General features: G+C 38.4%; 93 protein-coding genes, 14 tRNA genes and 6 rRNA genes (2 of these 113 cut by a window edge). 83 read left to right on the top strand and 30 right to left on the bottom strand.

The window, feature by feature from the left end:
* The 9 genes from mfd to ACB089_RS24375 form a co-directional block, all read left to right on the top strand.
* Window positions 1–2,358: the 3' portion of a transcription-repair coupling factor gene (gene mfd / locus ACB089_RS24415; RefSeq protein ID WP_374964309.1), read on the top strand. Its footprint begins 1,155 nt before the window's first position; only the last 2,358 of its 3,513 coding nucleotides appear in the window; its start codon lies off the left edge, out of view; it ends in the stop codon at window positions 2,356–2,358.
* A gap of 353 nt (window positions 2,359–2,711) precedes the next feature.
* The gene (spoVT, locus tag ACB089_RS24410) at window positions 2,712–3,248 is read left to right on the top strand and encodes a stage V sporulation protein T (protein ID WP_068986592.1); all 537 of its coding nucleotides are present in this window, start codon (window positions 2,712–2,714) and stop codon (window positions 3,246–3,248) included.
* Between the two features lie 158 nt (window positions 3,249–3,406).
* Window positions 3,407–5,029, top strand: coding sequence for an oligosaccharide flippase family protein (locus tag ACB089_RS24405; protein ID WP_374964307.1), 1,623 nt, complete (start codon window positions 3,407–3,409; stop codon window positions 5,027–5,029).
* 9 nt (window positions 5,030–5,038) lie between these two features.
* Complete coding sequence (gene mazG, locus ACB089_RS24400; RefSeq protein WP_374964305.1) at window positions 5,039–6,499, top strand: nucleoside triphosphate pyrophosphohydrolase; 1,461 nt, start codon at window positions 5,039–5,041, stop codon at window positions 6,497–6,499.
* A 4-nt stretch (window positions 6,500–6,503) separates the two neighbouring features.
* The gene (locus ACB089_RS24395) at window positions 6,504–6,794 is read left to right on the top strand and encodes an RNA-binding S4 domain-containing protein (RefSeq protein WP_049667371.1); all 291 of its coding nucleotides are present in this window, start codon (window positions 6,504–6,506) and stop codon (window positions 6,792–6,794) included.
* A gap of 154 nt (window positions 6,795–6,948) precedes the next feature.
* Entirely contained in the window at window positions 6,949–7,248 is a 300-nt protein-coding gene (gene yabP, locus ACB089_RS24390; protein ID WP_004229167.1) for a sporulation protein YabP, read from the top strand.
* Window positions 7,245–7,736, top strand: coding sequence for a spore cortex biosynthesis protein YabQ (gene yabQ, locus ACB089_RS24385; RefSeq protein WP_374964302.1), 492 nt, complete (start codon window positions 7,245–7,247; stop codon window positions 7,734–7,736). Before yabP ends, yabQ begins: the two co-directional genes overlap by 4 nt.
* A gap of 17 nt (window positions 7,737–7,753) precedes the next feature.
* Window positions 7,754–8,218, top strand: a complete 465-nt coding sequence (locus ACB089_RS24380) for a septum formation initiator family protein (protein WP_374964300.1) — start codon at window positions 7,754–7,756, stop codon at window positions 8,216–8,218.
* A 134-nt stretch (window positions 8,219–8,352) separates the two neighbouring features.
* Window positions 8,353–8,790, top strand: a complete 438-nt coding sequence (locus ACB089_RS24375) for a S1 domain-containing RNA-binding protein (protein ID WP_368638487.1) — start codon at window positions 8,353–8,355, stop codon at window positions 8,788–8,790.
* A 183-nt stretch (window positions 8,791–8,973) separates the two neighbouring features.
* On the opposite strand, the gene ACB089_RS24370 is transcribed toward ACB089_RS24375, so the two are convergent.
* The 5 genes from ACB089_RS24370 to ACB089_RS24350 all read right to left on the bottom strand — a co-directional run bounded on the left by ACB089_RS24370 (window position 8,974) and on the right by ACB089_RS24350 (window position 10,013).
* Window positions 8,974–9,225: a hypothetical protein gene (locus ACB089_RS24370; RefSeq protein WP_368638488.1), complete on the bottom strand. Its 252-nt coding sequence runs from the start codon at window positions 9,223–9,225 to the stop codon at window positions 8,974–8,976.
* Window positions 9,226–9,498: 273 nt separating this feature from the next.
* Window positions 9,499–9,570 (bottom strand) — tRNA-Glu (locus ACB089_RS24365).
* 5 nt (window positions 9,571–9,575) lie between these two features.
* Window positions 9,576–9,652: transfer RNA gene (locus ACB089_RS24360), tRNA-Met, on the bottom strand.
* A gap of 10 nt (window positions 9,653–9,662) precedes the next feature.
* Window positions 9,663–9,737: transfer RNA gene (locus ACB089_RS24355), tRNA-Gly, on the bottom strand.
* Between the two features lie 60 nt (window positions 9,738–9,797).
* Window positions 9,798–10,013, bottom strand: coding sequence for a hypothetical protein (locus tag ACB089_RS24350; protein ID WP_374964299.1), 216 nt, complete (start codon window positions 10,011–10,013; stop codon window positions 9,798–9,800).
* Between the two features lie 235 nt (window positions 10,014–10,248).
* Between ACB089_RS24350 and ACB089_RS24345 the strand changes: the two genes are divergently transcribed.
* The 35 genes from ACB089_RS24345 to rrf (ACB089_RS24175) all read left to right on the top strand — a co-directional run bounded on the left by ACB089_RS24345 (window position 10,249) and on the right by rrf (ACB089_RS24175) (window position 43,126).
* On the top strand, window positions 10,249–12,648 hold the full coding sequence (locus ACB089_RS24345; RefSeq protein WP_374964297.1) for a SpoIIE family protein phosphatase: 2,400 nt from the start codon (window positions 10,249–10,251) through the stop codon (window positions 12,646–12,648).
* A 25-nt stretch (window positions 12,649–12,673) separates the two neighbouring features.
* Complete coding sequence (tilS, locus tag ACB089_RS24340; RefSeq protein WP_374964296.1) at window positions 12,674–14,080, top strand: tRNA lysidine(34) synthetase TilS; 1,407 nt, start codon at window positions 12,674–12,676, stop codon at window positions 14,078–14,080.
* A gap of 64 nt (window positions 14,081–14,144) precedes the next feature.
* The gene (hpt, locus tag ACB089_RS24335; protein ID WP_374964294.1) at window positions 14,145–14,687 is read left to right on the top strand and encodes a hypoxanthine phosphoribosyltransferase; all 543 of its coding nucleotides are present in this window, start codon (window positions 14,145–14,147) and stop codon (window positions 14,685–14,687) included.
* A gap of 580 nt (window positions 14,688–15,267) precedes the next feature.
* Window positions 15,268–17,292 carry an ATP-dependent zinc metalloprotease FtsH gene (ftsH, locus tag ACB089_RS24330; protein ID WP_374964293.1) on the top strand — a complete coding sequence of 675 codons (2,025 nt, stop codon included), beginning with the start codon at window positions 15,268–15,270 and terminating at the stop codon, window positions 17,290–17,292.
* A gap of 179 nt (window positions 17,293–17,471) precedes the next feature.
* Window positions 17,472–18,305 (top strand): aldo/keto reductase, encoded by an 834-nt coding sequence (locus ACB089_RS24325; protein WP_374964291.1) that lies wholly within the window; start codon window positions 17,472–17,474, stop codon window positions 18,303–18,305.
* 624 nt (window positions 18,306–18,929) lie between these two features.
* A complete protein-coding gene (locus ACB089_RS24320) occupies window positions 18,930–19,697 on the top strand; it encodes a type III pantothenate kinase (RefSeq protein WP_374964289.1) in 768 nt (255 codons plus the stop codon).
* 21 nt (window positions 19,698–19,718) lie between these two features.
* On the top strand, window positions 19,719–20,600 hold the full coding sequence (gene hslO, locus ACB089_RS24315) for an Hsp33 family molecular chaperone HslO (RefSeq protein WP_374964287.1): 882 nt from the start codon (window positions 19,719–19,721) through the stop codon (window positions 20,598–20,600).
* On the top strand, window positions 20,584–21,555 hold the full coding sequence (locus ACB089_RS24310) for a peptidyl-prolyl cis-trans isomerase (protein WP_374964286.1): 972 nt from the start codon (window positions 20,584–20,586) through the stop codon (window positions 21,553–21,555). The genes hslO and ACB089_RS24310 overlap by 17 nt, the downstream gene beginning before the upstream one ends.
* 585 nt (window positions 21,556–22,140) lie before the next feature.
* Entirely contained in the window at window positions 22,141–23,070 is a 930-nt protein-coding gene (cysK, locus tag ACB089_RS24305) for a cysteine synthase A (RefSeq protein WP_374964285.1), read from the top strand.
* A 182-nt stretch (window positions 23,071–23,252) separates the two neighbouring features.
* Window positions 23,253–24,662 carry an anthranilate synthase component I family protein gene (locus ACB089_RS24300; protein WP_374964284.1) on the top strand — a complete coding sequence of 470 codons (1,410 nt, stop codon included), beginning with the start codon at window positions 23,253–23,255 and terminating at the stop codon, window positions 24,660–24,662.
* Window positions 24,659–25,240 carry an aminodeoxychorismate/anthranilate synthase component II gene (pabA, locus tag ACB089_RS24295; RefSeq protein ID WP_068986609.1) on the top strand — a complete coding sequence of 194 codons (582 nt, stop codon included), beginning with the start codon at window positions 24,659–24,661 and terminating at the stop codon, window positions 25,238–25,240. Before ACB089_RS24300 ends, pabA begins: the two co-directional genes overlap by 4 nt.
* On the top strand, window positions 25,241–26,080 hold the full coding sequence (gene pabC / locus ACB089_RS24290) for an aminodeoxychorismate lyase (protein WP_374964283.1): 840 nt from the start codon (window positions 25,241–25,243) through the stop codon (window positions 26,078–26,080).
* A 13-nt stretch (window positions 26,081–26,093) separates the two neighbouring features.
* Entirely contained in the window at window positions 26,094–26,948 is an 855-nt protein-coding gene (gene folP, locus ACB089_RS24285; protein WP_374964282.1) for a dihydropteroate synthase, read from the top strand.
* Window positions 26,948–27,316: a dihydroneopterin aldolase gene (gene folB / locus ACB089_RS24280; protein WP_374964280.1), complete on the top strand. Its 369-nt coding sequence runs from the start codon at window positions 26,948–26,950 to the stop codon at window positions 27,314–27,316. The genes folP and folB overlap by 1 nt, the downstream gene beginning before the upstream one ends.
* Window positions 27,313–27,834 carry a 2-amino-4-hydroxy-6-hydroxymethyldihydropteridine diphosphokinase gene (folK, locus tag ACB089_RS24275; RefSeq protein ID WP_374964278.1) on the top strand — a complete coding sequence of 174 codons (522 nt, stop codon included), beginning with the start codon at window positions 27,313–27,315 and terminating at the stop codon, window positions 27,832–27,834. Before folB ends, folK begins: the two co-directional genes overlap by 4 nt.
* A 111-nt stretch (window positions 27,835–27,945) precedes the next feature.
* The gene (gene dusB / locus ACB089_RS24270) at window positions 27,946–28,986 is read left to right on the top strand and encodes a tRNA dihydrouridine synthase DusB (RefSeq protein ID WP_374964276.1); all 1,041 of its coding nucleotides are present in this window, start codon (window positions 27,946–27,948) and stop codon (window positions 28,984–28,986) included.
* A gap of 179 nt (window positions 28,987–29,165) precedes the next feature.
* On the top strand, window positions 29,166–30,668 hold the full coding sequence (gene lysS, locus ACB089_RS24265; RefSeq protein WP_374964275.1) for a lysine--tRNA ligase: 1,503 nt from the start codon (window positions 29,166–29,168) through the stop codon (window positions 30,666–30,668).
* Window positions 30,669–30,769: 101 nt separating this feature from the next.
* On the top strand, window positions 30,770–31,042 hold the full coding sequence (locus tag ACB089_RS24260; protein ID WP_374964274.1) for a hypothetical protein: 273 nt from the start codon (window positions 30,770–30,772) through the stop codon (window positions 31,040–31,042).
* 1,041 nt (window positions 31,043–32,083) lie between these two features.
* Window positions 32,084–33,635 (top strand): 16S ribosomal RNA (locus ACB089_RS24255).
* 180 nt (window positions 33,636–33,815) lie between these two features.
* Window positions 33,816–36,743 (top strand): 23S ribosomal RNA (locus ACB089_RS24250).
* A gap of 114 nt (window positions 36,744–36,857) precedes the next feature.
* Window positions 36,858–36,973 (top strand): 5S ribosomal RNA (gene rrf / locus ACB089_RS24245).
* A 10-nt stretch (window positions 36,974–36,983) separates the two neighbouring features.
* A tRNA-Val gene (locus tag ACB089_RS24240) sits at window positions 36,984–37,059 on the top strand.
* Between the two features lie 3 nt (window positions 37,060–37,062).
* Window positions 37,063–37,138, top strand: a tRNA-Thr gene (locus ACB089_RS24235).
* Between the two features lie 7 nt (window positions 37,139–37,145).
* Window positions 37,146–37,221, top strand: a tRNA-Lys gene (locus ACB089_RS24230).
* Window positions 37,222–37,242: 21 nt separating this feature from the next.
* A tRNA-Leu gene (locus ACB089_RS24225) sits at window positions 37,243–37,327 on the top strand.
* Between the two features lie 48 nt (window positions 37,328–37,375).
* A tRNA-Gly gene (locus ACB089_RS24220) sits at window positions 37,376–37,450 on the top strand.
* Between the two features lie 5 nt (window positions 37,451–37,455).
* Window positions 37,456–37,544: transfer RNA gene (locus ACB089_RS24215), tRNA-Leu, on the top strand.
* A 17-nt stretch (window positions 37,545–37,561) separates the two neighbouring features.
* Window positions 37,562–37,638 (top strand) — tRNA-Arg (locus tag ACB089_RS24210).
* A gap of 10 nt (window positions 37,639–37,648) precedes the next feature.
* A tRNA-Pro gene (locus ACB089_RS24205) sits at window positions 37,649–37,725 on the top strand.
* Between the two features lie 16 nt (window positions 37,726–37,741).
* Window positions 37,742–37,817 (top strand) — tRNA-Ala (locus tag ACB089_RS24200).
* A 144-nt stretch (window positions 37,818–37,961) separates the two neighbouring features.
* Window positions 37,962–39,513 (top strand): 16S ribosomal RNA (locus ACB089_RS24195).
* A gap of 92 nt (window positions 39,514–39,605) precedes the next feature.
* A tRNA-Ile gene (locus ACB089_RS24190) sits at window positions 39,606–39,682 on the top strand.
* A gap of 12 nt (window positions 39,683–39,694) precedes the next feature.
* Window positions 39,695–39,770 (top strand) — tRNA-Ala (locus ACB089_RS24185).
* A gap of 90 nt (window positions 39,771–39,860) precedes the next feature.
* Window positions 39,861–42,788: ribosomal RNA gene (locus ACB089_RS24180) — 23S ribosomal RNA — on the top strand.
* A 222-nt stretch (window positions 42,789–43,010) separates the two neighbouring features.
* Window positions 43,011–43,126, top strand: a 5S ribosomal RNA gene (gene rrf, locus ACB089_RS24175).
* The 16S, 23S and 5S rRNA genes sit together here with 11 tRNA genes alongside, the layout of an rRNA operon.
* 428 nt (window positions 43,127–43,554) lie before the next feature.
* Here rrf (ACB089_RS24175) and ACB089_RS24170 read toward each other — a convergent pair.
* Window positions 43,555–44,226 carry a LytTR family DNA-binding domain-containing protein gene (locus tag ACB089_RS24170; protein ID WP_368638077.1) on the bottom strand — a complete coding sequence of 224 codons (672 nt, stop codon included), beginning with the start codon at window positions 44,224–44,226 and terminating at the stop codon, window positions 43,555–43,557.
* A gap of 214 nt (window positions 44,227–44,440) precedes the next feature.
* On the opposite strand from ACB089_RS24170, the gene aceA reads away from it, so the two are divergent.
* Window positions 44,441–45,724, top strand: a complete 1,284-nt coding sequence (gene aceA / locus ACB089_RS24165; RefSeq protein ID WP_374964272.1) for an isocitrate lyase — start codon at window positions 44,441–44,443, stop codon at window positions 45,722–45,724.
* 110 nt (window positions 45,725–45,834) lie between these two features.
* The gene (gene aceB, locus ACB089_RS24160; RefSeq protein WP_374964270.1) at window positions 45,835–47,433 is read left to right on the top strand and encodes a malate synthase A; all 1,599 of its coding nucleotides are present in this window, start codon (window positions 45,835–45,837) and stop codon (window positions 47,431–47,433) included.
* Here the strand turns inward: aceB and ACB089_RS24155 are convergent.
* Complete coding sequence (locus ACB089_RS24155; RefSeq protein WP_374964269.1) at window positions 47,425–47,601, bottom strand: hypothetical protein; 177 nt, start codon at window positions 47,599–47,601, stop codon at window positions 47,425–47,427. The two genes, aceB and ACB089_RS24155, sit on opposite strands and share 9 nt — an antisense overlap.
* Window positions 47,602–47,846: 245 nt before the next feature.
* On the opposite strand from ACB089_RS24155, the gene ACB089_RS24150 reads away from it, so the two are divergent.
* The 6 genes from ACB089_RS24150 to ACB089_RS24125 all read left to right on the top strand — a co-directional run bounded on the left by ACB089_RS24150 (window position 47,847) and on the right by ACB089_RS24125 (window position 51,452).
* The gene (locus tag ACB089_RS24150; protein WP_374964267.1) at window positions 47,847–47,975 is read left to right on the top strand and encodes a hypothetical protein; all 129 of its coding nucleotides are present in this window, start codon (window positions 47,847–47,849) and stop codon (window positions 47,973–47,975) included.
* Complete coding sequence (locus tag ACB089_RS24145; RefSeq protein ID WP_374964266.1) at window positions 47,965–48,129, top strand: hypothetical protein; 165 nt, start codon at window positions 47,965–47,967, stop codon at window positions 48,127–48,129. Before ACB089_RS24150 ends, ACB089_RS24145 begins: the two co-directional genes overlap by 11 nt.
* Window positions 48,130–48,338: 209 nt before the next feature.
* A complete protein-coding gene (locus ACB089_RS24140; protein WP_374964264.1) occupies window positions 48,339–48,734 on the top strand; it encodes a GntR family transcriptional regulator in 396 nt (131 codons plus the stop codon).
* Between the two features lie 195 nt (window positions 48,735–48,929).
* The gene (locus ACB089_RS24135) at window positions 48,930–49,601 is read left to right on the top strand and encodes a response regulator transcription factor (protein ID WP_374964263.1); all 672 of its coding nucleotides are present in this window, start codon (window positions 48,930–48,932) and stop codon (window positions 49,599–49,601) included.
* Window positions 49,601–50,971: a sensor histidine kinase gene (locus tag ACB089_RS24130; protein ID WP_374967625.1), complete on the top strand. Its 1,371-nt coding sequence runs from the start codon at window positions 49,601–49,603 to the stop codon at window positions 50,969–50,971. Before ACB089_RS24135 ends, ACB089_RS24130 begins: the two co-directional genes overlap by 1 nt.
* Before the next feature lie 76 nt (window positions 50,972–51,047).
* On the top strand, window positions 51,048–51,452 hold the full coding sequence (locus ACB089_RS24125; protein ID WP_374964261.1) for a hypothetical protein: 405 nt from the start codon (window positions 51,048–51,050) through the stop codon (window positions 51,450–51,452).
* A gap of 57 nt (window positions 51,453–51,509) precedes the next feature.
* On the opposite strand, the gene ACB089_RS24120 is transcribed toward ACB089_RS24125, so the two are convergent.
* Window positions 51,510–53,375 carry an SEL1-like repeat protein gene (locus ACB089_RS24120; protein WP_374964259.1) on the bottom strand — a complete coding sequence of 622 codons (1,866 nt, stop codon included), beginning with the start codon at window positions 53,373–53,375 and terminating at the stop codon, window positions 51,510–51,512.
* A gap of 338 nt (window positions 53,376–53,713) precedes the next feature.
* Between ACB089_RS24120 and ACB089_RS24115 the strand changes: the two genes are divergently transcribed.
* From ACB089_RS24115 to ACB089_RS24100, 4 genes are all read left to right on the top strand, one after another.
* Window positions 53,714–54,421 (top strand): glycosyltransferase family 2 protein, encoded by a 708-nt coding sequence (locus ACB089_RS24115; protein WP_374964258.1) that lies wholly within the window; start codon window positions 53,714–53,716, stop codon window positions 54,419–54,421.
* A gap of 82 nt (window positions 54,422–54,503) precedes the next feature.
* Window positions 54,504–54,764, top strand: a complete 261-nt coding sequence (locus tag ACB089_RS24110) for a metal-sensitive transcriptional regulator (protein WP_053993550.1) — start codon at window positions 54,504–54,506, stop codon at window positions 54,762–54,764.
* A 245-nt stretch (window positions 54,765–55,009) separates the two neighbouring features.
* Entirely contained in the window at window positions 55,010–56,164 is a 1,155-nt protein-coding gene (locus tag ACB089_RS24105) for a transglutaminase domain-containing protein (protein ID WP_374964256.1), read from the top strand.
* 156 nt (window positions 56,165–56,320) lie between these two features.
* A complete protein-coding gene (locus ACB089_RS24100) occupies window positions 56,321–57,616 on the top strand; it encodes a transglutaminase domain-containing protein (protein ID WP_374964254.1) in 1,296 nt (431 codons plus the stop codon).
* A 320-nt stretch (window positions 57,617–57,936) separates the two neighbouring features.
* Here the strand turns inward: ACB089_RS24100 and ACB089_RS24095 are convergent, their stop codons facing one another.
* From ACB089_RS24095 to ACB089_RS24075, 5 genes are all read right to left on the bottom strand, one after another.
* Complete coding sequence (locus ACB089_RS24095; RefSeq protein WP_374964252.1) at window positions 57,937–58,884, bottom strand: N-acetylglucosamine kinase; 948 nt, start codon at window positions 58,882–58,884, stop codon at window positions 57,937–57,939.
* Window positions 58,881–60,395: an argininosuccinate lyase gene (argH, locus tag ACB089_RS24090; protein ID WP_374964251.1), complete on the bottom strand. Its 1,515-nt coding sequence runs from the start codon at window positions 60,393–60,395 to the stop codon at window positions 58,881–58,883. The genes ACB089_RS24095 and argH overlap by 4 nt, the downstream gene beginning before the upstream one ends.
* Before the next feature lie 27 nt (window positions 60,396–60,422).
* Complete coding sequence (locus ACB089_RS24085) at window positions 60,423–62,144, bottom strand: ABC transporter permease (RefSeq protein ID WP_374964250.1); 1,722 nt, start codon at window positions 62,142–62,144, stop codon at window positions 60,423–60,425.
* A 12-nt stretch (window positions 62,145–62,156) separates the two neighbouring features.
* A complete protein-coding gene (locus tag ACB089_RS24080) occupies window positions 62,157–63,227 on the bottom strand; it encodes an ABC transporter ATP-binding protein (protein ID WP_374964249.1) in 1,071 nt (356 codons plus the stop codon).
* Window positions 63,228–63,359: 132 nt separating this feature from the next.
* A complete protein-coding gene (locus ACB089_RS24075; protein ID WP_374964248.1) occupies window positions 63,360–64,466 on the bottom strand; it encodes an extracellular solute-binding protein in 1,107 nt (368 codons plus the stop codon).
* A gap of 362 nt (window positions 64,467–64,828) precedes the next feature.
* Here ACB089_RS24075 and ACB089_RS24070 point away from each other — a divergent pair, with 362 nt between their 5' ends.
* Entirely contained in the window at window positions 64,829–65,026 is a 198-nt protein-coding gene (locus ACB089_RS24070) for a hypothetical protein (protein ID WP_374964247.1), read from the top strand.
* A 57-nt stretch (window positions 65,027–65,083) separates the two neighbouring features.
* Here ACB089_RS24070 and ACB089_RS24065 read toward each other — a convergent pair whose 3' ends face one another.
* Complete coding sequence (locus tag ACB089_RS24065) at window positions 65,084–66,001, bottom strand: DMT family transporter (RefSeq protein ID WP_374964246.1); 918 nt, start codon at window positions 65,999–66,001, stop codon at window positions 65,084–65,086.
* Between the two features lie 18 nt (window positions 66,002–66,019).
* Entirely contained in the window at window positions 66,020–66,583 is a 564-nt protein-coding gene (locus ACB089_RS24060; RefSeq protein WP_374964245.1) for a GNAT family N-acetyltransferase, read from the bottom strand.
* A gap of 174 nt (window positions 66,584–66,757) precedes the next feature.
* On the opposite strand from ACB089_RS24060, the gene ACB089_RS24055 reads away from it, so the two are divergent.
* From ACB089_RS24055 to ACB089_RS24045, 3 genes are all read left to right on the top strand, one after another.
* Complete coding sequence (locus tag ACB089_RS24055; protein ID WP_068986143.1) at window positions 66,758–67,705, top strand: carbohydrate kinase; 948 nt, start codon at window positions 66,758–66,760, stop codon at window positions 67,703–67,705.
* A gap of 21 nt (window positions 67,706–67,726) precedes the next feature.
* Entirely contained in the window at window positions 67,727–68,158 is a 432-nt protein-coding gene (locus ACB089_RS24050; protein ID WP_374964244.1) for a dual specificity protein phosphatase family protein, read from the top strand.
* A 328-nt stretch (window positions 68,159–68,486) separates the two neighbouring features.
* Entirely contained in the window at window positions 68,487–70,166 is a 1,680-nt protein-coding gene (locus tag ACB089_RS24045; protein WP_374964243.1) for a hypothetical protein, read from the top strand.
* A gap of 317 nt (window positions 70,167–70,483) precedes the next feature.
* Here the strand turns inward: ACB089_RS24045 and ACB089_RS24040 are convergent, their stop codons facing one another.
* Together ACB089_RS24040 and ACB089_RS24035 are read right to left on the bottom strand one after the other, a co-directional pair.
* Entirely contained in the window at window positions 70,484–70,777 is a 294-nt protein-coding gene (locus tag ACB089_RS24040) for a 3-isopropylmalate dehydrogenase (RefSeq protein ID WP_374964242.1), read from the bottom strand.
* A 117-nt stretch (window positions 70,778–70,894) separates the two neighbouring features.
* Window positions 70,895–71,200, bottom strand: a complete 306-nt coding sequence (locus tag ACB089_RS24035; RefSeq protein WP_374964241.1) for an inner-membrane translocator — start codon at window positions 71,198–71,200, stop codon at window positions 70,895–70,897.
* 257 nt (window positions 71,201–71,457) lie between these two features.
* Between ACB089_RS24035 and ACB089_RS24030 the strand changes: the two genes are divergently transcribed.
* Window positions 71,458–71,832, top strand: a complete 375-nt coding sequence (locus ACB089_RS24030; RefSeq protein ID WP_374964240.1) for a YmaF family protein — start codon at window positions 71,458–71,460, stop codon at window positions 71,830–71,832.
* Between the two features lie 225 nt (window positions 71,833–72,057).
* On the opposite strand, the gene ACB089_RS24025 is transcribed toward ACB089_RS24030, so the two are convergent.
* Window positions 72,058–72,330 carry a DUF1871 family protein gene (locus tag ACB089_RS24025; RefSeq protein ID WP_374964239.1) on the bottom strand — a complete coding sequence of 91 codons (273 nt, stop codon included), beginning with the start codon at window positions 72,328–72,330 and terminating at the stop codon, window positions 72,058–72,060.
* Window positions 72,331–72,731: 401 nt separating this feature from the next.
* On the opposite strand from ACB089_RS24025, the gene ACB089_RS24020 reads away from it, so the two are divergent.
* From ACB089_RS24020 to ACB089_RS24010, 3 genes are read left to right on the top strand one after another with little or no spacing between them, the layout of a single operon-like run.
* On the top strand, window positions 72,732–72,935 hold the full coding sequence (locus ACB089_RS24020; RefSeq protein ID WP_374964238.1) for a PLDc N-terminal domain-containing protein: 204 nt from the start codon (window positions 72,732–72,734) through the stop codon (window positions 72,933–72,935).
* Window positions 72,932–73,825 carry an ATP-binding cassette domain-containing protein gene (locus ACB089_RS24015; protein WP_374964237.1) on the top strand — a complete coding sequence of 298 codons (894 nt, stop codon included), beginning with the start codon at window positions 72,932–72,934 and terminating at the stop codon, window positions 73,823–73,825. The genes ACB089_RS24020 and ACB089_RS24015 overlap by 4 nt, the downstream gene beginning before the upstream one ends.
* The gene (locus ACB089_RS24010; RefSeq protein WP_374964236.1) at window positions 73,822–74,604 is read left to right on the top strand and encodes an ABC transporter permease; all 783 of its coding nucleotides are present in this window, start codon (window positions 73,822–73,824) and stop codon (window positions 74,602–74,604) included. Before ACB089_RS24015 ends, ACB089_RS24010 begins: the two co-directional genes overlap by 4 nt.
* Before the next feature lie 111 nt (window positions 74,605–74,715).
* On the opposite strand, the gene ACB089_RS24005 is transcribed toward ACB089_RS24010, so the two are convergent.
* Together ACB089_RS24005 and ACB089_RS24000 are read right to left on the bottom strand one after the other, a co-directional pair.
* Complete coding sequence (locus tag ACB089_RS24005; RefSeq protein WP_374964235.1) at window positions 74,716–75,369, bottom strand: GAP family protein; 654 nt, start codon at window positions 75,367–75,369, stop codon at window positions 74,716–74,718.
* Window positions 75,366–76,130 carry a MerR family transcriptional regulator gene (locus ACB089_RS24000; protein ID WP_374964234.1) on the bottom strand — a complete coding sequence of 255 codons (765 nt, stop codon included), beginning with the start codon at window positions 76,128–76,130 and terminating at the stop codon, window positions 75,366–75,368. The genes ACB089_RS24005 and ACB089_RS24000 overlap by 4 nt, the downstream gene beginning before the upstream one ends.
* A 360-nt stretch (window positions 76,131–76,490) precedes the next feature.
* Here ACB089_RS24000 and ACB089_RS23995 point away from each other — a divergent pair, with 360 nt between their 5' ends.
* Window positions 76,491–76,760, top strand: a complete 270-nt coding sequence (locus tag ACB089_RS23995; protein ID WP_374964233.1) for a hypothetical protein — start codon at window positions 76,491–76,493, stop codon at window positions 76,758–76,760.
* A 183-nt stretch (window positions 76,761–76,943) separates the two neighbouring features.
* Window positions 76,944–77,648, top strand: a complete 705-nt coding sequence (locus tag ACB089_RS23990; protein WP_374964232.1) for a CBS domain-containing protein — start codon at window positions 76,944–76,946, stop codon at window positions 77,646–77,648.
* Window positions 77,649–77,666: 18 nt separating this feature from the next.
* Here the strand turns inward: ACB089_RS23990 and ACB089_RS23985 are convergent, their stop codons facing one another.
* Window positions 77,667–78,386 carry a DUF421 domain-containing protein gene (locus ACB089_RS23985; RefSeq protein ID WP_374964231.1) on the bottom strand — a complete coding sequence of 240 codons (720 nt, stop codon included), beginning with the start codon at window positions 78,384–78,386 and terminating at the stop codon, window positions 77,667–77,669.
* A gap of 116 nt (window positions 78,387–78,502) precedes the next feature.
* Here ACB089_RS23985 and ACB089_RS23980 point away from each other — a divergent pair, with 116 nt between their 5' ends.
* Window positions 78,503–79,705, top strand: a complete 1,203-nt coding sequence (locus ACB089_RS23980; RefSeq protein WP_374964230.1) for an MFS transporter — start codon at window positions 78,503–78,505, stop codon at window positions 79,703–79,705.
* Between the two features lie 46 nt (window positions 79,706–79,751).
* On the opposite strand, the gene ACB089_RS23975 is transcribed toward ACB089_RS23980, so the two are convergent.
* Window positions 79,752–80,438 (bottom strand): histidine kinase, encoded by a 687-nt coding sequence (locus tag ACB089_RS23975; RefSeq protein WP_368638049.1) that lies wholly within the window; start codon window positions 80,436–80,438, stop codon window positions 79,752–79,754.
* A 359-nt stretch (window positions 80,439–80,797) separates the two neighbouring features.
* Between ACB089_RS23975 and ACB089_RS23970 the strand changes: the two genes are divergently transcribed.
* From ACB089_RS23970 to ACB089_RS23915, 12 genes are all read left to right on the top strand, one after another.
* Complete coding sequence (locus tag ACB089_RS23970; protein WP_374964229.1) at window positions 80,798–83,209, top strand: Na+/H+ antiporter subunit A; 2,412 nt, start codon at window positions 80,798–80,800, stop codon at window positions 83,207–83,209.
* Window positions 83,199–83,621 carry a Na(+)/H(+) antiporter subunit B gene (locus tag ACB089_RS23965; RefSeq protein WP_374964228.1) on the top strand — a complete coding sequence of 141 codons (423 nt, stop codon included), beginning with the start codon at window positions 83,199–83,201 and terminating at the stop codon, window positions 83,619–83,621. The genes ACB089_RS23970 and ACB089_RS23965 overlap by 11 nt, the downstream gene beginning before the upstream one ends.
* A gap of 3 nt (window positions 83,622–83,624) precedes the next feature.
* Window positions 83,625–83,963 (top strand): Na(+)/H(+) antiporter subunit C, encoded by a 339-nt coding sequence (locus ACB089_RS23960; RefSeq protein WP_053592660.1) that lies wholly within the window; start codon window positions 83,625–83,627, stop codon window positions 83,961–83,963.
* The gene (locus ACB089_RS23955; protein ID WP_374964227.1) at window positions 83,956–85,461 is read left to right on the top strand and encodes a Na+/H+ antiporter subunit D; all 1,506 of its coding nucleotides are present in this window, start codon (window positions 83,956–83,958) and stop codon (window positions 85,459–85,461) included. The genes ACB089_RS23960 and ACB089_RS23955 overlap by 8 nt, the downstream gene beginning before the upstream one ends.
* A complete protein-coding gene (locus ACB089_RS23950) occupies window positions 85,461–85,943 on the top strand; it encodes a Na+/H+ antiporter subunit E (protein ID WP_368638045.1) in 483 nt (160 codons plus the stop codon). The genes ACB089_RS23955 and ACB089_RS23950 overlap by 1 nt, the downstream gene beginning before the upstream one ends.
* Window positions 85,943–86,227: a Na(+)/H(+) antiporter subunit F1 gene (locus ACB089_RS23945; protein ID WP_068986126.1), complete on the top strand. Its 285-nt coding sequence runs from the start codon at window positions 85,943–85,945 to the stop codon at window positions 86,225–86,227. The genes ACB089_RS23950 and ACB089_RS23945 overlap by 1 nt, the downstream gene beginning before the upstream one ends.
* Window positions 86,205–86,564, top strand: coding sequence for a Na+/H+ antiporter subunit G (locus ACB089_RS23940; protein WP_374964226.1), 360 nt, complete (start codon window positions 86,205–86,207; stop codon window positions 86,562–86,564). The genes ACB089_RS23945 and ACB089_RS23940 overlap by 23 nt, the downstream gene beginning before the upstream one ends.
* A 351-nt stretch (window positions 86,565–86,915) precedes the next feature.
* Entirely contained in the window at window positions 86,916–87,716 is an 801-nt protein-coding gene (locus tag ACB089_RS23935; protein ID WP_374964225.1) for a transporter substrate-binding domain-containing protein, read from the top strand.
* 85 nt (window positions 87,717–87,801) lie between these two features.
* Window positions 87,802–88,461 carry an amino acid ABC transporter permease gene (locus tag ACB089_RS23930; RefSeq protein ID WP_374964224.1) on the top strand — a complete coding sequence of 220 codons (660 nt, stop codon included), beginning with the start codon at window positions 87,802–87,804 and terminating at the stop codon, window positions 88,459–88,461.
* A complete protein-coding gene (locus ACB089_RS23925; protein ID WP_374964223.1) occupies window positions 88,454–89,176 on the top strand; it encodes an amino acid ABC transporter ATP-binding protein in 723 nt (240 codons plus the stop codon). Before ACB089_RS23930 ends, ACB089_RS23925 begins: the two co-directional genes overlap by 8 nt.
* 137 nt (window positions 89,177–89,313) lie before the next feature.
* A complete protein-coding gene (locus ACB089_RS23920; protein WP_374964222.1) occupies window positions 89,314–89,523 on the top strand; it encodes a hypothetical protein in 210 nt (69 codons plus the stop codon).
* A 135-nt stretch (window positions 89,524–89,658) separates the two neighbouring features.
* Window positions 89,659–90,474 (top strand): metallophosphoesterase, encoded by an 816-nt coding sequence (locus ACB089_RS23915; RefSeq protein ID WP_374964221.1) that lies wholly within the window; start codon window positions 89,659–89,661, stop codon window positions 90,472–90,474.
* A 14-nt stretch (window positions 90,475–90,488) separates the two neighbouring features.
* Here the strand turns inward: ACB089_RS23915 and tatC are convergent, their stop codons facing one another.
* The 8 genes from tatC to ACB089_RS23875 all read right to left on the bottom strand — a co-directional run bounded on the left by tatC (window position 90,489) and on the right by ACB089_RS23875 (window position 97,529).
* A complete protein-coding gene (gene tatC / locus ACB089_RS23910; RefSeq protein ID WP_374964220.1) occupies window positions 90,489–91,337 on the bottom strand; it encodes a twin-arginine translocase subunit TatC in 849 nt (282 codons plus the stop codon).
* An 11-nt stretch (window positions 91,338–91,348) separates the two neighbouring features.
* Window positions 91,349–91,552, bottom strand: a complete 204-nt coding sequence (gene tatA / locus ACB089_RS23905) for a twin-arginine translocase TatA/TatE family subunit (protein WP_068986118.1) — start codon at window positions 91,550–91,552, stop codon at window positions 91,349–91,351.
* Window positions 91,553–91,597: 45 nt separating this feature from the next.
* Window positions 91,598–93,310 (bottom strand): GMC family oxidoreductase, encoded by a 1,713-nt coding sequence (locus ACB089_RS23900; RefSeq protein ID WP_374964219.1) that lies wholly within the window; start codon window positions 93,308–93,310, stop codon window positions 91,598–91,600.
* A 19-nt stretch (window positions 93,311–93,329) separates the two neighbouring features.
* Window positions 93,330–94,076, bottom strand: a complete 747-nt coding sequence (locus ACB089_RS23895) for a gluconate 2-dehydrogenase subunit 3 family protein (protein WP_374964218.1) — start codon at window positions 94,074–94,076, stop codon at window positions 93,330–93,332.
* A 679-nt stretch (window positions 94,077–94,755) separates the two neighbouring features.
* A complete protein-coding gene (locus ACB089_RS23890; protein ID WP_374964217.1) occupies window positions 94,756–95,487 on the bottom strand; it encodes a LytR/AlgR family response regulator transcription factor in 732 nt (243 codons plus the stop codon).
* Window positions 95,484–96,773, bottom strand: coding sequence for a sensor histidine kinase (locus ACB089_RS23885; RefSeq protein ID WP_374964216.1), 1,290 nt, complete (start codon window positions 96,771–96,773; stop codon window positions 95,484–95,486). Before ACB089_RS23885 ends, ACB089_RS23890 begins: the two co-directional genes overlap by 4 nt.
* A gap of 63 nt (window positions 96,774–96,836) precedes the next feature.
* Window positions 96,837–96,968 (bottom strand): cyclic lactone autoinducer peptide, encoded by a 132-nt coding sequence (locus ACB089_RS23880; RefSeq protein ID WP_374964215.1) that lies wholly within the window; start codon window positions 96,966–96,968, stop codon window positions 96,837–96,839.
* The gene (locus ACB089_RS23875; protein ID WP_374964214.1) at window positions 96,969–97,529 is read right to left on the bottom strand and encodes an accessory gene regulator B family protein; all 561 of its coding nucleotides are present in this window, start codon (window positions 97,527–97,529) and stop codon (window positions 96,969–96,971) included.
* A 703-nt stretch (window positions 97,530–98,232) separates the two neighbouring features.
* On the opposite strand from ACB089_RS23875, the gene ACB089_RS23870 reads away from it, so the two are divergent.
* The 4 genes in view from ACB089_RS23870 to ACB089_RS23855 are tightly spaced (at most 29 nt apart) and all read left to right on the top strand, a layout consistent with a single transcriptional unit that may run on beyond the window.
* Window positions 98,233–102,768: an amino acid adenylation domain-containing protein gene (locus ACB089_RS23870; protein WP_374964213.1), complete on the top strand. Its 4,536-nt coding sequence runs from the start codon at window positions 98,233–98,235 to the stop codon at window positions 102,766–102,768.
* 29 nt (window positions 102,769–102,797) lie between these two features.
* Window positions 102,798–107,861, top strand: a complete 5,064-nt coding sequence (locus ACB089_RS23865) for an amino acid adenylation domain-containing protein (RefSeq protein ID WP_374964212.1) — start codon at window positions 102,798–102,800, stop codon at window positions 107,859–107,861.
* Entirely contained in the window at window positions 107,861–114,226 is a 6,366-nt protein-coding gene (locus ACB089_RS23860; RefSeq protein WP_374964211.1) for an amino acid adenylation domain-containing protein, read from the top strand. The genes ACB089_RS23865 and ACB089_RS23860 overlap by 1 nt, the downstream gene beginning before the upstream one ends.
* 23 nt (window positions 114,227–114,249) lie before the next feature.
* On the top strand, window positions 114,250–115,343 hold the start of the coding sequence (locus tag ACB089_RS23855) for an amino acid adenylation domain-containing protein (protein WP_374964210.1). It continues 2,161 nt past the right edge of the window; only the first 1,094 of its 3,255 coding nucleotides appear in the window; it begins with the start codon at window positions 114,250–114,252; its stop codon lies beyond the right edge, outside the window.

Here is a 115,343-nt window from a genome sequence, read left to right as displayed (position 1 = left end):
CCAATGCAGCAATTTCATGGTCAAATGTCATTATTGCAAAGTGAGGTTGAACGCTGGCTACTTGGTAAATTTACTGTACTTATCGTTACTAGGGATAAAGAACGTGTTAAACGTGTACAGCAAATGCTTGAGGAATATGATATTCATACGACAATCGGTGATCCAACAGAGCCGGGTATTTATATTGTGGATGGTTCACTGTCTAGTGGATTTGAATTGCCATTACAACGTCTAGCGATCGTGACAGAGGATGAATTATTCAAACAACAGGCGAAGAAAAAAGCACGTCCTCAAAAAATGACGAATGCCGAACGTATTAAAAGCTATACAGAAATTAAACCTGGTGATTATGTTGTACATGTACATCATGGTATTGGGAAATATATTGGTGTAGAGACATTAGAGGTAAATGGTACACATAAGGATTACTTACACATTCGATATCGTGCAGATGATAAATTATATGTACCAGTAGAGCAAATCGATTTAATTCAAAAATATGTGGCATCTGAAGAACGTGAACCGAAGCTACATAAATTAGGTGGAGCAGAGTGGAAAAAAGCCAAAGCAAAGGTATCGTCTGCTGTACAAGATATTGCTGATGATTTAATTAAACTTTATGCGAGGCGTGAAGCAGAGAAGGGCCATGCATTTGCGTTTGACAACGATGATCAGCGTAATTTCGAGGCTTCATTCCCGTATGAGGAGACTGAAGATCAGCTACGTTCAATTGTTGAAGTAAAACGTGATATGGAACGTGAACGCCCTATGGATCGCCTCGTATGTGGTGACGTAGGCTATGGTAAAACAGAGGTAGCAATTCGTGCCGCATTTAAAGCAATTCAAGATGGTAAACAGGTCGCTTTCCTAGTTCCAACAACAATTTTAGCGCAGCAGCACTATGAAACTATTCGTGAACGATTCCAAGACTTCGCCATAAACGTAGGACTCTTGTCTCGTTTCCGTACAAAAAAAGAACAAACAGCGACCTTAAAAGGTTTAAAAGAAGGACAAGTTGATATTGTCGTTGGAACACACCGAATATTATCTAAGGATCTAACATTCCAAGACTTAGGACTGCTCATTGTAGATGAAGAGCAACGTTTTGGCGTTACACATAAGGAAAAAATTAAACAACTAAAAACAAATGTCGATGTATTAACGCTAACAGCTACTCCAATTCCAAGAACGTTGCATATGTCGATGGTAGGCGTTCGTGATTTATCGGTTATTGAAACGCCACCAGCCAACCGTTTCCCGGTGCAAACGTATGTAATGGAGCATAGTGGTGCATTAGTGCGTGAAGCCATTGAGAGAGAAATGGCACGTGGAGGCCAAGTATTCTATTTATACAATCGTGTAGAGGATATGGCTCGAAAAGTCGAGGAGATTCAACTGCTTGTTCCAGAAGCACGCATAGGGCATGCACATGGGAAAATGACGGAATCCGAATTAGAATCTGTAATATTAGCCTTTTTAGAAGGTGGCTATGATGTGCTAGTAACGACAACCATTATCGAGACCGGTGTGGATATACCAAATGTGAACACATTGATTGTCCATGATGCTGATCGAATGGGCTTAGCGCAGCTTTATCAATTGCGTGGTCGTGTAGGGCGTTCTAATAGGGTGGCATATGCGTACTTTATGTATCAACGTGATAAAGTTCTTACAGATGTGGCTGAGCAACGATTACAGGCGATTAAAGAATTTACAGAGTTGGGATCAGGTTTTAAAATTGCTATGCGTGACTTATCCATTCGTGGAGCTGGTAACTTGCTTGGGGCTCAACAGCATGGCTTTATTGATTCTGTCGGTTTTGATTTATATTCACAAATGCTAGAAGAAGCCATTGCCGAGCGTCAAACAGGTGTGAAAAAAGAAGAAAAGCCAGACATTGAAATTCTATTGAGTGTGGACGCATATATCCCAGATGTATACATTCCTGACGGCTATCAAAAAATTCAAATGTATAAACGTATTAAAGCAATGGATCATGTGGAAGAATATGGCGAAATCATGGAGGAATTAGCGGATCGCTTCGGTGATCTTCCGATTGAAACAGAACGCTTACTGCGAATTGCACGTATGAAGGTATGGGGATTAGATGCAGGGGTATTATCTGTGAAAGAAAAGCAAAAGATTGTCACACTATTGTTGTCTGCAGAAGGGACAGCGCGAGTTGATGGCGGTAAAATTGTTGAGGAATCCATGAAATTTGAACGTGCTGTCGGTTTTGGTATGGATGGTATGCAATTGAAATTTACAATCGATGAACGAAAGTGTGGAAAATATCAACCCTTTGATATTTTAGAAGAAATGATGCAAATTATTGCTAATGCAAAAAAACAACAATAGATGAAAAGCTGATCTTACCTCACGATGGGTAATGATCAGCTTTTTTTATTCGGCTAAGAATAAAATGACAAGCTTCGAAACGCCAAAGTCGAATTAATTATTATGGTTCACTAAATTTTTTCATAAATCATTATAGAAATTTGTTCTGTGGTTAATCTAAGATAAGTTGATTGAAGTTAAAATTCTACATGTTAGAAGCATTTAGAGCACAATGGCTTAGGCTTTCCAAAACCTTTTGAAAAATTAAGTTGGCTGTGAAATCCTTTTTCTTCAGTTTTTGCATAGATTGCTTCAAAAAAAACCATACTATTGTTGAATAAAAATTTCATTGTAGCGAAAGCGAGGCATTAAGAATGAAGGCAACAGGGATTGTTCGTCGTATTGATGATTTAGGGCGTGTGGTTATTCCAAAAGAAATTCGTAGGACGCTACGTATTCGTGAAGGTGACCCGCTAGAAATTTATACAGACCGTGAAGGTGAAGTCATTTTAAAGAAATATTCTCCAATCAATGATCTAGGAGAATTTGCAAGAGAATATGTAGAAACATTATATGAAACGTTAGGTACTCCAGCATTTGTAACCGACCGAGATGAAGTAATTGCTGTTTCAGGAATCGGTAAGAAAGAGTACATTAATCGTCGTATTACATCCTTTGCGGAAAGTTTTATGGATGAGCGTTCAACAAAAATAGAAAAAATGGAAACAACTATTGAGATTGTTCCTGGACAATATGAGCAAGTGAAGTCATATTGCGCAACGCCTATTATGGTAAATGGTGATCCAATCGGCTGTATTATCGTTTTGTCTAAAGTGCATTTTGTCGGTGAGGTTGAAGTAAAAGTCGCAGAAACAGCTGCTAACTTCTTAGCGAAACAAATGAATAGTTAATGAAAATTTAAAGTTATTGCGCTGACCTTTTAGGCTGAACAATAACTTTTTTTGTACATAGTTGTATACAGAATATTTATGATGGTGCTATCGAGCGCGTCAAACTTTTGAGATATGCTATACTATTGGCATTGTTATAGAAGGAAAGAGGGCAATTTATGTCGGAACGTTTTGGCATGAAAAGCTACATGAAGGGCGCGGCATTACTTACAATTGCTGCTCTTATTGTGAAGGTTCTTAGTGCAATTTATCGTGTGCCTTTTCAAAACCTTGTTGGTGATGAAGGGTTTTATATTTACCAACAGGTTTATCCAATAATATCCATTTTTGTTGTGTGGACATCTAGTGGCTTTGCAGTAGCCATTTCTAAAATGCTAGCAGATAATGATTGTATTTTAGACCCGTTGGAGCGAAATCGGAAACGTAGCGGTATTATACGTATTGTTTTTCGTTATTTAACACTACTATCGTTGTTGTTTTTTGGTGTTTTATTTGGTGGTGCTGAAATACTTGCACAGCTCATGGGCGATACTGAGCTAGCGCCATTAATACGGACTGGTTCATTTATAGTGCTTGTCATGCCAGCTCTCGCTACTTTGAAGGGTGGCTTTCAATCAAGAGGTATTATGGAGCCGATTGCTTATGCACAAGTCCTTGAACAGGCTGTGAGAGTATTTGTCATTTTAGCAGGTACATTTATTATTATGACGACGACAAAATCACTATATAGCGCAGGGCAAATGGCCATTATAGGTACAGTAATTGGTGAAATTGTAGGCTTTTTATTACTGGCGTTTATCTTTAAAAAACGTTTTGGCCTATTGAAAGATCAAAAACTACAGCAACGTATCGAAAGTTTTTCCGTTATTAAAGAGGTAACATTGCTAAGCTTAAGTGTGAGCATGAGTGGTCTATTGTTACTAGGCTATCAGCTAGTGGATTCCTTTACTATTTATTCACTATTAATCGAAGGTGGTATGGATCAGACGGTAGCTAAGGAAACAAAAGGCGTTTATGACCGCGGGCAGCCATTGGTACAGCTTGGAGTTGTCATCGCTTCTTCTCTTTCGCTTGCTATTGTGCCTCTTATTGCACATATGTCTAAAAAACAGGATGGGCGTAGTGCAATCCCGTTTATACAGCTAACGTATAGAGCGTCTGTATTATTTGGATGGGCAGCATCTCTAGGTTTAATACTCGTTATGCCTTATATTAATGCAATGCTTTTTAAAACAGATGCACTGTCAGAAGTACTTATGGTATATGTGTTACAAATTGTTCCTCTGTCGATTATTTTGACATTTACAGCTATTCTGCAAGGTTATGGAAAATTAAAAAAACCAGCGTTATTTTTAATTATAGGTTTTATATTAAAAATAATATTAAATGTGCTGATAGTTAGTTTCTTCGGAGTATTAGGTGCGGCCATTGCTAATAATGTGGGTCTATTATTTACAGCACTGATGCTTGTTTTTTATTTAAAGAAAATGACGGCAATTCAATTAGCGCCAGCAGATTTTCACAAAAAAGTTGGAATTGCTTCACTCAGCATGGCAATTGTAGTATTAGTTTGGTTACAGTTTGTGCCAGAGTTGTTAAACCAATTTTTATCACCCCGATTTGTCGCAGTGATAGCAGGTTCTACAGCCGTATGTTTAGGTGCATTTGTAATGATGACAGTAATTGCTAAGTTACGAGTACTGGCTGAAAAAGAGTGGTACTTACTGCCGTTTGGGCGCAAAATGGCTGTTTATCAATTATGGTTAAATCGGAAGAAGTAGGTGGATGGATTGAATACATTAACAGTTATTGGCTTAGGTGCGGGTGATTTTGATCAACTGCAAATGGGTGTCTATAAAAAAATAAAAGCAGCTAGAAAATTATATGTTCGTACAGTGGATCATCCAGTATTAGCTGAATTATCAGCAGAAGGCTTACAATTTGAAAGCTTTGATGCAGTCTATGAAGAACATAATTCATTCCAGCCTGTGTATGAGGAAATTGCAGAAAAACTTGTGGCTGCAGCAGTAATGGAAGATGTAATGTACGCTGTACCAGGACATCCACTTGTCGCGGAGCAGACTGTACAGTTGCTTATTGCAGCGGCGGATGAGGGAAAGGTAAATTTAATCATTGAAGGTGGGCAAAGCTTCTTAGATCCAATATTCGGTGCGTTGAAAATCGACCCGATTGAAGGCTTTCAATTGCTAGATGGCACTAGCTTTTCTATGCATGACATTAACATGCGTCAACATATTTTAATAGCCCAAGTATATGATACATTCAGTGCATCAGAAGTAAAGCTAACGTTGATGGAGAAATATGATGATGAATACCCTGTTACTGTTGTTACGGCAGCGGGGTCAGCACAGGAAAAGTTAGTAACAGTACCACTTTATGAACTCGATCAAAGTGTTGAGGTGAATAATTTAACAACTGTATATGTGCCGCCTGTGAAATCACAAGAGGGGGCATTACGAGACTGGACCACTTTCCGTCAAATTATTGCTACTTTAAGAGGGCCAGATGGTTGTCCATGGGATCAAAAGCAAACGCATGAATCATTGAAAAAATATTTATTAGAAGAGGCACATGAATATTTGGCAGCTGTAGATGCAGAGGATGACTTTGCAATGATTGAGGAGCTTGGAGATGTGTTATTACAAGTATTCCTTCATGCACAAGTTGGAGAAGATCAAGGCTATTTTACATTGGAAGATGTTTTAGCTTCAATCAGTGAAAAAATGATTCGTCGACACCCGCATGTATTTGGTGATGTATCGGTAGAAGATGCAGAGGGTGTTGTAGTCAATTGGGAAGCTATAAAGGCAGAAGAAAAGGGTAAAAGTGAGAAGCCGCTATTGGAAGAGGAATACCGAGCGTCCTCAGCTCTACAAACAGCCTATAATTATCAAAAAAGAGCTGCAACGGTTGGATTTGATTGGCCTGATGTGGATGGTGCATGGGACAAGTTTTCGGAGGAATGGCAGGAATTTCGTAATGAGGTCACGAAAGGTACAAATGCGTCACGTCTTGATGAATTTGGAGATGTACTGTTCACACTTGTGAATTTAGCACGTTTCTATAAGCTATCTCCAGAAGAGGCAATGTTACATGCCAATGAGAAGTTTGCGAGACGCTTCGGTTATGTAGAAGAGAAAATAAAAGAAAGTGGAAAGCCGTTTTCTGATTATACATTAGAACAGTTAGACGCTTTCTGGAATGAAGCAAAACAGTTAGAAAAGGAGTAAAAGTATGCGATTAGATAAATTTTTAAAGGTATCACGTTTAATTAAACGTCGTACATTGGCGAAAGAAGTGGCAGACCAAGGCCGTATTACGATCAATGGTAAGATCGCAAAAGCTAGTAGTGCTGTTAAAGCTGGCGACGAGCTAGCCATTCGTTTTGGACAAAAAATTGTGACAGCACGTGTAGAGGAATTACGTGATACTGTGAAAAAAGAAGATGCAGCAAAAATGTTTACTATTTTGAAGGAAGAGCGCCTTGAAAAAATTGAACCTGAATTTATTGATGACGAGGACTAATTAATAATAGTGTAGGAGTCTTCTGAGGTTGTCGCTTGGCTTTTGCCATAAACGTGCTGGAGATAAAAGTATAGCAACTTTAATAAAGTTGTCATGCTTTTAAGGTTGTCCGCATAAAGTGAACAGAAGCTAGGACGACTAAAGGAGGAAAAAAATGACGCTACATCAAGAAAGTAACCGTTACACAATTCCATCTGGAGAACATATTTTAACGATTCGTAATCGTAAAAGAATGGACATGACTTCTGTAAAATCGATTGAACGCTTTGATCAGGAAGAGTTTTTTATCAAGACGTCCCAAGGGCATTTGTTAATCCGTGGAGAAGAACTGCATATCGTTCATTTAGATGTTGACAAAGGGTTATTGACGCTTGAAGGAACTGTAAAAACTTTGCAGTACGACGAGGAGGAAAGTGGCTTCTCGAAAGGTTTCCTTCATAAATTGTTTGGATGATTGTTAGTGAACAATTTGTTCAGCTATTAGTCATGGTTTTGAGCGGTATAGCAGTCGGATTCATTATTGATAGTGTAAGGCTCATTGTTTTTTCAACTCCAAAAAGGTCAAGCCTTCGAAGATGGATGATGGTATTTGAACTACTTACCTGGATTCTGCTCGGAGGCCTGACATACTATTTATTATTTTGGCTAAAAGATGGCGCTTGGCGGGCTTATGACCCGCTAGCGCAAATAGCCGGAATTTTTTTGTATCAAACATTTTTTCAAACATTTTTACGTTTCATCGCAAAGGTTTTGGTGAATATAATATGGAGACCCTTCTGGTTTGTCGTACAATTAATAATTGCTATCATTCGACAAATTTTACAGATACTAATGAATATAGGAGCTTTTATTTTAAGACCTTTTGTCAAAATTTATTCGTATTTGTCCTACACTTTTTTTAAAAAAGTCCGATTTATCAAGTATAATAAAAGACAACAATAATTTTCGGAGGTGCGGGCATGTCTAAACGTCATTCATCAAATGATGACCCAAAAAACTTTACTAAACTTGATAATGACTATGTCCGTAACACGGATAGAGCTATAAATCGTAAAAAACAATTACTGAAAAGAAAAATACGACGTATTGTCTTTTTTACGATTGTGCCAGTCGTTATTATCGCATTTCTCATAAATATACTTTTTCAACAAAGTAAAACACTAGCTGTAAAAGAGAAAAAAAAAGACGAAGCGAATCAGCATCTAACTGAAATGAAGGAAGATCAAGATTCATTAAATCTTAAAATTAAACAATTAGAAGATGATGAATATATCGCGAAGCTATTACGCAAAGATTATTTCCTATCTGAAGAAGGTGAAATTATTTTCATTATACCGGAAGAGAAAGAAAATAAAGGCGATATACCAGAAAAAAAGGATAAAAAAGAAGTCATACCAGAAAAGAAAGATAAAAAAGACGACTGAAAAGCTATGTATTGTTGACACTCTTTTTATGTTATATATAATGAAAAGAGAAACTTATTGCAGTAAAAAGTTTGATTAAATTGATTACATGGCTCAAATGAGTCGCTTAATTTTTAAGGAGGAGCATTTTTTTTATGTCAATTGAAGTAGGCAGCAAGGTACAAGGTAAAGTAACAGGAATTACAAATTTTGGAGCATTCGTTGAGCTGCCAGATGGCAAAACAGGCTTAGTACACATCAGTGAAGTTGCTGACAACTATGTAAAAGATATCAATGAGCATCTAAAAGTTGGAGATGAAGTTGAAGTAAAAGTGATGAATGTTGAAGCGGACGGAAAGATTGGTCTTTCAATCCGTAAAGCAAAGCCTCAAGCTGAGAGACCAGAGCGTCCAGAGCGTCCAGCACGTCCTCGTCGCGATAATCGTTCTAATGATCGCAACGAGCGTCATCAACCAAAAGAGAATTTTGAACAGAAAATGGCACGTTTCTTAAAAGATAGTGATGAGCGTCTAACAACACTTAAACGTGCTACAGAGTCAAAACGCGGTGGTCGCGGCGCAAGAAGAGGGTAGTTTGCTGACTGTTTTAATCGTAGAAAAAGTGTATGAAATAGAGTTGGGATTAGCTTTTATTAAAGCTAATCCCTTTTTTGATAGTTAAATAATATAATCCTCAAAACTTCATAAAAAGGCTACCTCGAAATATCATCTAGCCATACGTCATTATAACTTTTCTAGTAGGGATACATGAATTCCCTACAACGTGGATGTGGGTCTTTTTTTCTTTTTAGGAGCTGGCGCGGGTATTTGTTCAGTAGGTGCTTCTGAAGACTTTTCTACTGGGTTAACAACCATTTTGACAAGTAAAAACACACCATATACACTAACGGCTAGCCCAGCGATGAGTAAAAATATTTGTAAAGCAAAAGGTAAATTAATAAGAATGGACACGAGAATAATCATAGAGCCACTTCCGCAAATTAAAGCAGCTTTTGTTAATGAACCCAAAGGAAATAAACCTCCTAGTTAATTCGTTCTTTTCATTATTAGTATGCCATATTTTTTGTAGACAGTAAAAAACATAAGTAAATATGGCGTTTCCTAGTACATAATTTTATAACTGGAAAGGTTACTGCCATATCTTTTTTAACTTCTTTCAGCAAATGTCTAAACATCCGCAGGCCTAAGCACAAAGCCCATTCCGGACGCAATTATGTTGAGGCAAATTGATCGTGCAAAAAAATAGGCGCCTCAGAACGATTCTGAGACGCCTATTTGAAATGACCCCTACGGGATTCGAACCCGTGTTACCGCCGTGAAAGGGCGGTGTCTTAACCACTTGACCAAGGGGCCTACTATGGTGGCGGCCGAGGGGATCGAACCCCCGACCTTACGGGTATGAACCGTACGCTCTAGCCAGCTGAGCTAGGCCGCCATTAATATTATGGAGCGGAAGACGAGGTTCGAACTCGCGACCCCCACCTTGGCAAGGTGGTGTTCTACCACTGAACTACTTCCGCATTTGTTTTAAGGACAAGTTAAATAATACAAGCCTTTGTTACTAACGTCAAGTAGTTTTCTTAAAAAAATAATAAAAATATATGGTCAATATAAAAATTTATAAATTGGTTAAAGCCTCCGGCGGATGTCGCGGTATCGGAAAGGAGTTCTTTAAAGTCAGTTAGCCTAAAATCATGTTGTTGCTGCCGCTTCGCTTTCGCACAGACAAAACTTGTTGCTGCCGCTTCGCTTTCGCACAGACAAAACCTTGTTACTGCCGCTTCGCTTTCGCACAAAAAACATCTGCAGGTCAAAGTACAAAGCCGATTCCGGACGCGATTATGCCGAGGCATAATTGCTTAGCTGATTTTGATTTTGTACACTCTATAGTTTTCGTGGGAATTGTTGCCATATCTCGTATTTATGTATATGTATTCGTCGAAATGTTTATATTTTTTTCTGTCACCGTCAGACAATCTTTCCGCACATAATTTTTTATAATAGCCAAAAGTGCAGAAAGGGGATAGTGAAATGACGAGTGTTGAATGGTATAACACAGCAAATGTAGATGATGATCAGAAATTAGGAGCGAAAAAAAGGCAATTGATGATTGGCTCCCTACTTTTTTTAACATCCTTTTTTTTAGCTCAGTCTGTTGTATTTGAAGCGGCTGTACCTTTCTCGGTTCCTTTTTGGGCAATTATTCGAACGAAGTATAAGGAATATGCCAAATATGTTTTGTGTGGTGGTTTAATAGGGTGTTTTTTCCTTGGTTTTGGACAAGTCTTTATTTTAGCGTTGCAAATTGTTATGTATGAATGTATTATGCGCTTTCGCTATTGGCAGCTGCCACAAAGTATTGCAGTCTCTTTAGCGGTACTGTTTGTGCAGATCATGTGGCAGGGGATTATGTATCAAGGCTTACCACCGGTGCTTGTACAATTTTATGTAGGCTGTGAAGCAGCTTTAGCCCTTATTATGACGTTGTTTATGCAAGTGTTGTTTGTTAATTCTTATGAATGGTTTACGAGTCATTGGACATATGAGAAGCTAGGTTCTGGATTAGTTGTATTTGCTGCTATGCTTACAGGGATGCAAGCTATTGTCATAAGCTATTTTTCACTCCCCATTTTTCTATTACAACTATTAATTTGTTTTGGTGCGCTAGTAGGAAGTGTACCATTAGCAACGGTTATCGGAGCCGTGCTCGGGACCCTTATTGGTGTTGCAAAACTTTCATTTTCAGGTATGCTTTCTGTAGCAACTTTAACGGGATTGTGCGCAGGGATGGGAGCTCGTGCTGGAAGGTTTGGTGTAGCAATTAGTAGCATTTTGCCAAGTGTGTTTTTTTTATTTTACGATGCAACATTACCGTTAGATAGTGTTTATTTTACATCGATTGTTATCGGGAGTATTGTTTTTCTAACCATCCCCAAAAAATATTCTGATAAAGTACGGGACAAGTTGTTTCCACAACGTGAGGAGGTCTTGCTCGCTCGTCAAAATTGGTTAACGGAGCATGTTACGTATAAACTAGAGCATTTTCAGCATTTTGTACAATTTATGAAGGAGCTTGTGTTTGAACGCTTTATGACGGTCCCGATAGAAGAGGCAAAGGAAATATCACCGATGAATACATGTTTAAGTTGCTTCCGGTATGATCGCTGTTGGGGAGCGCAAAATAACGGAATGGACAAGCTTATGACGGACTGGTTCCATATGAAAGGCGTTGGAAAGGAATCTGCTCTTCACCGTGTCGAAGAACAACTACGCTTAAAATGTGTAAAATCAACGAAGATTTTTGAAGAATTAGAAACAGAGTTATACAGAGAGCGCATTAATGGACAGTATTTTCATGGTAAGAAAATGATTGCGCTTCAGCTGCGGGATATGAGCAATCATCTAAGTCAATTAATAGCGGAGATGAAAGAAGAGGCTATCTCCTTCGTCAGTGTGGAAAAGGACATTACTCAACGATTAAAAGATGCACATATTGAATGCTTTCAACTAGATGTAATAAGCAATAAGCCTGGAGCACGAAAAATTGTATGTGCCTTATCACCGGCACGTGTCAATTGGGAGGAAGACACGACAGTAGCTGAACGGATGATACTGCCAATTTTATACGATATTTTTGAAGAACCCTTTGAAATTGAAAAAGTAGTGGCATGTGATGTACCATTTCGTCACATTCAAGTAAGCTTTAAATCAGCTATAAGCTTTGAAGTAGAGTATGATATATATAGCATGTCTAAAGATGCAACGTTATATTCAGGTGATTCCCATGCATTATTTCAATTGCACCCTGGACTATTTGCAATTTTATTGTCAGATGGCATGGGTCAGAGTAAAGAAGCACAGCATGAAAGTAGAAAATTAATACATTTAATGCGGGAATGCTTAAATTACAATATGAACCCAGAAACCGCGATGCATACGTTGCATTATGTCATGTCTTTAAAGCAACAAAATGATATGTATGCAACGCTAGATTTTGCCCTTGTCGATTTACAACACGGTGATTTATGGTCGTGGAAGGCTGGGGGAATGTCTACGTATATTTTACGTGGGAAAGAGGTGCTGAAGGTTGAAAGTAATGCAGCGCCTGTAGGATTTTTATCTATTTCAGCAGTAGAGGCTGAAAAGAGAAAGCTGAAAGCGGGCGATGTAATTTTAATGCACTCCGATGGATTATTTTCAAGTGTGGATGATTGGGACGAGCAGGAGGAGACATTTTTAGCGTATGCGCAGCAGGTAGCAGGCACTACTAAATCCATACAGGAAAAACTAACAACGATTATGCAATCTTTCCAATCTTTCTATAACATTGACGACGATTGCACTGTATTGATGCTAGAAGTTACCCATGTTGTACCTACATGGGCTGTGTTTAGACCAGTTCAACATTCTATGAGCAAAGTAACAAAATAGGAAACGAAAAGGGGAGGGGAAGCGTTTGTCACTTGAATTAAAGGTCAAATTATTTATTGAAAAAGAACAATTATTACAGCCAGACGATCATCTTCTCGTCGCCGTTTCGGGTGGATTAGATTCAATGGCTTTACTCCATTATTTTGTTACAACAAAAGAGCAATGGGGAATTACGGTAGAAGCCGTACATGTTGATCATATGCTAAGAGGTAAGGCATCTGCTGAGGATAGAGTTTTTGTTCAAAAATATTGTGATGAGTATGGTGTAAACTTATATGCAAAAGCTATTCCAATACCAGAAATCATGGCTTTAGAAAATGGAAATTCACAGCTTATTTGTCGTAGAGAACGGTATCAATACTTTAAAGAGGTCATGCGAAAAACAAACGCTAGCAAGCTTGTAACTGCACATCATGCGGACGACCAACTGGAGTCAGTATTAATGGCCCTGACAAAAAATGCAACGATAAATGGTATGCAAGGTATACGTTCACAACGCTTTTTTGAAGGAAAATCATTAATTCGTCCGTTTTTAACGGTTACAAAGTCCGAAATAAGGGAATATTTACTTATACAAGGTTTAGATTATCGGGAAGACGCTAGCAATTCTAAAGACACCTATGTACGCAATCGTTTTAGACATCATGTGGTGCCATTATTGGAAGCCGAAAATCCTCGAGTAACGGAGCAGGTGACCCATTTTACAAAACAATTGCAAGAAGATGATGCCTATTTAATGGCATTAGCGGAAGATGTATTTTCTAGAACGATACAAATTAGAAGCGGAAATACATATAGCATGGAAATTGAAGCTTTTCAATTGGTACCACTTGCTTTACAAAGGAGGCTCATTTTAATACTATTAAACTATCTTTACAAAGATTCAAATACGATACAAAGTTATGCTTTATTGACTTCAATTTCAAAGCTTTGTGATACGATAGCCGGGTATGCTGAAGTTCACTTGCCAGAAGATTTTATAGCAGTTCGCCGTTACGGAAAATTAACGATTCAGAAGAAAGAACCATTAGAGGAGCAAACTTCTCCTGAGAAAAAAGTTATTTCAACTGCTAATGGGTGGGCAACGCTGACAAATGGTGAACATGTATGTGTAGTCAAGTTGTCTGATTTATCGTCTGAAATGATGACGGATACTGCAAAACTTTTTTATTTTAACGCTAGCAAACTCAAACTTCCACTCTATGTTAGAGCGCGTAAGGAAGGAGACAGAATGCTGTTAAAAGGTATGGATCAGCCAAAACGCTTATCTCGCCTTTTTATAGATGAAAAGATTCCTTTAAATGAGCGAAATAGCTGGCCGTTACTGATTTCTCAATCTGATGAGGTAGTAGCGGTAATTGGTGTGCGTATGGGAATGCTTTTTTCAACCACTCCACAACCTAACGATGATACAGTGCTCATCGTAGACTAAGGTCTTTGTAAAATTTCACCGCAAATGGTTGAAAAATTTTTTATACACACGAGGAGGAATCGATATGTTACAAAATGACATCGAAAAAGTTATGATTACAGAAGAACAATTACAAGAAAGAATCGCTGATTTAGGAGCACAATTGACAGAGGAATACAAAGATTCATTCCCGCTAGCTGTTGGTGTTCTAAAAGGGGCAATGCCTTTTATGACAGACTTAATGAAACGTTTTGATTCTTTCATTGAGCTAGACTTTATGGATGTTTCTAGCTATGGCAATGCCACAGTTTCGTCAGGCGAAGTAAAAATTCTGAAGGATTTAAATACAAGCGTTGAGGGTCGTGACGTATTAATTATTGAGGATATCATTGATAGCGGCTTAACTTTAAGCTATTTAGTAGACTTATTTAAATACCGTAAAGCAAAATCCATCAAAATCGTTACATTGTTAGATAAACCATCAGGTCGTAAAGTAAACTTAGATGCTGATTATGTTGGTTTTGAAGTACCAGACGGCTTTGTTGTAGGGTATGGTTTAGATTATGCGGAAAGATACCGTAATTTACCATATATCGGCATTTTAAAACCAGAAGTCTATTCTTTCTAAGACGTAGGGGTTAACGAAAGTACACCAACTATGAAACGAGAGAGCCTCCAGCGAAGGCATAGATTTTTGTTTTTAGGTTCATCACCAAAAGTTACGGATGACATTTGTTAAAACGTATGTCATGTATATAAGTTGATTTGAGTGGAGGTTGGGCGACTCCTGGAGGATTAGTGATAGAGGAACGAAGGCTAAGAGCATCACATCCTGTGATAACGCCTTCGTGACCAACATCGTGTCGCTTTCGCGCATAAAATACATGCTTCGCTAAGCGAGGAATAGAGCGCCCTCAGGTAAGCGCCCAGTCAGAGCGAAAATTAACCTCTCGTTATGGTGATGAACTTTTTTAAGCGTAATTCAAAAATTTAGGGAAATTGTTCAGCTGTATCAAGATAAAGTAACAGGTACAACTACGCTGGGACGCAATTATGCCGAGGTATAATTGATAAATGCATGAATATGTTTCGATTTCGACAAAAATCGAACGAAACTTTTTTAAAGTAGGGCTTTTCGTTGTATGATGAAATCATGATATGTTAAGATTTTACTTATAATTTTTCTGTTTGTAATGAGGAGGCTGGAGATGAATCGAATATTTCGATATACCATATTCTATTTACTGATTTTCCTAGTGATTATCGGTATTTTTGGTACTTTCAATGGTGGCAATGCACCAACGAAAGATTTAACTTATGCTGAGTTTCAAGAAGCTCTAGATAAGAAAGAAATAACAAGTGCGACAATTCAACCTGATAAATCAGTATACATCGTTGAAGGTACACTGAAGGGTTATGAAAAGGGTCAAAAATTTACAGTAAATATCCCTCGTGATAACCAATCTTTAATGGACCGCATCGATGAGGCTGCTAAGGATAAGAATAGTAATATTAGATATTTAACAGCGCCGGAAACAAGTGGATGGATTCAATTCTTTACAGGGATTATTCCTTTCATCATTATCATTTTCTTATTCTTCTTCCTAATGAGTCAATCTCAAGGTGGCGGTAATAAAGTGATGAGCTTCGGTAAAAGTAAAGCTAAACTTTATGATGATCAAAAGAAAAAAGTTCGTTTTACAGATGTAGCGGGTGCTGATGAAGAGAAAGCGGAGCTTGTAGAGGTTGTTGATTTCTTAAAAGACCACCGCAAATTCACTGAAATTGGTGCACGTATTCCAAAAGGTATCTTACTTGTAGGTCCTCCAGGTACAGGTAAAACATTACTTGCACGAGCAGTGGCGGGTGAGGCAGGCGTACCATTCTTCTCGATTTCAGGTTCTGACTTCGTAGAAATGTTTGTCGGTGTCGGTGCATCACGTGTTCGTGACTTATTTGAAAATGCAAAGAAAAACGCACCATGTATCATCTTTATCGATGAGATTGATGCAGTAGGTCGTCAACGTGGCGCAGGTCTTGGTGGTGGCCATGATGAGCGTGAACAAACACTAAACCAATTATTAGTTGAAATGGATGGTTTTGGAGCAAACGAAGGTATTATTATTATCGCTGCAACAAACCGCCCAGATATTTTAGATAAAGCGTTATTACGACCTGGTCGTTTTGACCGTCAAATTACAGTAGGACACCCTGATGTAAAAGGTCGTGAAGCGATTCTAAAAGTACATGCGCGTAACAAGCCTTTATCGGATTCAGTGGATTTAGCAGCTGTTGCACAACGTACACCTGGATTCTCAGGTGCCGACTTAGAGAACTTGTTAAATGAAGCTGCACTTGTAGCTGCTCGTAAAAGTAAACGTACAATTAATATGGCAGATATCGATGAGGCATCTGACCGAGTAATTGCTGGTCCAGCGAAAGCTAGCCGCGTATACTCAGCAAAAGAGAAAAAACTTGTATCCTTCCATGAAGCTGGCCACGTAGTTGTTGGTTTAGAGCTAGATGAAGCAGATACAGTACACAAAGTAACAATCGTACCTCGTGGCCAAGCTGGAGGTTATGCGATTATGTTACCGAAGGAAGAACGCTTCTTCACAACAAAGCAAGAGCTACTTGACCGTATCGCGGGGCTTCTTGGTGGTCGTGTGGCAGAGGAAATCGTCCTTGGTGAAGTATCTACTGGGGCACATAACGACTTCCAAAAGGTAACAAGTATTGCGCGTGCCATGGTTACTGAATATGGTATGAGTGAAAATCTTGGTGCTATGCAGTTCGGTTCAAGTCAGGGTGGTAATGTATTCCTTGGTCGTGACTTTAATTCAGATCAAAACTATTCTGATTCGGTTGCTTATGAAATTGATAAAGAAATGCAAAAAATTATCGATACGCAATATGAGCGTACGAAACGAATCCTAACTGAAAAACGAGGATTACTTGATTTAATTGCTAATACATTGATGGAAAAAGAAACATTGAATGCGCAAGAAATCGAGCATTTACGTGACCACGGTGTTTTACCAGAGCCAGAGGTTGAAACGGTTGTAGAAAAAACTCTTAAAGTTGAAGTTCAACCAACATTAGATGTAGTTGGTGAACCAGTTGTTAAAAAAGAATTGCTTAACAATGAGCCAGCTCCAACAACGGCTGATCTACCAAAAGAAGGTCAAGAGCCAAACGATACACCTAAAGGTATCGATGAAAAACGTGATTAATATTGGAAAGACTGTTTACGATTTTTGTAAGCAGTCTTTTTCTTTGCCTTTTTTCAGCATAAGCTATTAGGATAGAGATATTATTTTACGCAGCTGCGTAATAGAGTTTCTAATATTTGTTCCGTACAAATACACCAGAACATTGGATGTATAACCAATATGGATAGGAGTGTTTAAAAGTGGGAAGCATAACATTGAATAATGGTCTAGAAATGCCTTTAGTAGGCTATGGTGTCTTTCGAGTGCCTGAAGGGGATGACTTGGCTGAAGCGGTAAAAACTGCTATTGCAAAAGGTTACCGTAGCATTGATACAGCGCAAGTATATCGCAATGAGGAAAGTGTTGGACGAGGTATTCGCGCAGCGATTGACGAGGGCTTAGTAACACGTGAAGAACTTTTCGTAACATCAAAAGTTTGGAATGATGGGCTTTCCTATGAAGAAACACTTTCAGCTTATGATAGTAGTTTAGAAAAATTAGGATTAGATTACTTAGATTTATATTTAGTTCACTGGCCAGGCATTGATACAAATTATGTGGATGTTTATAAAGCGCTTGAAAAGATCTATCAGGATGGACGTGTACGCTCAATTGGTGTTAGTAATTTTCATGTCCTTCATCTAGAAAATTTATTAAAGGAAACGTCGGTTATTCCTGTTATAAATCAAATTGAATTTCATCCGCACTTAATTCAAGAGGAAGTACGTGCATATTGCAAGGAAAAGGGAGTACAGGTAGAGGCGTGGTCACCACTAATGAATGGTTCTTTGTTGGAAGAAGCATTGATTCAGCAGTTAGCTACAAAATATAGAAAAACACCAGCGCAAATTGTGTTACGCTATGATGTTCAGCATGGTGTAGTAACAATTCCAAAAACAATGACTCCTACACGTATGACAGAAAATCTAGCTGTCTTTGACTTTGCTTTAACGGAAGAAGAAATGGCTCAGTTAGATGCATTAAATGATGGATTACGTTGTGGTCCAGACCCAGAAAAATTTAATTTTAAATAATATGAAAGGAGCTACCTAATAAGGGTGGCTCCTTTGTCATAATACTGAGTAGCAATAGTGTTCACTCTTGAAATGAATAAAATTTATAAAGGTTCTACGCTGTCGCTGGTTGGAGTGGAGGGCTAGTCGAGTGCTCTTGTCACTTCGCTTTCGTCGCAGAGCAAAGCTTCCCGTAGTGAAAGCTCGACGCTCGCTCACATGAAAGCGAGTAGCCTGGAACGGAAATTTAGTATGAGATTTAATTTTAAAGAGCTATCTAATATCAAAGTTAGCTCCTTTTTAAAGTGAACATGAATGCTGTTTCATAGGAATAAAAGTGTGGTATTATTTTCTAAAGTGTTTTAACTTTATCTTCATTCAGCAGAAGCACCTATGAAGGTGGTGAGATGAATGCAGATATGATTCTTTTTTAATCCAATCACCTACTGAATGAAGATGAAGCCTCCGGCGGATGTCACGGATTTTGAAAGGAATGAATTGTGCGGGCACAATTCAAAATCCGGACGCAATTACGCCAAGGCGAAATTGATTTTTTTGTGCATGAGTATGCATTGTTTTAGTTGTATCAATCGTATAGTGACAGGTACAATTACGATGAGGTGCAATAAATAGGAGGCATCAACCATGATTTTAGTTTTAGATGCAGGGAATTCGAATATCGTTTTAGGTGTCTATGATGACAACGATCAATTAGCCTTCCATTGGCGTATGGTGACAGACCTTCATAAAACAGAAGATGAATACGCAATGCAAGTACTATCTTTCTTTAATCATGCAGGCATTTCATTTGAACAAGTTAAAGGTATTATCATATCCTCAGTTGTACCACCAATTATGTTTTCCTTAGAAGCGATGTGTCAAAAGTATTTCCGTAAAAAACCGCTCGTTGTAGGACCAGGTGTGAAAACAGGATTGAATATTAAATATGAAAACCCGCGTGAAGTTGGCTCAGACCGCATAGTTAACGCTATTGCAGCTCTTGAAGTTTATAAAGCACCGCTGATTATTGTTGATTTTGGTACTGCCACAACATATTGTTACTTAAACGAAAAGGGCGATTATATGGGCGGTGCTATTGCTCCAGGTATTTCGATTTCTACGGAGGCGCTCTATACACAGGCAGCTAGATTGCCGCGTATTGAAATATTGCGCTCTCCACATATTGTTGGAAAGACAACTATATCTGCGATGCAGGCCGGAATTTTTTATGGCTTTGTTGGGCAAGTAGAGGGAATTGTTAATCGCATTAAAGCGCAAAGTAAGGAAGAGCCTTTAGTTATTGCTACTGGAGGATTAGCAAATTTAATTGCTGGGGAGACGCAAGTTATTGATATAGTCGACCCGTTTTTAACATTAAAAGGCTTATATAAGCTATATAAACGTAATCAATAAGAAATGAGGGACATTTCATTTATGAAAGACTATTTAGTACGAGGTTTAGGGTTTAATGGACAGGTTCGTGTTTTTGCAGCTTGTACAACAGCAACAGTAGGAGAAGCGCAACGTCGTCATAATACATGGCCAGTTGTGTCGGCAGCCCTTGGTCGTTCGATGACTGCTGCAGTGATGATGGGTGCCATGTTAAAAGGTGAGGAAAAAATCACTGTTAAAATTGAGGGGAACGGTCCAATCGGTCCAATGGTAATGGACAGTAATGCGCACGGTGAAGTACGTGGCTTTGTAACAAATCCTCACGTTCATTTCGATTTAAACGAGCACGGTAAGCTTGATGTTCGAGCAGGTGTTGGGGCAGAGGGTTCATTAACAATCGTAAAAGATCTTGGCTTGAGAGACATGTTCTCTGGACAAACGCCAATTGTATCAGGTGAAATTGCTGAAGATTTTACTTACTACTTTGCTACATCAGAGCAAGTACCTTCATCAGTTGGTCTAGGTGTTTTAGTAAATCCTGATAACACAATTCTCGCAGCAGGCGGCTTCATCCTTCAGTTAATGCCAGGCTGTGAAGAAGAAACAATCGATGAAATCGAACAGCATCTGGCTACTATAGAGCCAGTTTCAAAAATGATTGAAAAAGGCTTTACACCAGAGCAAATTTTAGAAGCTGTATTAGGAAAGGGTCATTTACAAATTTTAGATTCCATGCCGGTAGCATTTAAATGTCAATGTTCAAAAGAGCGATTTGGTGCAGCAATTTTAGGTTTAGGGACACAGGAAATTCGAGAAATGATTGATGAAGATGGCGAAGCAGAAGCACAATGTCACTTCTGTTTAGAAGCATACCATTTCTCAAAAGAAGAGCTAGAAGGATTTATCGATGAGCTCAACGCGTAATCGGAGACCTTTAAAAACTACAACGTCCAACCAAACGCCCTTATTGCACCGCCGTTTAAAAACTAAACCTGCTTTAACAGTTATTGTAATTTTATTATTAGGAAATATTCTTTGGCTTATTGCTTGGTTAATCCCAAATGAAGTTCGAGAAATTGGTAGCGATGAACAAGTCGCTGCCATTGACGGGGATATTGTTACACGTCAAGAGTGGATGGTTGCCATGGAAGAACGCTATGGTAAAGAGACACTACAAAATTTAGTGAATGAATCTGTGATGGAAAAGGCAGCGAAGAAATATAAAATAAAAGTTACGGATGAAGAGATTGATTTAGAGCTAGCTTTAATGCGTTCTGCTCAAGATAAATTTGATACAGCCATGAAAAACCTTTCAGCGGAGCAGCTACGACAAAAAATCCGCTCACAACTTATTTTAGATAAGGTACTGACAAAAGATGTGGTTATAAAAGAAGACAGTATTGAAAAATATTATGAGGAAAATCAGGCACTGTATAATACGAAAACAAGCTATCGTACTAATTTTATCGAGGTGGACTCCAAAAAAGCTGCTGAGGAAGCGTTAAGTGAAATAAAAAATACCTCTGATTTTTCAGTACTAGCACGTGAAATCTCAGTAGATAGCGCGTCAGCTAGTTTAGGAGGAGATATTGGTTTCCTTACGGAAAAACAGGAAAATGTTGATCCTGCCATTTTAAAAGCTGCGGAGGCTTTAAAAGTAGGTGAGGTTAGTAAAGCATTTAAGCTTGATAACGGACATTACGGAATTGTACAAGTTCAAGAAATAGTAGAAGGACAATCCTTTACATATGACGATGTGAAAGAACATATTGAACGTGAGCTTGCGCTAGAGCAATTGCCACAATCTGTTACACCAGAAGCATTTTGGTCGGAATTCAATGCAACTTGGTATTACGGAGAAGCAAAAAAAGGTAAATAAGAGATTGCTCCGAAATGAGTAACAATTATGCCTCGGTATAATTGCGTCCGGAATCGGCTTTGTGCTTAGGCCTGCAGATGTTTTTTGCGCGAAAGCGTAGTGCTAACGCAGCGTCAGCAACGTGTTTTTGTCTGTGCGAAAGCGTAGCGGCAGCAACACAGCACCGATGTTGGTCACTCAGTCGTTGCCACATGACGTGGCGTTCTTAGACTGAGTTCCTCTATTTCGGCTCACCATCTATAGAGGTGGGAGACTTCTGTATCTGTCACTTCGCTTTCGCTACAAAAAAAATTTGTAACTGCCGTTTCACTTACGTTACATAAAACACTCGATGGAAGAAGTTAAAGAATCTGCAAGACATCTGCTTGAAAAGTGAGCCAGGAAAACACTGCAGACGTTTAGCGTCAACAGAGTAACGGCTACTCTAGGATATTGAGCAGATTTTTTATTTACCCTAGTTTAGCTCGATGGCAATAAATATTCTGAAAATATAAGTTTTATTGATTGACAATCGAATGGAAAAATTGATAAAATCAAAATAAGTAAAACCTATGAAAATAGTAGGAATTAGGAGTGGATGGATAAATGAGTAGATTAGCGAACTCAGTAGCTGAATTAGTCGGTAAAACACCGATTGTAAAGTTAAATCATGCAACAGGTGAAAACGAAGGTACTGTTTATGTGAAATTAGAATATTTTAACCCAGGTAGCTCAGTAAAGGACCGTTTAGCTTTAGCGATGATTGAAGCAGCTGAGAAAGACGGTACATTAAAGCCAGGTGGTATAATTATCGAGCCTACTTCTGGTAATACTGGTATTGGTCTTGCGATGATTGCTGCGGCGAAGGGCTATAAAGCAATTTTAGTGATGCCAGAAACAATGAGTTTGGAGCGTCGTAACTTATTACGTGCATATGGTGCAGAGCTTGTATTAACACCTGGACCAGCAGGTATGAAAGGTGCGATTGCTAAAGCGGAAGAATTAGCTGCTGAGCATGGTTACTTCTTACCACAACAATTCACAAATCCAGCTAATGCTGTTGTTCACCGTTTAACAACTGGTCCGGAGATTGTAGAAGCATTTGAAGGTTTAAAATTGGATGCATTTGTTGCTGGTGTTGGTACAGGAGGTACAATTACGGGTGCGGGTGCTGTGTTAAAAGAGAAATATCCTGATATCGAAATTATTGCTGTTGAGCCAAAAGATTCACCAGTGCTTTCTGGCGGTCAACCAGGACCTCATAAAATTCAAGGTATCGGAGCCGGCTTCGTACCTGAAGTGTTAGATACAGATGTATATTCTTCTGTATTTCCAGTAGAAAATGAGATTGCTTTCGAGGTAGCTCGTAAAGTAGCGCGTGAAGAAGGTATTTTATGTGGTATTTCATCGGGTGCAGCTATCTATGCTGCTATTGAAGCAGCAAAACGTTTAGGTAAGGGCGCAAATGTTCTGGCAGTTGTACCTTCTAATGGGGAACGTTATTTATCAACACCATTATATCAATTTGAAGACTAATCTAACTATATTTGTACGTAAGGACTCCTTTCAACGAGGAGTTCTTTTTTGTTTAACTATAAATTTTTAAATGTAGAAACCTAAAGAAATAAATTAAAGGGAGCGATTTAAAAATATTCGCTTCTAGGCAATATTCAAGTTAAGATGGAATCACATCAAATGACTTAAAGGGGAATAGCAACTTGAAGACGATACTTACGAAAACAATAACGATGGATGCAGATTCGTTCTTTTATAGCTATAAGAAGCAAACGGAAGCAGAGCAAGCACATGTATTTTTAGAAAGTGGACGTGGAGGAAATTTTACCATAGCTGCTTGGAATCCGTTGGCTACGGCGCAATCGGTTGAGAATGGTCTGCTTGTAAATTGGAGAAATGGTGAGAGCGAAGTTTTAAACGGTGAGCCTCTTGCTTTGCTAGAAGAATTGTTAGAGAAATATCATCTTTCATACAATGCTGAGCTTCCTGCTTTTCAGGGGGGAGCTATAGGGTTTGTTACATACGATTATGCGCGTAAAATTGAAGTGCTACCTAACACTGCTGTAGATGATTTACATGTACCAGATATTTATTTTTATATCTTTGATTGCTGGGCAGTACATGATGTCAAAACAAATAAAGTAACGCTAATGAAGCTAACAGACTGTGGCGTAGATTTAGAAGAACGTGCTAAGGCATGGCAAGGGGCAGCGCAAGAAGGATTGCTTTCACGCAAATTTGAAAAAACAAACGCTGTAGAAATAGTGAATGACGAAAGTGAATTGTTAGTATCATTTGCTGGATCTGACTTTGAAGACGCAGTAAGTAAAATTCAAACATATATAGCCCAGGGCGATGTGTTTCAGGTGAATTTATCCGTACGTCAATCCAAAAAATTAAATGCAACTGCAATGGATGTATATGAAGCATTACGTGCATTTAACCCGTCTCCTTATATGGCATATATAGAAGCGCCGGATTTTGCTGTCGTTTCTGGATCACCTGAGCTTTTGGTGAAGCGTCACGGCAATGAATTGTCTACGCGACCAATTGCTGGAACACGACCAAGGGGGAAATCCGAGGCGGAGGATTTAGCATTAGCGCAGGAATTGATTGATAACGACAAGGAACGTGCCGAACATGTAATGCTTGTTGATTTAGAGCGAAATGATTTAGGACGAGTGTCTACATTTGGAACGGTTGAAGTAGATGAGTTCATGGTCATTGAACGCTATTCCCATGTGATGCACATTGTTTCGAATGTACGAGGAGAAATGGCTGAGGGAAAAACGAATGCAGACGTGATCCGTGCCATGTTCCCAGGAGGTACGATAACAGGTGCTCCGAAAATCCGTACGATGGAAATTATCGAAGAGTTAGAACCTGTAAGAAGGGGATTATACACTGGCTCAATTGGCTGGCTAGGCTACACGGGTGATATGGAATTTAATATTGTTATTCGTACAGCATTTGTTAAAGACGGAGTAGCGCATATCCAGGCAGGGGCAGGCATTGTTATTGATTCTGTTCCGGAAAAAGAATACCAAGAGTCTCTAAATAAAGCGAAGGCAATGTGGCAGGCAAAGGCAATGGCAGAGGAGCGAGCAAAATGATTTTAATGATTGATAACTATGATTCATTTACGTATAACCTAGTGCAGTATTTTGGAGAATTTGGTCATGAATTAGTGGTGAAAAGAAATGATGTATTGACGTTGAAAGATATTGAGCAACTTGCACCAGATATGATTGTCATTTCTCCAGGACCATGTAGCCCAAATGAGGCAGGTGAAAGCCTGAACATTATTAAGTATTTCGCGGGAAATATTCCGATTTTAGGAGTTTGTCTTGGTCATCAAGCAATTGCTCAAGTTTTCGGAGGGAAGGTTATACGAGCTGAGCGTTTGATGCATGGTAAAACATCGCCGGTGTTACATGCTGAAATAGGTTTGCATAAGGGAATGCCAAATCCATTTGAAGCAACTCGATACCACTCCTTGATTGTTGAAAAAGAGACATTACCAGCATGTTTTGAAGTAACTGCATGGACAGAAGAAGGCGAGATTATGGGTATTCGTCATAAGGACTATCCAATTGAGGGCGTGCAATACCATCCTGAATCGATTATGACGGAGCAAGGTAAAAAGCTTCTACGTAAGTTTATAGAATTGTATGTAGAGGGAGCGAAGTAAATGCTGTGTTGGATGAACGGTGACTACGTAGCGGCGCAGGATTTGCGCATTTCGCCATTCGATCATGGATTTTTATATGGTTTAGGTTTTTTCGAAACGTTTCGAACGTATAAGGGAAAGGTGTTTTGCTGGGAAGCACATATGGAGAGGTTGCAAACAGCGCTTTCTCAATATCGTATTCATCTTCCTTATACTGAAGATGATTTACTAAAGGTTGTTCAGCAATTAAATGAACAGGCGAATGGGCAGGATGGCTATTTCCGTTTAAATGTATCAGCTGGAGAACATAGTATCGGTTTGCAGCCGACTGAATATAGACATCCGAATGTTATTGTTTTTCGCAAAGAATTACATGATACACCTAGAGGTATGGAAAAAAACGCACAGTGGCTTGTAACACCTCGTAATACTCCTGAAAAAGGACTGCGAGTGAAATCACATCATTATGGCAATAACGTTCTTGGGCGTTTTGAAATGCCATCTTTGGCGCAACAAGAAGGCTTCTTTTTAACAGAAGATGGCTATGTTGCTGAAGGTATTACATCAAATATCTTTTGGGTGAAAAATGATATACTATATACGCCTTCTCTAGAGACTGGTATTTTACCTGGAATTATCCGAGCATGGGTAATTGAGCGAGCGCAATCTCTAGGGATGAAGGTAATGGAAGGTTTCTATACTAAAGCAGATGTGGAGCAAAGTTTAGAATGCTTTATTACCAACTCTGTGCAAGAACTAGTTCCAATTCGTAAATTAGAAAACAAGAAGTTACTAGGCAATGAAGGGCCTGTTTATTCGTGTTTACATGAAGCATTTGTCAATGAAGTGGAACAAGAATAGAAGGAGCGTTAACATGCTAGAAAAATATACAACACCATTAACTATTAACGGTATCACGTTAGACTATACAGCAGAAACTTTCGTGATGGGTATTTTAAATGTCACGCCAGATTCATTTTCAGATGGAGGAAAGTACAATAGCGTTGAAACTGCTGTAGCTCAAGCGAAAAAAATGGTAGCAGAGGGTGCTAAAATTATTGATGTTGGCGGAGAATCAACACGCCCAGGTTATGAACGTATTTCAGATGAAGATGAAATTGCACGTATTGTACCTGTTATACAAGCGCTAGCAGCTGAAGTACCAGCGATTATATCGGTTGATACGTATAAAGCGAGCGTCGCACAAGCAGCTATTGAAGCTGGTGCACATATTATTAATGATATTTGGGGAGCAAAAGCAGACCCTGAGATCGCTCAAGTTGCTGCAGATTTAAATGTACCGATTATTTTAATGCATAATCGAGACAACACTGAGTATGGAACTGATTTTTGGGTAACGGCAAAGGCTGATTTAGAGAAGAGTATTGCTATTGCTCATAATGCAGGTATACCAGATCACCATATTATTTTGGATCCAGGCATAGGCTTTGCCAAAACAACTGTCCAAAATATTGAAATGATGCAGCATTTAGAGGACTTAGTGGCAATGGGTTATCCTATTTTGCTAGCAACTTCCCGTAAATCAATGATTGGTAATGTTTTGAAGCTACCTGTTGAGGAGCGTGTAGAAGGTACAGGCGCAACAGTTGTTTATGGTATTGAGAAGGGATGCCATATGATTCGTGTGCATGATGTAAAGGAAATGGCGCGAGCTACTTATATGGCTGATGTATTAGTAGGTAAACGTATTTATAAGGAGGAAGTGTGATGGATTATATTCATTTAAAGGATATGCAGTTTTACGGCTATCACGGTGTCTTAGCAGCGGAAACTACACTCGGTCAACGCTTTCGTGCTAATGTTTCACTTGCTGTAGATATGACAATGGCAGGGGAAACGGATGACTTAAATTATACGGTGAACTACGCAGAGGTTTATGCGTTATGTCGTGATATCGTGGAAGGTGAGCCGTTCAAGCTTATCGAAGCACTTGTATCGAAAATAGCAAATAGTATCCTAGAAACATACTCAGAAAAGGTTAAGGGTGTTCGAGTGGAGCTTATTAAACCAGACCCGCCAATACATGGCTATTATAAAGAGGTATCAGTTGAGGTAACGAGAGGTAATTACGAATGAATGATGTGTATTTATCGATCGGTACAAATATGGGAGACAGATTTGAAAACCTCCAGCTCGCTGTTAAACTTTTAATGGACAAAGCGGAAATTGATGTTGTCCACACTTCTTCAGTTTATGAAACGGCTGCTGTAGGCTACACTGACCAAGCCGACTTTTTAAATATTGCAGTTCATATTAAAACGAGTTATTCATCTTCCGAAATGTTGAAAATTTGCCAATGGGTCGAAAATGAATTAGGGCGTGTGCGTGAGTTTCGATGGGGCCCTCGGATCATTGACCTTGACATTTTGCTCTACAATCACGAAAATATCGAAACAGAGAGCTTAATTGTTCCACATCCAAGAATGTATGAGCGAGCTTTCGTATTAGTACCACTGATAGAAATTACGCCTGCACCAATTGGAAAACAGCTGAAAAAGGCACATGATATAATGCAGCAGATCGATTGTGAAGAGGAAGGCGTAACTTTATGGCAAGCATCAACAGAGCTGAAATTTATGCAGTCTGTTAATTAAGTTTCGAATCTAGTGGTCAAAGATTATTGGTGTATTGATTGCCTATAATTGCATAGCATTAACGATAGATATATAGGAATAGGTAAAACCTATAGAAGGAGGAAAACAACGTTGAGTCAGGCAACTGAGAAGCCGTTTCAAATTGGCGATATTGTCATGGACAACCGTGTCGTATTAGCGCCAATGGCTGGAATTTGTAACTCTGCTTTCCGTTTAACTGTTAAGGAGTTCGGAGCAGGGCTAGTATACGCAGAAATGATTAGTGATAAAGGGATTGTTCAGAAGAACGAAAAAACACTAGGCATGCTTTATATCGATGAGCGTGAAAATCCACTTTCATTGCAAATTTTTGGTGGTGATAAGGCAACACTAGTAGAAGCGGCCAAGTATGTAGATGAAAACACAACTGCCGATATTATCGATATTAATATGGGCTGCCCGGTTAATAAAATTATTAAATGCGAAGCGGGCGCTCGTTTACTTTTAGATCCGAATAAATTATATGAAATGGTAGCGGCTGTAGTAGACGCAGTAAAAAAACCTGTCAGCGTAAAAATGCGTATTGGCTGGGATGACGAGCATATCTTTGCTGTTGAGAACGCACAAGCTGCAGAACGTGCTGGTGCATCAGCAGTAGCTGTCCATGGACGTACGCGTGTACAAATGTACGAAGGAAAAGCGAATTGGGATATCATTCGCCAAGTGAAGGAAAATGTAAAAATACCTGTGCTTGGTAATGGTGATGTGGAAACTCCTCAAGATGCAAAACGTATGCTTGATACTACTGGGGTGGATGCCGTAATGATTGGACGCGCTGCTTTAGGTAATCCGTGGATGATTTATCGTACCGTTCAATACCTTGAAACTGGTGAGCTGAAGGAAGAGCCAAGTGTACGTGAGAAAATTGATGTTTGTTTACTTCACTTTGAACGCCTTATCCAATTAAAAGGAGAGGGTGTGGCAGTACGTGAAATGCGTAAACATGCTTCGTGGTATTTAAAAGGTATTCGCGGTAATGGTAAAGCGCGTAATGCGATTAACCAAACAGAAACTGCGACAGCGCTTCGTGCATTATTAAACGGACTTGTACAAGAGTATGAAGAACTTGAATCTAAATTAATAGTACCAGAAGCAAAAGAATTAATTATTTAATATATGAAAGAGGCGTCTCGCTGTTCGTTTAGAGGCGTCGATTTTTCTGTCAACTTTAATTTTTAGAATTATTAATCATTTCTTCTTATATGGAAATTAAACCGAAACAGATGATTACAGCAATAAAATTGTGTACAATAGAAATATTATGGACGTAAACGCGGACAATTTAATAAGGAGTGAAACAAGTGTCAAACATAGAAGAATTAAATGATCAGCTTTTGGTGAGACGCCAAAAAATGACGGCTATTCGAGAAAATGGTCAAGATCCATTTGGTAGTCGTTTTGAACGTACACATTTATCAACAGAAGTACGTGAACAATTTGCAGATCAATCAAAAGAGCAGCTAGAGGAAAACCTACAAGAAGTGATTATCGCGGGTCGTATTATGACGAAGCGTGGTAAAGGAAAAGCTGGCTTTGCACATATTCAAGATCTAGCTGGCCAAATTCAAATTTACGTTCGTCAGGATCACGTTGGCGAAGAAGCGTATGAATTATTTAAACAAGCTGACCTTGGTGATATCGTAGGGATTCGTGGTAATGTTTTCCGAACACAAGTAGGAGAGCTTTCAGTAAAGGCTGAAGAGTTTACATTCCTATCAAAGGCTCTACGCCCTATGCCGGAAAAATTCCATGGCTTACAAGATGTTGAACAACGTTACCGTCAACGTTATTTAGATTTAATGACGAATGAGGATAGTAAAACTACATTCATTACACGTTCTAAAATTATCCGTGCTATTCGCAACTACTTAGATAATATAGGCTATTTAGAAGTTGAAACACCAATGCTTCATACAATTGCTGGTGGTGCAGCGGCTCGTCCATTTATTACACACCACAATGCACTTGATATGGAATTATACATGCGTATTGCTATTGAACTGCATTTGAAACGTCTAATCGTTGGTGGGCTTGAAAAAGTATATGAAATTGGTCGTGTTTTCCGAAATGAAGGGATCTCAACACGCCACAACCCTGAATTCACAATGATCGAGCTGTATGAAGCTTATGCAGACTACAAAGATATTATGTCTCTAACAGAAAACCTTATTGCCCATGTCGCTCAAGAAGTTCTTGGGACAACTACAGTTCAATATGGTGAAGATGAAATTAACCTTGCTGTAGGTTGGAAACGAGTTCATATGGTAGATGCAGTAAAAGAAGCTACAGGTGTAGACTTCTGGCAGCCTATGACAAAGGAACAAGCTCAAGCTCTTGCTAAAGAACATGGAGTAGAGGTTAAAGAAACACATGAGGTAGGACATATTATTAACGAGTTCTTCGAGCAAAAGATTGAGGAAACTCTTGTTCAGCCTACGTTTGTTTATGGTCATCCAGTAGAAATCTCACCTCTAGCAAAGAAAAATCCAGAGGACGAGCGTTTCACTGACCGTTTCGAACTATTTATCGTTCGACGTGAGCACGCAAATGCCTTTACAGAACTAAATGATCCTATCGACCAACGTGAACGTTTTGAAGCTCAGTTAGCTGAAAAAGCAGCTGGTAACGACGAAGCGCATGAAATGGACAATGATTTCATTGAAGCATTAGAATACGGTATGCCTCCAACAGGTGGGTTAGGTATTGGTATCGACCGTTTAATCATGCTTCTTACAAATTCACCTTCAATCCGTGACGTATTATTATTCCCAACAATGCGCCACATTACTAAATAAGTGTTTTTAAAGATGAATGAATATAGGTTATACTTTTAGGGTACTATGTTTTGCAGATAAAAAATAATAAATAGTAACAGAAGTTTTATTGGGGGCTTGTAATGAATTACAAAATCTTTAACAAACAAGTATTTGAACAGGCACAAGTACGTTCAGTTTCAGATGTTGTGTTAACTGAAGAAGAACTTGAAAACGGTATGAAGTTAGCGGTTTCTAAGGTAGATCCGACCCTTACTTTATATTTAGTAGATATTGACGGTCAGAAAAAATTCGACGTCCGTTGGGATGATTCTTCCGAAATTTTCAGTGGCTGGTATTCTGCGTGGGATAATTTCTCTTGGTGCCTAAGTATAGTTGAAAAACCAAATGATTAATGTAGTAGTCTCTTTAAGAAAAATGAATTGTTTCATTTGATAAGGGACAAACATGATAAGCAGGAGTCGAGGTGCAGGAGAAGCACTTTGGCTCCTGTTTTCTCTATTGAGTATTTGTTAGTGTAATGTGTAGATGACATAGATGCGTTCAAGATGTTTAGGAATAGCTGGCTGGCAACTTTGAGGCATTATTGAGGAAGGCTGAAGAATGAGTAGTTTAAAAAGGACTAGAGTTTAACTTCTTTCATTAAATGTTTTTTGTACCGAAAGCGTGGCGACAGGTATAGCAGTCTCCTGCCGCTATAGATGGTGAGATGAATGCGGTTTTAAGTCACTTTTCAGCGGGTATCCAAACACCCGCTGAAGTAGAGGAACTCAGGCTAAGAGCTTCACATCCTGTGAAAACGCCTGAGTGACCACCGTCGTGTTGTTGTTGCCACTGCCACTGCGCTTTCGCACAAAAAACATCTGCAGGCCTAAGCACAAAGCTGATTCCGGATGAAATTATCTGAGGTATAATTGATTTAGCTTGTTGAGATTTATGAGAAAGAGATGTATAGTAAAACAAATAAAGTAGTAGCTAGGAGATTATAAGAGTTGTTTATTACTCGAAAAAACACAAAATAGCTTACTAACTAATTATTTTTTTAAAAAGATAATTTTATAGCAAAAAAACACTTGCGGATGTAATGGAATCGTGATAAATTATTACTTGTCGTTAAGACGACGCAAGAACAAAAACGGATTCGAAAAAACATTTAAAAAAGATGTTGACATCGAAAACCGAGAATGATATTATATAAGAGTTGTCGCCTCTGAAACGGAGAAAAACTTCTGAAAAAGATGTTGACAACAAAAACAAGAAATGTTATGATATAAAAGTTGCTGAAATGAAACGGCAACGAAATGAACCTTGAAAACTGAACAAGCAAAACGTAATCAATAAAGTTTTTAGTAGCTAACCTCGAGTTAGTGAACGAAACAAAATTTTGGACATCAAACATGATGCCAGCAAAACAATTTGAGCTAATCAAATTTCTTTTTATGGAGAGTTTGATCCTGGCTCAGGACGAACGCTGGCGGCGTGCCTAATACATGCAAGTCGAGCGAACAGAGAAGGAGCTTGCTCCTTTGACGTTAGCGGCGGACGGGTGAGTAACACGTGGGCAACCTACCTTATAGTTTGGGATAACTCCGGGAAACCGGGGCTAATACCGAATAATCTATTTTACTTCATGGTGAAATACTGAAAGACGGTTTCGGCTGTCGCTATAAGATGGGCCCGCGGCGCATTAGCTAGTTGGTGAGGTAACGGCTCACCAAGGCGACGATGCGTAGCCGACCTGAGAGGGTGATCGGCCACACTGGGACTGAGACACGGCCCAGACTCCTACGGGAGGCAGCAGTAGGGAATCTTCCACAATGGGCGAAAGCCTGATGGAGCAACGCCGCGTGAGTGAAGAAGGTTTTCGGATCGTAAAACTCTGTTGTAAGGGAAGAACAAGTACAGTAGTAACTGGCTGTACCTTGACGGTACCTTATTAGAAAGCCACGGCTAACTACGTGCCAGCAGCCGCGGTAATACGTAGGTGGCAAGCGTTGTCCGGAATTATTGGGCGTAAAGCGCGCGCAGGCGGTCCTTTAAGTCTGATGTGAAAGCCCACGGCTCAACCGTGGAGGGTCATTGGAAACTGGGGGACTTGAGTGCAGAAGAGGAAAGTGGAATTCCAAGTGTAGCGGTGAAATGCGTAGAGATTTGGAGGAACACCAGTGGCGAAGGCGACTTTCTGGTCTGTAACTGACGCTGAGGCGCGAAAGCGTGGGGAGCAAACAGGATTAGATACCCTGGTAGTCCACGCCGTAAACGATGAGTGCTAAGTGTTAGGGGGTTTCCGCCCCTTAGTGCTGCAGCTAACGCATTAAGCACTCCGCCTGGGGAGTACGGTCGCAAGACTGAAACTCAAAGGAATTGACGGGGGCCCGCACAAGCGGTGGAGCATGTGGTTTAATTCGAAGCAACGCGAAGAACCTTACCAGGTCTTGACATCCCGTTGACCACTGTAGAGATATAGTTTTCCCTTCGGGGACAACGGTGACAGGTGGTGCATGGTTGTCGTCAGCTCGTGTCGTGAGATGTTGGGTTAAGTCCCGCAACGAGCGCAACCCTTGATCTTAGTTGCCATCATTTAGTTGGGCACTCTAAGGTGACTGCCGGTGACAAACCGGAGGAAGGTGGGGATGACGTCAAATCATCATGCCCCTTATGACCTGGGCTACACACGTGCTACAATGGACGATACAAACGGTTGCCAACTCGCGAGAGGGAGCTAATCCGATAAAGTCGTTCTCAGTTCGGATTGTAGGCTGCAACTCGCCTACATGAAGCCGGAATCGCTAGTAATCGCGGATCAGCATGCCGCGGTGAATACGTTCCCGGGCCTTGTACACACCGCCCGTCACACCACGAGAGTTTGTAACACCCGAAGTCGGTGGGGTAACCTTTTGGAGCCAGCCGCCGAAGGTGGGATAGATGATTGGGGTGAAGTCGTAACAAGGTAGCCGTATCGGAAGGTGCGGCTGGATCACCTCCTTTCTAAGGATATTTTCGGAATACAAACCTAGGGTTTGTAAGATTACGTTTTGCGTTCAGTTTTGAAGGTTCATTCTTCTGAATGAAATACTTCAAAACTTGTTCTTTGAAAACTGGATAAAACGACATTGAAATTGTAACAAACACATTTATTTTTTAAGTTTTTTATAGGCTTAATAACTTGGTTAAGTTATTAAGGGCGCACGGCGAATGCCTTGGCACTAGGAGCCGAAGAAGGACGGCACTAACACCGATATGCTTCGGGGAGCTGTAAGTGAGCTTTGATCCGGAGATTTCCGAATGGGGGAACCCACTACGTTTAATCGCGTAGTATCTTGACGTGAATTCATAGCGTCTTGAAGGCAGACCCAGGGAACTGAAACATCTAAGTACCTGGAGGAAGAGAAAGAAAAATCGATTCCCTGAGTAGCGGCGAGCGAAACGGGAAGAGCCCAAACCAAGAGGCTTGCCTCTTGGGGTTGTAGGACACTCAATACGGAGTTACAAAAGAGCGAGTTAGATGAAGCGACTTGGAAAGGTCCGCCAGAGCAGGTAAAAGCCCTGTAGTCGAAAGTTCGTTCTCTCCTGAGTGGATCCTGAGTACGGCGGAACACGTGAAATTCCGTCGGAATCCGGGAGGACCATCTCCCAAGGCTAAATACTACCTAGTGACCGATAGTGAACCAGTACCGTGAGGGAAAGGTGAAAAGCACCCCGGAAGGGGAGTGAAAGAGATCCTGAAACCGTGTGCCTACAAGTAGTTAGAGCCCGTTAATGGGTGATAGCGTGCCTTTTGTAGAATGAACCGGCGAGTTACGATTACGTGCGAGGTTAAGCTTTAGAAGGCGGAGCCGCAGCGAAAGCGAGTCTGAATAGGGCGAATTAGTACGTGGTCGTAGACCCGAAACCAGGTGATCTACCCATGTCCAGGGTGAAGGTGAGGTAACACTTACTGGAGGCCCGAACCCACGCACGTTGAAAAGTGCGGGGATGAGGTGTGGGTAGCGGAGAAATTCCAATCGAACTTGGAGATAGCTGGTTCTCTCCGAAATAGCTTTAGGGCTAGCCTCGTGATGAGAATACTGGAGGTAGAGCACTGTTTGGACTAGGGGGCCATCCCGGTTTACCGAATTCAGACAAACTCCGAATGCCAGATATTTATACACGGGAGTCAGACTGCGAGTGATAAGATCCGTAGTCAAAAGGGAAACAGCCCAGACCACCAGCTAAGGTCCCAAAGTAATCGTTAAGTGGAAAAGGATGTGGCGTTGCACAGACAACCAGGATGTTGGCTTAGAAGCAGCCATCATTTAAAGAGTGCGTAATAGCTCACTGGTCGAGTGACGCTGCGCCGAAAATGTATCGGGGCTAAACGATTCACCGAAGCTGTGGATTGACATCTACGATGTCAGTGGTAGGAGAGCGTTCTAAGTGCGTTGAAGTCAGACCGGAAGGACTGGTGGAGCGCTTAGAAGTGAGAATGCCGGTATGAGTAGCGAAAGACGGGTGAGAATCCCGTCCACCGTATGACTAAGGTTTCCTGAGGAAGGCTCGTCCGCTCAGGGTTAGTCGGGACCTAAGCCGAGGCCGATAGGCGTAGGCGATGGACAACAGGTTGATATTCCTGTACCACCTCCTCACCGTTTGAGAAATGGGGGGACGCAGTAGGATAGGGTAAGCGCGCCGTTGGTTGTGCGCGTCCAAGCAGTAAGGCGTGTGTGTAGGCAAATCCGCACACTGTAACGTTGAGCTGTGATGGCGAGTCCGTATGGACGAAGTTCCTGATTTCACACTGCCAAGAAAAGCCTCTATCGAGGTGAGAGGTGCCCGTACCGCAAACCGACACAGGTAGTCGAGGAGAGAATCCTAAGGTGTGCGAGAGAACTCTCGTTAAGGAACTCGGCAAAATGACCCCGTAACTTCGGGAGAAGGGGTGCTCTTGAGCGTGCAAGCGCATGAGAGCCGCAGTGAATAGGCCCAGGCGACTGTTTAGCAAAAACACAGGTCTCTGCAAAACCGTAAGGTGACGTATAGGGGCTGACGCCTGCCCGGTGCTGGAAGGTTAAGAGGAGTGGTTAGCGCAAGCGAAGCTGCGAATTGAAGCCCCAGTAAACGGCGGCCGTAACTATAACGGTCCTAAGGTAGCGAAATTCCTTGTCGGGTAAGTTCCGACCCGCACGAAAGGCGTAACGATCTGGGCACTGTCTCAACGAGAGACTCGGTGAAATTATAGTACCTGTGAAGATGCAGGTTACCCGCGACAGGACGGAAAGACCCCGTGGAGCTTTACTGTAGCCTGATATTGAATTTTGGTACAACTTGTACAGGATAGGTAGGAGCCAGAGATCTCGGAGCGCCAGCTTCGAAGGAGGCGTCGGTGGGATACTACCCTGGTTGTATTGAAATTCTAACCCATGCCCCTTAGCGGGGCAGGAGACAGTGTCAGGCGGACAGTTTGACTGGGGCGGTCGCCTCCTAAAAGGTAACGGAGGCGCCCAAAGGTTCCCTCAGAATGGTTGGAAATCATTCGTAGAGTGTAAAGGCACAAGGGAGCTTGACTGCGAGACCTACAAGTCGAGCAGGGTCGAAAGACGGGCTTAGTGATCCGGTGGTTCCGCATGGAAGGGCCATCGCTCAACGGATAAAAGCTACCCCGGGGATAACAGGCTTATCTCCCCCAAGAGTCCACATCGACGGGGAGGTTTGGCACCTCGATGTCGGCTCATCGCATCCTGGGGCTGTAGTCGGTCCCAAGGGTTGGGCTGTTCGCCCATTAAAGCGGTACGCGAGCTGGGTTCAGAACGTCGTGAGACAGTTCGGTCCCTATCCGTCGTGGGCGTAGGAAATTTGAGAGGAGCTGTCCTTAGTACGAGAGGACCGGGATGGACACACCGCTGGTGTACCAGTTGTCTTGCCAAAGGCATCGCTGGGTAGCTATGTGTGGACGGGATAAGTGCTGAAAGCATCTAAGCATGAAGCCCCCCTCAAGATGAGATTTCCCATTACGCAAGTAAGTAAGATCCCTCAAAGACGATGAGGTAGATAGGTTCGAGGTGGAAGTGTGGTGACACATGGAGCTGACGAATACTAATCGATCGAGGACTTAACCAAAATGTTTGAAACATTCAATGCACGTTTATCCAGTTTTGAAAGAACAAGAAAGTTTTTAAAAAAAGCTTGCAATTATAACAAAATGTGTTATAATAAATCTTGTCTTTAAAATAGTCTAGTGATGATGGCAAAGAGGTCACACCCGTTCCCATACCGAACACGGAAGTTAAGCTCTTTAGCGCCGATGGTAGTTGGGGGCTTCCCCCTGTGAGAGTAGGACGTCGCTAGGCATTATACCCAGGAGGATTAGCTCAGCTGGGAGAGCACCTGCCTTACAAGCAGGGGGTCGGCGGTTCGAGCCCGTCATCCTCCACCATTTGCCGGTGTAGCTCAGTTGGTAGAGCAACTGACTTGTAATCAGTAGGTCGTGGGTTCGACTCCTATCGCCGGCACCATAGTTTTGAGCCATTAGCTCAGTTGGTAGAGCATCTGACTTTTAATCAGAGGGTCGAAGGTTCGAGTCCTTCATGGCTCACCATTTAAATTGCCAACAAAATATGCGGGTGTGGCGGAATTGGCAGACGCACTAGACTTAGGATCTAGCGCCGCAAGGCGTGGGGGTTCGACTCCCTTCACCCGCACCATTTTTTAAGAATTTCATAATTGCCAGGATAAATAAATCTTATGCACATGCGGAAGTAGTTCAGTGGTAGAACACCACCTTGCCAAGGTGGGGGTCGCGAGTTCGAACCTCGTCTTCCGCTCCAAATGTGCCGGGGTGGCGGAACTGGCAGACGCACAGGACTTAAAATCCTGCGGTAGGTGACTACCGTGCCGGTTCGATTCCGGCCCTCGGCACCATTTTATTTTTATAATTAGCGCCCGTAGCTCAATTGGATAGAGCGTCTGACTACGGATCAGAAGGTTGTGGGTTCGACTCCTGCCGGGCGCGCCAATAAAACAAACGGAATGTAGCTCAGCTTGGTAGAGCACTTGGTTTGGGACCAAGGGGTCGTAGGTTCGAATCCTGTCATTCCGACCATTTTTTCTTAAATTTAGGGGCCTTAGCTCAGCTGGGAGAGCGCCTGCCTTGCACGCAGGAGGTCAGCGGTTCGATCCCGCTAGGCTCCACCAATTAAAATAAATGAACCTTGAAAACTGAACAAGCAAAACGTAATCAATAAAGTTTTAAGTAGCTATCCTTGAGTTAGTGAACGAAACAAATTTTGGACATCAAACATGATGCCAGCAAAACAATTTGAGCTAATCAAATTTCTTTTTATGGAGAGTTTGATCCTGGCTCAGGACGAACGCTGGCGGCGTGCCTAATACATGCAAGTCGAGCGAACAGAGAAGGAGCTTGCTCCTTTGACGTTAGCGGCGGACGGGTGAGTAACACGTGGGCAACCTACCTTATAGTTTGGGATAACTCCGGGAAACCGGGGCTAATACCGAATAATCTATTTTACTTCATGGTGAAATACTGAAAGACGGTTTCGGCTGTCGCTATAAGATGGGCCCGCGGCGCATTAGCTAGTTGGTGAGGTAACGGCTCACCAAGGCGACGATGCGTAGCCGACCTGAGAGGGTGATCGGCCACACTGGGACTGAGACACGGCCCAGACTCCTACGGGAGGCAGCAGTAGGGAATCTTCCACAATGGGCGAAAGCCTGATGGAGCAACGCCGCGTGAGTGAAGAAGGTTTTCGGATCGTAAAACTCTGTTGTAAGGGAAGAACAAGTACAGTAGTAACTGGCTGTACCTTGACGGTACCTTATTAGAAAGCCACGGCTAACTACGTGCCAGCAGCCGCGGTAATACGTAGGTGGCAAGCGTTGTCCGGAATTATTGGGCGTAAAGCGCGCGCAGGCGGTCCTTTAAGTCTGATGTGAAAGCCCACGGCTCAACCGTGGAGGGTCATTGGAAACTGGGGGACTTGAGTGCAGAAGAGGAAAGTGGAATTCCAAGTGTAGCGGTGAAATGCGTAGAGATTTGGAGGAACACCAGTGGCGAAGGCGACTTTCTGGTCTGTAACTGACGCTGAGGCGCGAAAGCGTGGGGAGCAAACAGGATTAGATACCCTGGTAGTCCACGCCGTAAACGATGAGTGCTAAGTGTTAGGGGGTTTCCGCCCCTTAGTGCTGCAGCTAACGCATTAAGCACTCCGCCTGGGGAGTACGGTCGCAAGACTGAAACTCAAAGGAATTGACGGGGGCCCGCACAAGCGGTGGAGCATGTGGTTTAATTCGAAGCAACGCGAAGAACCTTACCAGGTCTTGACATCCCGTTGACCACTGTAGAGATATAGTTTTCCCTTCGGGGACAACGGTGACAGGTGGTGCATGGTTGTCGTCAGCTCGTGTCGTGAGATGTTGGGTTAAGTCCCGCAACGAGCGCAACCCTTGATCTTAGTTGCCATCATTTAGTTGGGCACTCTAAGGTGACTGCCGGTGACAAACCGGAGGAAGGTGGGGATGACGTCAAATCATCATGCCCCTTATGACCTGGGCTACACACGTGCTACAATGGACGATACAAACGGTTGCCAACTCGCGAGAGGGAGCTAATCCGATAAAGTCGTTCTCAGTTCGGATTGTAGGCTGCAACTCGCCTACATGAAGCCGGAATCGCTAGTAATCGCGGATCAGCATGCCGCGGTGAATACGTTCCCGGGCCTTGTACACACCGCCCGTCACACCACGAGAGTTTGTAACACCCGAAGTCGGTGGGGTAACCTTTTGGAGCCAGCCGCCGAAGGTGGGATAGATGATTGGGGTGAAGTCGTAACAAGGTAGCCGTATCGGAAGGTGCGGCTGGATCACCTCCTTTCTAAGGATATTTTCGGAATACAAACCTAGGGTTTGTAAGATTACGTTTTGCGTTCAGTTTTGAAGGTTTATAAAAAAATAAAACTTCTAAGAGGGCCTATAGCTCAGCTGGTTAGAGCGCACGCCTGATAAGCGTGAGGTCGATGGTTCGAGTCCATTTAGGCCCACCATATATACCTCTTGGGGCCTTAGCTCAGCTGGGAGAGCGCCTGCCTTGCACGCAGGAGGTCAGCGGTTCGATCCCGCTAGGCTCCACCATTTTTTTTGTTCTTTGAAAACTGGATAAAACGACATTGAAATTGTAACAAACACATTTATTTTTTAAGTTTTTTATAGGCTTAATAACTTGGTTAAGTTATTAAGGGCGCACGGCGAATGCCTTGGCACTAGGAGCCGAAGAAGGACGGCACTAACACCGATATGCTTCGGGGAGCTGTAAGTGAGCTTTGATCCGGAGATTTCCGAATGGGGGAACCCACTACGTTTAATCGCGTAGTATCTTGACGTGAATTCATAGCGTCTTGAAGGCAGACCCAGGGAACTGAAACATCTAAGTACCTGGAGGAAGAGAAAGAAAAATCGATTCCCTGAGTAGCGGCGAGCGAAACGGGAAGAGCCCAAACCAAGAGGCTTGCCTCTTGGGGTTGTAGGACACTCTATACGGAGTTACAAAAGAGCGAGTTAGATGAAGCGACTTGGAAAGGTCCGCCAGAGCAGGTAAAAGCCCTGTAGTCGAAAGTTCGTTCTCTCCTGAGTGGATCCTGAGTACGGCGGAACACGTGAAATTCCGTCGGAATCCGGGAGGACCATCTCCCAAGGCTAAATACTACCTAGTGACCGATAGTGAACCAGTACCGTGAGGGAAAGGTGAAAAGCACCCCGGAAGGGGAGTGAAAGAGATCCTGAAACCGTGTGCCTACAAGTAGTTAGAGCCCGTTAATGGGTGATAGCGTGCCTTTTGTAGAATGAACCGGCGAGTTACGATTACGTGCGAGGTTAAGCTTTAGAAGGCGGAGCCGCAGCGAAAGCGAGTCTGAATAGGGCGAATTAGTACGTGGTCGTAGACCCGAAACCAGGTGATCTACCCATGTCCAGGGTGAAGGTGAGGTAACACTTACTGGAGGCCCGAACCCACGCACGTTGAAAAGTGCGGGGATGAGGTGTGGGTAGCGGAGAAATTCCAATCGAACTTGGAGATAGCTGGTTCTCTCCGAAATAGCTTTAGGGCTAGCCTCGTGATGAGAATACTGGAGGTAGAGCACTGTTTGGACTAGGGGGCCATCCCGGTTTACCGAATTCAGACAAACTCCGAATGCCAGATATTTATACACGGGAGTCAGACTGCGAGTGATAAGATCCGTAGTCAAAAGGGAAACAGCCCAGACCACCAGCTAAGGTCCCAAAGTAATCGTTAAGTGGAAAAGGATGTGGCGTTGCACAGACAACCAGGATGTTGGCTTAGAAGCAGCCATCATTTAAAGAGTGCGTAATAGCTCACTGGTCGAGTGACGCTGCGCCGAAAATGTATCGGGGCTAAACGATTCACCGAAGCTGTGGATTGACATCTACGATGTCAGTGGTAGGAGAGCGTTCTAAGTGCGTTGAAGTCAGACCGGAAGGACTGGTGGAGCGCTTAGAAGTGAGAATGCCGGTATGAGTAGCGAAAGACGGGTGAGAATCCCGTCCACCGTATGACTAAGGTTTCCTGAGGAAGGCTCGTCCGCTCAGGGTTAGTCGGGACCTAAGCCGAGGCCGATAGGCGTAGGCGATGGACAACAGGTTGATATTCCTGTACCACCTCCTCACCGTTTGAGAAATGGGGGGACGCAGTAGGATAGGGTAAGCGCGCCGTTGGTTGTGCGCGTCCAAGCAGTAAGGCGTGTGTGTAGGCAAATCCGCACACTGTAACGTTGAGCTGTGATGGCGAGTCCGTATGGACGAAGTTCCTGATTTCACACTGCCAAGAAAAGCCTCTATCGAGGTGAGAGGTGCCCGTACCGCAAACCGACACAGGTAGTCGAGGAGAGAATCCTAAGGTGTGCGAGAGAACTCTCGTTAAGGAACTCGGCAAAATGACCCCGTAACTTCGGGAGAAGGGGTGCTCTTGAGCGTGCAAGCGCATGAGAGCCGCAGTGAATAGGCCCAGGCGACTGTTTAGCAAAAACACAGGTCTCTGCAAAACCGTAAGGTGACGTATAGGGGCTGACGCCTGCCCGGTGCTGGAAGGTTAAGAGGAGTGGTTAGCGCAAGCGAAGCTGCGAATTGAAGCCCCAGTAAACGGCGGCCGTAACTATAACGGTCCTAAGGTAGCGAAATTCCTTGTCGGGTAAGTTCCGACCCGCACGAAAGGCGTAACGATCTGGGCACTGTCTCAACGAGAGACTCGGTGAAATTATAGTACCTGTGAAGATGCAGGTTACCCGCGACAGGACGGAAAGACCCCGTGGAGCTTTACTGTAGCCTGATATTGAATTTTGGTACAACTTGTACAGGATAGGTAGGAGCCAGAGATCTCGGAGCGCCAGCTTCGAAGGAGGCGTCGGTGGGATACTACCCTGGTTGTATTGAAATTCTAACCCATGCCCCTTAGCGGGGCAGGAGACAGTGTCAGGCGGACAGTTTGACTGGGGCGGTCGCCTCCTAAAAGGTAACGGAGGCGCCCAAAGGTTCCCTCAGAATGGTTGGAAATCATTCGTAGAGTGTAAAGGCACAAGGGAGCTTGACTGCGAGACCTACAAGTCGAGCAGGGTCGAAAGACGGGCTTAGTGATCCGGTGGTTCCGCATGGAAGGGCCATCGCTCAACGGATAAAAGCTACCCCGGGGATAACAGGCTTATCTCCCCCAAGAGTCCACATCGACGGGGAGGTTTGGCACCTCGATGTCGGCTCATCGCATCCTGGGGCTGTAGTCGGTCCCAAGGGTTGGGCTGTTCGCCCATTAAAGCGGTACGCGAGCTGGGTTCAGAACGTCGTGAGACAGTTCGGTCCCTATCCGTCGTGGGCGTAGGAAATTTGAGAGGAGCTGTCCTTAGTACGAGAGGACCGGGATGGACACACCGCTGGTGTACCAGTTGTCTTGCCAAAGGCATCGCTGGGTAGCTATGTGTGGACGGGATAAGTGCTGAAAGCATCTAAGCATGAAGCCCCCCTCAAGATGAGATTTCCCATTACGCAAGTAAGTAAGATCCCTCAAAGACGATGAGGTAGATAGGTTCGAGGTGGAAGTGTGGTGACACATGGAGCTGACGAATACTAATCGATCGAGGACTTAACCAAAATGTTTGAAACATTCAATGCACGTTTATCCAGTTTTGAAAGAACAATTTCTTTCAACCAAGGGTTTCAAGATACGATGTATATTGAAAGCCGAAGAGAGCTTCAAGACACAAGTAGTACAAGGAAGCAAACGAGTGAATGAGGGAGCGTACCTCTGTACGTGACCGATTGAGCGAGAGAAGCTGACGCAGTAATACGCCGTGTATTGGAGGTCGAAAATAGTCTAGTGATGATGGCAAAGAGGTCACACCCGTTCCCATACCGAACACGGAAGTTAAGCTCTTTAGCGCCGATGGTAGTTGGGGGCTTCCCCCTGTGAGAGTAGGACGTCGCTAGGCAATCTAAAGCCTGAGAATTTTTTCTCAGGCTTTTTTATGTGCACGCGGTAAACTTGGTGAAAGTTCACTACAAGCTCGGCAGTAGAAACTCTTAGCGAAAGACAAGGGTGTCCATGATGATGTGGAATCTGAAGAAAGTCAGACGCAAAGTCTTGAACTGACGAACAAAAATCAGATACAAGGCTGAATTGGGACTGACCAGTAATTCTTGCAGTTACATGAGAGGAAAGTGGTTGCACTTATAAAGTCATCAGTTGAATCAAAAAGGTAAACGTCGCTGAAATGTCCTCGAATGTCGCGTGATGAGAGATTTCATTCATATAAAACTAGAGTACTTGTTGTTTCAATTTTAACAAGAAGTACTCTAGTTTTTATTTTACTATCTATTATGTTTATTCTCTACTATTTCGAAACCTATTTGTATAGCCCTAAAATTCAAGTGCTGTTCTCAAATTGTTGATATAGGATTGACTGACAGGTAGTTCGCTTCCATCTGTTAAAGTAACAATAAAGTTGGAAGTCAGGTCCTTAGCCATTTTTTTAATGAAATGAATATTAACAATATAGGATCGATGAATACGAATAAAGAATGAAGGTAAACGCATTTGAAGCTCTTTCAGTGTAATACTTGTTTTAAATTGCTCCCCCTCTACATAAAACCACGTTTTTTTCTGCAGGCTTTCAATATGAGAGATTTTTTCAATCGCAACAGGATTCCATTCCTCATCTTGCTTTCCAGTTAAAAATTGAAAGGGCTCTACTTTCTTTTCGGTAAAGGTTGAAGGTAATACTACAACAAGCGCTGCAGGCACATCTAAAATGTTTATAGGGTAACCTATCCCATAATACGGTGTTTCGAATAAGGAATTATCTAAAACGGCGTCTGTCCGTTTCCTCGTGCGTAGAACTTGCTCTGCAATGCTGCCTGATTGTACTTGTTGGCCTACCTCCAAATTGATGTTTTGATGTCCAGAATGAAAATAGATATAGGAGTTTTCTGCTGCAATTGCAATGGATGTATTGTCTGGAACCCAGTCTTTTAACATTGAAATAAACTGTTGTGAAATATCTTTTGGCAAAGAATTAAACTCATTATTCATTGTGAATATCCCCCTTGTTTGTAAACAGTTTACCAAATTTCGTCGTTGAAAAAAGCAGTTTCGTCATTAAAATTCGGTATTTTATCTAAAAATAATGAAAATTCAGATGCACTGTTATATATTAATTTACAACAAGTAAACCTGTTATGGAACAGCTAGTTGAAAGTTTTTTAACAGAGTATATTGTATACAAAGGGGAAGGTGGAATTTTAATATGTCAACACGTCAAGAAAAAATCCAAGCATTAGAAAAACAGTGGGCAGAAAACCCGCGTTGGGCAGGCATTGAACGCGGTTATTCAGCTGAAGAGGTTGTTAAGTTACAAGGTTCTGTTGTACTTGAACAAACTTTAGCAGCTAAAGGTGCTACTCGACTTTGGAATTCTTTACATGAAGAGCCGTTCATTAATGCATTAGGTGCATTAACTGGTAATCAAGCTGTACAACAAGTAAAAGCAGGATTAAAAGCAATTTACTTATCTGGCTGGCAAGTTGCTGCTGATGCTAACCTTTCTGGTCAAATGTACCCTGACCAATCCTTATATCCAGCAAACTCTGTACCAGCAGTAGTTAAGCGTATTAATCAAGCTTTACAACGTGCAGATCAAATCGATCATGCTGAAGGACGTGTAGATCAATTTGATTGGTTCGCTCCAATCGTAGCAGATGCTGAGGCTGGCTTCGGTGGTCCTCTAAATGTATTTGAACTTGTAAAAGGAATGATTGAAGCTGGTGCCGCTGGTGTTCACTTAGAAGACCAATTAGCTTCTGAGAAAAAATGCGGTCACTTAGGTGGTAAAGTTTTACTTCCAACACAAAATGCTGTTCGTAACTTAATTGCTGCTCGTCTTGCAACAGATGTAATGGGTGTTGATACAATTTTAATCGCTCGTACAGACGCTGACGCTGCTGATATGGTAACATCTGATATCGATCCGCGTGATGCTGAGTTTATTACTGGTGAACGTACTCCAGAAGGCTTCTTCCGTACAAAACCAGGCATCAAACAAGCGATTGCTCGTGGTTTAGCTTACGCGCCATATGCAGATTTGATTTGGTGTGAAACTTCTAAACCATCACTTGAGGAAGCTCGTGAATTTGCGGCAGCTATTCATGCTGAATTCCCAGGTAAATTGTTAGCTTACAACTGTTCACCTTCATTCAACTGGAAAGCGAATTTATCAGAAGAAGAAATCGCAGAATATCAACGTGAGTTAGGTAAGTTAGGATATAAATTCCAGTTCGTTACATTAGCAGGTTTCCATGCATTAAACCACTCTATGTTTGAGCTTGCGCATGATTATAAAGATAATGGTATGGCTGCATACTCTAAGCTACAACAAGCTGAGTTTGCATCAGAATCAAAAGGCTACACAGCTACACGTCACCAACGTGAAGTAGGTACTGGTTACTTTGATGATGTATCTCAAGTTATCTCTGGTGGTACTTCTTCTACAACAGCAATGGCTGGCTCTACAGAAACAGAACAATTCGTATAAGTTTTATAAAGTACGTGTTTTCCTAAATTCATAATCATAGATCTGTCTCCTCCGCTCCTCCTAAAGCGGGGGATGACTATTTAATATCGCAAAGGTGGGGGAAATAACTGATGGAACAAGCAACAACAGGTAAGCTTAAAATTGTTGGGGAACAAAACGAGCAAACAAAAGAAATTTTAACACCAGAAGCCCTTGAGTTTGTTCTTGCCCTGCACGAAAAATTTGATGCTCGTCGTAAAGCGCTGTTAGAGGCTCGTCAAGAACGTCAAAAGCGTCTTGATGCAGGTGAGAAACTCGACTTCTTACAAGAAACAAAGCATATTCGTGAGGGAGATTGGACAATTGCACCACTTCCAGCAGATTTGGAAGACCGTCGTGTAGAAATTACTGGACCAGTTGACCGTAAAATGGTTATTAATGCTTTAAACTCTGGTGCAAAAATGTTTATGGCCTGCTTTGAGGATGCATCTGCTCCGACATGGGAAAACATGATTGGTGGTCAAATTAATATGCGTGATGCTATTAATAAGACTATTGAATTCACGCAAGCATCCAATGGTAAAACATATAAGTTAAACGAAGAAACAGCTGTATTATTAGTTCGCCCACGTGGTCTTCATTTACTTGAAAAGCATGTACTAGTAGATGGCGAACCGTTCTCGGGTAGTTTCTTTGATTTTGGTCTGTATTTATTCCACAATGCTAAAAATGCATTGGCACAGGGTACAGGGCCTTATTTCTACCTACCGAAGCTTGAAAGCCATTTAGAGGCTCGTTTATGGAATGATGTCTTTGTTTTTGCACAAGATTATATCGGAATTCCACAAGGGACAATTAAGGCTACTGTATTAATCGAAACCATTTTAGCAGCATTTGAAATGGATGAAATTTTATTTGAACTACGTGAACATTCAGCGGGTCTGAATTGTGGACGTTGGGATTACATTTTTAGCTATATTAAACGTCTGCGCAATCAGCCTGATGTAATTTTACCGGACCGCGGACAAGTAACTATGACTGTACCATTCATGAAGGCATATACGTCTTTATGTATTCAAACATGTCATAAACGTAATGCTCCTGCGATGGGCGGTATGGCAGCACAAATCCCTGTTAAGGGTGATGATGATGCGAATGCTTTGGCTTTTGCAAAAGTTGCAGAAGATAAACGTCGTGAGGCAACAGATGGCCATGATGGAACTTGGGTAGCACATCCAGGTATGGTAGCAACGGCGATGGAACAGTTTGATGCGATTATGACGACACCAAACCAAATCCATAAAAAACGTGAGGATGTAAATGTTACAGCGGAAGAATTAGTAGCTGTTCCAGAAGGTACAATTACACTTGAAGGTCTTCGTATTAACTGTAGTGTAGGGGTTCAGTACATTGCTTCTTGGCTACGAGGTAACGGAGCTGCACCGATTAATAACTTAATGGAGGATGCTGCAACTGCAGAAATCTCTCGTACACAAGTATGGCAATGGATTCGCCATCCAAAAGGTATTTTAGAGGATGGGCGTGGTATTACATTGGCATTCGTACTAGAAGTCTTGGAGGAAGAGCTTGTGAAAATTAAAGAGGCTGTTGGGGAACAAGTCTATAACAGCGGTCGCTATGAAGAAGCTGCTGAGCTGTTTAAATCTTTAATTGAGCAAGATGAATTTGCCGAATTCTTGACGCTTCCAGGTTACGAAAAATTAGCTTAACTTGCTTTCAGCAATCGCTGAAAGAGAGGAACTCAGTCTAAAAGCGCCACGTCCTGTGGCAACGACTGAGTGACCAACGTCGTGCTGTGTTGCTGCCGCTACGCTTTCGCACAGACAAAAACACGTTGCTGACGCTGCGTTAGCACTACGCTTTCGCGCAAAAAACATTTGTTGGCCCAAAGCCTTCGGACGGAATTATACCGAGGCATAATTGATTTGAGATACAAATCTACTAAACGAACATATCCAACTTTCCTAGATTGTTGTGGACTGAACTCGAATGGAGTCCACTCTATTTTCCACTAATGTAAACGAGCGGGGTCTGTTCCCCCGTTTCTTACTGAAATTTGAGCATGGTTACAAAATAAAAGGGGTCTAACTTCTAAAAGTAAAGAGTTTTAATGGGGTGAAAGATGTCTTGCGGGCTTAGATGGGGAGCTTGTAAGACATCTTTTTATCTTTATCCTAAGGAGGAGCGTAAAATGCGTAATAAAGAATTATTATTAGTTCCTGAACCAACTCTAGTAGTAGATGAAATTTAATGTATATGTTTTTCGTATCGGTAATACAACCCCTGCAATGCTAGAAGAGGCAGTAAGATTAATAGGGGAAACATTAAATGAAGTAGGATGCATAGTGGATATAGAACAAGCTACTGCATGTTTACAAGAAAAATTAGCAATTGTTGCGAAATAGCTACTGTTGAAAAGAGATGTCTCATGCTGTAATGGGACATCTCTTTGTCAATTCACAAAGCCGTCATAGCCTTTATTGCCAACGGTTTGTATAACTGTTGATTCAATTCGAGGTTCTTCATATATACCTCTAAAAATATCCCTCTTCTTTATGCACAAAAAATGATAATTTGTTATATTGGTTATATAACAAATGTGGAGATGATAGGAATGCTTATTAAAATAGAGCCACAATCTGACGTACCCATTTATGAACAGGTAACACGTCAAATTATTGAGGGAATTGCAAGAGGGGATATGCAGTCAGGTGATACTTTGCCATCTGTACGTAATTTAGCAGCTGATTTAGGTGTTAATATGCACACGGTTAATAAAAGCTATCATGAGCTAGAGGAGAAAGGGATCATTACAATCAGAGCCAAATCAGGTGCTATTATTCGATCTACAGAGGAGCGCATCTTAACTCCTGAACAATTACAGCAAATTGAAAAAAATTTAAAGCCTGTTGTGGCAGAAGGAATGGTGCTCGGTGCTACAGTCGAGCAGATTGAGCGCATGATGAAAAAGGTATGTGCTGATTTGCAAATCCCAGTAGAAGGAGTGTAGCAAAATGCTGCTTGGCTTTTTTGCCATTACTTATATTGCTGTTGATTTCTCTCTTTTCGTTATAATATGAATGAAAGTAGATATTAAAAGATCTCCTCATTTCTCGCGGAGCAACGTTCAACGCGAGACTCAACAGATGCTTGCAGATTGTCTGTGGATGGGAGCGAAATTTAATTGGATGGAGGTAAGGCTTGAATGAAAATTCTTGTTGTAGATGATGATGTACATATTTTGCAGCTAGTGAATATTTATCTGACAAGAGAGGGCTATCAGGTGTTACAGGCGGAAAATGGACAACAGGCCCTGCAATTACTTGAAGGAAACTTGCCTGATCTGGCTATTGTGGATGTCATGATGCCAGGAATGGATGGCTTTACATTAACCGAGACATTGAGCCAGGATTATGATATTCCTGTATTGTTATTAACGGCAAAGGGCGAGCTTGAAGACAAGGAACGAGGGTTTTTGGCAGGCTCAGACGACTATGTTGTGAAACCATTCGAGCCTAAAGAATTACTGTTTCGCATAGCTGCCATATTGCGTAGACTAGATAAGAAAAATCAGGTAACAATCCAGGTGGGTAGACTAGTCATCGATCGTCGAAGTTTTGAAGTGATCATTGGGGAAGATACACTTGTTCTGCCTTTAAAGGAATTTGAGCTATTGGCATTACTAGCATCACGCCCGAATCAGGTGTTTACACGTAGTATTATTATGGAACAGGTGTGGGGCTATGATTATGATGGAGATGAGCAGACTTTAAATACGCATGTAAAGAGGATTCGTGAGCGTCTGCATCGTTATGAAACCGGTGTTGAGATTACAACGGTACGTGGAGTGGGTTATAAGCTCGAGGTTAATGCATGATGAAAACGTTATATAGTAAGTTTGTTGTCACGACTTTGCTCGTTATGATTGGCAGCTTGTGTATCGGTTTTTTAGTAACAAATACTTATTATCATCAAGTTATAAAGGAAAAAAATGATGCTAAAAATGTGAATATTGCGCAGGATATTACGAAATACATCGAGACAGCAAAGCCTGACGATTTAGATAATTATTTTACAACTCTCGGCGAAATTGGTTATCAAATTTATGTAACAGCTGGTGATGAAGGGGAATTTTACGGTGGTAAATATCGCGATAAAACACTGTCATCTAATACTGTTGATCGTGTTTTAGAAGGGGAAATTTATCATGGTATGCGTGATTTTCCAAAAGAGACTTTTATGACAGGCTTTTTTGCGAATGAGCTAATTAATACGATAGGTGTACCATTTACATATGAAAATAAGCATTATGCACTGTTTATCAGGCCTGATATTCGCCTGTTATTCTCTGAGGTGCATACGATACTTGGTGGGCTTATTCTTGTGATGGCAGTACTTAGTCTATTGGCAATGCTACTTTTTGCAAAAGCATTAATTCGCCCTATTACACAGCTAACAGAGGCAACACATCAGCTTGCACATGAAAAGTTCGATACGTTACTGGATATAGATCGAGCAGATGAGATTGGACAATTAGCAGTTAGCTTTAATGTCATGACGGAAAAATTACAGGAAAATGATCGAATACGTAAAGAGTTTATTAGTAATGTATCCCATGATTTTCAGTCGCCGTTGTTGAATATTCAAGGCTATGTTGATTTGTTAAAGAATCCCTTGCTGACTGACAAGGAAAGGCAGGAATATACGACAATTATTGAGCTAGAAACGAAGCGTCTGTCGACATTAACGAAGCAATTACTTTTACTAACGTCACTCGATCAATCTACAAGGTTATTAAGGTGTGAACCTTATCGTTTAGATGAGCAGTTGAAGGAAACGGTTAGAAAATATCGCTGGCAACTTGAAGATGCAGATGTACAATTATCGTATCAGCTTGAACCAGTAACATATGATGGTGATGCGGGTCTATTACAAAATGTTTGGGATAATTTATTGACGAATGCCATTAAATATAATGTTGAAGGTGGAGAAATTCATGTACACTTACAAGAATCCTCAACCTCTGTGGAAGTACTCGTCGAGGATAGCGGTATAGGGATGACTGCTGATCAATTACAAAAGGTATATGATCGCTTTTATCGCGCGGATGCCTCTAGAACAAAGCAAGGGACTGGGCTTGGACTGGCCATCGTAAAGCAAATTGCTGAGTTACATGGAGGAACGGTTCAAATGGAAAGTGTTATTAATCCGGGTACGAAGGTTCGTATCACCTTACCAAAACTGTAATGAGGAGTTCATGTAAAGTTCATGTTCACACGATAGACTACTGAATAAGTTGAAAAAGCTTAGGAGGAGTTAACGTATGGAACAAAAATGGAGTTTACGCCTTATTCGTCTTGCTGCGATTTTTGCCTTATTTGGTACGTATCTAGGTTCACATATGTCTGGTACTGGTAGTTATGAATATAGACCGATACATGCACACATTTTATTAGTTGGCTGGTTAAGCATGTTTGCATGGGGCATTTTCTATCGTGCCTTCAAAGTTAAATCACAAAAATTAGTAGCGGCACATGGTTGGACAGCAATTCTTGGTGTTTTTGGCTTAACAATAGGCATGTGGTTCTACAATATAAATCCATTTAATTTTAGTAATACATTTACATTGATTTTCTTTATCGTAGGTGGGACAACGCTATTAATCAGCTTTGCTTTATTTATCTTTGTAACATTTATGGTAGATCAAAAAGAAAAAATGCAAAAATAATGATAATCCCGTGTCACGATCGTTAGAAGGTGACACGGGATATTTTTTTTGGAAAAACTATTCTATTTTTTCAAGAGACTTCTTAAGCCATTTTGTTGCCTCCGTATAATCCTGTGCAACACCTTGTCCTTTTTTGTAAAGCATACCAAGCTGGAATTGAGCCTTTTGATGTCCCTGATAAGCTGCTAATCGATACAGTTGGGCTGCCTTCGCAAAATCCTTTGGCACACCTTGTCCTTGGCTGTGCATTTGAGCTAATTGGTACTGTGCTTTGGCATGTCCTTTTGCTGCAGCTTGTTCAATCCATTTTGCGGCTTCTGTGTAATCCTGTTTGACACCTTTTCCCTTATCAAATAAATTACCGAGCTGATATTGAGCGCCTGCATGTCCTTGGATGGCTGCAAGTCGATAGCAGCGCCGTGCCTCTTCTAAGTCCTGGGCGATACCCAATCCTTGTTCATATAACAACCCCAATTGATATTCTGCGTTAATATGAGATTGATCGGTAGCGGCTCTCCACCATTTCACCGCTTCTACATAATTCAATTCAGTTGCATATAATAATGCGAGTTCGTACTGAGCGTCAGCATAGCCCTTTTCAGCAGACGCTTTAAAAAAGGGTAAAGCTTTGTTAGGTTGCTGAAGTTGATATACATAGATGCATCCAAGCTCAAAGCCTGCACTGATATGTCCTTGGTGAGCAGCAAGCTGTAACCAATCTTCAGCTAAAGCTATATCATTTTCTTTGACATAAAGGACACCGAGACAGTATTGAGCATTTAAGTGTCCTTTATGCGCAGCGAGCTTAAACCATTTAATAGCCTCTACGCGATCCTGAGGTATACCTTGACCAGTGTTATATAGCATCGCCAATTGAAATTCAGCATTTGTATGGTCCTGAAGTGCAGCTAAGTGAAACCACCTCGCAGCCTCTTCAAAATTTTGCGTGATACCACGACCTTTAAGATACAAATAGCCAAGATTATACTGAGCACTTGCATCGCCCGCTAATGCAGCCATTTCAAAATAGGTTATAGCTTCCTCATAGCTTTGCTTGACACCAGTTCCATTGTGATAAAGGAAGCCAAGATTATTTTGAGCACTTGTATTCCCTTGATTGGCCGCTAGAATATACCACTTCGCTGCCTCGGCAAAGTTCGGTGTCATGCCAAGCCCTTGATTGTATAGAACGCCTAAATTATACTGTGCATCTGCATTTCCTAAATCTGCAGCCTCTTTATAATAACGAGCTGCTTCTTCATAATTTTGTATTACACCATGTCCTAAATGATAGAGCACGCCTAAGCTATAAAGTGCGTTTGCGTCATTGTGCGAAGCGGCGCGTTCATACCACATTTTTGCTTTCGCATAATTTTTCTTTACACCGCGGCCCTGGTTATAGAGAGCGCCTAAATTATATTGAGCACTTGCATTCCCTTGTTTTGCGGCAATCTCAAACCAACTTGCTGCATTTTTATAGGCCTCGGGTGACTGGTCATCTTGAAGCCATGTATTTAAATTAAACGTTGAAGTTATATCTTCAAAGGGGGCTATGTGAATCATTTTTTCCTTTATGCTACGGTCATAGCGGTCAATAAACCATTCTACAATATCACTTATATAATCAAGAACAATTTTTGCCGCCTTTGCCTCCACGATTTCACTACTATTATTAGAAGTCATTTTGTTTGCAAGATTCATTAATAGATAAATGCGACGTGGATGAATTTTTGCAACAAAGCTGCGATTATTGAGTAATGATCGGGTATTTTTTAGCTTTGGTTCGGTATGCATTTCCAGCTTATAGAGCTCATATAAAATTTCCTCCAGTACAAGGAGTGATTTTTGTAGAGATATAGTTGGCTTTGAGATGGCGAGCGAGCTAGCATCCTGAAAATTTTTAGCCATTTTAACGAAGGACAAAGCTTTTAATTTCTTGCAGTGATCTTGGGAAATTTCATATTGAATGACGATAGGGACTCACCTCTTTCGTAAAAATCCTCTTTTTTCATATATCGGGAAAATATTTATATTATTGATGTGTTTAACTTATTTCAGCAAATGTCTTTTGAGGGCAGGTACAGAAGTCTCCCCCTCGTCGCTACGTTAGCACTGTGCATCTGGACATAATGATGCAGAGGGATCATTGGTTTGGAGTCATCGGTTGAATTGTCCTTTTTACATGATACTATTTTGTATAAGGATATTCGTTGAAATTCGAAGTAGCTATTGCTAAGAAAGTCATTCGGAGGATAGAAATAATGAAGAATATTGCAGCAATCATTCCAGCATTTAATCCACAACAATCACTTATAACTTATGTACATCAACTATTAGCAACTACGATTACACAGATTATTATTGTCAATGATGGTAGCGATGAAAAATATGCAGGCATTTTTGAAGAGTTAAAGAAAATTGACAGCTGCAAAGTGTTAGAGCATGACCGTAATATTGGAAAAGGTGGGGCACTCAAGACTGCATTTACTTATCTATGGTCGCAAAGGGGTTTGTGCCAGGGGGTGATTACAGTAGGGGCCCATAGTCAACATACATTACAAGATGTGAAATTAGTATTAACCATGACGAAGGTATTTTCTGAAGGGATTGTGCTAGGGGTACGTAACTTCCATTCTTCCGACAGCACTCTTTTATCATACTGGGGCAATCGTGTAACAAGCTTGTTTTTTGAACTCCTTTATCATAGAAAACTAATGGATACACAAACAGGCTTACGATTTATCTCTATAAAAGAGCTACCATGGCTGCTAAAAGTAAAAGGTGAACGATATGACTATGACACAAATATGTTAGTTGCTGCACTTAAAAGAAAGTGTCCAATTTTTGAAGTAGAGATAGGTCAGATACGAATAAAGAAAAATACAGTGATCCAGTATGATGAAATAACCAATGCTAGGTCAATTATTGCTAAAATGCTTATGAACTATTTAAAACCAAGGAATAGGTAGGTTTAATTTTGAAATAATGTGCTAGGATAAAGAATAATAATTACTCAAGAACGTAGCGAGTATGAAAAAAGGAGCAATGATGATGGAATATTCAGATCAAGTGAAAAATCGTGTGAAACGGATGGAAGGCCAGCTACGTGGAATTTTGAAAATGATGGAAGAAGGAAAGGATTGTAAGGCAGTCATTACTCAATTATCGGCAGTACGCTCAGCAGTAGATCGTACAGTAGGTGTAATTGTCAGTACGAATCTTTTAGAATGTGTACAAAATGCTGAAGGTGACGGCGAGAAAATGAATGAAGCTATTCAAGAGGCAGTCAATTTAGTAGTAAAAAGTCGTTAACATAAAGAAAAGCCAGCTTATGTAGAAAAGGCCATTCATAGATAGAAAACTCACTAAACAGGTGGGTTTTTATTTTTTTTTGCAAAAATCGATACTTATATTTTATTTAAGGGAGTTTTGACCTATTCATAAAAATTAACAATGTGGTTAAAAGTCATAGTTAGTGAACTTGTACGATAGATTTGTAGTTACTTTCTCTGTTATTCTTGATTACAAGGATATAACAAACGGGAAGGTGATTTATTATGAAAAAATGGTTGATAAGCGGTGCAGCATTACTGATGTTGAGTCCAACAGCAGCTTATGCTCAAAATACGGACACTCATCCAGTACATACTTCCTCAGTTATTGCTCATAACGTAGTAGCCAATACCAAAGTAACAACTTGGGATCAATTCACAACAGAAATCGTAAAGCAATTAAATAATTTCGAATCGGAAATTAAAATTACATATAGCGGACCAATGACTGATTTCAATAAAAAAATGAAGGAGTCATTCGAAAAAGCTCAAGAGCAGGCGGTCTATGCGAGTGGTCACATGGAAAGTACTACTATTTCTGCAGATTCAGCAGGCAATGTAACATTTAAAATGAAATATTTCACAGACCAAACGCAAGAAGCGGCCGTACAAAAAAAGATTGATCAAGTATTAAAAACAATTATTAAACCTTCAATGACAGAGTTCGAAAAAGTAAAAGCGATTAATGATTATATTGTTTCAAATACAGCATATAGTACTAAAACAAATGCTAGCCCTCATGGTGCATATGCATTGCTGATGGAGGGACAAGCTGTATGTCAAGGCTACGCGTTAACAGCCTATAAAATGTTGGAACAAGCGGGACTCGAAACAAAGTATGTTGTAGGTTATGTTGATGGTAACCAAGCACATGCATGGAATTTAGTGAAGGTTAATGGTCAATGGTACCATTTAGATACAACATGGAATGATCCATTACCAAATCGTTTAGGTGCCTCTTCGTACGATTATTTTTTAGTACCGGATGCACAGCTTAAGAAAGATCATACATGGATCGCTTCAGATTATCCTGCTGCAACAAGTACAACATATAACTATATGCAAAATGTTCATTTCGCTTATCAAGTAAATAATACATTGTACTTTAGTAATACAGCGGATAACGATAAATTGTATAAGCTTGATTTAACAAACGGTAAGAAAACAAAAGTTATTGATAAACGTGCCTTGTATATTACAGGAGCGAACAACAATTTATATTTCAGTGATTACAGTAACGGTGGTTACTTAACAAAATTAAATCTTCAGACGTTAAAAACTGAGGTGCTTGTGAAGCAATCAGTGGCTGACTTAAGCATTAGTAATAATTATTTAAATTATTATGTTAATGCAAAAGAACAAAAGCTTAAAGTAAACTAAGCTTCTATGTAAACAGGTCGCCGCTTGCGGATGCGACCACACCCTACAAATATCTTTATCTATTTATAAAATGAAAGCACAAAAGGACTTCCAAGTGAGTTCTTTGTGCTTTTTTTGTATATAATGAAAACAGGAAAACAGTCGGAGGTGAGCATTTTGTGGAAAAAATTAGCCATTATCGTAATAATCGTAATTTTTATTGACCCTATCTATACAGCTGGTAAAGCAGTTGTACAACAAGTGATCACTTGGGCAAATAATGATGAAGTAGAAACGATGCTTCTCTCAACGAAGGAAAAAATTATAGATGCTACTGCTAAGCTTTCAGAGAATGCCTCAATTGAAACGGCCACACCTATAGAAGAAAAGCCAGAAGAAGGGGTAGCTGTTACAGCTTCAACTTCCAAAACACCTGAAGCAAAGTTAGTTGTCACGAATGCAAAGGAAATGGCTGATGCGATGTATGCGTACTACAGTAGTTTTTCACCTACGTTTGAGATTCAATATAAAGGCAATACACAGCGGATTGAGCAGATAGTGGAAGAAGCCTATGAAAATGCTATAAAGCGAGATGACTATGTATATGGGCATATTAGCAAACATTCTATTCGTTTTGAATATGGAGGGAAAACAGCTACCATCTTTGGTGAGCAAAGTTATTTAATGACACCAGAACAGGCGGCATCTGTTGAAATGAACGTTCAAGAGATTATAGCCTCTATCAATAAAAAATCATTAAGTGATGTAGAGAAGGTTAGGGCTGTCAATGATTATATCGTTGCTACCACCGCCTATACAGAACAAACGAATGCAAGTCCACATAGCGCATATACAGTGCTTACAGAACATGGTGGTGTTTGTCAGGGCTATGCATTGTTAGCGCATACGATGTTGCAAAAGCTAGGGATAGAAACAAAATATATAGTAGGCTATGTCGGACAGCAAGGACATGCTTGGAATTTAGTAAAGTTGGACAATCAATGGTATCATCTCGATACTACATGGAATGATCCAGTACCTGATCGTAAAGGATCGATACGCTATCAATATTTTTTAGTGGATGATCGAACGATGGCAAAAGATCATACGTGGATTGCTGAAGACTACCCAAAAGCCACGGGTACAACGTATAACTACTTTCACGATGTAGATTTCCCTGCACAAGTAGGACAGCAAATATTTTATAGCAATATTTCTGATGATAATAAATTGTACGTGCTTGATTTGAAAACAGGTAAATCGAAGCGTGTTTCCCATTCGCGTGCACAATATATCGTTTATGCAGATGGTTGGTTATATTTTAGTAATTATTCAAGCGGAGCGTATTTAACGAAAATTCGCCCGGATGGAAGCGGGGAGCAAATATTAAATCGTGAAGATACGAAGGATTTATTTGTGAAGGATGGCTATCTATATTTCACGACAAATGAACTGAAAAAAATGGCACTTTAACGTGATCAACGAAAATAATTAATATGCCAAAAATAAAGAGTCTATAACTTTGCGATTAAATAAAGAATGACTCTTCTGCAAAACGAGGGGTTGATTTCCGTTCCGACTGGGCGCTTTCCTGGGGGCGTCCGATGAGCCGCTTCACTCGCGATGCTCGCTGCAGGGTCTCATCTGTGACGCTAATCCCCAAGGAGTCGCCCAGTCTCCACTCCAATCAACCACTTCACATAACGTGATCTTTTGGCATGTCACTCATATACTATAGACACCTTAATTTTATTGAACATAATAGTTTCCTACAACATGAAAAGCCTATGACATTACAGACTGTCATAGGCCCTTTTTGTGCGCTCTATAAGATAATAGATCGGTTGGTGCTGACATAAGGAAACTTTTATTTGCGGATACATCGATTTCATTTCCTGGGAAAAAATTTTAAAAATTAATGGATTATGCTTAATGGCACCACCATTACAATAAAGGTTAAATACGTCTCCTTGATAGCTAATTTTTTTCAACAAGGCGCTAGCAAGGAGCACTAATTCATGGACAGCACGTATCGATATTTGAATGGCGCATGAATCCTTTTTGGTCACGGCATCTGCCAAAAAGGCCCCCATTTTGGCAAGCTGTGCATTCGTGTAAGATGGGTGGAACAGCCAGGCAACTAACTCCGTAACATCGTGGATACATAAGTAATCATAGACAGCATCTTTTAAAAGGGTTGGCTCACCACGCCCGTCTTCCATTCGGAAAATGGCGCGGATAACCTCTTGCCCTAACCAATAGCCACTACCTTCATCTCCGGCACGATGCCCCCAGCCACCTGCACGTACTATTTGCGAGCCATCAAATGCGTAAGCAATAGCTCCTGTTCCAGCTATGAGTAAAGCGCCTGCCTGTCCAGCAGTAACACCTAATAAAGTAGCTTGTGCGTCATTTTCAATAATAAGCGTTGTTATTTTAAGTTGTAATGCCGATAGCGCTTTATGAACAATGGCAGACACCATTTCATGATCTTTAGAAGAATCAATGCCAGCCATTGCAAAGGTAGCTACAGCAATTTGAGAGACGGCCTGACTTTGCAAAAACTGCTGTACATGTATTAAAAGCTCTTGCAATATTGCCGTAGCAGATTCAGCGCCAATAGCTTGATAGTTCGAGCCACCTGTTGATTTAGTATATTTTATTTCACCCGACTCGGCATGTACGACCGCACATGCCGTTTTTGTAGCACCACCGTCAATAATAAGTAGCCATTCCATCATTGATTCCATTCCTCGATAAATACTGTTAATTGCTGTTCCGCCTCTATGATCATAGACTCCTTCAAACGAATCCATTCATAAAGGTTATGAGCATTTGCCTTGGAGCGTTCAAGAGATGCCTTCATCGTTTCTGGCGCTGGGCCACCAGGTAACGTTCGGACACCGACAAAAGTCTCTGGCTTTAATGTGTTATAAAAATCCTCTTCAGAAATATTTAATGTTTTACCAGTAATCAATTTGGATTGGGTATTCGCTAGACCCCATGTCAGACTTGCAAGAGATTCCTCACCATGAGAGAGTAGTACCTTTACACACTTACTGACAATACTGTGTGCTTGGCGGAATGAAATCCCTTCAGAGCGCACTAATGTATCGGCAAGCTCCGTTACATTGGCAAAGCTATTCTCTGCACGATTTTTTAGTTTTTTCTTGTTTACATTCATCGTAACGACAAGTGAACCAAATAGCTTGTAAATACCTATTAAACGGTCGATAGCACGCCATAAATAAGGCTGCATATCATCTTCAGTGTCTACGATATCTCCAAACGGTGTATTATGTACCATTTGCAATACTGTACTAGCATCCCCAACAACTGCAGATAGTAATGAACGTGTGTGCTCGATCGAAACGGGATTGCGCTTTTGAGGCATGATAGAGCTAATTTGTACGTATGGACTTGCCAGCGTAAAGGCATTGAATTCCTGTGTAGCCCATAGTAAAAAGTCTTGAGATGTACGACCGAGATTAAGTGCCGCAAGCTGAACAATACTTGCTGCCTCTGCAATATAATCCGCACCAGCAACAGCATCCCACGCATTTTCGATAATATCATCGAATGCCAATAACTCACACATACGCTCTCGACTAATGTTGAAGCCGGTTGTCGTTAATGCTGCTGCTCCCATACTGCTACGATTCACGGTTTTATAGACATGCTGCAAGCGTTCAAAGTCTCGTTCAAGTTGATCGATGACAGCTTTCAAATAATGGGCAAAAGTTGTTGGCTGTGCCTGCTGCGTATGAGTATAGCCAATCATAATCGTATCAACATGCTCCTCAGCCGCTGCGATTAAATCATCCCGTAATGTCAGTAATTCTCGCATGAGCAATAACAATTTTTTTCTTAAAGTCATACGATAGATGGCAATGCCCATATCATTGCGACTTCTACCAATGTGAAGATTCCCAGCAACATCTCCAGCAAGCTCTATTAATTTATTTTCGATACGGAAAAATAAATCCTCATATCGCGGGTTGTAATCCTCTATACGGTAATAGTTCAAGTCTAGTTTTTTTAGTGCAATACCGATTTGTTTGACTTCTTCTTTTTTTACAAGTCCTTGTTCTTCTAACATTTTTAAGTGTGCAATATTGATTTGTAGCATGATTGTTAAAAAATTCTTCTTGGCTTCTTCATAAGCTGGCTGTAAGACAATTTTGCGATAAATATTAGAAGGGAAAATCATCCCATCTTCTTGCTGTGTTTTGTTGCGGAAATCTTCAAACATAGTAATTGCCTCCTAGTAAATTAGCAGTTATATGGCCGAACCAGCACTGCCTTTAGATAACTTCTCGGAAATAATAAGTACAATTAAAATTAAACAAATTTGTAAGACGCCATATGCACAAGCAGTTCCAAATTTAAACGCATACAATTTTTGAAATATCGCCACAGATAATGGGATAGTTGACGTACTGTAAATAAGAATTGACGCTACGAATTCACCGAAGCTTTGAACAAGTGCTAGTAACGTACCTGCCAAAATGCCCGTAAATGTAAGTGGTAAGACAATCCGTCTAAATGAATACCACCAAGTTGCACCTAAGCTTCGTGATGCTTCTTCGATAGACTGATCTAATTGCACAAGAGATGCCGATGTAGACCGGAAAACGAGCGGTAAATGTCTAATGAAATAGGCTAATGGCAAAATCCAGAACGTCCCGATCAGAACCTGATTAAAGGCGAATATATTTTCCGTACTAAAAGCAGCAATCAAATTGACAGCTACAACTGTTCCTGGTAACGCCCAAGGAACCATAATTAAAATATCGAGCAATGTCTTGCCTTTAAAATTTAAACGTACCATCGCATAGGCTGCTGCGACACCGAATAGGATATTGCCGAGTGTTGCAACGATCCCCATTTGAATGGAGTTCCAAATAGGTCGCCATGTTCGCTCATCCGTAAAGAGCGCTACATAATGATCCAGTGTATAGTCGGTTGGCAAGATTTGTGTTTTCCATGCACCATCTACTGAAAATGAAATTAAGATAAGAACTAAAATCGGCAAAATTAAAATTAATGTACCTATAAAAGACGCGATAGTCGCAATCATCTTCATTCCTTTTGAAGAAACTTCAGATCGATGAACACTAATACCTTTGCTTAAATTTTGATAGTTTCGGCGGTTTTGATACCAACGCATAATAATTAAAAAAGTAATAGACACAAAGGATAGAATCATAGATTGTGTCGCTGCCATATCTAAATTCCCGTTCGTACGTGATAAATAGATTTGCATCGTCATCGTACGTTCGACACCGAACATTAAAGGTGCTGTATAGGAGGCCATGGATATCATAAATACGAGTAAGGATGAGGCGACAATTGAGGGTGTTAACATGGGCAAAATAACCTTTGTCCATACTCGAATACGCCCCGCACCTAGACTAGTTGCCGCCTCCTCTAGAGCTGGATCTAACCCCTTTATAGCAGCGGAGGCAGTCAAATAGAAGTAAGTGTACATCGTGAATGTATGGACAACAATAACGCCCCAGATGCCTTTTAATGAAAAGGGCACTTCATGTAAGCCGAATAGGTGTTGAAGCGCACGTGGAAATATACCGCTTTCCCCATATAAGAATGTAAAAGAAAGTACACCTACTAATGGCGGAAGAGCCATAGGTACCAAAACTAAAATAGAGAGTACGCGTCTACCTGGAAAATCGTAACGCTCGAGTAAGAATGCCATGGTAACCCCAACGATTGCACAGCAAATAACACTAATAACGGATATATATAAACTAGTCCATAATGCCTCTATATTTGCGGGGCTAGCAAAATTAAAAAACTGTTTATAATTAGTTAGCGCATCATCACTAGAAAAGCTTTCTATAAAAGTTTGATAGAACGGGTATACCACATAGGCAAACAACACTAAAAATAAAGGTGCAACTAATATATACACAAACCAATTTGAGCTTGTTAGTCGTGTCCATGCATTTCCTTCAGAAGGTTTGAGTTGTGTTTTTTCCATGTTGTTACCCTCCTATTCCCCTAAAAAATACAGTGAATCTTGGGCTATAGTTAAAGTGATTTCTTCACCAATTTTTTTTAACTGACCGTTCATGTTGATAATCATTACTTTTAGTGAAAAATCTAGACATTCCACCATGTAGTTCACACTAATCCCTGTAAATTCCACAAAAGTGATTTTACCTGTTAATGTGTTTTCACCAGTACCTTGATGGATCGATTCAGGACGAATAGAAATAAACACTTTGTCTCCAATCATATGCGTTAAAGTGGGGGAGCTTTGTTGCTTTTGCCCAGTAAGAACAAGTCCACTTGCTGTTTTTACTTGTATATCGTTACCATTGACGGCGTCGATGGTCGCTTCCAGTAGGTTTGTCTCGCCAATAAAATCTGCTACGAAGCGGTTTGAAGGCCGATTATAAATCTCTTGTGGAGTACCGATTTGTCTGACGTTCCCATTTTCCATGACCATAATACGATCTGACATAGACATCGCTTCCATTTGATCATGTGTAACATAAATGGTTGTGACACCGAGTTCAGATTGAATACGTTTTATTTCAATCCGCGTTTCTTCACGTAATTTTGCATCTAAATTTGATAATGGCTCGTCGAGTAATAAAATATCAGGCTCAATGACTAGTGCTCTTGCCAATGCAACCCGTTGCTGCTGCCCACCAGATAATTCATTTATTTTCCGATTGCCATATTGCGATAAATGTACAAGCCCTCTAATGCGGTCAACCTTTTGCTTAATTTCCGCCTTTGAAAATTTTCGTACTTGTAAGCCAAAGGCGATATTTTCGTCTACTGTCATATGAGGAAAAAGAGCGTAATTTTGAAACACCATACCGATATTCCGTTTATTGGGCTGAAGTCTTGTCACGTCTCCATCATCAAAAAATATTTTCCCTTCTGAAGGGTAATAGAAGCCTGCAATCATTCTCAACGTTGTTGTTTTGCCACAACCACTCGGGCCAAGAAACGTAAAAAACTCACCAGCTTGAATATGAAGATTTAAACCTTTTACACCATACACTTGACCAAATTGCTTAGAGACATTTTCTATTTTGACACTTTTCAAATGCAATGCTCCTTTCTCGCAGAAAACTGGTTGCATGAAGCCTCGAGCAAAAACTACCCGAGGCTTAAAATCATGAACAATATTCAATAGATCGCTTTACGATGTTAGAGCCAGTGGACAGTTAGGAATTGGTCACTTTTTCCCGCGGCCTTTAATATTGTTATCCCAATGCTCCATCCACTCGGCTTCTTTTTCAGACATGAGCTGCCAATCTATATCAAACGTTTTTAAATCTAATTCTTGATACCACTCAGGCATTACGGCTTTATCGATATCTGAGCGAGTAGGAATTTGATAGTATTCATTTGCTAATTGCGTTACCATTCCTTTTTCGAATAAGAATTCTACGAAGAGCTTTGCATTTTCTATATTCTTGGCATTGTTTACAACAGCTACACCGTCAACTAAAATAGGTGCACCACTTTTCGGATAGATGTAATCAAACGGATAATCAGTCGTATATTTCTTTAATAAAATATCTTGTAAATTCCATAAAGAAACGCTGCCTTCTTGTCGTGTCATCTTTAAATAAAGTGCATTTGGATCTTGTGTATATTCTTTCGTGTTGGCATCTAATTTTAATAACCAATCGTAACCCTTCTCAGGTGTATCTGCGCCTTGACGTACAATCATCGATGAATAAATAGTACGCATCGTACCAGAAGCTAACACACCACGAATTAAAATTTGATCCTTCCATTTTGGATCTAATAAATCATCCCAATCTTGTGGACCCGTTTCTTTCGTTAATAAATCACTGTTAATCATAATCACTTCGGGCAGTAGCATTTCCCCGAACCAACGACCATCTGCATCCTTATGCGCCGCATCAATGGAGTCGATAAAACTAGGCTTCCAAGAATGCAGTAAATCTTCATCGGCACCGACAATTAGTGCGGATTGCGTACCGCCCCACCAAAAATCAGCCTGAGGATTTGCTTTTTCACCACGTAGGCGTTCTAAAATTTGCTGTGCGCCCATCGTTAAAAACTCCACTTCAATGTCCGGGTACTTTTCATTAAACTGATCGATTACCTTTTGCACCATTGCTTCATCACGCCCCGTATAGATCACAAGCTTTCCTGATGGTGTAGCTGCTACATCTGTCTTTTCAGAATCGGACGTTTTGTCGTTAGCAGTTGCATCTTTTTTAGAGTCCTTGTTGTTATCACTACTACAAGCAGCCAAGACAAGAAGCATCAGTACAAGGACAAAACCGAAGATACGTGTTTTTTGCATAATCTTCCTCCTTCCTAATAGTGAAAAACTTACATATAGCAGTATAATCCGTAGACCTTACATTAATGTTAGAATAATCGAAAAAATATAATGCTGTGCTCGAATACTAAGAGAATAATAGGTATCGACGACATTGGCGAAAAATGAAAAAAGCCCCTTTAAAAAAGAAGTTCTTCAAGATTAAATGTAAACTCGTCAATTTGAAAATTTCAGTAAAATTGGTTATCAAAATATGTCCAAAAGCAAACAAATATTGATTTTAATAGTTTTGAAATGCATGCTACCGTTTGAATAATAGCTAAAATAAGGAGGTTCTAACAATGCCATCCCAAAACTAGGGTGATGATCAAGGGGGCTTTAATATGAGTCGTAAAGCTTTGAAGATTTTCACAGCTTTAACGATGATGTTGGGAGTGGTTTTGGGAAGTATGGAAAGATCTTTTGCGCAAGATTTGCAGGAACAAGAGATCTTCGAGACGGATGTAGATATTAGGAGTAACACGTGCACAATTTACGGCGTTTATGTATCGGGCGCTTGTTTTATAATTACAGAATGCTAAAAAAGGGGATGTATCAAAAAAAATGATACATCCCCTTTTTACTTTAGATTAAAGTATTTACTTACTAACAGGTTCTAAAGATTTTTTCTTTTGTTGCCGCTGAGCAAGTATTGTCGGAAGCATCATGCCGATAATAACCAAGATAATACCTGCTATTTGTAAAGAAGTTAATGGTTCATGTAGAACAATAACGGAAACGGTAACGGCAACGGGTAACTCTATAGCACTTAAAATGGAGGCAAGCGCTCCTCCCACTTTCGGAACAGCTATAGAAAATAAGTAAATCGGCAAAATAATACCGAAGATTCCAAGTGCTAATCCAAATGTCCATAAGCCCTCGTTAAATAATTTCCCATTCCAAACAATTTCGGGGTTTAGGAAAATACAAATTAAAATAAGGGCGACAAAGGAAACAATCAACACGCGTGATGTAGTGGTAATACCCTCCACAGGACGTGAATTAAATTGGATAAAGCAAGCAAAGGTAAAGGCAGCTGTAAAACCAAGCAGCCATCCTTGAATAGGAATACCGCTTAAATCTACATTTAGTACACCAGCAGCTAAAATGGTTCCAGCAAATAATACAATGAGAGAAATCACTTCAGCTCGACTTGGTAAGCGTTTATGTAGCGCGCAATCTAATAATAAGCCGATCCAGGTGAATTGGAACAGCATGACTACTGCAAGAGAGGCTGGTAGATACTTTAATGATTCACCGTAGACAATTCCAGTAGTACCAGTAAATATTCCAGCGCAAACTAAAATAAGCAGTCCCTTTTTAGAAAGCTTCGGTAATTGCCTTTGCGTCGCTATAAAAATAGTTAGAACTAGCATAAAGCCAATAATATATTGACTTGATACTGCTTCTCCTGATGTAAAGCCGTGCTGCATAGCCACTTTGACAATTGTCGATAAAATCCCATAGCTACTTGAAGCGATCACTATTAATAGAGCGTATAATAAATTTTTATTCATGTTTTTGTGTTTCACATCCTAAAACTGTTTCACCATATGATGGAATGGTTCATCGATTATGGACCATGGCTCAGTAATAACAAAGCCCAGACGTTCATAAAGGCGACGAGCATCTTCTTTTTGTGTTTCGACATTTAATGATAATTTTGCATAGCCTCGTTTTTGTGTTTCCTCTATTGCGAATTGTAGTAATAATGTTCCAATTCCTTTTCCACGAGCTTCTGGTGCTACACAAACAGTATCAATATAATATTCATCTTCGTGAGCCTCTTTATCGATGATAATAGATGGCGCATTTTTTTCTTCAAGCCATTTTACGAGATTTGCATCCATTTGAATGGCTTCCACACCATTATAGTAAACAAGAATTCCTAATACGTGCTCATTCTCAACAGCAACAAAGGTATTTAAATAGGAATGTCGATTGTCCTCACGTTTGAATAGTACAGTAAGTTCTTGTTCAACGGCTTTAGCTGTTTGTTCTCCTGTTAAACGGTTGGCAATATCACCAATCGCATCAATAATTAATGGTACAACGGCATGGGCATCCTGTGGTTGTGCTTGTCGAATTGTAATACTCATTGTCAAAATCCCCACCTTTCTATATAGGCAAGTATAACAAAGATAGAGGATGTCTCAAGTTTTTGAGTTACCGTGTTGGCTTCTTTACTATTTTTCCGAAAGTTTAAAACTTTATTCGACAACAAATTTCGTGGTAATCTAATCTATAAGGTATAGACATTCGGGAGGACAACAATGACAAAGGAAGATAAGGATTTTATTTTAGTCTACGGAGACGCTTTTATTGACTATATTGCTGATGATGTAACAAATACATCTTTTACTAAATATATGGGTGGTGCAACGGTGAATGTTGCTGCCGGTATTAGCCGTATCGGTGCTCCATCTGCATTAATTACGATTACAGGAGATGACGAAGGCTCTGAATTTGTTCGAGATGGGCTTGCGCAAGAAGGGGTAAACCTGGATTATGCAGTTTTTGACCCTGCGAAGCGTGTTAGTGGTGTTTATGTACATTTAACAGAAGAATGTGAGCGAATTTTTAAGGATTATGTCGATGAGACGCCTGATTTACAAGTAGAAGCATCACAATTAAATGAAGCAGCTTTTAAACATGCATCTGCCTTAACTGTGTGCTCGGGTACAATGTTCCATCCTACAGCCCTTGAAACAACACGTGCCGCTGTAGAGATGGCAAAGGAAAAAGGGGCAATTATCGCGATGGATGCGAATATTCGTCCTCTTCGTTGGAGTAGTGAGCAAATTTGCCGTGAAACGATCACGTCATTTTTTGAGCATGTAGATATTTTAAAAGTCACGGATGATGAATTATTTTTCCTTACTGAAACGACTAGTTTGGAAGAGGGCATTGAGCAATTAAACAGTTATTTAGTGCCCATTATTTTAGTAACAGTAGGAGAAAATGGCACATATGCAGTATTAAACGGTGAAGTTATCCATGTACCGACAGAAAAGGTTGTGCCAGTAGATACTACAGGTGCTGGAGATGCATTTATGGCTGGTGTATTACGCGATGTTCATTACAATGGCTTACCTACAACGGAAGAGGAACTTGCTCGTTGTGTAAACTTTGGTAATAAGCTAGGTGCTTTGGCAGCAACTAAAGCGGGGGCATTAACAGCTCTTCCGTATTATGATGATATTAAGCATTTGCTTAAATAGTCGTTTTGGAGCGTGCATACAATGGAGAAAAACTATGATGTATTAGTAAAGGATCGATTATTCTTTGGCGGTGCGAAAGACGCAGATTCTGCTTTTGAGCAAGAAAAGGTTGATGTCGTGATTGATGTTCGAGTAAACGGCTTAAGTACTGAGGAGCAGGAAGTGGCTTCATATGAGTACAAGCATATGCCAATTGCTGATGAGGACATAGAAGTTGCGCCATCTATCCAAAAAGTAGCGAAAGAAATTGTTTCTGCCTATGACAATGGACAGAAAGTGTACTTCCATTGTGGAAGTGGAGGAGGTCGCGCAGGTGTTGCAGCGACAGCCGTGTTAATGGAGCTTGGCGTAGCTAATTCTCTAGAGGAAGCGGAAGAGGCTGTAAAAAACGCTCGTCCACAAGTAACGATTCGCCCAAAAATGGCAGATGCTTTGCACAAGCTATATAAATAAATGAGAAGATGTACCAAAGGATTTTTCCAATTTGGTACATCTTCTTTTTTAGTTAGTAAATTAACTTTTCATGATTTTTTTTAAAGACTTCAAACTCAGAGAAAAAAGGACTCATTACTCGAAGTTGAGGATGATATTGGTTAAAACGTATACCATGTAAATTAGGTTGATTTCCGTTATGACTGGACTCCCCCAGGAAAGCGCCCAGTCAGAAAGGAAATCAACCCCACGCTTTGGTAATCAATAATAATAAATTGGTTTATTTTTAAAAATATAATTCACTTTTAATTTTTGTAAGTTAAAAATACAAATTTTGGAGTGATTTTATATGACTACATTTACACCATTACAAGAAGCTCAAGCTTTCGTTGAAGCATTTTTACTATCTACGGAGCAGTCATCTTTAAGCCATCCGTATAAGAAGGATAAAGGTCGATATCCACGAGTGAGAAAATTTTTCCAAAACAATATATTAAACGGTACAAGTGATACTTCCACATATCAACAGGGTGTTGGGCAATTAATGATGTTCTGTGCCCAGTTTGCCCAACAAAAGGCACTAGCAGGCGAACGTGATGCAGTTTACAAGGAAATTGTTCATGCTGTTATTCCAAAGCTTATTAATAGAGCATTTAATTTTCCGACCATTAATCCATTAGCAGGCTTTATTTATCTTGGTGCGGCAATGCTTAAGAAGTTAGACGAATCCCACGGCGATGTTTCACTTTCTAATGTAGATGTGTTGTTAGTGCGATACCGAGACTATTTTGCTAATGAAGTATTAAATTCTAAAGAATACTATGCTTTAATGTATCACCGCACGCCAGCTGCTTGGACATACAATGATGCAGAAAGGTCGTACCGTTTTGCTACTGGTCCATATTCGGGGCAAATCGGATACTGGATCACGACCGCAGATTTATCCACCGATCCTCAAAAAAACTACTTAGAAATGCCAACAGTTCTTGATAGTTCAGGACAGGTTTCGTTTGCTGGTATTCAACCAGGAACAAGTGGTAGAGATTATATAAATCATCATGACTATTTCAATACTAAAAACGAGCGATTTATTCTTAATGCTTCACTTAACGCCATTGCTTTTTGGATGGCAGCACATGTTTACGATGTAAAAGTTAATGGGACTGGAGCTTCATTAGATCCTGCATATAATATGAAAAATGCAATCCGAGATGTTCTTAGTTATACACATTGGGGTTCTAATACTTCAGTTGCCAATGCTTCTAAAGGGTGTTTCCAACAAGAGCCCTTTAACAATTCATTAACTGCTAAAAGGGTTCTACCGGTTCATGGATTTTCCGAAGTAACCTTGGCAAATAACATGCTACGATCTCGATTCGATTCTCCGGCCTATAATACATTTGCAATAACATTTTTACAAATCTTTGCAAGCTTAATCGACAATCCAACAGCTTCATCATGGTATAGTCTTGTTCCGAATGTTGATTCGGATTCAGGAGTTATGGTAACTCAGATGATTAATACCTACAAAGACATTTTTACTAACTATTCAACTATTAAAAACACTTTAATGAGTAATTTGTTTAGCCAAGCTAAATATTGGGGTATGTACATTCCGGAAAATGCTATGTTAGGCTCATCCGAGTTGATTAAAAATCCGTGGCAAACGCCTAATAAGGGTGAGGGGATTAATCAAGCCATGGTTGGATTATTCAATGTTTATCCTGGAATTACAGGACAAGGTTTTGCAAGTCTGAATAATAAAGTCGGAGAAGCCATTAAACTTCAACTTGATATAGGCCAAGCATTACATGGCCAAAGTTACTTCCCGTCGCACGGTCGTTCAGGCCTTTGGGATTTAGCTCGCTTAGATGTTTTAGCCGATGCTTCAAATACAGATGGGACTGTCAGTTCAGCTACAGACCTTACTACTACTGATAAAGAATCTCCAAACTGTGCTGGTGCTCGCCGGGCATTTTACGCTTTAGCTATGGCGTTGGTGGTCGATAAAGTAAGGCATGTTGATTAGAAAAATAAATGGTATAAGGTAATTCTAATTTTTTAAAAAATAATGCGTATGAAAAATAATAATTGATCTATACTATAAAGGATTACACTTCAAATCCTATGTGACTAGGAGGGTTAACCCGATGAGTAAGGTTGATCGATAGCTCTGAAGGACCATCAATACTGAATAAAGCTAAAGTACGGTTGTCTTAAGATATCTTAAGATCCAATACGGAAGCGAGGCAGTGTGTCATGGAGGAATAAATGTAAGTGGTGATCAAACCCGGAAGAATATTTTTTCCGGGTTTTTTATGTGCGCCCGGCATGCGTATGAATGAATCACAATTTCTTTTTGGTATATTTTTTAATTATAGTAACTAAAATGGCAAGAAGAAATACGATAAGACTATTTATTAGCAAATAGTAGGCAAGATTCAACCCATAGAATACCGCAAAGGCATCACGAAGAATGAATAGTGCTAGTATAACTCCGATTCCACCAAATGCACCTGCTAGTAATAATATTGTGAAAGAAGCAAAATATAAACTTTTCCTTTTTTTGTAGGATATAAATCCAATAATATTTGCAACAACGATAGAAAAACCCATAAGTATTAAGAAAAATTCGCTCATTTAACTCTCCTTCTTTCATAAACATATTTCCCATTTACCCTAAACTGCTCTGTTAGTAAAAAAGCGATTGCTTTATTGAACAATCGCACCTCATTAGTTGAATAACGAAACATCTCTTCACTTTTTACCGAAATTTAAAATCCACCTTATAACTCCAATCACCAGAATGAGAATTCCATTAGCTAATGTTATAAATCCTAAAAATACCCCACCATAGCCTGCACCTTCTCCTGTTCCTCCAGAACTCCAATCATAAAAATGAAGAAGTAAAGCACCACTTGAAAAACCAATCACTGGAGCAAGTACCATCATAATGATGCCTGATACCATAAGATTTAATTTTCCTTTTCTAAACAATGTAAAGAAGACAACATTAAGTGATAGTAAGATGAAGACATATAATATCAAAATTAAATTTTCCATAATATTACCATCCTTATTTTATTTTACCACAAATAACCATTATCCTTGTTGAACTATTTTGTTCCTTTAGTTCAGTAACAATTAAGATTATCTCCAGACAGTCCTGTTCTGCTAAAGTCCCCGTTTGTTCAATAAAAAATAATTCTTTAAATAATCTATTCGTTGGGCATTGTACTACTCTCATTTTTAATACAGTTTGTATCCTTTTTTATCTCAGTTACATAAATTATTGAAAATGGCAAAAAGGAGTTGTATATTTGGAAATTCCTGTTTCTGGATTCATGTATCATGCAGACGATTCGGATTCTCAGCATTCCCACCAACTTTTTCTCACTTCATGGGATGGTAGACCCGTCCATGTCCACGAATTTAGAGGCGTAACTTCTTTTGATGTGGGACATAATCACAGATACGTTGGAACTACTGAACCAGCACCAAGTGGGGTCCAACACACTCATCGATACTTTACCTTTACATCTGTGGACGATCGACATCAACATGAAATTCGTGGAGTTACTGGCCTAGCTATTCCTCTTCCTAACGGCGGTCATTATCATGAGTTTAGTGGGGTTACTACTGTAAACGGAATGAATCCTCATAGGCACAATTATAGCGGGAAAACTAGTTTATAAGCTTTGTTTCTTTACTCATAATTTTATATTTCGGGTTTATATCAAGTACGGGCATAAACTCGCAGTATATAAAACAACTAATTTTAATAGATACATCATTTTAAAGCCGAAAATATAAAAATTTGGCTTTTTATATTTTCTTTTTTGATTAACCTGGGCGCTTAGTAAAAAAAGCGATTGCTCTATTGAATAAGCGCACCCGTTAGCTTAATAATATCGGTTTTATTAGATGTTATTTTTTGGAAATTGACTGTTGTTAACATTGTTCCAAATTTTTAAAGCAATTGGATAACAAGTATCAATCGAATATACTTCATCCAACTTTTCAATAAAGACCTGCCGTATCACTACAGCTAATTTTTCAACAGATGTTGCTGTTGGTAGAAGCTCTACAATATATCTTATTTCGGGGTTATATTCATCCTCAGGCGTTTGATGTAAAAATTGCTTCGGATCCCAATCATCAATTACTTCTTTAACAATTTTATAGTGGTTCATAATATCCCTCTTTTGAAATATTGTATTCTTGGTAATTTACTCTATACCCTTATTCAACTAACCTGTTCCTTTACTTTAAAACGTTCGAAACTAACATAAGTTCCAATTATGAATAATTTTAACAATTTAAATTATCAAAAATCTGTTTCTTCCTATTGAATTGAAGAAACCTGTTCCGTTAATTTAAGTACATTTCTTCACATACTTTAAAGGGAGGTCAACATAAATATCCAATTAAAATCATCTCACGTCTAAGAAATATATAGAGGAGAAGCTACATTTTGGGTATCAGCTGACAATAAGTTTTTCGTTTGTATGCCCGCAGCATTTGTAAAATTTTTCTATGCACATCAGAACAAAATTGTTATAGTGATGATATAACAACGGATGAGGTGATCTGTATGATGGAGGAGTTAGCGAAAGTTCCATGGGCAGTCATAGCGCCACTAATCATCGTTCAATTTATTTTAATGATTGTTGCTTTATTCGACTTACGTAAAATCCATGCAACAAATGGGCCGAAATTTTTGTGGGTGTTTATTATTATTTTCGTTAATCTTTTGGGGCCAATTGCGTACTTTATAGTGGGGAGAAAGCAAACATGACGACATTACTTCAAGTAACAGGGCTCACCAAGCGATTTGCAGAGAAAGTAGCTGTTGATGGGATTGAGTTCACATTGGAAGAAAATACATCTACAGCATTAATTGGACCAAATGGTGCAGGTAAAACAACGACATTATCAATGCTAACAGGTCTATTAAAACCAACCTATGGAAGTGTAAAAATGATGGAGGGTGATTTAAGAGCCAATATTGGTTTTTTACCACAATTTCCGCAATTTCATCCTTGGCTAAGTGCGCTAGAGTTTACGGAAATGGCCGCAAAGCTAAATGGTGTGCCTGCAAAAAAAGCAAAAGTAGAGGCACAAAAAACGCTTGAGTTTGTAGGGCTAGGCAATGATGTAAATAAGAAAATTGCTACGTTTTCTGGTGGCATGAAGCAACGGCTAGGTATTTCCCAAGCAATTGTGCATAAGCCTAAATTATTGTTATTAGATGAGCCTGTATCTGCTTTAGATCCAGTTGGACGTAGGGAAGTACTTGATTTGTTAAAAGATCTACAACAAGAAACGACCATTTTATATTCGACTCATATATTGAATGATGCCGAGGAAATGACAGATCAATTATTATTTTTACGTGATGGAAAGCTAGTAGAGTATGGAACATTGCATGAAGTGCGAGAACGCTTCGATGAACCAAATTATGTTGTTGAATTTAACAGTGAAAAAGAGGCAGAACAATTTATTGTTCAATCTGAACATATAGGCAAAGCAAAGGGCCGTTATGTATATATAGAAATCATTGATGAAAAGCCGAGTATGCAGGAGCTACTGCATCATTTAAGTAAGTTTCCTTATAAAATACGGAAAGTGGAACGACAAACAGCTTCACTTGAAGAGATTTTCATGAAGGTGGCGAGAAAAATATGAGAGGATTTAATGTCCTTCTGCAAAAAGAATTCAGAGAAGCTTGGCGCAGCTGGAAGTTTTTATGGATACCTCTTGTATTTGCTCTGCTCGGTATGAGTGATCCACTGACAAACTATTATATGATGGATATTTTAAATGCTGTTGGTAACATACCAGAAGGCTTTGAAATGTTGCTGCCAGAATTAATGCCAGTTGACCTATTACAAGCTTCCATTGGGCAATTTCAGACGATAGGGTTACTCGTATTAATGGCTACTTTTGTTGGGAACATTAGTAAAGAAAGGGCAAGTGGCATGGCTACTTTATTGTATGTACGCCCTATATCGTTTGGCGCTTATTTTATGAGTAAATTTATCGTTATGAGTACTGTTGGTTTTGTTAGTATTTTAGCTGGTTTTGCTGCGAGCGTTTACTACACGGTCGTACTTTATGGGACCTTTGAGATAGGGTCACTTGTGGCAAGTTTTTTCACGTATTTTTCTTGGCTACTCTTTGTGCTAGCAGTGACATTGATGATGAGTGCTACCTTTAAAACAATAATTGCGGCTTCATGTGCATTTATTGTTATTTTTATGGGGCAAATGATAAATGCAATAGTCGGCACATTTTGGACAGTATCCCCGTGGAAATTACCGTTATATGGCGTTCAATTAATTAGGGGCACGATGGAAATGTCTGATTTTTGGTGGAGTCTCGTGATTACTATGATACTGACAATCGTTTGTATTAGTATTGGAACTTTCACGATGAAGAAAAATGCATCGATGACGAAAATTTAAAGGAAACATGGTAAAAATCTGCGTAAATTCTTTTGGTAGGGTACGAGCGCGAGAACTAAAAAAGCGTGCCTTGCCAATAGAAAATATAGCGGATTTTTACCATATTATTTCTTAAATCATACCACCATTCATCAGCAAAATAAGACCAACTAAAAACATTACCCATGAAAGAGCTGAACTTGTGCTTTTATCAAAAAGTGCTTGTATTTTTCTTAACGGCGTAGTCATAAAGCGTCTGAATAGTATGTGTAAGCCGAGCAAGATGATTGCTGGCGTAATCATTATTAGATTATATCCGGCTATGATGGGTAACCATTCATAAAAGGCTAAATGATTACTTGTTAAAATGCCTATTGTAGCGAAATAGGGTAAAGCTGTTGCCACTTCTAAAAGAGAAGTTGTGAACCCTAAAGCAATCATTGCTTCTATACTAAACGATTTCGGCTTAGGGGATCCCGAAGTTTTTTTCTTCGGTACTAACCAACTCCCGATAAATAATATCGCACCTACAATTGTCATTACTAATCTAGCAAAATGGCTATTTAATGCATTGGCAATTGGATCAAAAACTACATCTAAGCCAAGCATTAAGAAAATGCCTGTACAAAAATAAAATAGAGCTACTGTCGTTAAATAAGCTAAGAGTAGTCGACTTTGCTGCTTTTTTGCCACAAGCAATACATAGACAGTCACACCGATTATAGCTGGGCTAAACATATCTAATATAGCTAAGCCACCAATTAACAATAAACTTTCTGTGCTCATTGTTGGGGATCCCCTTTACTACTATTTTTAGCTTCATAAATAGTAAAAGCCTGATCAATAAAATGTAAGAAATCTTCCGCTAACGGATACAAGCCGAGCTGTTCGGACTGTGAAGAGGATTTTCGTATGTCCCACATCTTTTCTAAAAATGATTCATGACCTTTGTATTCCTCTGCTGCTTTTTCCATCATTCGTTTAATAATGCGTTGCACTGGAGCTGATCCAGCATCATAACTTTCCTTCAATTCCCTTAATTGACCTAATAAACTAATCCACTCTAAAGAATGTGGATCATTGCGATTTATATTCGGGAGTTTTTGTATTAGCTTCAAATCAGTTTCAGAAAATATTTGTTGTCGAAATGCCTGCTTTTTCCCATTTTCTTGAGTAGAAAGTTTAATGATCTTTTGAATAAGTGATTCATTTAAACTTCCCTCGATGGTCAAAGCATGTTGTAATCCAAGTATGGCGCTTTCCATTTGCTTTAACTTGTTTTGCTCTGCTTGAACAAACGCAAGCTGATGATCTAAGCTTGCCGCCCAATCCCAAGATTCATTGATTAATGGCTGAATTTCTTTTAATCGAAATCCTAATGTTTTTAAAAATACGATTTGTTGTAGTGTTTTCAGCTCTTCTTCACCATATAATCTGTGTCCACCTTCTGTTTTGGCTGTCGGGAATAATAAGCCAATCTCTTCATAATAACGCAGTGTCCGAACAGAAATCCCTGTTTGTTTTGATACTTCATGAATGACAAGCAATTAGCGCGCCCCCTTTTTAACTGTTACCAATATTGTACAAAATGACGTTACGGAACTTTCAAGTAGTTTAGAGAAAAAATTTTTTTATTTTGATAGTAGAATGTTATATCTATGTTGTCATAGGGGTTATCGAACTCCCAAGGAAGGCGGTCAGGCAGAAGGAAATCAACCTCACGTTATGGAAAGGAGTCTATATTATCAGGAGTGTTGATCAGGGAAAAAATAGGTTTATTATTGAGCGATAAAAGGATTAATTGTTGTAGTTTTGCTAATATATGCTCATTTTAACTGATTGTAGCGTAGGGCTACTCGACTCCCGCGGGAAAGCGAGACAGACGAGACCCTGAGGCCAACACGATATTGGTCACGAAGGCATTGTCACAGGACGTGACGCACTTTGCCTTCGTTCCTTTAGCGGAGGAAGCGTCAGCAACAAATGTTTTATCTGTGCGAAAGCGAAGCGTCAGCAACAATGTTTTATCTGTAGCGAAAGCAAAGCGTCAGCTACAAATGTTTTATCTGTGCGAAAGCGAAGCGTCAGCAACAAATGTTTTATCTGTGCGAAAGCGAAGCGTCAGCAACAAATGTTTTATCTGTGCGAAAGCGAAGCGTCAGCAACAAAGCGAGTAGCCCGTAGCGGAAATCAGAGCTTTCTAATTAGGAAGGATAAAAATGGTTAATCAACACACCTGTTATATTATGTACATCACTTATCTAGGAATATCCAAAACTTAGGAATATAATGTAGCTATAACTAGGATTTGTCAAATAACTCGGAAAATATGAAAATATAAATAGGGGAGGATGAAAAAATTGGATTTAGAAAATTCCAATCGCTTTCTTACAGCGTTTAATCGGATAGATCACAGGTTAAGAGATATTATCGGTGCAAAGGATTTTATGCCCTTTTATCGTCTTATCGATCAAGCTAAGAAGAAGGATGTACTCGTTCGTAAATTCGAAGACGATTTGCGCTCTTACGCAGATTTACGAAATGCAATTGTTCATCATCGTACGTCTTTAGAATATGTAATTGCTGAACCACATATAGACGTAGTGGAAAGAATTGAATATATAGAGGAAACACTGGCTAAGCCAAAACTTGTTGGACAAATGTTTTGCAAAAAAGTACTAGCTTTTCAGGAAACAGATTCGTTAAAACAAGTATTAAAAGTTATACGCCATCGTAAATTTACACAGTTTCCTGTATACAATAAAGATCAATTTAAAGGGCTTGTGACGACAGTAGGAATTACAAACTGGCTAGCTACGGTGATGGTAGGCGATCAAATACCTAAGCAAGTTCCGACGTTGCACGATATTTTATTACATGAAAAAAATAGAGTGAATTACAAATTTGTGAGTAGATACATAACGATTTACGAGGCTGAAGATATTTTTAAACAAGGCGTAGAGCGGGGAAGCCGTTTTGAGGCGTTACTAATAACGGAGCATGGGAAGCCACATCAAAAACTAATCGGCATCGTTACACCACTGGATATTGTAAAAATAGATTAAGCAAGACGAGACAAGCTGTTAAGGGCTTGATCGTCTTGCTTTATCCTTCAAGCTTACATATAGAGAGCCGTTTGCTTGAACTTGGGCAAAAAAGACATCTTCCACAGATTGGATATTTTGTTTTTTTAGCTTCTTCATAAGCCAATCTTCTGTCAACTCAAGTTCAACTAAGTTTTCATAAATAACCTGCCCATCTGAAGCTACTTCTGTTGGTATATAGGTTGGTGGTGTTACATCGGCCTTTACATCTTGTTTTGTAGCTGCTTGTTCAGTAGGCTTTGGTAGCACACTAAGTTTACCCGTTGTTTCAAGTAATGCATATTGCACATCCTGTACAGAAAATATGGCTTGTTCTCGTAGCATCATTGTTAACTCATCCATATGCAAACGATTTTTCCTTAAAGCAGATTCTAAAATAAGTCCATTTTGAATAAGGATTGTAGGCTTATCATCAATGAGAACACGTGCTTTTTTAGATTTAATAGTAATAATAGTCATAAAATATGTTAAAGCACCCCACCAAATAAGCGAAATCATACCATCTAAAAAAGGGGTTTCAGTTTGTGAAGCAATTTCTGCAGCAATCGATCCAAATGTAATCCCTGTAATGTAATGGAAAAATGTTAGTTGACCTAGTTGTTTTTTTCCTAGGACTCGTGCCAGAATAAGAAGCACAAAGAAGGAAAGTGTTGTCCGAAGAATCATTTCCCAAAAGTTAGCATGAAAAAAACTTTCCATACAGATCTCAACTCCTTTAAACTACTGTCGAAAAATAGCTTGTGCAAAAAAGTCAATTGTATGCGACAATTATTCGTAAACAGAATTTTGAAATAATTTTGAAAGTGGGTGGCAACATGAAACAGGTTGGAAATTTTAATAACCCTGTTTATCCAATAATGATTGCAATAGCTGTTGCCCATCTTATCAATGATACGATGCAGGCCGTTATTCCAGCGATGTTCCCGATATTAAAGAGTGATTTAGGTTTAACCTTTACACAAATAGGGCTTATATCATTTGTTCTTAACATATTTGCCTCTGCTTTACAGCCAGTTGTTGGATTTGTCAGTGATAAAAAGCCGATGCCATACGCGTTGCCAATTGGTATGACTAGTTCGTTTATTGGTATTACCATAATAGCGTTCACAACGCAATATTGGATCATTCTTATTGCGGTATTATTTTTAGGTTTTGGTTCGGCTATATTTCACCCTGAAGGATCAAAGGTGTCATTTATGGCAGCAGGTCCGAAAAGAGGACTTGCACAGTCGATTTATCAAGTAGGGGGGAATTCTGGTCAAGCCCTTGCGCCGCTCATTAGTGCCTATATTTTTGATGTTTTTGGACAACGTGGTGCCGCAATTGTCTTAGTGGCGGCAACGTTCGGAATTATTTTGTTGAGTAAAATTGCGGGATGGTATAAAAAGCAGTTGGAGCAAGAGCGCATAGCAAAGAAAAAACGCGTGTTAGTTTCCACATTGCCGCCTTTAACAAAAAAACAAGTAGGTATTGCGTTAACGTTATTATTTACTATTATTTTTGCACGATCATTTTATACCACTAATATTACAAGCTTTTATGTATTTTATTTAATGGACCATTATGATGTTAGTCTTCGTCTTGGACAAATTTTAATTTTCAGCTTTATGGCATTTGGCGTCATTGGAACATTTTTCGGCGGTTCGTTATCAGATCGGATTGGTAGAAAAAACGTTATTTTATTATCCGTTGTTGTACCAATGCCGTTTTGTTTAGCACTGCCGTATGTACCGTTATGGGCAGCTATGATATTTTTAGTAATTATCGGTACGCTCATTATGATTAGCTTCTCGGTAACCGTTGTCTATGCACAGGAGCTTGTCCCGACAAAAATTGGTACAATGGCGGGTTTAACAACGGGCTTTGCTTTCGGAATGGGGGCAATTGGAGCGATGGTAATTGGTGTATTAATGGATCATCGGGGTATCGATTTTACGATGATGGTCGTATCTTTGCTACCATTATTATTACTCGTGGCATTTTTCTTACCGAAGGATCAACCAGCTTCAGCAGTATAAGAACTTCCAGATAGATAAAAAAACGCGTCCTCGTGGAACGCGTTTTTTATTGACGTAATGGGGATAAAAATTCAGCAGGTAGTCTTTCCTTATCTGCTACATAGCCCTCTAATATGTGGACTTCATGCATTTTATCATTGTAGGTGAATTTGAAAATGCCATTATCAAAGTCGGTGCCGATTTCTTTGAAAAATATACCCTCAATTGATACATATTTAGGACATGTAAATGCTACCTTAAAATCTTCATATTCTTTGATTAAATAAGCACGTACACCTTTTTCGTATGTATCGTTTGCATCATTGTCAGTTGGACGTTGGACAGCAACGATGTGAAAATCAACAAAAGGAACCTCTTTTAACAAGACGTTTAAAAATGAGCCCTTTGTAATTTCCTCCCAGCGACTCTGTGCGCTTTGACCTACGATAATTTGTGAAATTCCGTAATTTTTTGCCACGTCTGCAATAACCTTTTGTATGGGGCGTTTTTCATTATCTAGTAATATGAACTTTTCAATTTCAAGCTCTTCAGATAACTTTTTCCATTGCTCGATGTAGCTAGATTTCTCTGCATCAAATGCATCGAGGGGTTGCGAATCGACCGAAAGAATATACAATGGACAGTCTAACATTGTAGCCATTTTATGACCGCGTCGTATTAAACGTTCACCGTTAAGTCCATAGTAGACACAAACTAAAATACTTTCGTCTAAGCGCCCTTTTACATGCTTCATAAAAATTCCCACCTCATATCTTGTTGTTATTTTGTTATTTCTACTGTCTATTTTGAAAAAAGTATCCTAAAACAGCTAAAATCGACACTGATGCAGTGCATTATGCTCATTTATATTGTATACTTAAAAATGTATAAAAGTTAATGAAAATATATCGGGAAAACCTTGAGAAACGAGGTTTATCTCTATGCTTTACAGCTATTTACTTTATGCATCTTGTGTATTTAAACCAATTGCTTCTATATGCCACACTATTATGCAGTTAGTTAAATAGATAGTCAAGCGACTTTATATCTATGGTTTTTCGCACATAGTCAATAGCAAATTACTGGACGAAATTGATAGTAGGAGGTTTTCATTTGGTTACAGTTCTCATTGCGATACTTTTACCATTTATTTGTGCTGCACTTATTCCATTACTCTATAGGCGACTAAGGCGTATGACACATCTTGGCTGGTTTGTTTTATATGTTCCATTCATTCTGTTTCTTTTACTCGCGCGCTACATTCCTCAAATTGCCGAGGGTAAAACGTTTATCCATACATATGAGTGGGTTCCCTCTTTTAATATAAATTTCTCAACTTACCTAGACGGACTAAGTATGATTTTTGGTTTGCTGATTACGGGTGTAGGTAGTTTAGTCATTTTATATTCTATTTTCTATTTATCAACGAAAGAATCACTTCATCATTTTTACTGCTATTTATTACTATTCATGGGCGCTATGCTTGGCGTCGTCTTTTCAGATAATTTAATGGTATTATACACATTTTGGGAGCTAACAAGTGTGTCATCATTCCTGTTAATTGCATTTTGGCATCATCGCAAAGCCTCTCGGGCTGGTGCAAGAAAAGCCATGACAATTACCGTTTTCGGTGGCCTTTCAATGCTTGCGGGCTTTCTAATGCTTTATGTAGCATCAGGGACATTTAGCATTCGTGAAATCATAGCCAATGTCGAGGTTATACGTGATCATACACTGTTTATCCCAGCGTTAATCCTTATTCTAATCGGTGCATTTACTAAATCCGCACAGTTTCCTTTCCATATTTGGTTGCCAGACGCGATGGAGGCACCGACACCAGTCAGCGCTTATTTACATTCGGCAACAATGGTAAAGGCCGGTATCTATTTAGTTGCGCGTTTTTCCCCAGTGTTTGGAGGCGAGGCTGTTTGGTTCTGGTTAGTCAGTGTGATTGGTCTTATAACGTTGTTCTGGGGTTCATTTAATGCTGTGCGTCAAACAGATTTAAAGGCGTTATTGGCTTTTTCAACGGTTAGTCAGCTTGGTTTAATTATGAGTTTATTTGGGCTAGGATCAGTCGGCCATTATTACGGTTATGCTGAAAATTCTATACTTTATACGCAGGCAAGCTTTGCGGCGTTGTTTCATCTTATTAATCACTCTACATTTAAGGGCGCATTATTTATGATGGTCGGTATTGTCGATCATGAGGTGGGAACACGCGATATTCGTCGTCTCGGTGGTTTAATGGCCTTAATGCCTGTAACCTTTACAATTGCAGTTATTGGTAGTTTTTCTATGGCTGGATTACCTCCTTTTAATGGCTTCTTAAGTAAAGAAATGTTTTTCGCTGCAGTACTAGCTATTCGTCATGTAGAAGCCTTTTCAATTACTGATTTGGGACTGTTATTTCCTATAGTGGCATGGGTGGCAAGTATCTTTACATTTGTTTACAGTATGATTTTAATAAGCCGAACGTTTTTCGGAAAACTACAGCCTGAAAAGATGGATAAAAAACCCCATGAAGCGCCAGTAGGCATGCTACTCTCGCCAATCATACTGTGCGTATTCGTAGTTGGAATTTTCTTTTTCCCTAATGTGCTAGGACATTATATTTTAGAACCTGCTATGGCGAGTATTTATCCAACATTCCCATCAACTAGTGAATTAACACCACATATTCATGCTTGGCATGGCATTAATGCAGAATTGTTAATGACTCTTGGTGTCATTATTATTGGGATTTTCTTATTTAAAACGTTAAACAGCTGGAAGCCTGTATATCGAATATTCTCTCAAAGATATGCGTTTAATACGTACTACAATCGTATGCTTGAGTTTAGTGAAAATAGTTCTACAAAGCTTACTAATCGCTATATGACAGGTAATCTAACACATTATTTTGTCTATATATATGTATTTTTTGTTGCCTTAATTGCAGGATATTTTATTTGGTCGGATACGATTGCATTTGATTTTGCGAAGGATTCTACAATTGAGTCCTATGAGCTCATTTTAGTGTTTGTGATGATGTTCGCAGCAGTATGGATGATTTTCGCCAAAGGACGTGTAACGGCGATGTTGTTGAATGGCGTGTTAGGCTATTCAATTGCGTTTTTCTTTGTTATTTTCCGTGCTCCTGATTTAGCGCTAACCCAATTAGTCGTTGAATCTGTGACAACTGCTTTATTCCTTCTTTGCTTTAAATATTTACCTGATTTAATGCCTGACGCCTCCCACAAAAAAGTGCAATGGTCTAAGGCAGTTATATCCATTTTCGTTGGTGCCACTGTTACATTAGTAGGCTTAGCGGTTGTCCATTTCGATCGCTTTGAGCCAGTGTCCACTTACTTTAATGATTCCTACGAATTAGCGGGTGGTTCAAATGTTGTTAACACCATATTAGGCGACTTCCGTGCATTTGATACGATGCTAGAAGTGGTTGTCCTTCTGATTGCTGGCTTAGGCGTGTATACACTAACGAAGCTAAAGCCACGAAAGGAGGAGTCGGATCATGAAAATTAATGACGTTATTTTACGTACTGTTACAAAGACAATCGTATTCATTATTTTAACTCTTGGGATTTATCTATTCTTTGCAGGGCATCATGCTCCAGGTGGAGGTTTTATAGGTGGTCTCGTGCTGGCTTCAGGCATTGTTCTACTGTATTTAGCGTATGACATTGAGACGGTGCATAAAGGGATGCCATTTGATTTTAAAAAGGTTGCAGCACTTGGCGTTTTACTGGCAACAGGCACAGCTATTGGCTCACTATTTTTTGATGTGCCGTTTCTATCGCAAGCTCATAGTTATATAAATGTGCCGATATTCGGGGAGATGGGCTTTTCGACTGTCACGCTTTTCGAAGCTGGCGTAGCTTTAACTGTTGTAGGTGTTGTGGTCACAATTATTTTAAGTATAAGTGAGGATGAATAGCCAATGGAGTCATTAATACTAGTTTTAGTGGGTGTATTAGTAGCTGTTGGGACGTACTTAATCCTCTCGAAACAGTTGTTACGTGTGATTTTAGGAACGGCGGTATTATCGCATGCGGCGCATTTACTGATTTTAACGATGGGTGGATTGAAAAAGGGGAACGTACCACTCTTAGAAGAATCAGAAGGTCCTTACACAGATGCTCTACCGCAAGCCTTAATTTTAACTGCGATCGTGATTAGCTTTGCGGTGACGGCGTTTGTACTTGTTCTCGGTTACCGAGCCTATAAAACGAACGGTTCGGCGAATTTTGATGAATTGAGAGGTACGCCGGATGAGTAATTTGATTGTTTTACCATTAATTGTGCCGATTATTACGGCAATTTTACTTGTGTTTTTACGTGAAAATGTTATGTTGCAGCGCATTATTAGTTTATTGACATTAAGCTTTGTTGTCCTCATTAGTGTTATTTTATTGCTAGAGATTCAGGACCAAGGTGTGATGCGTATTGATTTTAGTGGCTGGGCACCGCCATTCGGCATTTTATTTGTTGCTGATTCATTCGCAGTCTTACTTGTGTTAATAGCGAATATTGTCGCAGCCATTTGTTTGTTATATGCCATGTTCACAATCGGTAAGAGCTATGAAAAGATGTATTTTTACCCGTTTGTCTTGCTTTTGGTAGCGGGAGTTAATGGCTCATTTTTAACAGGGGATATTTTTAACTTGTTTGTGTGCTTTGAGGTTATGTTACTTGCTTCTTATGCACTTATTAGTTTAGGTGGCGATAAAATTCAACTACGTGAGGCATTAAAATATGTGCTGATTAATGTTGTTGCATCTTGGATTTTCCTAGTGGCATTAGCTTTTTTATATGGAACCGTTGGAACATTGAATATGGCACATGTTTCTGTTCGTGTTATGGAGGCTGGGGCTGATCCCCTTATTACGACTGTAGCGCTCATTTTCTTAATTGTCTTTAGTTTGAAGGCTGGACTATTATTATTTTTCTGGCTTCCAGGCTCATACAGTGCACCTCCAACAGCTATAGCCGCACTTTTTGCAGCATTATTAACAAAGGTTGGAATTTATGCCCTTGTTCGCAGCTTTACATTACTTTTTCCAAATAACACTGAAGTGACGCATATGGTACTTGGGATTATGGCAGGGCTAACGATTATTGCTGGATGTATGGGAGCACTGGCAGGGAGAGATGTAAGAACAATTGCTTCTTATAATGTCCTTATTGGTGTTGGATTTATAGTAGCTGGTCTTGCCATCGGTACTGAGTCTGCCTTACAGGGCGTAACATACTATTTGATGCATGATATGGTGGCTAAAGCCATGTTGTTTTTAGCCGTTGGGATGATGATTTATGTTACTGGTGAGACGGTAATCGATAACATGAGTGGGCTTATTCGAAATTATCCTTTTTTTGGCTGGCTATTATTTATTGTTATGTGCTCACTTGCAGGGATCCCACCATTAAGTGGATTTTTAGGTAAGATTTTAATTGGACAAGGTGCAATTGAGGGCGGAAATTTTGTTCTACTAGGGCTAGGATTTTTATCTAGTTTAATTGTTTTATATTCACTCTTACGAATATTTCTTTCCTCATTCTTTGGGGAAACAATTATTAGTTTAGAGGATGAAAAGCCGTTACCGAAGCGCATTGTATTGCCATTAACCTTGTTGGTAGCTTGTACAATTGGTTTAGGAATTGGAGCGGAATGGGTGGCGCCATATGTAATAGATGCAGCAGAAACGCTCTACACACCATCAATCTATATTGATGCAGTGTTGGATGGTACAACATGGCAAGGTGAGGTGAATAAATAATGGCGATGCAATTTATCTTGAATTTATTTATCGCAACACTTTGGTTACTGTTACAAGATGAAGTGATCCCGCAGTTTTCGACATTTTTAATGGGGTTTATCGTAGGAATAGGGATATTATATGTCATGCATCGCTTTTATGGCACACAATTTTATTTGCGACGTGTGTTTTCAATTATAAAATTATTATGGCTCTTTAACTGGGAGCTCCTAATATCGAGTTACAGCGTGTTAAGACAAATTACTACGCCGAAACTAAATATTACTCCTGGCATATTTACGTATAAAACAGAACTCAAGGGAGATTGGGAAATAACAGCACTTGCGTTGCTCCTCACACTTACCCCAGGTTCAGTAGTGATGGAGGTTTCTGAAGAGGGCGATATGTTTTATATTCATGCAATGGATATTGAACAATCGAAAGAAGCTGTCATTCGTTCCATAGGAAAATTTGAACAAGCGATCATGGAGGTGACACGTTAATGATTGAAAAAATTTTACTGTTGGCGCTTGCATTATTCAGTGTATCTATTGCGTTATCGCTGTTTCGTGTTATTCGAGGTCCTTCGTTGCCTGATCGTGCCATAGCACTTGATACAATTGGTGTTAATTTACTGTCAGCAATCGCTATCGTTTCGATTGTATTGAAAACAAAGGCGTATTTAGAAGCCATTTTAATATTAGGTATTTTAGCTTTTATCGGCACCATAGCGTTTACGAAATATATTGAAAGAGGTGTGATTGTTGAACGTAGATCAAATGATTGAATGGGCGGCGGTCATCCTTATTTTGATTGGCTCCATTGTAAGTGTAATTAGTGCATTTGGGATGATTCGTTTACCTGACGTATACACACGCTCACATGCTGCAACGAAAAGTTCGACATTGTCGGTCTTAACATGTCTATTGGGCACATTTATTTACTTTTGGGTGCATGACGGATATGTCAGTGTACGTTTAATTTTAGGAATTGTCTTTGTCTTTGTAACAGCTCCTGTGGCAGGGCATTTAATATGTCGAGCGGCGTATCGCTCTCGAGTTCCATTAGCAAAAGGATCTGGTGAAGACGAATTGAAATCTAAGCTATTCGCAGATGAAAAATAAGATAAGTAGAAGACCTCCAATTTTTGGGGGTCTATTTTTTTTAGAAATCTAAGTTATTTTATGGAATTCTTGCGATGTAGGGATAATTGTAGAGCAATTAGAAAATAGTAAGATAACGTGCATTCAAGGTGAGTTGTTTTCGGGGTTCGAATAAATTGATTTATCAGAAAATTTTGTGTATAATATTTTATCCAAAAATTTTTAGTTTAGCTTGATTATTGTTTAAAAAGAGTATATCTTAATTAGCAGATAGATTTTTTATTCTTAAAAGTGAATAAATATCCATTTAGCTATTTTCGAGAACTAGATTCTCATAAACAATAAAACATAAATAAAAGGAGATCATTGAATATGAAGAACAAATTTTTCATGCTAATGCTCGTTCTAGTCATTGGTGTACTAGCGGCATGTGGCACAAAAGAAGATAAAGCGAATAATGCAAGTTCAAATGCAGACAAAGGCACAGAAGAAAAGCAAGTATTAAAAGTAGGTACTTCAGCTGATTATGCACCATTCGAGTATATTGACGTAGCAAAAGGTGAAGAAATGATCGGTTTTGATATCGATTTAATTAAATTAGTTGGTGAAAAACTTGGTGTAGAAATACAACTTCAAGATATGGACTTCAACAGTCTAGTGCCAGCTCTACAAGCAGGTAAAGTTGATGTTGTTATTTCTGGAATGTCACCGAACAAAGAACGTGAAAAAGTTGTAGACTTCTCGGATAAATATAATCAAACAGAGCAAGTGATCATTGTAAAAAAAGATAGTGGTATTAAAAAAGAGGCTGACTTAGCTGGTAAAAAGATCGGTGTACAAACAGCTTCTATCCAAGAAAATTTAGGTAATACTATTGCTAAAGACGTAGATGCAACAGTTGAAGGACGTACACGAATTCCTGAAATTATCCAAGACATGATGTCTAAACGTTTAGATGCCGGGATTGTAGAAGGTGGAGTAGCGAAAGGTTATTTGAAAACAAATGATCAACTAGAAGCGTTCCCAGTTGAAAAGCAACCTGAAGATTTTAAAGCAATCGCTGTTCCAGAAGGTAGCGATCTTAAAGATAAAATTAACAAAGCATTAAAAGAATTAGCTGATGAAGGTAAAATTAAAGAGCTAGAAGAGAAATGGTTAGAAAAAGTTCAATAAGCTAGTTGAAATGCGATAGCTCTATTCAGGGCTATCGCTTGCGCTTTTCATTTCCTAAAAAAAGAATGAGAAAGGAGGGGACGCTGTGAATTTAGATTTTACAGCTATCATTCCCTCTATTCCTTATATATTAAAAGGAATAGGTGTTACACTTCAAATCGCAATCGGTGCGTCAATCATCGGTTTTATAATTGGTATATTACTAGCATTGTGCAAAATTGGTAAAGTGAATGTCTTGCGCTGGATTGCAGATTTTTATACATCGATTTTCCGTGGTACACCACTCGTATTACAATTAATGATTATTTACTATGCAGTGCCACAGTTATTAGATATTCAAATTGATCCAGTACCAACGGCTATTATTGCATTCGGGTTAAACTCAGGTGCTTATATTTCTGAAATCATTCGCGGTGGTATTAATGCGGTTGATAAAGGTCAGATGGAAGCGGCACAGGCACTAGGTATTCCATATGCAAAAATGATGAAGGATATTATTATCCCACAAGCCGTAAAAAATATATTACCATCTTTAGTGAATGAGTTTATTACATTAAATAAAGAAACAGCCGTTGTAACAGTTATTAGTGCACTTGATATTATGCGTCGAGCATATATTGTAGGTGGCGCAACATATCGCTATCTCGAGCCTTTACTATTTGCAGGTGTAATCTACTACATTATGACGCTTGTATTAACGTTCCTTGGTAAACGAATTGAGAAAGGAATGAGAAAAAGTGATTAAAATTGAAGATTTACACAAATCATATGGACAAAATGAAGTACTAAAGGGTATTTCAACAGAAATTAAAGAAAAAGAAGTAATTGCTATTATTGGCCCGTCAGGATCTGGTAAATCAACATTCTTACGTTGTTTAAATTTGTTGGAGGAGCCAACGAGCGGAAAAATTACAATTGCTGGTGACGTCCTGACGGATAAAGGGACAGATATTATGAAGATCCGTGAAGAAGTCGGTATGGTATTTCAACATTTTCATCTTTTCCCTCATAAAACAGTACTTGAAAATTTAACATACGCACCGATCAATGTTAAGGGTATGGACAAGACAGCTGCTATCAAAAAGGCAGAAGATTTATTAACGAAGGTAGGTCTTTTTGAAAAGCGCAATGAATATCCAAACCGTTTGTCTGGAGGTCAAAAGCAGCGTGTTGCCATTGCTCGAGCGCTTGCCATGGATCCAAAAGTAATTTTATTTGACGAACCAACCTCAGCTCTTGATCCTGAGATGGTAAAAGAGGTATTGGCTGTTATGAAAAATCTTGCGGATACTGGGATGACCATGTTAATCGTAACGCATGAGATGGGCTTTGCTCGTGAGGTAGCGGACCGAATACTATTCCTTGATGGCGGAAAGTTAATTGAGGATGCATCACCAAAGGCGTTTTTTACAGCTCCGTCTACACAGCGTGCGAAAGATTTCTTAGAAAAAGTTTTATAAACAAGGTAACGCATTTAGACCTCCTTATAGGAGTATCTAAATGCGTTTTTTTTGGTATCTCTATAAATTAGTAGGCAGATAGAAGGGTCGAAGCGATGGAATGAGGGGCCGAGGTGACGGAAAGGAGAGTCAAGGCAATGGATAAAGGAGTAAAAGTGACGGATAAAGCCGAAGCGACGGAAAGAAGAGTCGAAATGACGGATGGAAAGGCTGAAAGGATGGAAAGAAGAGTCGAAATGACGGATAGAAAAACTGAAGCGACGGAAAGAAGAGTCGAAATGACGGATGGAAAGGCTGAAACGATGGAAAGAAGAGCCAAAGTAACGAATAGAAGAGTAACTCAATGAGAATAATTTTGCGTTATTCTTTTTGTGCAATCTGTGGATTTTCAGAGCATTGACTTACAATTCGAACGTTTTACGCTTATAATAGAAGAGTCAGAGATTTTTCTGAAAAAGTAGCCACAAAGTGAGCGATTGCGATTGAAAAAATTATTATACGTAGTTTTCTTTCTTGTTTTTATAGTCGTTTTTTTGTACGTAAACAATCACTGGCTGGTTGTAAATAAGCATGTATTCGAATCAGAAAAAGTGCCTGCCAGCTTTGATGGGCTTCGCATAGTACAAGTATCAGATTTACATGATGCCCTCTTTGGTGACAATCAACAGAGACTGATAGCAACGGTTAAAGCGACAAATCCAGATTATATTTTTATCACAGGTGATGTGATTGATAGCAATCGCTATGATTTGGAGCAAAGCCTACAGGCAGTTCGAGGGCTAGTTGAAGTAGCGGATGTTTATTATGTACTAGGAAACCATGAGGTAGCGACAAATAAGGTAAGTGAAATTTATGAGGCGCTCTCATCGTTAGGTGTACATGTAATGACCAATCAATCGACCGTGCTAGAGCGCAACGGGGAGCGCTTGGCGATTATTGGTATCGAAGATCCGTTAATGGGTAGATCGACGGAAGAAATGTTGGAGATTGCAACAGCCGGTCTTCCGGATGATATGCTAAAGCTGTTATTGGCGCATCGACCAGAAGTGTTTAATACGTATGTAAATCAGGGTATAGATTTGGTGTTTTCAGGACATGCACATGGTGGGCAAGTTCGTATTCCTGGACTTGGAGGACTTGTTGCACCAGGGCAGGGGCTATTTCCAAAATATACAGCTGGTGTCTACGAAGACGGAAAGACTAGGATGGTCGTCAGCCGAGGATTAGGCAATAGCACTGTACCATATCGCATTTTTAATCTTCCGGAAATTATTGTGATGGATTTAAAGAAAAAATAAGCACTGCGTGAATGCTACGCAGTGCTTTCAATTTGCTTTCGTTCAATACGTTTAACAAGGAAAATACTTAGCTCATATAAAATAATCATTGGTATTAATACGAGTAGTTGGCTAATAAAATCAGGTGGTGTCATGACAGCAGAACCGACCCCCATCGCGATATAAGACCAGCCTCGTATTTTTTTCATGGATTCAGCTGTTAATACACCGATGGATGATAAAAAGAGAGCTACTATAGGTAACTCAAAGAGTAGTCCAAGTGGTATGGTTGTCATAACTAAAAAATGCATATATTCACTTGCGGATATCATGACATCAAAATTAGTCGCTCCCACGCTTACTAAAAATGAGTAGCTGAGCGGATTTACAATAAAATAACCGAAAGCTACGCCTAGTAAAAAGAGTACAAGCATTATAGGTGCATAAAGACCAAGAAAACGACTTTCTTCTTCCTTTAACCCTGGCTTTACGAAGCTCCACAAAAAATGAACTAGAAATGGCATGGAAAGCCCAAAAGCTAGCGTTGTGGAAATGGTCATGTAAAACTTGATGACCTCTAACGGACCTAAAATGATTAGTGAATGGCCCCGAGTTACAAAAGGAAACCAAATATTAATGGTGGAGAACACAATTATAAAAAATAGGATAAATACGATTAGCCCTTTAATAATTTGCTTTCGTAGTTCTGTAATATGTTCAAGCAATGATGTCACAGGAAAAAGCGGTTGATCCGCTACAATATCCTGTTCGATTGTCTCTATTATTGGAACTTCAACAAAAGCCTCCACAGATGTGGGAGGCTCTGCTGCTTTCTTATCAAGAGGGCTTAAATATTTTCTTTTTCCGTCCTCATATGGATCCATAGGAAACCCTCCTACGAAGCATCAGATTTTTTTTCGACCTTTTTTGTAGGTTCGTCATCGTCATCGATAAGCCCCTTCGTAGACTTTTTAAATTCTGCAAATGTTTTACCTACTGCACCGCCGATTTCTGGCAATTTTTTTGGACCAAACACGATTAAGACAATCACTAAAATGATGATTAAACCAGGTACTCCAATTGCTCCAAGACCTCCCATAAGTCTTGCCTCCTTTTATAAAATATCTAGCCTTATCAATTGCTTTTACACTAAAGAACCACTTGATTTACTATACTTTACAACACCCTCTGCGCAGCGATAAGCTAGTGCCCCTAAAGTACCTGTAGGGTTATAGCCGCTATTGTGAGCAAAGCTTCCGGCACTTACGGCAAAAAGATTTTCTACATCCCAATGCTGAAGATAATTATTGACGACGCCATCCTCCGGTTTTAAGCTCATAACTGTCCCGCCTGTATTATGTGTTGTTTGATACGGTACGATATTGTAATCAGTAATTTCAGCGTTTGGAACAACGGTTTTGGCACCCATTTCTTTCATAATGTCAGCTGCACGTGCTGAAATGTATTTATGAAGTGCACGATCTTGATCTGTAAAGTTGTATGTTAACTGCATTAAAGGTAAGCCGTAAACATCCTTATATACAGAATCAAGAGACAAATAATTTTCTTTATGTGGCATCGAAGCACCTTGTGCACCAATACCGAATGAGCGTGTATAGTAATAAATCGATTGCATTTTAAACTCTGGCCCCCATGCCGGTGTATCAGGAGGCGTTGGATTTGAGCCGATAGGGCGAGTCCCTGTTTGTGTCAAAGCTATATTTCCACCATGAATAAAATCTAAGTCACTATGGTCGAAATTATCGCCATTATAATCATCTAAGCTTACGCCGAGAGAACCTGCACCCATAAATGTGTTGAATTGCTCATCAAAGAACCCTACAGCTCCAGGGAGTATCTGATAGCAATAGTTTCTTCCTAGTGTTCCTTTTCCTGTAGCGGGATCATATCGTTCTCCGATTTTAGAAACCATTAATAACTTCGCATTATTAAAGACATAACTTGTAAGTACAACTACATTCGCGGGTTGAATAAATTCTTCACCAGCTACCGTATCGACGTATTTGACGCCAGTCACTTTATTGCCCTTTTTTAAGATTTCGACAACGTTAGCGTTATAGCGTAAGTCGAAGTTACCTGTTTTTAATGCAGTAGGAACAACAGTAATTTCAGCAGATGATTTGGCACCATATTCACAACCGAAGCGTTCACAGAAACCGCAATATTGACAAGCATTAATTGTTTCACCATCAGGGTTCTTATAAACTTCTGATACGTTTGCAGAAGGAACCATGTAAGGTGATAGTTTAAGGTTTTTTGCTGCCTTTTCAAATTTTTCAAGCATGGGTGTCATTTTCATAGGCCCAGTAGGATAAGGATTTGAACGTTTGCCGCTAAATGGATTTTTGTCATCACCAGAAATACCTGTTGTTTTTTCGAACTTATCGAAATAGGGCTCGAGCTCATCGTATGTTAATCCCCAATCTTGTAATAAATAATCAGGTCCAAGCTTATTAGGTCCATAATGTTTGTCTGTTAGTGTCTTGATTTGGAAATCATATGGTAAGAAACGATAAGTCATGCCATTCCAGTGGGTACCAGCCCCTCCAAGCCCTTCACCGAGTAAAAAAGAACCAAGCTGACGCATAGGCAATGCTTTCATGTTGCGATTATTGCGGAAGGTTATCGTTTCCTTTGAAAGATTTTGCATTATATCGTAACGAATGGCGTAACGATACTCGTCGTGGATAGCCTGGAAATCCTCTGTGCCACGCTTTTGTCCACGTTCCAAACCAACGACCTTCAAGCCAGCCTTTGAGCACTCTGCAGCGACAATGCCGCCAGTCCATCCTACACCGACCGTTACAACGTCTACAGATGGTAATGTTGTTGCCATTTTCTACACCCCCGTATATTTAGTGGCTGCCTAATGAATTAGGCTCAATTTTTTGGAATTTCGGATCTTCGATTTGAGTAATATACGTCATTTGATGACCAGGGAAGCCTTTCATACGCCAGCCATCCATATTGCGATTCCCACCATATATAGGGTCAGAATAAGCACCCTCTAATGTTGCTGCGCGTAATAAAGTAAAGAAGAAAGCAGATGTGACACCACTCATTTGCACGTCACCTTTCTGGAAGGCCGTTAAAATTTCATCCATTTGCTTGCCATCTAAATCATTAAAGCTTTTTTTGTAGCGATTCTGTGCTTCCGAGTCCAGCTTTTGAACACCTTGCTTAAAAATTTCTGCACGTGTTAAACGACTCTGATAACCTTGTGTTGGAGCGCCCTCTCCAAATGGTCCATGCATATATTCTTTAGAATTACTTCCGTATTGCCCTGCTAGCTGATGATCGATAAAGTAAGGCACATCTAAGCCCTTTGCTCCTGGACCTAAATCATCCTCAGGGAAAATACGCTCAGTTGCATTTGTTAAAGTATTAAAATCTCTTTGATTCATAAAAAACATTTTAGCTTTTGGCGAGCCAGTCTCTTCGGTAGCAGTTCCGTGCTGACCATGCTCAAGCGTGGCAGTTCCTTTACCTGGCATGTTGTAGCCTACAAGACCACCTATTAATCCACCGCCGACTAATGTGCCTGCTGCGATCCCTGTTGTTTTTAAAAAATCACGACGTGAAATATCTTTTTCAGGACTCATAGAAATCCTCCCCTCAAAATGTATAGAAACTATTCTATTTTTTATAATCAGCATAAAAAGTAAATTATAATCAGGTAATGTTGGAAAAAAATAAATTTTATCCAACTAATAACCATCCTGATGATAATCTAATAAGTCAATAATTTTGTCGGGAAATGTAAGTACTATAATGACAGTACGAAGGATAAAAATATTAAAATTGTTGTAGCTATTTATGGGGATATGCGGTTTAAGGTTATTAGGGAAGTTAGCTATAGCGATTAAACCGCTACTTTTTTGATTTGTCGTAATCCTGGTGTATCTACTATGTTAAAGTACAAAGGTAGGGGGGAGTTTTAATTGAGTCTAATATTTAGAGATGTTTCAAAATACATAGAGAAGCACATCCTATTAGTTTTAGAGTTATCGTACAAGAGGCTTCTCTATGTACGTTGAGTGTGAATTATCTGGGAAGGTTTAATAGGACCCACAAACTTTGTAGAACCACCGTATAGAATCATAATACGGTGATCTGAGAGGTCGAGAGTTAGTGCTTCTACTACAAGATAATTTTGGTAAAGACTGTTTAAATAAGTAAGAAATTTGAAATAAAAATGAATCAACTAGAACTACTATATTCTATCTTTTTTGTCTAGTGAAATCTGAGAATAGTTAGATGTATAGAAGAGAGTATACAATACTACCCTAGAATTTCCTTTAAACGTTTTACTTTTCTATATGAAAGAGGACAGTTATCTCCGTTTTGCATTACTACAATTTTTGACTTCCAATGTGCTTCTTTTACATTATTCAAATTGATTAAGTAACTACGATGACAGCGAAAAAATAATTCATCAAAATCTTTTTCAATTTCATTTAATGATTGATAAAACTCAAATAATCCTTGTGTTGTTGTTAAAATCACTTTGTGAGCGACATCTGATACTGTAAAATACAAAATATCATCTAATTCTATGTTTTTAACATACTCCCCTATTTTGATTTGGTAATAATGGGTGTTGGGGTGCTCACCAATGTTTTTATATTTATTAAAAGCGGCCTTTAATGATTCAATAGTAGCTAGATGTAAATCATTTTCCTCATCTTTGATAATAAAATCGAGTGCTTCTACTTGGTATTTAAATGTTAAATGCAACATTTCATTATGTGTTGTAATAAAAATTATACTTGCTAAAGGTTGTTTTTTTCGAATTATTTTTGCTAAATCTAATCCTGTAATATCTAATCCTAAATCAATATCTAAATAGAAACAATCTACATTATTTTTTTCAATAAATGTTTCTAATTCTCTTGGGGATGTAGTATTTAAGGCAATTTGTATACTATTTTCTTCTATAAAGGCATAATTGTTAATATAGCATTCTAATTGTTTGGCAAATACAGCATTATCTTCACAAATAGCTACCTTCATAATTTCTCTCCTTTTACAAACAACTCCATATTAAACCAATTATCATCTACCCAGGTGTTTAATAACATATCTGGCGAGGTATCTACTATTTTTTTTACTGTACTTAGTCCTAAGCCTTGTCCTTTTTCTTTTGTTGAGTAACCCTCATTAAAAATTTTATTAATATCAATGAATTTTTCTTTTATTTTATTTCGTATAACAAAAATGGTCGAATTTGTTTGCTTTATGATTGCAATTTGAATAATTTTTGGCTGATCTTCAAGACAATTTTCAATTGCATTATCAATTAGAATACCTAAAATTCGGGTTAAATCGATTTGATTAGCAGTCATCTTTAACGGATTTTGAACCTCTATTGAAATTTGTAAGTTATGCTCAATAGCACAACTTGCCTTATTAAAGAGCAATCCTTTTAATGCAGGATCTTGAATATTTTTTAAATTTCCTAAAATTTTATTATTCTCTAATGTTTTGAATTCGAACTTTAAAATCCCTTGATTAAAGTAAGTCTCTAACCCTTTCCAATCATTAGCGGCTAGATAACCTTTCATGCCTAATAAAACATTTAAATAATCATGTCGAAACTTTTGCATATCTTTATTTACTTTTTCTAAAGATTGTACATAGATTTTAAAGTTTTCGTGTTCTTTGTCCTTCATCTTTAACTCATACTTGCTTAAATGAATTCGAATTATCACACCGGTTAAGATAAGCAAAAGTATGAAATATATCGTTAAAAAAATGGTATTTAATCTTAATGTTTCAATAGTAGCATCCTTAAAGACACGAAAAATATTAAAATAGCAAACCCCTATTGTACATAGTATGCTTATTGTAATTATCCATCTTACTTTTACTGAAAGTATGGATTCTAATCTCTTCATTAGTAAAGAAATTATGTAAATAAAAAGAATATGTATAGAGATAAACATTAGTGTTCTAGAAAACAATTGAAATGATATCTCCTTAAATGACAGACTGAAAATAATGGTTGTAGCTAAATGATCTGAAATAATAGCAACAATAATAACTATACCCCAATAAAGCAACCATGCTTTTTTTTGTTTATAGAATGAAAAGAAGAGGGTCAAGCCAAGTAATAGGTAAATAATCCCGGTCCAGAATGTGATTTTATATAAAATGACTGATGGAATGAAGACCAATAACAAACTTGACACAAATATTTTACATTTAGGTCGTATATTCGCTAAGTAATGAAAAGATCCGATTAATAAAACATACTGTATAGGTAAATAAATAAGACTAATATTCCATACATCTAACATAAAAAAATCCCCCTTTAATATATCATATAGTATTAAAGGAGGGGGTTTATTTTTTTGTAAAATTCAAACTTCTTCTTTTTCCAATTCCTCTGGAACTGCTACTTCATGAAGATAGCCAAAGCACATTTGGGAAATACCTAAATCACCAAAAAGTAAAAATATATTACGTATAAAATTGCAGAAAAAATTAATCATTCAAATCCTCCCATTTTTAAAAAATTGAATAAGTAATGTTGTGAATTGTATAGTTAGACCAATTAGTATATATTTAAATACTCCTATAGGAATAAAACACATTAAAATTAGTATTAAGCATAATCTTATAAGAAGAATATATTTTAAAAGTATTTTTTTCTTCCTATAAATTGGATTTACTTGTGTTCCAATTGGTCCTAATATATAAATTGAAATAATTAATATTAAGCCGCTGTTATAAATAAAAGATGTTGGAAGATTAACTAGACTTATTGTATAAGGGAGAAGTACAAATAATGCAATACTCCCTAAAATACATCCTTTATGTGTAGGACTATGCCAACCATAGGTGACTTGTCGTATGAATAAAAAACTAAAATGGACAATTAAAACTTCCCAAAAAACCCCCAAAATAGCTGCAAGTATATAAACAAATAGTCCTTTTTTGAAGGTATCTGCTACAATATAAAACCCAAACTTTAACTTTGTTTGCTCTTTTTCATCCATTGAGTCTGTTATTAATTTATTTATAAGTTTTTCTTCATAAGCTGAAAACTGCATTTATATCACCTCATTAATCTAACCTACTTGAATTTACCATATTGCAATTTATATTTTATCGCTCATTCCTAAACGTCGTATTTTTTTTCATAAACGTCGTTTTTTAAATTTAAAGTTGATTCAAATAAAAACATTAATTCTGAAGAGAGCGAATTAATGAATTGACTTATTTTATATTGGAAGTTCAATTCTAGAAAAATTGATTTAGCTGAATTTATAAAATTCGCCTATTCTAAACATTTAAAGTATAGGTTTTTTCTCATAGAGAATAAGCAATGTGAAATCAATTTTAAATTAGAAATAATTTATTAAAGTTAAAAAAGAGCCTTAATTTATTAATAATTTACTCTAAGTAAATTATATTTTTTGGTTAAGAAGAAACTGTAGAGCTGTTTTGAAAATCAATATAAAGAAGAAATTAAGAAATAAACTTTCAAGAAAGAAAGTTTAACGTTCATGAAAATATATGTAATAAAAACTATATTTGGTATATATTTCTTGTGTGCTGATTGCTAACTTTTTATCACGAAAAAGTAGCAAAATAAAATCTCTAAATAACCTTATTTTTACTTCTTTTCAAACGGATTTGGTTGCCTTACCCTTCTTTCTATATGCCTTACATAATACTTGTCAGAAGGGATATTAAAAAGATTTATTTTTTTGCTTGTCATATCAAATAAAAACATTAAAGGGAGGAATTGATTTGGGGAATTACCTTAATCAAAGTAAAACAGACTTACTTAAGGGTAAACTAGAGCTTCTAAAAAATAATCAAAGTAGTGTAAAGAAATTAAATCCAAAAACAGAATTATCTAGAACTAACTTATCATGGGCACAAAAGAGATTATGGTTTCTTCAAAAACTTAATCCAGAATCAAGTTCGTATAACGTTCCGGAATGTTTAAAGTTAGAAGGTAATCTTGATGTGAAAAGATTAGAAGAATGTGTAAATGTTCTGTTGAAAAGGCATTCAATTTTAAGGACAAGATATTGGGAAATGAATGGAGAGCCTTTTCAGAAGATCCAGAGTTATCAGTATCAGTTTTTGGAGGAAATTGGTTTAGAACATGTAAATTCTACAATAAGAGAGAGCGTATGCATTGATTTATTACAATCTGATGCAAAGACTCCATTTAATCTATCTGACAACTCTTTATTTAGAATGAAGTTATATAAGGTTGAAAACAATATTTACTTTTTTTTCATTAATATTCATCACATAATAACAGATGGTTGGTCTAATGGTATTTTTTGGAACGAGTTGATTACTCTTTACAATATGTATGGTGAGAGTGGAACTGCCCTACCGTTATTAAATGCCCAATATCAAGATTTTATTGATTGGGAGTCGCAAGAAGAATCTGAAGGACGTCTGTTGAAAAAGTTAAAGTATTGGGAAGAAACACTTAAAAATGCCCCTTTAGTGGAAATTCATCCTGATAAAAGAATAAATTCAATGGGTGCTACCAAAAATGTAATAGAACTCAGTATCCCGAATTTACTTACAGAACAGATAGGAAAATCTTGTGTCGACCACGAGGTAACACACTATATGTACTATTTAGCGGCTTTTAACATTTTATTGTATAAACTTACAAGAAAAAAGGATATAGTAGTTGGTTCGCCTGTAACAGGACGACCAAATAAGAGTTTCGAAGATGTAATGGGACTTTTTGTGAATACTGTTGCGATAAGAACTATTTTTGACCCTGATGAGAAAGTAAGCAATTACATAAAGAATGTTAAAGAAACTTTTTTAGATTGCCTTGAAAATCAAGATGTTCCTTTTGAAAAAGTTGTTTCTGCCATAGGCCCGGAAAGAGAATTAAATAAGAATCCGTTCTTTCAGAACACATTTACGTATCAACCGCCTGGAAGAGAGGGAAGCTTCGAAGGTATTACTACTACACCTGTCAAGCTGAACAATGATGAATCAAAATTTGATTTTAGCTTATTTATAATTGAATCTAACAATGAACAAACCAAGATCGTAATAGAATTTAATAATCATCTTTTCCAAGAGCCTACAATTCATAAATACGCTCAATACTATCTTAACTTATTAAGGCAAATGACTTCATATCAAGAACGAAGCCTAGAAGAATTGAGTGTTCTGGATGATAAGGAAAAAAATATGATTCTCAAGGATTGGGGCACTAACAAAGTAGATTTCCAATTCGACACCACAATAGTGGATTTATTTGAGCAACAGGTTGTTAAACATCCGACTAAAACGGCAGTATCCATAGGAGGACAAGATTTTAGCTACGAACAGGTTAATAAAGAGGCAAATAAGATCGCTAATTATTTAATCGAAAGAAATGTAGGGAAAGGATCCTATGTAGGTATATCCATGGATCGATCAGTAAATATGATTGTAAGTATGTTAGGGATATTAAAGGCTGGTGCAACTTATGTATGTTTGGACCCATCCTATCCAAAACAAAGATTACAGTATATTGCGCAAAAATCGAAACTTGACTATATCTTAGTAGATAAGGATATACAACTAGGACTGCCTTTAAAGGAAATAGATTATAATCACATAATTTTATCACCAGATAAAAATGCTAATAATCCGAAATTGAATATTTCTGTTAAGAATACTGCCTATGTAATTTTCACATCAGGATCGACAGGCGATCCTAAGGGTGTTGAAGTGTTACACGGAAGTGTTTGTAATCTTGTTCAAGCTCAAAAAGAAATTTTTTCTCTTGATAAAGAGGAGAGGATACTTCAATTTGCTTCTATAAGTTTCGATGCATCTGTATGGGAAATTTATATGGCCTTATGTAATGGATTAACTCTTTGCTTAATGCCTAGTGAGTTAAGAGATATGGAACAAGATTTTACAACTTTTTTGAATAGTAATCGAGTAACACTTGGAACGTTCCCTCCTTCGTTCTTGGCAACACTATCACCTGAAAAGCTAAATACATTAAAGAAAGTAATCGTCGCAGGAGAACGTTGTCCACTAAAGTTAGCTAAGAAATGGTCCCGAAAGATGGAATTTTGGAATGCCTATGGTCCATCAGAAACTACAGTTTGTGCAACCGTTCATAAATATACGGAAGGGGATTTAATACCGATTGGAAAACCAATTGCTAATTATGAAACCCTCATTTTGGACAAAAATTTAAAAATAGTTCCGGTAGGAGTTCCAGGCGAATTGTTTATTGGTGGAGTTGGGCTTGCAAAGGGATATTTAGATGATGTTAAAAAGACAGAAGAGAAATTTATCTTAAACCCTTATAAAACAACTGGGGATCGTCTATATCGTTCAGGAGATCGTGTCAGGTATTTGCCGAGCGGAGATATAGAATTTTTGGATCGAATGGATACTCAGGTTAAATTAAGAGGACATAGGATTGAATTAGGAGAGGTAGAGGGAGCGCTACAAAATTGTTTAAAAATAAAAGATGCAATTGTTGAAATAAAGAAGGATCAGTTGGAAAAGGATACATTGGTTGCCTATATAGTAACGGCTGAAAATTGGGATGAAAAACAAGATTTGATAGAGGTACGTAAGTCTCTTGCAGCCACTCTTCCAAGTTATATGATACCTGTATTCTTTATAGAAATGGATGTTTTCCCTTACACGCCAAATGGAAAAGTGGACAGGAAGAAGTTACCTTCTCCGGCAGAAAAAGTATTTGAGTCATCAATCTTTAGTGGTCCAGAAAATATTATTCAGAAAAAATTATTAGATGTTTGGAAAAACGTATTAGGTAAAAATGTTGGAATTCATGATAACTTTTTTGAAGTAGGGGGTGATTCACTATTAATTTTAAAAGTAATTACTCTCAGCAAAGAAAAGGGGTTACATTTTTCACCGCGACTACTTTACCAACATCCTAGTGTGTATTTATTGTCAAAATATGTAACGGAAGAACATCAAAAAGCTGAAAAAATTGAAGAGAATTTAGACGGACTTTTCCCATTGTCGCCGATTCAGCAATGGTTCTTTGAACAAAAATTAGTAGATGCTCATCATTGGAACTTTTCCATGCTACTTCACATTAAAGCTGCTGTTACTGATGAAACAATAGAGAAGGCTCTATTGAATTTAACCAAGATACATGATTCTTTAAAGTTAACATTCATAAAAACAGAATCGGGATTCATGCAATACTATGATCATTCCAAAGATATTCCGTTAAAAACAATAGTATGTGATGTGAATTCTAATTTTACTGAAGAAATAGAGCGTATTGGTTTTAGGGAACAAGCATCATTAAATCTTAAGGATTGTCTCATCAAAGCAGTACAAATTGTTCATCATGAACATGGAAAAAGACTCTTACTAGTAGTCCATCATTTAATCACGGATTGGGTATCCGGTGGAATAATATACGAAGATTTAAGTAAATTAATTGAATGTATTCATTTTGGTTATCCAATATCACTCCCGGAAAAGACAACTACATTTAAAACATGGATTGAAAAATTGAGAATATTGGCTGAGGATCCAGCGCTACAAGAACAAAGTAAATATTGGTTATTAAGTAATGATGAAATTCATAGTACGTTACCTCAAGATTTTTATAATATGAAGAATACACGTGAGACTGCCGATTCTATTGAACTTAGTCTTAGTAAAGAATTGACTAGTATACTTATTGCTAAATCGAAAACAATGTTTAATTGTGGCATAGATAAGTTAATCCTTGCTGCTGTTTATAAGAGCATCATGGATTGGTCTAAGCAAAGCATGCTGACTATCGACATAGATAGTCATGGAAGAGAAGATTTATTTGACGATGTAGATCTGTCTAGAACTGTCGGATGGTTCACAGTACTATATCCGCTTGCTATTTCTAAAACGGATGTTTGTACTTATTCTAATACAGTGGATGTTTTAAATAATCGCATCGGTTCGTTGAGAAATAATGGGATTGATTATGGAGTGTTGAGATATTTTACAGATATAAGAGAGTCAATCACTCATTCTTCTCAAGTTTTGTTTAATTTTTTCGGAAACTCAGAAGAGAATAAAAGAGATGAGTACGAAATGGATGAACAACTAGTTTTACCTGCAAAAGAACCATATGGGAATATGAATAGTCTAAGACAACAAAGATTACATGTGTTCGAGGTATTAGGGATCATAGAGAACGGGGTTCTAAGGATAAGTTGGAATTTTTCCAAAAATGTACACAAAGCTGAAACAGTTCAAGGTTTAGTAGATGATATGGTAAATCACTTGAGTTATGTAGTGATTGATAAAGATGCAACTTAAATATTTTTAATAAGGAGAGAAGAGTGGTTATGAGTACCTTAAACTTAGATAGTAGTAGACCTAATAAATTGCATACGAATAAAGTGGAAGACATTATTAGCATTTTTACTGATATCGTAGATCTTCACTCAGATAATATTGCCATTGAATCCAATCTACAAAAAATTTCATATAAAGAAATGGATCATTTATCAAATCAAATTGCTTATAACTTAAAAAAAGCAGGTATAAAAAATGGAATGTTTGTATCTACATTTATGGAACGAACAATAGACACTTTCATTACTTGGTTAGGTATTTTAAAAGCAGGAGCTGCCTATCTTCCGATAGATCCAACGAATCCTATAGACAGAATAAATTATATTTTAGAAGATTCAGGGACAAGCGCCATAGTTACAAACACCCAACATCTTGAGAAAATATCGGGTAAAAACAAGTGTATTTTTCTAATTTCCGATTTAAAGAAGGGAAATTACACACGTGAAGAAGTAAAAATCCAAAAGAACCATGAGCAGCTGGCTTATTTAATTTATACATCTGGTTCCACAGGTAAGCCAAAGGGTGTACCAGTGTTACATCGCGGAGTAGTGCGGCTTGTCAAAGATACAAATTATGTAGAACTTAATGAAAATGATAGGATTGCTCAACTTTCAAATGCTTCATTTGATGCAATTACTTTTGAAGCTTGGGGAGCCTTATTAACTGGAGCAACCCTAGTTATTGCGGAGCAGGAGGTAGTACTCTCACCAGATAATCTTGCACTTTGGATAGAAAAACAAAGAATTACTACAATTTTTGTAACAACTGCCCTTTTCAACAATATAGCTGAAGTGAAGCCACAAGCCTTTTATAATTTGCGTTATCTTTTATTTGGAGGAGAGGCATGTAATCCTTATTGGATAAGAGAAGTGTTAAATAAGGGGAAACCGTTAAATTTACTTCATGTCTATGGCCCAACAGAAAATACTACATTTACTCTTAGTTATAGAATTGACGAATTAACAGATTTAGGTAGTAAAACAGTTCCTATAGGTAAAGCAATAAAGGGCACGCAGGTTTATGTTTATAATGAAGATACCGGATTTGTTGAAGGAGAAGGAATTGGGGAACTTTATATAGGAGGAAAAGGACTAGCTTTAGGCTATTGGAAAAGAGATGAGTTAACCGCAGAAAAATTTATTGATAATCCATTTGATACGCAAATAGGATCTAAGCTGTATAAAAGTGGAGATATCGTAAAAGTAAGGAATGACGGTGAAATTGAGTTTGTTGGACGAACAGATCATCAAGTTAAACTAAGAGGATATCGTATAGAATTAGGGGAAATTGAAGAATGTTTCCGCCGTATTGATAAAGTTAAAGAGTGTATAGTGATGCTCTCTACATTGGAAAACGGAGATAAAAGGATTATAAGTTATTATACTACTGAAATTCCTCTAAAGAAGAGTTATATAAGGGAACTGTTACAAAGGGAATTGCCGCATTATATGTTACCTTCTGTTTTTATCCATGTTGATGCTTTTGAATTAAACATGAATGGGAAAATTGATAGAAGAAAATTAAAAGATCCAGACGCATCAGATCTTAATGATGAAGATCATATTTATATAGCGCCATCAAACTTAATGGAGAAAACAATCGCAGAAGTTTGGTGTGAAGTTCTAAAAATAAATCAAGTAAGTATTTATGATAACTTCTTTGAAATAGGTGGTCATTCCTTATTAGCGACTCAGGTAGTTACTAGGTTAAGGAAAAAAGTAGGGAAAAATATTCCTATACAAATTATATTCGAATATCCTAGTATCTTCGAATTATCGAAAGAAATCGAAAAAACTGAATACGAAAAACTTAGAGTTATTAAGAAGGATAAAGAGGAAGAACATTATCCTTTGTCTCTTATGCAAAAAAGGCTATGGTTTTTGAATCAGCTTAATCCTGAAGATGTTTCCTATAACATTCCATTTGCGTTTAGCATCGAGGGACATTTAGATACAGATATTCTTGAAGAGAGTATTAATGAGATCATTAAGCGCCATTCTGTCCTTCGTTCACTATTCAAAGAAGAAAATGGTCAACCCCTTCAGTATTTTAAAAAAATGAAACGCTTTAAACTAGATATTATTGATTATAGAGATAAAGAATTTACTCAAAGTGAAATTTTGAATGGAAATAAGATATGGACTTTGCCTTTTGATTTGGAAAATGGTCCGCTAATGCGAGCAAAACTTATTCGTCTGGCAGGGGAAAATATTTTAATATTGGTGTTTCATCATATCATTTTCGATGGATGGTCAAAGAATATTTTATTGAAAGAAATGGACGAGATTTATAATAATATTCAAAATAACGTTGGAAAGAAACTTCGGAATCTTCCTATTCAATTTCATGATTTTGCTAAATCGCAGGCCGAGTGGGAAAAAGAAGGTTTTATTGATAAACAGCTTGATTATTGGAAGGATAAACTAACAACTCCACTTCCAATACTTGACATACCGAGCGATTTTAGACGGTCTTTAAATTATCAATCAGCTGCAAGTAGTGCCAAAATTGAACTATCTGAAGAATTAACAAGCCGTCTCAGAAAGATTAGTTCTGATGAAGGAACTACTATGTTCATGACTTTACTTTCTACATTTAAAGTTTTTCTATATCGACTTTCAGGTCAGAATGATATTCTTGTTGGAACATCAATAGCAGGACGTAACTATGAAGAGATTGAATCGCTGATAGGATTTTTTGTAAATACCCTGATAATTAGAACATCGATAAATGGGGAATTTTCATTTAAAGACTTCTTAAGAATAGTAAAAGCAGAGTGTTTAGAGGCTTTTGCAAATCAAGATGTACCATTTGAAAAGATTGTTGAAGAGATACATCCTGATCGAACACTATCAAATACACCTATTATTCAAACCATGTTTGTTTATCATAATGAGGAATCCCTTGCGAATAATACTTATAAAATAGGTAGAAATGAATTAATTGTAGAAAACGATTTTGCAAAATTTGATCTAACCCTATCCATTGAAGAAAAAGTAGAGAAGACTATTCTAGAATTTCAATATCGTTCAGATCTGTTTGATAAGGCACGAATAGAAAAGATGCTGCAAAATTTCGAGAAATTAATAGAATCTTTAATGACTAATCCAACCTCTCCTGTTTGCGAAGTCGGTATATTATCAGAGGTAGAACGGGTTACAAAACTAGAGAAAGTATTTGGAGAAAAGCCTATTTACAATTCAAATATTGTTAGCGTTATTGAAGAACAAGCGAAAAAAACCCCACAGAAGATAGCTGTTGAATATAATGGAAAATCAATAACATATTACTCGTTAATAATGCAATCCAGAAAAATATCTAAATTTTTAATACAAGAAAAGGGTGTAGAAAAGGGGACTAGGATTGCCATTCGAGATGAAAAAAGTATTGAAACATTAATTTTTATGTTAGCAATACTTCAATCGGGTGCGTGTATGGTTCCTATTGATATAAACTACCCATTAAAACGTCAGCAATACATGATTCATTTATCTGAGCCAAAACTTCTATTTACGTCTTCAAAATATAAGGAGCAATCTTTAGAGATTTTTTCAGGGGATATAATTGTTTTGGAAGATATTAAGGACACTAAGGATATTAATGACGATTTCTTAGAAACAATTTCAGTAGATTCTAACTATGATGCTTACATTGTATTTACATCTGGATCATCTGGTAACCCTAAGGCTATATTAAATACTCATTATGGTGTTTTGAACTATTTTTCTTTTCTAGATAAAGAGTTTGATATTGCAGAGCAAGATAACGTTCTTCAATTGGCTTCGTTATCAGTTGATGGTTTTTTAAGGGATCTTATCTACCCGCTAACATGTGGAGCAAAGGTAATTATGGTAACTGATGATGAGAAAAAAGACTTAGAACTAATGACACGAATTGCTAGAAATACTAAAGCTACCTGCCTTTTAAGTACTGTACCTTCATATCTGAAAATTTTGTCTAAGGAACAACTTGAGGGAGAGGAACTCAATAATAGTCTTCGCTTGATTTTTACTAGTGGAGAAATACTAAGTAATGAAATTGTCTCTGCTGTACAAAGTGCATTCCCATCTTCAAAACTCGTCAATTTATATGGACCAACTGAATGTACGTTAACGACTACATTTAATGTGATACAAGGACCACTAACTAAAAAATATGTAATAGGAAAACCAATCGATAATACATTTTTACTGATTCTTGATAAAAATATGCAGATCGTTCCGGACGGAATAATAGGAGATATCTATATCGGTGGTGCAGGTCTGACAAAGGGGTATGTTGGAAATCCCGAATTAAATAAAGAAGTTTTCTTAACATGTCCGATACTTGGAAACGAGACGTTGTACAAAACTGGCGATGTAGGAAACTACCTTGATAATGGAGATATTGAATTACGTGGAAGGTCAGATCGTCAGATCAAGATCCGAGGTTACAGGGTTGAATTGGATGAAGTGGAACGTGTCTTAGAAGCCCATCCAGATATTCGATCAGCCATTGCAACATGCGAGCCTGATAAATATAAGGAAAATATAATAATATCATATATCGTAACTAAACAAGATTGTACTCTTATATCAAAACATATAGTTTCATTTTTACAAGAACATTGTCCAGATTACATGATTCCAAGTCAAATTCATTTCATTGATTCAATTCCTTACACACCTAATGGGAAAATTGATAGAAAGCAACTAAAAAATATGGTGAATCAACAGAGAGAAGTAGAAGTAGAAGTAGAAGTAGAAGTAGAAGAACCATCGAAATCAGGTAAATATGAAAGTAGTATACTTTCAATTTGGAGAGAAGTATTAAATAAAGAGAGGATTGGGGTTAATGATAATTTCTTTGAAATCGGAGGCCATTCTCTTTTAGCCACACAAATAATTTCGCGTATTCGAAAACAAATAGGAGTAAATATAGCTCTAGCTCACTTATTCAAATATCCTACTATTCGTCAATTGTCAATTGAACTCGAGAATGGAAGTCGGAAGATTAGGAAGAATCTAATTACAAGTCGTGCTAGAAAGAGCATTACTAATAGGGAGGGAATTTGATGAATATAGCTATAAAAGATCAAGAAAATACAATCAGCCAACTGTATGAAGCACCTATGTCTTACGGGCAAAGAAGACTTTGGTTCCTTCAAAACTACGACCATGATCAAAAAGCGTATAACATTACATTTGGTCTGAAAATATGTGGTTCAATATCATTAGAAAAATTTAAAAGTAGTCTTAAGGCAATTGTACAAAGACATGATGTGTTTCGAACAAAATTTGTACATGAAAAGTCGGAATATAAACAAATTATTTCATCTTATGGTTCATTGAATTTTGAATATATTGATTTATCAAATTCGTCGAATGTGGATCAAGAGACAGAAGTAATTTTGCAATCTTTAAAAGAGAAAGATTATCAGCTAGATTTAGGTAATCTGTATATGTTTAAGCTGTTAAAAATATGTGAGTCAGAATATAGGTTTTTTATGGGTGTACACCATATTATTTTTGATAGAAGTTCATTTAATAGCTTTATGAGTGAACTAAATAAATATTATAGCAATACAAATTATGATAATTTTGACCAGGAAAATAATCTCCAATACTCGGATTATTCATTTTGGCAAAATTCTTGGTTAAAGGAAGATGATGCTGAACTTCAAATGTCATATTGGCTAAACAAATTACAAGGGGATCTTCCAACTCTTCGCTTCCCTAAATTAGAAGTTCCTTCACATCAGAATATCAGTAAGGGAACAAGCCTTAAATTTGAATTAGAAGCAAGCTTAACTAAACAAATTAGAGAATGGTGTATTAAACAAAACGTAACTCCAAATATGGTGCTTATGGCAGCTTATAAGATTCTTTTACATCGTTATACAGGCGAAGCGGATATTTTATTAGGCACCCCAATAGCTGGGAGGAACCAACAGGAGTTAGAGGATATAATAGGTTTCTTTGTAAATACGCTTGTTATTCGAACAACAGTAAATGAAAAATATACATTTGAAGAATATGTGGAAAATGTAAAAGATGTGTGTTTGGAAGCTTATATGAACCAGGATATCCCATTCGATAAATTAGTAGAAGAGCTAAACCCAGAACGAAATCTAAATACAACACCTATCGTTCAAACATTTTTTTCAATGCAGAATACTCTTGAAAAAGAAATTAGTTTTGAAGAGAATTTAGCTGAGTTTATTGAGACTGATATCATGACCCCAAAAACTGATATTGCTCTCCTCATGTACGAATCAGAAAACGGGATTGAAGGTGAAATACAATATGACACCTCTTTATTTAATTCAGAAATGGTAAAAAGATTTGCCCGACATTATCAAAATCTTTTGAAATCAGTAATCGGTAAATCTCATTTGCCAACGAAGTGTTGTTGCATTTTAACTGAGGAAGAGAAGACTCTGTTTACTAAAGTAAATGATGTTAGATGGAACAAAATAGAACTAACAGTAAATCAGCTAATCGAAAAAAGGGTAGAAGAAAGCCCTGATTCTATGGCCATTGAGCATTTCGGAGAGAAAGTTACTTATAAGGAATTAAATAATAGGGCAAATGCATTTGCATATCGACTATTGGAACTTAATTTGGATAAGGAAGCGCCTATCATAGTCTCAATGGACAGAGGGCCTAATTTAATAATAGTACTTCTAGCAATTTTAAAATCAGGTCATTTTTATCTACCTGTAGATTCTTCGCTACCTAAACAAAGGAAGTTAGACATATTGGAGGATAGTAAACCTTCCTTGATCATTGAAGAAAAGGGTGATTTTGAAAGCGTAAAATCCAATGTTATACGAGTAGGGAATTCAGATTTTCTAGAAAGTAGTTCAAATAATTTGTCCACGAGTAAAAGTGTAAAAGACTTGATATATCTAGTTTATACTTCAGGATCTACAGGAAAACCAAAAGGTGTAATGGTTAAAGAAGAAGGAATAATTAGAGTAGCCATGGATAAGGATTTCTTTGATGAGAAGTCTACAGCTCATGTCTCCCAGATACTTAGTATCTCCTTTGATGTTGCTCCTGTTGAGATTTGGGTAACACTTATAAACGGTGGAACTATCCATATCGCTAACAATGATTTAGTACTATCCCCGAGTGACTTTGCGCATTGGATTAAAGAAAAACAAATAACAACTATGGCAATTCCATCTGCTCTATTTAACCAGATGGCGCAAGAAGAGCCTTATGCATTTTCTCAGATAACCAACCTTTTTATAGGCGGAGAGGTATGTAGTCCAAAATCGGTAAAACAAGTTTTAGAGAAGGGTGGACCCAAACATCTTTTAAATTCCTATGGTCCAAGTGAAAACACGGCTATTACATTAAATTATTGGATAAATGCCCCTTCTAGGAATATTAATATAAATAATTCAATACCTATAGGAACTCCAATTAATAATACAAAAGTTTATGTTCTAGATAAATATAAACAACAAGTACCTATCGGAGTACCGGGGGAACTATATGTTGGTGGTGATGGATTATCTGCAGGATATTGGAACAGTCCAGATTTAAATAGGGAGAAATTTATTAAAAGTCCGTTTAATGACCATGAAAATCTTTACGGTACGGGTGATATAGTTGTTTACTCATTCGATGGTAATATCTTGTTTTTAGGAAGAAAAGATAATCAGGTTAAATTAAGAGGGTTCAGAATAGAACTTGGTGAAATCGAAGAAACTATTCAAAATACTAATTTAGTAGAGGATGCAGTAGTTTTATTTGAAAAAAATAAAGATAACAATGGGAAATTAATCTGTTATTACACAAGCAATTTAGATTCTAGAAAAACTACTTTAAGAAAAGAATTAAGTTTACGGTTGCCAAATTATATGGTACCTAGCATCTTTATAAAAATTGATAAATTTCCCCTTACAGTCAATGGAAAAATTGATTATAGGAAACTTCCAGAACCAACCGAAGGCGATATAGAAACGGTAGGATACGAGGAGCCTCAAAACGAAATAGAACTATTCTTACAGAAGATTTGGCAAGATGTTTTGAAAATTAAAGAAATTGGCGTGCAAGATAACTTCTTTGAAATAGGTGGACATTCCTTATTAGCAACACAAGTAATTGTCCGAATTGCAAAAGTGTTGGAGAAAAATGTACCTATAAAGGTGTTATTTGAAAATCCGACAATTAGGAGTATGGCGTTATTACTTTCTAGCATGGAATCTTGTACTTATAAATCTATTGAAAAAAGACAAATTAAGAATGAATATGAGCCACTAACTTCATCTCAAAAAAGTCTTTGGTTCATTCAGCAGATGGATCCTATAAGTAGTGCATATAACATTCCATTTGCTTACACTCTTGAAGGAAAGATTGATTACTTAATACTTGAGCAAAGTATACAAGAAATTATAAATCGTCATGAAATTTTGAGAACTAACTTTATTGAAATAAATAATGAGCCTCGTCAATTTGTTAGACCACCATTAAGTTTTAAATTAGACGTTGTAAATGAAATAAATCAAATAAGTGAAGTTCAAAATGAAATTCAAGAGCTCTCATGGATACCGTTTAATTTAGAAATAGATACATTATTAAGGGTTACCCTTATACAAGTGTCTGATAATAAACATATTCTTTTATTTGTAGCGCATCATATAATTTTCGATGGATGGTCTGAAAAAGTTTTCATTAAGGAACTAGGGCAGATTTATAGAGACATTACGAAAAATATTTATCTTACTGAAAAGAATTTAATCGATGAATCAGAGAGGCTTCAATATAGAGATTATGTATATTGGCATAATCAAATTGAAATGGAAGAAAAAGACGAGCATCTAGAATTTTGGAGTAAAGAATTAGCTGGTGAGTTACCAATATTGGAGCTCCCTACAGATTATACTCGACCTCAAAAACAGACTTTCAGTGGTGAGAGTATTGAAATAAATATACCTAGTAATTTAGTTGGGCAATTGAGGGAATTATCTAAAAAAACAGAATCAACGTCATTTATATCATTGTTATCCATTTTTAAGATTTTATTATCTCGCTATTCGGGGCAAAAAGATATTTTGGTTGGAATTCCTACATCAGGAAGGGGTTATGAGGAATTAGATAATTTAATCGGATATTTCGTAAATACCATAGTAATTCGCACTAAGCTTGATAATGAACCTTCTTTCAAAGAATTCCTTAATCAAGTAAAAAATACATGTTTATCAGCCTTTTCACATCAAAATATATCTTTCGAAAAATTGGTAGAGGAGATAAATCCTACACGTGATTTAAGTCACACACCAATTTTCCAAGTTATGTTTTCACATAATTTAATGACAAACGAAAATAGATATCTTAATAAAATATTAGTTAAACCTTTTGAGGTTAAGAACATTGTAACTAAATATGACTTAGCACTTAATATTAATGAAAGTGAAGATGAAATTAGATTAGAGGTGCAATACAATAAAGACTTATTTAATCGAGAAACCATTACTAAATTCACAAACAATTATCTAAATCTATTAGAAAGTGCCCTTTCTAATTTGGATCAAAATGTAACTAGATTATCATTCCTGTCGGAGGGGGAAATTGGGAATATAGAGAATGCTTCGGTGAATGAAATCAATTCATCATCGACTAATCAATTCTTCTATGAACTAATCGATCAATACAACATAATTTCACCAGATAAGAAGGCTGTTACTTTTAAGGGTGAAAGTATTACCTATAATAAATTAATTGAACAATCAAACAGTATTGCCAATTATCTAATTGATAGCGGGTATCTTGTAGGGTCAACAATTGGTCTCTATGCGGAGAAATCTCTTGCAACTTTGCCTCTTGTTATGGGAATTATGAAAGCTGGTTGTACTTTTGTTCCATTCGATCCTCAACACCCAATTAAACGAGTGAGTTATATGATAGAAGATGTAGGGTTAAAGGCTATTTTTACGAACAGCGATTTGGTAAAGGACTTGAATACAATTGCTGATGTAATAAATCTTGATGAATTATGGGAATCAATAAAAGATTATAAAGGTGGAATGCAGCCTACAACAAGACATTCTTCTGAAAGTGCAGCTTATATAATCTATACATCAGGAACAACAGGAAAGCCTAAAGGGGTAAAAATTAATCATAAAAATATTATGAGTGCCTATCCATCGTGGGAAAAAGTCTATGGAATGAAAGATACAAAGAAATATCTCCAAATAGCTAGTATTTCTTTTGATGTTTTTATTCAAGATTTACTTCGCTCTTTGTGCAGTGGAAGTGAAATGATTTTGGCAGATAAGAATTCTATTATTCAACCAGAAAAACTCTATGAATTATTGTATGAGAGTGAAATTGAATTCGCAGAGTTCGTCCCTGCCGTATTAAAATACCTTGTTTCATACTTAAAAGAGAATAATAGGAGCCTACCTAATCTGAAAATGATTGTTTCGGGAGCTGACACATGGTACGTAAAGGATTTGTTAGAAATTCATAAATACTTTGATCCAGATGTAACATTCATAAACTCCTATGGGGTTACCGAAGTTACAATAGATAACACTTATTTTATATGGGATAAATCTCAGAAATTAAACTCGGATATCGTACCAATTGGAAAACCTTTCCCTCATGTTAAGGCATATGTATTGGATGAAGCACTTCAACTAGTCCCTCAAGGAGCTGTTGGGGAACTAGTCCTTGGAGGACCTACGGTAGCAGAAGGTTATCATGGTAAAGATTTAATGACAAAGGAAAAGTTCGTTAGAAGTCCTTTTAATTCAAAAGAGAAGCTTTACCTGACAGGTGATTTAGTCAGAATTCAATCTTCGGGCGATTTGGAGTTTATAGGGAGAAAGGACAACCAAATAAAGATACGTGGTTATAGAATTGAGACTAAGGAAATTGAAGCAACAATTAGGAAACATGAACAAGTAAAAGATTCTATAGTGGCAGTAAAAGAAAGTGATAGTAACAAGCAACTGATTGCATTTGTAATTCCTAATGAAGGATTAATAAAAAGTCAACTTCTTAACTATTTAAAATCTGTATTGCCGGCCTATATGGTTCCTTATCGTATCGAATTCATTGATAAATTTCCATTGAATGACAATGGTAAAATTGACCGTAAAAGTCTGGTTGAGTCTTTTGATGAAGGAGAACAGAAGATCGATGCTGATAATCTACCAAGATCAATAGTAGAGACTAGAGTGGCAGATATTTGGAAAGAGGTATTGGGTCTGGAAATTATTCGTATCGATGATAACTTCTTTGAACTTGGAGGGCATTCATTAAATGCTACTCAAGTAATTTCCCGTCTTCAGAAAAAGTTTAAAATTACTATTCCTTTAAAGACTATATTTGAAATACCTGAGGTTGGATTACTTTCAAACTTTATTGAGCAAGAGTTATACAAAATGATTGAACTAATGTCAGATACTGAAGAAAAATAAATTGCGATAAGGAGTAATATCCCATGTTACTAAAAGATGCTAGTGAAAAAACTAAACAACAATTATTACTCGACATGTTACTTGAAAATGAAAATGAAGATAATATTACACCGTGTGATAAAAAAACACTTTCATTTTCACAAAGAAGACTTTGGATTTTAGATAAACTTCTTACTCAAAAGTCTATTTACAATGTGCCCTTTAACTTAAGGTTAAAGGGCAGCCTAAATGAGGATGCATTAGTCCTGTCGTTAAATAAAATCTTAGAGCGTCATCCTATTTTAAGATCCTTTATTAAAGATAATGGAAAGGAAGAGGAAATAGCGATTTCCGATATGAGAGTGAGCAACCTTGAGATTATTCGATATAAGCAAAATGATAATAATCTTCTTCCAGAACAATTTATAGAAAGATATATCAAACTACAAATAAACCATGAGTTTAACTTAGAAAAAGGACCTTTGTTTAAATTCCAACTCCTTCAATTATCTAATCAAGAATGGATTTTATTAATGAATTTCCACCATATCATATTTGACGGATGGTCTCAGCAGTTATTTGTGAAAGAGTTAAACGAATTATATCGTTCCTTTGTTGAGGGGTTAGAAATATCTCTTCCAGAACCCGTAATTCAATATTGGGATTATTCCGATTGGCAACAATCGAGTTATGAAAGAGGGATGTTTGAAGACCAGCTTCAATATTGGAAAAAGCAATTAAATGGAAAACTACCTATATTAGGGCTACCAATAGATCATGTATATCCAAAAGAACCAAGCTTCAAAGGTGGTAATTTTGCATTTAATATTCAAGAGGATGTGGCAAATAGGATTAAAAGTTGGTGTAAGGCTGAAGGAATAACACTCAACATGGCTTTACTTGCTGCATTTAAAGTACTTTTATACAGGTATACTAATGAGAAGGATATATTAGTTGGCACACCAGTAGCTGGTAGGAATCGCAAAGAAATTGAAAATATAATTGGTTGTTTTATTAATACTCTCGTGATTAGAACACAGATTGTTGAAGATCAAAGTTTTGATGATTACGTTAGACATGTTAGAAATACTTGTTTAGAGGCCTACATGAATCAGGATATTCCATTTGAAAAATTAGT

It is taken from the genome of Lysinibacillus sp. RS10, from assembly GCF_041956855.1.
Lineage (GTDB): Bacteria > Bacillota > Bacilli > Bacillales_A > Planococcaceae > Lysinibacillus > Lysinibacillus xylanilyticus_A.
Note: the sequence above shows the minus strand (reverse complement) of the source record. Positions and strands in the feature narration are given on the sequence as shown.

Bases quoted from the DNA above. Each gene is read 5' to 3' on its own strand.
- tatC (WP_374964220.1), bottom strand. From the start codon at position 91,337: ATGGATCCATATGAGGACGGAAAAAGAAAATATTTAAGCCCTCTTGAT.
- ACB089_RS24110 (WP_053993550.1), top strand. From the start codon at position 54,504: ATGGAATATTCAGATCAAGTGAAAAATCGTGTGAAACGGATGGAAGGC.
- ACB089_RS23885 (WP_374964216.1), bottom strand. From the start codon at position 96,773: ATGTTAGATGTATGGAATATTAGTCTTATTTATTTACCTATACAGTAT.
- ACB089_RS23895 (WP_374964218.1), bottom strand. From the start codon at position 94,076: ATGAGTCCTGAAAAAGATATTTCACGTCGTGATTTTTTAAAAACAACA.
- ACB089_RS23875 (WP_374964214.1), bottom strand. From the start codon at position 97,529: ATGCAGTTTTCAGCTTATGAAGAAAAACTTATAAATAAATTAATAACA.
- ACB089_RS23985 (WP_374964231.1), bottom strand. From the start codon at position 78,386: ATGGAAAGTTTTTTTCATGCTAACTTTTGGGAAATGATTCTTCGGACA.
- ACB089_RS24105 (WP_374964256.1), top strand. From the start codon at position 55,010: ATGAAAAAATGGTTGATAAGCGGTGCAGCATTACTGATGTTGAGTCCA.
- ACB089_RS24310 (WP_374964286.1), top strand. From the start codon at position 20,584: ATGAGCTCAACGCGTAATCGGAGACCTTTAAAAACTACAACGTCCAAC.
- ACB089_RS24050 (WP_374964244.1), top strand. From the start codon at position 67,727: ATGGAGAAAAACTATGATGTATTAGTAAAGGATCGATTATTCTTTGGC.
- ACB089_RS24020 (WP_374964238.1), top strand. From the start codon at position 72,732: ATGATGGAGGAGTTAGCGAAAGTTCCATGGGCAGTCATAGCGCCACTA.
- ACB089_RS24170 (WP_368638077.1), bottom strand. From the start codon at position 44,226: ATGAATAATGAGTTTAATTCTTTGCCAAAAGATATTTCACAACAGTTT.
- folP (WP_374964282.1), top strand. From the start codon at position 26,094: ATGCTAGAAAAATATACAACACCATTAACTATTAACGGTATCACGTTA.
- ACB089_RS24145 (WP_374964266.1), top strand. From the start codon at position 47,965: ATGAAATTTAATGTATATGTTTTTCGTATCGGTAATACAACCCCTGCA.
- aceB (WP_374964270.1), top strand. From the start codon at position 45,835: ATGGAACAAGCAACAACAGGTAAGCTTAAAATTGTTGGGGAACAAAAC.
- ACB089_RS24130 (WP_374967625.1), top strand. From the start codon at position 49,601: ATGAAAACGTTATATAGTAAGTTTGTTGTCACGACTTTGCTCGTTATG.
- ACB089_RS24085 (WP_374964250.1), bottom strand. From the start codon at position 62,144: ATGGAAAAAACACAACTCAAACCTTCTGAAGGAAATGCATGGACACGA.
- ACB089_RS23965 (WP_374964228.1), top strand. From the start codon at position 83,199: ATGAAAATTAATGACGTTATTTTACGTACTGTTACAAAGACAATCGTA.
- ACB089_RS23900 (WP_374964219.1), bottom strand. From the start codon at position 93,310: ATGGCAACAACATTACCATCTGTAGACGTTGTAACGGTCGGTGTAGGA.
- ACB089_RS24005 (WP_374964235.1), bottom strand. From the start codon at position 75,369: ATGAGCACAGAAAGTTTATTGTTAATTGGTGGCTTAGCTATATTAGAT.
- ACB089_RS23955 (WP_374964227.1), top strand. From the start codon at position 83,956: ATGAGTAATTTGATTGTTTTACCATTAATTGTGCCGATTATTACGGCA.
- folK (WP_374964278.1), top strand. From the start codon at position 27,313: ATGAATGATGTGTATTTATCGATCGGTACAAATATGGGAGACAGATTT.
- ACB089_RS23860 (WP_374964211.1), top strand. From the start codon at position 107,861: ATGAATATAGCTATAAAAGATCAAGAAAATACAATCAGCCAACTGTAT.
- ACB089_RS24395 (WP_049667371.1), top strand. From the start codon at position 6,504: ATGCGATTAGATAAATTTTTAAAGGTATCACGTTTAATTAAACGTCGT.
- aceA (WP_374964272.1), top strand. From the start codon at position 44,441: ATGTCAACACGTCAAGAAAAAATCCAAGCATTAGAAAAACAGTGGGCA.
- ACB089_RS24060 (WP_374964245.1), bottom strand. From the start codon at position 66,583: ATGAGTATTACAATTCGACAAGCACAACCACAGGATGCCCATGCCGTT.
- ACB089_RS24065 (WP_374964246.1), bottom strand. From the start codon at position 66,001: ATGAATAAAAATTTATTATACGCTCTATTAATAGTGATCGCTTCAAGT.
- ACB089_RS24035 (WP_374964241.1), bottom strand. From the start codon at position 71,200: ATGGAAAATTTAATTTTGATATTATATGTCTTCATCTTACTATCACTT.
- yabP (WP_004229167.1), top strand. From the start codon at position 6,949: ATGACGCTACATCAAGAAAGTAACCGTTACACAATTCCATCTGGAGAA.
- ACB089_RS23980 (WP_374964230.1), top strand. From the start codon at position 78,503: ATGAAACAGGTTGGAAATTTTAATAACCCTGTTTATCCAATAATGATT.
- hslO (WP_374964287.1), top strand. From the start codon at position 19,719: ATGAAAGACTATTTAGTACGAGGTTTAGGGTTTAATGGACAGGTTCGT.
- ACB089_RS24260 (WP_374964274.1), top strand. From the start codon at position 30,770: ATGAATTACAAAATCTTTAACAAACAAGTATTTGAACAGGCACAAGTA.
- hpt (WP_374964294.1), top strand. From the start codon at position 14,145: ATGTTACAAAATGACATCGAAAAAGTTATGATTACAGAAGAACAATTA.
- ACB089_RS24045 (WP_374964243.1), top strand. From the start codon at position 68,487: ATGACTACATTTACACCATTACAAGAAGCTCAAGCTTTCGTTGAAGCA.
- ACB089_RS24115 (WP_374964258.1), top strand. From the start codon at position 53,714: ATGAAGAATATTGCAGCAATCATTCCAGCATTTAATCCACAACAATCA.
- argH (WP_374964251.1), bottom strand. From the start codon at position 60,395: ATGTTTGAAGATTTCCGCAACAAAACACAGCAAGAAGATGGGATGATT.
- ACB089_RS24025 (WP_374964239.1), bottom strand. From the start codon at position 72,330: ATGAACCACTATAAAATTGTTAAAGAAGTAATTGATGATTGGGATCCG.
- spoVT (WP_068986592.1), top strand. From the start codon at position 2,712: ATGAAGGCAACAGGGATTGTTCGTCGTATTGATGATTTAGGGCGTGTG.
- ACB089_RS23975 (WP_368638049.1), bottom strand. From the start codon at position 80,438: ATGAAGCATGTAAAAGGGCGCTTAGACGAAAGTATTTTAGTTTGTGTC.
- tatA (WP_068986118.1), bottom strand. From the start codon at position 91,552: ATGGGAGGTCTTGGAGCAATTGGAGTACCTGGTTTAATCATCATTTTA.
- ACB089_RS23920 (WP_374964222.1), top strand. From the start codon at position 89,314: ATGGATAAAGGAGTAAAAGTGACGGATAAAGCCGAAGCGACGGAAAGA.
- ACB089_RS23950 (WP_368638045.1), top strand. From the start codon at position 85,461: ATGGCGATGCAATTTATCTTGAATTTATTTATCGCAACACTTTGGTTA.
- ACB089_RS24070 (WP_374964247.1), top strand. From the start codon at position 64,829: ATGAGTCGTAAAGCTTTGAAGATTTTCACAGCTTTAACGATGATGTTG.
- ACB089_RS24405 (WP_374964307.1), top strand. From the start codon at position 3,407: ATGTCGGAACGTTTTGGCATGAAAAGCTACATGAAGGGCGCGGCATTA.
- ACB089_RS24155 (WP_374964269.1), bottom strand. From the start codon at position 47,601: ATGTTTTTTGCGCGAAAGCGTAGTGCTAACGCAGCGTCAGCAACGTGT.
- ACB089_RS24140 (WP_374964264.1), top strand. From the start codon at position 48,339: ATGCTTATTAAAATAGAGCCACAATCTGACGTACCCATTTATGAACAG.
- ACB089_RS24320 (WP_374964289.1), top strand. From the start codon at position 18,930: ATGATTTTAGTTTTAGATGCAGGGAATTCGAATATCGTTTTAGGTGTC.
- ACB089_RS24380 (WP_374964300.1), top strand. From the start codon at position 7,754: ATGTCTAAACGTCATTCATCAAATGATGACCCAAAAAACTTTACTAAA.
- ACB089_RS23945 (WP_068986126.1), top strand. From the start codon at position 85,943: ATGATTGAAAAAATTTTACTGTTGGCGCTTGCATTATTCAGTGTATCT.
- ACB089_RS24015 (WP_374964237.1), top strand. From the start codon at position 72,932: ATGACGACATTACTTCAAGTAACAGGGCTCACCAAGCGATTTGCAGAG.
- yabQ (WP_374964302.1), top strand. From the start codon at position 7,245: ATGATTGTTAGTGAACAATTTGTTCAGCTATTAGTCATGGTTTTGAGC.
- ACB089_RS24125 (WP_374964261.1), top strand. From the start codon at position 51,048: ATGGAACAAAAATGGAGTTTACGCCTTATTCGTCTTGCTGCGATTTTT.
- ACB089_RS24040 (WP_374964242.1), bottom strand. From the start codon at position 70,777: ATGAGCGAATTTTTCTTAATACTTATGGGTTTTTCTATCGTTGTTGCA.
- ACB089_RS24095 (WP_374964252.1), bottom strand. From the start codon at position 58,884: ATGATGGAATGGCTACTTATTATTGACGGTGGTGCTACAAAAACGGCA.
- ftsH (WP_374964293.1), top strand. From the start codon at position 15,268: ATGAATCGAATATTTCGATATACCATATTCTATTTACTGATTTTCCTA.
- ACB089_RS23880 (WP_374964215.1), bottom strand. From the start codon at position 96,968: ATGATTAATTTTTTCTGCAATTTTATACGTAATATATTTTTACTTTTT.
- ACB089_RS24150 (WP_374964267.1), top strand. From the start codon at position 47,847: ATGTCTTGCGGGCTTAGATGGGGAGCTTGTAAGACATCTTTTTATCTT.
- ACB089_RS24055 (WP_068986143.1), top strand. From the start codon at position 66,758: ATGACAAAGGAAGATAAGGATTTTATTTTAGTCTACGGAGACGCTTTT.
- pabC (WP_374964283.1), top strand. From the start codon at position 25,241: ATGCTGTGTTGGATGAACGGTGACTACGTAGCGGCGCAGGATTTGCGC.
- cysK (WP_374964285.1), top strand. From the start codon at position 22,141: ATGAGTAGATTAGCGAACTCAGTAGCTGAATTAGTCGGTAAAACACCG.
- ACB089_RS24075 (WP_374964248.1), bottom strand. From the start codon at position 64,466: ATGCAAAAAACACGTATCTTCGGTTTTGTCCTTGTACTGATGCTTCTT.
- ACB089_RS24375 (WP_368638487.1), top strand. From the start codon at position 8,353: ATGTCAATTGAAGTAGGCAGCAAGGTACAAGGTAAAGTAACAGGAATT.
- ACB089_RS24345 (WP_374964297.1), top strand. From the start codon at position 10,249: ATGACGAGTGTTGAATGGTATAACACAGCAAATGTAGATGATGATCAG.
- pabA (WP_068986609.1), top strand. From the start codon at position 24,659: ATGATTTTAATGATTGATAACTATGATTCATTTACGTATAACCTAGTG.
- folB (WP_374964280.1), top strand. From the start codon at position 26,948: ATGGATTATATTCATTTAAAGGATATGCAGTTTTACGGCTATCACGGT.
- ACB089_RS23865 (WP_374964212.1), top strand. From the start codon at position 102,798: ATGAGTACCTTAAACTTAGATAGTAGTAGACCTAATAAATTGCATACG.
- ACB089_RS23960 (WP_053592660.1), top strand. From the start codon at position 83,625: ATGGAGTCATTAATACTAGTTTTAGTGGGTGTATTAGTAGCTGTTGGG.
- ACB089_RS24010 (WP_374964236.1), top strand. From the start codon at position 73,822: ATGAGAGGATTTAATGTCCTTCTGCAAAAAGAATTCAGAGAAGCTTGG.
- ACB089_RS23890 (WP_374964217.1), bottom strand. From the start codon at position 95,487: ATGAAGGTAGCTATTTGTGAAGATAATGCTGTATTTGCCAAACAATTA.
- ACB089_RS24135 (WP_374964263.1), top strand. From the start codon at position 48,930: ATGAAAATTCTTGTTGTAGATGATGATGTACATATTTTGCAGCTAGTG.
- ACB089_RS23935 (WP_374964225.1), top strand. From the start codon at position 86,916: ATGAAGAACAAATTTTTCATGCTAATGCTCGTTCTAGTCATTGGTGTA.